The 112,806-nt window shown below is 71.9% G+C and carries 106 protein-coding genes and 4 tRNA genes (2 of these 110 running past the window's edge); 74 read left to right on the forward strand and 36 right to left on the reverse strand.

Features of this window, described 5'->3' with window-relative positions; translation table 11 throughout:
- A protein-coding gene (locus BCR15_RS04355) for a M23 family metallopeptidase (protein ID WP_068750779.1) crosses the window boundary here: on the reverse strand, positions 1-950 show its 5' portion. The gene continues 64 nt to the left of window position 1, outside the view; only the first 950 of its 1,014 coding nucleotides appear in the window; its start codon is at positions 948-950; its stop codon lies beyond the left edge, outside the window.
- Positions 951-1,273: 323 nt separating this feature from the next.
- Here BCR15_RS04355 and sucC point away from each other — a divergent pair, with 323 nt between their 5' ends.
- Positions 1,274-2,449 (forward strand): ADP-forming succinate--CoA ligase subunit beta, encoded by a 1,176-nt coding sequence (gene sucC, locus BCR15_RS04360; protein ID WP_068750781.1) that lies wholly within the window; start codon positions 1,274-1,276, stop codon positions 2,447-2,449.
- A gap of 10 nt (positions 2,450-2,459) precedes the next feature.
- Entirely contained in the window at positions 2,460-3,356 is an 897-nt protein-coding gene (gene sucD, locus BCR15_RS04365) for a succinate--CoA ligase subunit alpha (RefSeq protein ID WP_068750783.1), read from the forward strand.
- A 15-nt stretch (positions 3,357-3,371) separates the two neighbouring features.
- Here the strand turns inward: sucD and BCR15_RS04370 are convergent, their stop codons facing one another.
- Positions 3,372-4,946, reverse strand: a complete 1,575-nt coding sequence (locus BCR15_RS04370; RefSeq protein WP_068750785.1) for a hypothetical protein — start codon at positions 4,944-4,946, stop codon at positions 3,372-3,374.
- A gap of 97 nt (positions 4,947-5,043) precedes the next feature.
- Between BCR15_RS04370 and BCR15_RS04375 the strand changes: the two genes are divergently transcribed.
- From BCR15_RS04375 to BCR15_RS04405, 7 genes are all read left to right on the forward strand, one after another.
- Positions 5,044-6,246: a cell division protein PerM gene (locus BCR15_RS04375; protein WP_068750787.1), complete on the forward strand. Its 1,203-nt coding sequence runs from the start codon at positions 5,044-5,046 to the stop codon at positions 6,244-6,246.
- A gap of 19 nt (positions 6,247-6,265) precedes the next feature.
- A complete protein-coding gene (purN, locus tag BCR15_RS04380) occupies positions 6,266-6,841 on the forward strand; it encodes a phosphoribosylglycinamide formyltransferase (RefSeq protein ID WP_068750789.1) in 576 nt (191 codons plus the stop codon).
- Positions 6,820-8,397 (forward strand): bifunctional phosphoribosylaminoimidazolecarboxamide formyltransferase/IMP cyclohydrolase, encoded by a 1,578-nt coding sequence (gene purH / locus BCR15_RS04385; RefSeq protein ID WP_068750791.1) that lies wholly within the window; start codon positions 6,820-6,822, stop codon positions 8,395-8,397. Before purN ends, purH begins: the two co-directional genes overlap by 22 nt.
- 22 nt (positions 8,398-8,419) lie before the next feature.
- Positions 8,420-9,274, forward strand: coding sequence for a bifunctional methylenetetrahydrofolate dehydrogenase/methenyltetrahydrofolate cyclohydrolase (locus BCR15_RS04390; RefSeq protein WP_068750792.1), 855 nt, complete (start codon positions 8,420-8,422; stop codon positions 9,272-9,274).
- Entirely contained in the window at positions 9,264-9,557 is a 294-nt protein-coding gene (locus BCR15_RS04395) for a DUF3017 domain-containing protein (RefSeq protein ID WP_068750794.1), read from the forward strand. Before BCR15_RS04390 ends, BCR15_RS04395 begins: the two co-directional genes overlap by 11 nt.
- Positions 9,558-9,592: 35 nt before the next feature.
- Positions 9,593-10,234, forward strand: coding sequence for a vitamin K epoxide reductase family protein (locus BCR15_RS04400; RefSeq protein WP_068750796.1), 642 nt, complete (start codon positions 9,593-9,595; stop codon positions 10,232-10,234).
- An 83-nt stretch (positions 10,235-10,317) separates the two neighbouring features.
- Positions 10,318-11,307 (forward strand): malate dehydrogenase, encoded by a 990-nt coding sequence (locus BCR15_RS04405; RefSeq protein WP_228383435.1) that lies wholly within the window; start codon positions 10,318-10,320, stop codon positions 11,305-11,307.
- A 75-nt stretch (positions 11,308-11,382) separates the two neighbouring features.
- On the opposite strand, the gene BCR15_RS04410 is transcribed toward BCR15_RS04405, so the two are convergent.
- Both BCR15_RS04410 and BCR15_RS04415 read right to left on the reverse strand, forming a co-directional pair.
- On the reverse strand, positions 11,383-12,993 hold the full coding sequence (locus BCR15_RS04410) for a monocarboxylic acid transporter (protein WP_068750800.1): 1,611 nt from the start codon (positions 12,991-12,993) through the stop codon (positions 11,383-11,385).
- The gene (locus tag BCR15_RS04415) at positions 12,990-13,340 is read right to left on the reverse strand and encodes a DUF485 domain-containing protein (RefSeq protein ID WP_068750802.1); all 351 of its coding nucleotides are present in this window, start codon (positions 13,338-13,340) and stop codon (positions 12,990-12,992) included. Before BCR15_RS04415 ends, BCR15_RS04410 begins: the two co-directional genes overlap by 4 nt.
- Positions 13,341-13,458: 118 nt before the next feature.
- Here BCR15_RS04415 and purU point away from each other — a divergent pair, with 118 nt between their 5' ends.
- The 12 genes from purU (at position 13,459) to BCR15_RS04475 (ending at position 26,226) form a co-directional block, all read left to right on the forward strand.
- Positions 13,459-14,298: a formyltetrahydrofolate deformylase gene (gene purU, locus BCR15_RS04420; RefSeq protein WP_068750804.1), complete on the forward strand. Its 840-nt coding sequence runs from the start codon at positions 13,459-13,461 to the stop codon at positions 14,296-14,298.
- A 16-nt stretch (positions 14,299-14,314) separates the two neighbouring features.
- Entirely contained in the window at positions 14,315-15,625 is a 1,311-nt protein-coding gene (locus BCR15_RS04425; RefSeq protein ID WP_068750806.1) for a hemolysin family protein, read from the forward strand.
- Positions 15,618-16,838 carry a phosphotransferase gene (locus BCR15_RS04430; protein WP_068750807.1) on the forward strand — a complete coding sequence of 407 codons (1,221 nt, stop codon included), beginning with the start codon at positions 15,618-15,620 and terminating at the stop codon, positions 16,836-16,838. Before BCR15_RS04425 ends, BCR15_RS04430 begins: the two co-directional genes overlap by 8 nt.
- 107 nt (positions 16,839-16,945) lie before the next feature.
- Complete coding sequence (locus BCR15_RS04435; RefSeq protein ID WP_068750809.1) at positions 16,946-18,085, forward strand: BMP family lipoprotein; 1,140 nt, start codon at positions 16,946-16,948, stop codon at positions 18,083-18,085.
- A gap of 71 nt (positions 18,086-18,156) precedes the next feature.
- Positions 18,157-19,713: an ABC transporter ATP-binding protein gene (locus BCR15_RS04440; protein WP_141680032.1), complete on the forward strand. Its 1,557-nt coding sequence runs from the start codon at positions 18,157-18,159 to the stop codon at positions 19,711-19,713.
- A complete protein-coding gene (locus BCR15_RS04445) occupies positions 19,710-20,897 on the forward strand; it encodes an ABC transporter permease (RefSeq protein ID WP_068750811.1) in 1,188 nt (395 codons plus the stop codon). The genes BCR15_RS04440 and BCR15_RS04445 overlap by 4 nt, the downstream gene beginning before the upstream one ends.
- Positions 20,894-22,186, forward strand: coding sequence for an ABC transporter permease (locus BCR15_RS04450; protein WP_068750813.1), 1,293 nt, complete (start codon positions 20,894-20,896; stop codon positions 22,184-22,186). The genes BCR15_RS04445 and BCR15_RS04450 overlap by 4 nt, the downstream gene beginning before the upstream one ends.
- Complete coding sequence (locus BCR15_RS04455; RefSeq protein WP_068750814.1) at positions 22,186-22,581, forward strand: cytidine deaminase; 396 nt, start codon at positions 22,186-22,188, stop codon at positions 22,579-22,581. The genes BCR15_RS04450 and BCR15_RS04455 overlap by 1 nt, the downstream gene beginning before the upstream one ends.
- A 2-nt stretch (positions 22,582-22,583) precedes the next feature.
- Positions 22,584-23,654 carry an adenosine deaminase gene (locus BCR15_RS04460; RefSeq protein ID WP_068750817.1) on the forward strand — a complete coding sequence of 357 codons (1,071 nt, stop codon included), beginning with the start codon at positions 22,584-22,586 and terminating at the stop codon, positions 23,652-23,654.
- Positions 23,651-24,259, forward strand: a complete 609-nt coding sequence (locus BCR15_RS04465; RefSeq protein ID WP_068750819.1) for a hypothetical protein — start codon at positions 23,651-23,653, stop codon at positions 24,257-24,259. The genes BCR15_RS04460 and BCR15_RS04465 overlap by 4 nt, the downstream gene beginning before the upstream one ends.
- A gap of 162 nt (positions 24,260-24,421) precedes the next feature.
- A complete protein-coding gene (locus tag BCR15_RS04470) occupies positions 24,422-25,609 on the forward strand; it encodes a sensor histidine kinase (protein ID WP_068750821.1) in 1,188 nt (395 codons plus the stop codon).
- Positions 25,606-26,226 carry a response regulator gene (locus tag BCR15_RS04475; protein ID WP_068750823.1) on the forward strand — a complete coding sequence of 207 codons (621 nt, stop codon included), beginning with the start codon at positions 25,606-25,608 and terminating at the stop codon, positions 26,224-26,226. The genes BCR15_RS04470 and BCR15_RS04475 overlap by 4 nt, the downstream gene beginning before the upstream one ends.
- 4 nt (positions 26,227-26,230) lie before the next feature.
- Here the strand turns inward: BCR15_RS04475 and BCR15_RS04480 are convergent, their stop codons facing one another.
- Positions 26,231-26,779 carry a DinB family protein gene (locus tag BCR15_RS04480; protein ID WP_068750825.1) on the reverse strand — a complete coding sequence of 183 codons (549 nt, stop codon included), beginning with the start codon at positions 26,777-26,779 and terminating at the stop codon, positions 26,231-26,233.
- Between the two features lie 90 nt (positions 26,780-26,869).
- On the opposite strand from BCR15_RS04480, the gene BCR15_RS04485 reads away from it, so the two are divergent.
- The gene (locus BCR15_RS04485) at positions 26,870-27,739 is read left to right on the forward strand and encodes a ribonuclease H family protein (protein WP_068750827.1); all 870 of its coding nucleotides are present in this window, start codon (positions 26,870-26,872) and stop codon (positions 27,737-27,739) included.
- A gap of 10 nt (positions 27,740-27,749) precedes the next feature.
- A complete protein-coding gene (gene metG, locus BCR15_RS04490) occupies positions 27,750-29,534 on the forward strand; it encodes a methionine--tRNA ligase (protein WP_068750829.1) in 1,785 nt (594 codons plus the stop codon).
- Here metG and BCR15_RS04495 read toward each other — a convergent pair.
- The 4 genes from BCR15_RS04495 to BCR15_RS04510 are packed head-to-tail and all read right to left on the reverse strand — an operon-like array spanning position 29,500 to position 34,468.
- Positions 29,500-30,111 (reverse strand): uridine kinase family protein, encoded by a 612-nt coding sequence (locus BCR15_RS04495; RefSeq protein ID WP_068750831.1) that lies wholly within the window; start codon positions 30,109-30,111, stop codon positions 29,500-29,502. The genes metG and BCR15_RS04495 overlap by 35 nt on opposite strands.
- 31 nt (positions 30,112-30,142) lie before the next feature.
- Positions 30,143-31,957, reverse strand: a complete 1,815-nt coding sequence (locus tag BCR15_RS04500; protein WP_068750833.1) for a DUF2207 domain-containing protein — start codon at positions 31,955-31,957, stop codon at positions 30,143-30,145.
- Between the two features lie 43 nt (positions 31,958-32,000).
- Entirely contained in the window at positions 32,001-33,665 is a 1,665-nt protein-coding gene (locus BCR15_RS04505) for a phospho-sugar mutase (RefSeq protein ID WP_068750835.1), read from the reverse strand.
- A 5-nt stretch (positions 33,666-33,670) separates the two neighbouring features.
- Positions 33,671-34,468 carry a purine-nucleoside phosphorylase gene (locus tag BCR15_RS04510; protein ID WP_068750837.1) on the reverse strand — a complete coding sequence of 266 codons (798 nt, stop codon included), beginning with the start codon at positions 34,466-34,468 and terminating at the stop codon, positions 33,671-33,673.
- Between the two features lie 54 nt (positions 34,469-34,522).
- Here BCR15_RS04510 and BCR15_RS04515 point away from each other — a divergent pair, with 54 nt between their 5' ends.
- Positions 34,523-35,926, forward strand: a complete 1,404-nt coding sequence (locus BCR15_RS04515) for an NAD(P)H-quinone dehydrogenase (protein WP_068750839.1) — start codon at positions 34,523-34,525, stop codon at positions 35,924-35,926.
- Positions 35,927-35,932: 6 nt separating this feature from the next.
- Here BCR15_RS04515 and BCR15_RS04520 read toward each other — a convergent pair whose 3' ends face one another.
- Entirely contained in the window at positions 35,933-36,709 is a 777-nt protein-coding gene (locus BCR15_RS04520) for a hypothetical protein (RefSeq protein ID WP_078919698.1), read from the reverse strand.
- Between the two features lie 34 nt (positions 36,710-36,743).
- Positions 36,744-38,519, reverse strand: coding sequence for an ATP-binding protein (locus BCR15_RS04525; RefSeq protein ID WP_228383433.1), 1,776 nt, complete (start codon positions 38,517-38,519; stop codon positions 36,744-36,746).
- A 91-nt stretch (positions 38,520-38,610) separates the two neighbouring features.
- Between BCR15_RS04525 and BCR15_RS04530 the strand changes: the two genes are divergently transcribed.
- Entirely contained in the window at positions 38,611-39,084 is a 474-nt protein-coding gene (locus BCR15_RS04530; RefSeq protein ID WP_068750843.1) for an NUDIX hydrolase, read from the forward strand.
- Positions 39,085-39,097: 13 nt separating this feature from the next.
- On the opposite strand, the gene BCR15_RS04535 is transcribed toward BCR15_RS04530, so the two are convergent.
- The 4 genes from BCR15_RS04535 to BCR15_RS04550 are packed head-to-tail and all read right to left on the reverse strand — an operon-like array spanning position 39,098 to position 41,911.
- Positions 39,098-39,511, reverse strand: coding sequence for a hypothetical protein (locus BCR15_RS04535; RefSeq protein WP_141680033.1), 414 nt, complete (start codon positions 39,509-39,511; stop codon positions 39,098-39,100).
- Positions 39,512-39,534: 23 nt separating this feature from the next.
- The gene (locus BCR15_RS04540; RefSeq protein ID WP_068750844.1) at positions 39,535-40,134 is read right to left on the reverse strand and encodes a Maf family protein; all 600 of its coding nucleotides are present in this window, start codon (positions 40,132-40,134) and stop codon (positions 39,535-39,537) included.
- Positions 40,131-40,340 carry an acyl-CoA carboxylase subunit epsilon gene (locus BCR15_RS04545; RefSeq protein WP_068750846.1) on the reverse strand — a complete coding sequence of 70 codons (210 nt, stop codon included), beginning with the start codon at positions 40,338-40,340 and terminating at the stop codon, positions 40,131-40,133. Before BCR15_RS04545 ends, BCR15_RS04540 begins: the two co-directional genes overlap by 4 nt.
- Positions 40,337-41,911 carry an acyl-CoA carboxylase subunit beta gene (locus tag BCR15_RS04550; protein ID WP_068751108.1) on the reverse strand — a complete coding sequence of 525 codons (1,575 nt, stop codon included), beginning with the start codon at positions 41,909-41,911 and terminating at the stop codon, positions 40,337-40,339. Before BCR15_RS04550 ends, BCR15_RS04545 begins: the two co-directional genes overlap by 4 nt.
- A gap of 61 nt (positions 41,912-41,972) precedes the next feature.
- On the opposite strand from BCR15_RS04550, the gene BCR15_RS04555 reads away from it, so the two are divergent.
- Genes BCR15_RS04555 through purE form a run of 4 tightly spaced genes read left to right on the forward strand, consistent with a single transcriptional unit; the run spans position 41,973 to position 44,960 of the window.
- Complete coding sequence (locus BCR15_RS04555; protein WP_068750848.1) at positions 41,973-42,764, forward strand: biotin--[acetyl-CoA-carboxylase] ligase; 792 nt, start codon at positions 41,973-41,975, stop codon at positions 42,762-42,764.
- 25 nt (positions 42,765-42,789) lie between these two features.
- Positions 42,790-43,287 carry a PH domain-containing protein gene (locus tag BCR15_RS04560; RefSeq protein ID WP_068750850.1) on the forward strand — a complete coding sequence of 166 codons (498 nt, stop codon included), beginning with the start codon at positions 42,790-42,792 and terminating at the stop codon, positions 43,285-43,287.
- A 22-nt stretch (positions 43,288-43,309) separates the two neighbouring features.
- Positions 43,310-44,470: a 5-(carboxyamino)imidazole ribonucleotide synthase gene (locus tag BCR15_RS04565; RefSeq protein ID WP_078919696.1), complete on the forward strand. Its 1,161-nt coding sequence runs from the start codon at positions 43,310-43,312 to the stop codon at positions 44,468-44,470.
- A complete protein-coding gene (gene purE, locus BCR15_RS04570; protein ID WP_068750852.1) occupies positions 44,463-44,960 on the forward strand; it encodes a 5-(carboxyamino)imidazole ribonucleotide mutase in 498 nt (165 codons plus the stop codon). The genes BCR15_RS04565 and purE overlap by 8 nt, the downstream gene beginning before the upstream one ends.
- A gap of 1 nt (position 44,961) precedes the next feature.
- Here purE and BCR15_RS04575 read toward each other — a convergent pair whose 3' ends face one another.
- Positions 44,962-46,071: an LCP family protein gene (locus BCR15_RS04575; protein WP_078919695.1), complete on the reverse strand. Its 1,110-nt coding sequence runs from the start codon at positions 46,069-46,071 to the stop codon at positions 44,962-44,964.
- A gap of 119 nt (positions 46,072-46,190) precedes the next feature.
- On the opposite strand from BCR15_RS04575, the gene BCR15_RS04580 reads away from it, so the two are divergent.
- The 4 genes from BCR15_RS04580 to BCR15_RS04595 are packed head-to-tail and all read left to right on the forward strand — an operon-like array spanning position 46,191 to position 51,095.
- Positions 46,191-47,675: an LCP family protein gene (locus BCR15_RS04580; protein WP_068750854.1), complete on the forward strand. Its 1,485-nt coding sequence runs from the start codon at positions 46,191-46,193 to the stop codon at positions 47,673-47,675.
- A 27-nt stretch (positions 47,676-47,702) separates the two neighbouring features.
- Positions 47,703-48,677 carry a glycosyltransferase family 2 protein gene (locus BCR15_RS04585; protein WP_256094442.1) on the forward strand — a complete coding sequence of 325 codons (975 nt, stop codon included), beginning with the start codon at positions 47,703-47,705 and terminating at the stop codon, positions 48,675-48,677.
- Positions 48,678-48,720: 43 nt separating this feature from the next.
- Complete coding sequence (locus tag BCR15_RS04590) at positions 48,721-50,061, forward strand: coiled-coil domain-containing protein (protein WP_068750856.1); 1,341 nt, start codon at positions 48,721-48,723, stop codon at positions 50,059-50,061.
- A complete protein-coding gene (locus tag BCR15_RS04595) occupies positions 50,058-51,095 on the forward strand; it encodes a coiled-coil domain-containing protein (RefSeq protein WP_078919693.1) in 1,038 nt (345 codons plus the stop codon). Before BCR15_RS04590 ends, BCR15_RS04595 begins: the two co-directional genes overlap by 4 nt.
- A gap of 7 nt (positions 51,096-51,102) precedes the next feature.
- Here BCR15_RS04595 and BCR15_RS04600 read toward each other — a convergent pair whose 3' ends face one another.
- Entirely contained in the window at positions 51,103-51,753 is a 651-nt protein-coding gene (locus tag BCR15_RS04600; RefSeq protein WP_068750860.1) for a TIGR03089 family protein, read from the reverse strand.
- A 39-nt stretch (positions 51,754-51,792) separates the two neighbouring features.
- Between BCR15_RS04600 and BCR15_RS04605 the strand changes: the two genes are divergently transcribed.
- From BCR15_RS04605 to BCR15_RS04620, 4 genes are all read left to right on the forward strand, one after another.
- Positions 51,793-52,872 (forward strand): mannose-1-phosphate guanylyltransferase, encoded by a 1,080-nt coding sequence (locus BCR15_RS04605; RefSeq protein WP_068750862.1) that lies wholly within the window; start codon positions 51,793-51,795, stop codon positions 52,870-52,872.
- Between the two features lie 82 nt (positions 52,873-52,954).
- A complete protein-coding gene (locus BCR15_RS04610; RefSeq protein ID WP_068750864.1) occupies positions 52,955-53,218 on the forward strand; it encodes a WhiB family transcriptional regulator in 264 nt (87 codons plus the stop codon).
- A gap of 50 nt (positions 53,219-53,268) precedes the next feature.
- Positions 53,269-56,223: a glycosyltransferase gene (locus BCR15_RS04615; RefSeq protein WP_068750866.1), complete on the forward strand. Its 2,955-nt coding sequence runs from the start codon at positions 53,269-53,271 to the stop codon at positions 56,221-56,223.
- Complete coding sequence (locus BCR15_RS04620) at positions 56,220-57,476, forward strand: DUF5719 family protein (protein WP_068750868.1); 1,257 nt, start codon at positions 56,220-56,222, stop codon at positions 57,474-57,476. The genes BCR15_RS04615 and BCR15_RS04620 overlap by 4 nt, the downstream gene beginning before the upstream one ends.
- On the opposite strand, the gene BCR15_RS04625 is transcribed toward BCR15_RS04620, so the two are convergent.
- The gene (locus BCR15_RS04625) at positions 57,477-57,911 is read right to left on the reverse strand and encodes a metallopeptidase family protein (RefSeq protein WP_068750869.1); all 435 of its coding nucleotides are present in this window, start codon (positions 57,909-57,911) and stop codon (positions 57,477-57,479) included. It lies immediately after the preceding gene.
- Between the two features lie 37 nt (positions 57,912-57,948).
- Here BCR15_RS04625 and BCR15_RS04630 point away from each other — a divergent pair, with 37 nt between their 5' ends.
- The 6 genes from BCR15_RS04630 to ahcY are packed head-to-tail and all read left to right on the forward strand — an operon-like array spanning position 57,949 to position 62,799.
- Positions 57,949-58,323, forward strand: coding sequence for a DUF3499 domain-containing protein (locus tag BCR15_RS04630; protein WP_228383431.1), 375 nt, complete (start codon positions 57,949-57,951; stop codon positions 58,321-58,323).
- A 33-nt stretch (positions 58,324-58,356) separates the two neighbouring features.
- Positions 58,357-59,706 (forward strand): phosphohexomutase domain-containing protein, encoded by a 1,350-nt coding sequence (locus BCR15_RS04635; RefSeq protein ID WP_068750871.1) that lies wholly within the window; start codon positions 58,357-58,359, stop codon positions 59,704-59,706.
- A 28-nt stretch (positions 59,707-59,734) separates the two neighbouring features.
- Positions 59,735-59,926, forward strand: coding sequence for a Trm112 family protein (locus BCR15_RS04640; protein ID WP_068750873.1), 192 nt, complete (start codon positions 59,735-59,737; stop codon positions 59,924-59,926).
- Positions 59,927-59,931: 5 nt separating this feature from the next.
- On the forward strand, positions 59,932-60,939 hold the full coding sequence (locus BCR15_RS04645) for a phosphoheptose isomerase family protein (protein ID WP_068750875.1): 1,008 nt from the start codon (positions 59,932-59,934) through the stop codon (positions 60,937-60,939).
- Between the two features lie 5 nt (positions 60,940-60,944).
- A complete protein-coding gene (locus tag BCR15_RS04650; RefSeq protein WP_068750877.1) occupies positions 60,945-61,391 on the forward strand; it encodes a type II 3-dehydroquinate dehydratase in 447 nt (148 codons plus the stop codon).
- Positions 61,392-61,401: 10 nt separating this feature from the next.
- A complete protein-coding gene (gene ahcY, locus BCR15_RS04655; protein ID WP_197971692.1) occupies positions 61,402-62,799 on the forward strand; it encodes an adenosylhomocysteinase in 1,398 nt (465 codons plus the stop codon).
- A gap of 4 nt (positions 62,800-62,803) precedes the next feature.
- Here ahcY and BCR15_RS04660 read toward each other — a convergent pair whose 3' ends face one another.
- Entirely contained in the window at positions 62,804-63,043 is a 240-nt protein-coding gene (locus BCR15_RS04660; protein ID WP_068750881.1) for a DUF3039 domain-containing protein, read from the reverse strand.
- 44 nt (positions 63,044-63,087) lie between these two features.
- Between BCR15_RS04660 and BCR15_RS04665 the strand changes: the two genes are divergently transcribed.
- From BCR15_RS04665 to BCR15_RS04680, 4 genes are all read left to right on the forward strand, one after another.
- Entirely contained in the window at positions 63,088-64,455 is a 1,368-nt protein-coding gene (locus tag BCR15_RS04665) for an MFS transporter (protein ID WP_068750883.1), read from the forward strand.
- Positions 64,452-65,180, forward strand: a complete 729-nt coding sequence (locus BCR15_RS04670; RefSeq protein ID WP_068750884.1) for an RDD family protein — start codon at positions 64,452-64,454, stop codon at positions 65,178-65,180. Before BCR15_RS04665 ends, BCR15_RS04670 begins: the two co-directional genes overlap by 4 nt.
- Before the next feature lie 9 nt (positions 65,181-65,189).
- On the forward strand, positions 65,190-67,343 hold the full coding sequence (gene malQ, locus BCR15_RS04675; protein ID WP_068750886.1) for a 4-alpha-glucanotransferase: 2,154 nt from the start codon (positions 65,190-65,192) through the stop codon (positions 67,341-67,343).
- Positions 67,344-67,511: 168 nt separating this feature from the next.
- Positions 67,512-68,162: a cytidylate kinase-like family protein gene (locus BCR15_RS04680; protein ID WP_083196579.1), complete on the forward strand. Its 651-nt coding sequence runs from the start codon at positions 67,512-67,514 to the stop codon at positions 68,160-68,162.
- 68 nt (positions 68,163-68,230) lie between these two features.
- Here BCR15_RS04680 and BCR15_RS04685 read toward each other — a convergent pair whose 3' ends face one another.
- Positions 68,231-69,583 (reverse strand): nicotinate phosphoribosyltransferase, encoded by a 1,353-nt coding sequence (locus tag BCR15_RS04685; RefSeq protein ID WP_068750890.1) that lies wholly within the window; start codon positions 69,581-69,583, stop codon positions 68,231-68,233.
- Positions 69,584-69,607: 24 nt separating this feature from the next.
- Between BCR15_RS04685 and clpS the strand changes: the two genes are divergently transcribed.
- From clpS to BCR15_RS04735, 10 genes are all read left to right on the forward strand, one after another.
- A complete protein-coding gene (clpS, locus tag BCR15_RS04690) occupies positions 69,608-69,901 on the forward strand; it encodes an ATP-dependent Clp protease adapter ClpS (RefSeq protein ID WP_068750892.1) in 294 nt (97 codons plus the stop codon).
- On the forward strand, positions 69,898-70,491 hold the full coding sequence (locus BCR15_RS04695; RefSeq protein ID WP_068750894.1) for a DUF2017 family protein: 594 nt from the start codon (positions 69,898-69,900) through the stop codon (positions 70,489-70,491). Before clpS ends, BCR15_RS04695 begins: the two co-directional genes overlap by 4 nt.
- Before the next feature lie 19 nt (positions 70,492-70,510).
- Positions 70,511-71,350 carry a glutamate racemase gene (gene murI, locus BCR15_RS04700; protein WP_078919690.1) on the forward strand — a complete coding sequence of 280 codons (840 nt, stop codon included), beginning with the start codon at positions 70,511-70,513 and terminating at the stop codon, positions 71,348-71,350.
- A 5-nt stretch (positions 71,351-71,355) separates the two neighbouring features.
- Complete coding sequence (gene rph, locus BCR15_RS04705) at positions 71,356-72,081, forward strand: ribonuclease PH (RefSeq protein WP_068750898.1); 726 nt, start codon at positions 71,356-71,358, stop codon at positions 72,079-72,081.
- The gene (gene rdgB, locus BCR15_RS04710) at positions 72,078-72,701 is read left to right on the forward strand and encodes an RdgB/HAM1 family non-canonical purine NTP pyrophosphatase (RefSeq protein WP_068750900.1); all 624 of its coding nucleotides are present in this window, start codon (positions 72,078-72,080) and stop codon (positions 72,699-72,701) included. The genes rph and rdgB overlap by 4 nt, the downstream gene beginning before the upstream one ends.
- Positions 72,698-73,510: a thymidylate synthase gene (locus BCR15_RS04715; protein WP_068750902.1), complete on the forward strand. Its 813-nt coding sequence runs from the start codon at positions 72,698-72,700 to the stop codon at positions 73,508-73,510. Before rdgB ends, BCR15_RS04715 begins: the two co-directional genes overlap by 4 nt.
- Before the next feature lie 18 nt (positions 73,511-73,528).
- Positions 73,529-74,338: a DUF1707 SHOCT-like domain-containing protein gene (locus BCR15_RS04720; RefSeq protein ID WP_068750904.1), complete on the forward strand. Its 810-nt coding sequence runs from the start codon at positions 73,529-73,531 to the stop codon at positions 74,336-74,338.
- Positions 74,338-74,817 (forward strand): dihydrofolate reductase, encoded by a 480-nt coding sequence (locus BCR15_RS04725; protein WP_068750906.1) that lies wholly within the window; start codon positions 74,338-74,340, stop codon positions 74,815-74,817. Before BCR15_RS04720 ends, BCR15_RS04725 begins: the two co-directional genes overlap by 1 nt.
- A gap of 8 nt (positions 74,818-74,825) precedes the next feature.
- Positions 74,826-76,160 carry a DNA polymerase IV gene (locus tag BCR15_RS04730; protein ID WP_068750908.1) on the forward strand — a complete coding sequence of 445 codons (1,335 nt, stop codon included), beginning with the start codon at positions 74,826-74,828 and terminating at the stop codon, positions 76,158-76,160.
- A 637-nt stretch (positions 76,161-76,797) separates the two neighbouring features.
- On the forward strand, positions 76,798-78,237 hold the full coding sequence (locus BCR15_RS04735) for an HNH endonuclease signature motif containing protein (RefSeq protein ID WP_068750910.1): 1,440 nt from the start codon (positions 76,798-76,800) through the stop codon (positions 78,235-78,237).
- Here BCR15_RS04735 and BCR15_RS04740 read toward each other — a convergent pair.
- Positions 78,234-79,544, reverse strand: coding sequence for a DUF2254 domain-containing protein (locus BCR15_RS04740; protein ID WP_068750912.1), 1,311 nt, complete (start codon positions 79,542-79,544; stop codon positions 78,234-78,236). The genes BCR15_RS04735 and BCR15_RS04740 overlap by 4 nt on opposite strands.
- A gap of 40 nt (positions 79,545-79,584) precedes the next feature.
- On the opposite strand from BCR15_RS04740, the gene thpR reads away from it, so the two are divergent.
- The 3 genes from thpR to BCR15_RS04755 all read left to right on the forward strand — a co-directional run bounded on the left by thpR (position 79,585) and on the right by BCR15_RS04755 (position 81,523).
- A complete protein-coding gene (gene thpR / locus BCR15_RS04745; protein ID WP_068750914.1) occupies positions 79,585-80,154 on the forward strand; it encodes an RNA 2',3'-cyclic phosphodiesterase in 570 nt (189 codons plus the stop codon).
- A 19-nt stretch (positions 80,155-80,173) separates the two neighbouring features.
- Positions 80,174-80,255 (forward strand) — tRNA-Leu (locus BCR15_RS04750).
- A gap of 185 nt (positions 80,256-80,440) precedes the next feature.
- Complete coding sequence (locus tag BCR15_RS04755) at positions 80,441-81,523, forward strand: M23 family metallopeptidase (protein ID WP_068750916.1); 1,083 nt, start codon at positions 80,441-80,443, stop codon at positions 81,521-81,523.
- On the opposite strand, the gene BCR15_RS04760 is transcribed toward BCR15_RS04755, so the two are convergent.
- Positions 81,520-82,176, reverse strand: coding sequence for an IMPACT family protein (locus BCR15_RS04760; protein WP_068750918.1), 657 nt, complete (start codon positions 82,174-82,176; stop codon positions 81,520-81,522). The genes BCR15_RS04755 and BCR15_RS04760 overlap by 4 nt on opposite strands.
- Entirely contained in the window at positions 82,169-82,648 is a 480-nt protein-coding gene (locus BCR15_RS04765; protein WP_068750920.1) for a peroxiredoxin, read from the reverse strand. Before BCR15_RS04765 ends, BCR15_RS04760 begins: the two co-directional genes overlap by 8 nt.
- Before the next feature lie 77 nt (positions 82,649-82,725).
- Between BCR15_RS04765 and BCR15_RS04770 the strand changes: the two genes are divergently transcribed.
- Together BCR15_RS04770 and BCR15_RS04775 are read left to right on the forward strand one after the other, a co-directional pair.
- Entirely contained in the window at positions 82,726-83,061 is a 336-nt protein-coding gene (locus BCR15_RS04770) for a DUF3618 domain-containing protein (RefSeq protein WP_141680034.1), read from the forward strand.
- 265 nt (positions 83,062-83,326) lie between these two features.
- The gene (locus BCR15_RS04775) at positions 83,327-84,160 is read left to right on the forward strand and encodes an LCP family protein (RefSeq protein ID WP_068750924.1); all 834 of its coding nucleotides are present in this window, start codon (positions 83,327-83,329) and stop codon (positions 84,158-84,160) included.
- Between the two features lie 6 nt (positions 84,161-84,166).
- Here the strand turns inward: BCR15_RS04775 and BCR15_RS04780 are convergent, their stop codons facing one another.
- Positions 84,167-84,574: an arsenate reductase ArsC gene (locus tag BCR15_RS04780; protein ID WP_068750926.1), complete on the reverse strand. Its 408-nt coding sequence runs from the start codon at positions 84,572-84,574 to the stop codon at positions 84,167-84,169.
- A gap of 10 nt (positions 84,575-84,584) precedes the next feature.
- Entirely contained in the window at positions 84,585-85,577 is a 993-nt protein-coding gene (locus BCR15_RS15240; RefSeq protein WP_078919683.1) for a metalloregulator ArsR/SmtB family transcription factor, read from the reverse strand.
- A gap of 100 nt (positions 85,578-85,677) precedes the next feature.
- Here BCR15_RS15240 and BCR15_RS04790 point away from each other — a divergent pair.
- A tRNA-Lys gene (locus tag BCR15_RS04790) sits at positions 85,678-85,753 on the forward strand.
- Between the two features lie 94 nt (positions 85,754-85,847).
- The gene (locus BCR15_RS04795; protein ID WP_068750928.1) at positions 85,848-86,756 is read left to right on the forward strand and encodes an SDR family oxidoreductase; all 909 of its coding nucleotides are present in this window, start codon (positions 85,848-85,850) and stop codon (positions 86,754-86,756) included.
- Positions 86,757-86,765: 9 nt separating this feature from the next.
- Here BCR15_RS04795 and BCR15_RS04800 read toward each other — a convergent pair whose 3' ends face one another.
- Positions 86,766-87,764, reverse strand: a complete 999-nt coding sequence (locus tag BCR15_RS04800; RefSeq protein WP_068750930.1) for a DNA topoisomerase IB — start codon at positions 87,762-87,764, stop codon at positions 86,766-86,768.
- A 38-nt stretch (positions 87,765-87,802) separates the two neighbouring features.
- Between BCR15_RS04800 and BCR15_RS04805 the strand changes: the two genes are divergently transcribed.
- On the forward strand, positions 87,803-88,042 hold the full coding sequence (locus BCR15_RS04805) for a hypothetical protein (RefSeq protein WP_068750932.1): 240 nt from the start codon (positions 87,803-87,805) through the stop codon (positions 88,040-88,042).
- A gap of 58 nt (positions 88,043-88,100) precedes the next feature.
- Here BCR15_RS04805 and BCR15_RS04810 read toward each other — a convergent pair.
- Positions 88,101-88,173 (reverse strand) — tRNA-His (locus BCR15_RS04810).
- A gap of 60 nt (positions 88,174-88,233) precedes the next feature.
- Complete coding sequence (gene orn, locus BCR15_RS04815; RefSeq protein WP_068750934.1) at positions 88,234-88,860, reverse strand: oligoribonuclease; 627 nt, start codon at positions 88,858-88,860, stop codon at positions 88,234-88,236.
- 94 nt (positions 88,861-88,954) lie between these two features.
- Here orn and BCR15_RS04820 point away from each other — a divergent pair.
- A tRNA-Arg gene (locus BCR15_RS04820) sits at positions 88,955-89,027 on the forward strand.
- Positions 89,028-89,046: 19 nt separating this feature from the next.
- On the opposite strand, the gene BCR15_RS04825 is transcribed toward BCR15_RS04820, so the two are convergent.
- Positions 89,047-89,640, reverse strand: a complete 594-nt coding sequence (locus BCR15_RS04825) for a 2'-5' RNA ligase family protein (RefSeq protein ID WP_068750935.1) — start codon at positions 89,638-89,640, stop codon at positions 89,047-89,049.
- A gap of 60 nt (positions 89,641-89,700) precedes the next feature.
- Here BCR15_RS04825 and BCR15_RS04830 point away from each other — a divergent pair, with 60 nt between their 5' ends.
- The 4 genes from BCR15_RS04830 to ettA all read left to right on the forward strand — a co-directional run bounded on the left by BCR15_RS04830 (position 89,701) and on the right by ettA (position 96,150).
- A complete protein-coding gene (locus BCR15_RS04830; RefSeq protein ID WP_078919682.1) occupies positions 89,701-91,071 on the forward strand; it encodes a PrsW family intramembrane metalloprotease in 1,371 nt (456 codons plus the stop codon).
- Positions 91,068-92,795 (forward strand): P-loop NTPase family protein, encoded by a 1,728-nt coding sequence (locus BCR15_RS04835; RefSeq protein ID WP_068750937.1) that lies wholly within the window; start codon positions 91,068-91,070, stop codon positions 92,793-92,795. Before BCR15_RS04830 ends, BCR15_RS04835 begins: the two co-directional genes overlap by 4 nt.
- Position 92,796: 1 nt before the next feature.
- Positions 92,797-94,389 carry a GTPase gene (locus tag BCR15_RS04840; protein ID WP_068750939.1) on the forward strand — a complete coding sequence of 531 codons (1,593 nt, stop codon included), beginning with the start codon at positions 92,797-92,799 and terminating at the stop codon, positions 94,387-94,389.
- Positions 94,390-94,467: 78 nt separating this feature from the next.
- Positions 94,468-96,150 (forward strand): energy-dependent translational throttle protein EttA, encoded by a 1,683-nt coding sequence (gene ettA, locus BCR15_RS04845; RefSeq protein ID WP_068750941.1) that lies wholly within the window; start codon positions 94,468-94,470, stop codon positions 96,148-96,150.
- A gap of 71 nt (positions 96,151-96,221) precedes the next feature.
- On the opposite strand, the gene BCR15_RS04850 is transcribed toward ettA, so the two are convergent.
- The 5 genes from BCR15_RS04850 to BCR15_RS14590 all read right to left on the reverse strand — a co-directional run bounded on the left by BCR15_RS04850 (position 96,222) and on the right by BCR15_RS14590 (position 102,041).
- Positions 96,222-97,133, reverse strand: a complete 912-nt coding sequence (locus tag BCR15_RS04850) for a hypothetical protein (protein WP_068750943.1) — start codon at positions 97,131-97,133, stop codon at positions 96,222-96,224.
- Positions 97,126-97,620: a SigE family RNA polymerase sigma factor gene (locus BCR15_RS04855; RefSeq protein WP_197971691.1), complete on the reverse strand. Its 495-nt coding sequence runs from the start codon at positions 97,618-97,620 to the stop codon at positions 97,126-97,128. The genes BCR15_RS04850 and BCR15_RS04855 overlap by 8 nt, the downstream gene beginning before the upstream one ends.
- A gap of 170 nt (positions 97,621-97,790) precedes the next feature.
- Positions 97,791-98,642 (reverse strand): endonuclease domain-containing protein, encoded by an 852-nt coding sequence (locus tag BCR15_RS04860; protein ID WP_068750945.1) that lies wholly within the window; start codon positions 98,640-98,642, stop codon positions 97,791-97,793.
- A 148-nt stretch (positions 98,643-98,790) separates the two neighbouring features.
- Positions 98,791-101,580: an FAD-binding and (Fe-S)-binding domain-containing protein gene (locus tag BCR15_RS04865; protein ID WP_068750947.1), complete on the reverse strand. Its 2,790-nt coding sequence runs from the start codon at positions 101,578-101,580 to the stop codon at positions 98,791-98,793.
- A 5-nt stretch (positions 101,581-101,585) separates the two neighbouring features.
- A complete protein-coding gene (locus tag BCR15_RS14590; protein WP_068750949.1) occupies positions 101,586-102,041 on the reverse strand; it encodes a MarR family winged helix-turn-helix transcriptional regulator in 456 nt (151 codons plus the stop codon).
- Between the two features lie 172 nt (positions 102,042-102,213).
- Here BCR15_RS14590 and BCR15_RS04875 point away from each other — a divergent pair, with 172 nt between their 5' ends.
- Together BCR15_RS04875 and BCR15_RS04880 are read left to right on the forward strand one after the other, a co-directional pair.
- Complete coding sequence (locus tag BCR15_RS04875; RefSeq protein ID WP_176715185.1) at positions 102,214-103,998, forward strand: AMP-dependent synthetase/ligase; 1,785 nt, start codon at positions 102,214-102,216, stop codon at positions 103,996-103,998.
- Positions 103,999-104,856 (forward strand): acyl-CoA thioesterase, encoded by an 858-nt coding sequence (locus BCR15_RS04880; protein ID WP_068750954.1) that lies wholly within the window; start codon positions 103,999-104,001, stop codon positions 104,854-104,856.
- Between the two features lie 753 nt (positions 104,857-105,609).
- Here the strand turns inward: BCR15_RS04880 and BCR15_RS04885 are convergent.
- On the reverse strand, positions 105,610-107,058 hold the full coding sequence (locus BCR15_RS04885) for an HNH endonuclease signature motif containing protein (protein ID WP_068750955.1): 1,449 nt from the start codon (positions 107,056-107,058) through the stop codon (positions 105,610-105,612).
- Positions 107,059-107,973: 915 nt separating this feature from the next.
- On the opposite strand from BCR15_RS04885, the gene araA reads away from it, so the two are divergent.
- A complete protein-coding gene (gene araA / locus BCR15_RS04890) occupies positions 107,974-109,482 on the forward strand; it encodes an L-arabinose isomerase (protein ID WP_068750957.1) in 1,509 nt (502 codons plus the stop codon).
- A 52-nt stretch (positions 109,483-109,534) separates the two neighbouring features.
- On the forward strand, positions 109,535-110,503 hold the full coding sequence (locus tag BCR15_RS04895) for a LacI family DNA-binding transcriptional regulator (RefSeq protein WP_228383468.1): 969 nt from the start codon (positions 109,535-109,537) through the stop codon (positions 110,501-110,503).
- Between the two features lie 14 nt (positions 110,504-110,517).
- Here BCR15_RS04895 and BCR15_RS04900 read toward each other — a convergent pair whose 3' ends face one another.
- Positions 110,518-112,806 carry the 3' portion of a LamG-like jellyroll fold domain-containing protein gene (locus BCR15_RS04900; protein WP_068750961.1) on the reverse strand. It continues 78 nt past the right edge of the window, so 2,289 of the gene's 2,367 nt are visible here — the last part of the coding sequence; its start codon lies beyond the right edge, outside the window — the gene reads right to left on this strand; the stop codon is at positions 110,518-110,520.

A 112,806-nucleotide genomic window follows, 5' to 3' on the forward strand; every position in this document is an offset into this window, starting at 1 on the left:
GTCACGCCCGGCTTGTAGTACTCGAGGTGCAGGTGCGCGCCGAAGGAGCGCCCGGTGTTGCCGACGTAGCCGATGAGCTGACCGGCCTTGACCGTCTGGCCGGTGCGGACCTTCTTGCCGCTCATGTGGGCGTACAGCGTCGAGCCGCCGTTGCTGTGCTGGATCACGACGTTGATACCGGCCCAGCCGCCGGCGGTGGGGCTGAGGACGACGCCGGAGGCGACGGCGTAGATCGGGGTGCCGACGGGTGCCGGGAAATCCTGGCCCGTGTGGTACCGGGACCAGCTGCCGGTGGCGCCGAAGCCGGCACCGATGCGGTAGTTCGACTTGACCGGCATGGAGCCGCCCTTGGTCGTGAGGTCCTCGATCTCCTTGGCCGACATGCCGGAGGTCGAGACGCCCATGGCCTCCGCGGCCTTCTTGGCCTCGGCGAGCTTGCGGGCGGCCTCCTCGGCCTCCTTCTTCAGCTTCGCGCTCTGGGCCGACACGAGCTGCATGTCCGCGTCCATGAGGCGCTGGCGCTCGCTGGCGTTGGTCATCCACTCGGCCTCTGCGGCGGACTCCACGGACGCGCCCATCGCTGCGGCGCGCTCCTGTGCGTTCTCGTCGGCGACGGCTGCGGTCAGGTTGTCGCGCACGCTGGAGCGGCTGACTTCCTGCGAGCGGTCGGCGAATCCGGCGGCGGCGGCGGACGCGGCTGCCGCGGGGACCGCGATCTCGGCCGATTCGCCCGCGGCGTCGACGTCACCGCCGCGGGAGGCGTAGGCGAACGCGAACAGAGCGCCGACGGACAGCGCGCTCGAGACGGCCAGCGCGACGACGCGGCGGCTGAACGAGAAGGCGGGGGTGGAGGAGCGGCGGGCCGGGGAGGTGGCGGGGGTCAGTTCGACGAGGTCGTCGGCGGCGTCTGCTGCGCGTCGCGCGGCGCGTGCTGTGGTCTCGTCGTACACCTGACTCCTCGTGTGACCCTGGATCTTCCGGCTGTCCGCTGGAAACCTTAACAGTTCTCAGGAATCTCTCAAAGTCGGGGTGGGTGTTGTCTCCCGGAGTGGACGTGGGGATGAGCCTGCGCCTCGTGTCAACGACGGTTTGATCGATCAATCTGGTGTGTCATGGCAACGATTCCCGGCGCAGGCTCGTCGAGGGCCCGCAAGCCGCGTGTCAGGCTCAACCGCCGGTACCGGGGGCGGCCCCGGCCGCCGCGATGCCCTTCCGGTGGGCAACCCGCCCGGGTAGTCTGGCGGAGTTTGATCGACCCAACCGAAGGACCAACGTGGATCTCCTCGAGTATCAAGCGCGCGATCTGTTCGAGCAGTTCGGAGTGCCCGTTCTGCCCGGCCGCATCGCCACGACCCCCGCCGAGGCGCGCGCAGCGTACGACGACCTCGGCGTCGACCTCGTCGTCATCAAGGCCCAGGTGCGCACGGGGGGCCGCGGCAAGGCCGGCGGCGTCAAGCTCGCCCGCGGCGCGGACGCCGTCGAGAAGACCGCCGCGGAGATCCTCGCCCTGGACATCAAGGGGCACCGCGTCGAGACCGTGATGCTGAGCCCGGGCGCAGACATCGCCGAGGAGTACTACTTCTCCATCCTGCTCGACCGCGCCGCAGGCGGCTACCTCGCCATGGTCAGCATCGAGGGGGGCATGGACATCGAGACGCTCGCCGTCGAACGCCCCGAGGCGCTGGTGAAGGTGCCGCTCGATCCCGTCGAGGGGATCACGCCCACCGTCGCCCAACGCATCGTGACCGAGGCCGGGTTCCTCCCCGACGATCACCGCGCCGTCGGCGAGGTGCTCCAGACTCTGTGGCGCGTGTTCCACGAGTCCGACGCGACGCTGGTGGAGGTCAACCCGCTGGTCAAGACGGGCTCGGGCGACATCATCGCGCTCGACGGCAAGGTCACCCTCGACGGCAACGCCGACTTCCGCCATCCCGAATGGGAGCAGTACTCGGAGACGACGGGGGACGTGGACCTCGAGCGCCAGGCCCGCGAACTGGACCTCAACTACGTAAAGCTCGACGGCAGCATCGGGGTCATCGGGAACGGGGCGGGCCTCGTGATGAGCAGCCTCGACGTCGTCGCGGCCGCCGGCGCGGACTTGCCGGGCGCGCCGAAGCCGGCGAACTTCCTCGACATCGGCGGCGGCGCCTCGGCCACCGTCATGGCCAACGGGCTGCGCATCATCATGAGCGACCCGCAGGTCAAGAGCGTGTTCGTCAACATTTTCGGCGGCATCACGGCCTGCAACGACGTCGCCAACGGCATCGTGCACGCCCTGGACATGCTGGGCGACGAGGCACGGCTGCCGATCGTCGTGCGGCTCGACGGCAACTCCGTCGACGTGGGCAAGGCCATCCTGGCGGAGGCGCGGCATCCGCTCATCATCGTGAAGAACACCATGGACGAGGCCGCGCGGGCCGCCGCGCAACTCGCCGCCGAAGGGAACTGAGACAACTCCGATGTCGATCTACATCAACGCATCGTCCCGCGTCCTGGTCCAGGGCATGACGGGCCGTGAGGGACGCAAGCACACGCAGCGCATGATCATGTCCGGCACCCGCATCGTCGGGGGCGTGACCCCGGGGAAGTCCGGCGAGTCCGTGCTCTTCGAGGAGGATCCGGTCCCGGTCTTCGGCAGCGTCACGGAGGCCGTCGACGCCACCCATGCCGACGTCTCGGTGGTGTTCGTGCCGCCGAAGTTCGCCAAGGCGGCCGTCCTCGAGGCGGTCGAGGCCGGCATCGGGCTGTGCGTCGTCATCACCGAGGGCATCCCCGTCCGTGACGCCGTGGAGTTCCATGCCGCGGCCCGCGACTCCGGGACCCGCATCATCGGCCCCAACTGCCCGGGCCTCATCTCCCCCGGGAAGTCGAACGTCGGCATCATCCCGGCGCACATCTCCGGGCCGGGGCGGATCGGTTTGGTGTCGAAGTCCGGCACGCTGACCTACCAGATGATGTACGAGCTGCGCGACCACGGCTTCTCCACGGCGGTGGGCATCGGCGGTGACCCCGTGATCGGGACCCGGCACATCGACGTCCTGCAGGCCTTCGAGGAGGACCCGGACACCGACCTCATCGTCATGATCGGCGAGATCGGTGGCGACGCCGAGGAGCGGGCGGCCGCCTACATCGCCGATCACATCACCAAGCCGGTCATCGGCTACGTGGCCGGCTTCACGGCACCGGCGGGGAAGACCATGGGCCACGCGGGCGCCATCATCACCGGTTCGGCCGGCACGGCGCAGGCGAAGAAGAAGGCCCTTGAAGCCGCCGGGGTCATGGTCGGCGAGACGCCGTCCCTGACGGCGGCGCTGGCCCGCGAGGCCATCGCGGAACTGCGGCACGCCCGCGCCTGAGCGGCGCCGTCCGCGTCAGCCCTGGCTGGCGCGGACGGGGATCCGCACGCCCAGCTCGGCGAGTTGCGGGTCGGTGAACTTGTAGGCGTCGGTCACGGTGATGATCGTGTACGTCACCGTCGGCCCCGCGACGCTCACGGCCAGCTGGTACGGCACGGCCGCGTTGTCGGCCGTTGCCTGCCGGATGGAGAACAATCGCGAGCTCACCGCGACGCCGTCCTGCCCCGTCCCGCTGACAGCCGGCAGCTCGCTGACGGTGGCCGTGTTGACTCGGTCCTTGCACGAGGCGAGGGCCGTGCCCAGCTTGCCGGCGAAGGCGGTGGCCGCGGCGGCGTCCGCGAATGTGAACCTCATTTCGTCCACCCCGAACGTCGCCGGCGCCTGATCATCCTGAGTCATCAGGTAGGTCGCCTGCTCCCGGCCCGTCGGCCCCGGCTCGCTGACCAGGGTCATGTTCTCGCAGCCCATGCCCTGGCTCGTGAGGTCACCGGGCTCCGAGGCCGTCCATCGTCCGGCGCCCAGGCGGATCCGCGGGAGATCTGCGGGGATGAGCCAACCCACGGGCTCTACGGGCGGCACGACGGCGGCGGCGACGGCCGGTTGGACGGTGCACGTCGCGTCCTCCGCCGCGCACAACGCGGTCTGGGTGCGGGCGGCCGCGGTGGCCAACAACCCCGGCTCGGCGGCGGCCCCGTTGCGGGCGACGTCGAGCATCTGGATCGACGTTCCGACCCTGGTCACGAGCACGGTGTGGAACTGGACGGGCTGGTTCTCGAACGCCACGGTGATCTGGAACGCGCTGTCACCGAGCCCCGTCACCGCGCTCGACCGCACGATCCGCGCCGGGAGCTCGGCGCAGCCGGAGAGGGCGGTGGTGCGTTCGGTGAACATCTGCTCCGCTGCGGCCTCGGTGGCGTAGACGTCGATGCGGTGCAGCGCGGCCAGTTGGTCGGCGTCGGACGTGGCCAGCGTGCGCTGCAGCGACGTGGTCGGGTTATGTGCCGGGTTTTCGGTGCTCAGGCACGCGACGCGACCCTCGTGGTCGGCCGCGGCGGTGCTCGTCGCGGTCACCGCCCACGACGCGGCGGCCGCGATGCCCGTGAGGTCCGAGCCGGACACCAGATCCGCGTCGGTGACGGCCGGCGCCGACGGGGAGGCGGACGCGGAGGGCGAGGACGGGGCGGAGGGACCCGGGTCGGCGTCCAGCGGCGCGCGCGTCGCGAAGAAGGACACGGTGCCGACCACGAGCGCGCCGATCACGCCCCCGACGGCCCACCGGGCGAGCGATCCGCCACCCAGCGCCGACCGGAATCCGGGCGCCACAGAGGCCGGCGCGGCCGGCTCCGGCGGGGAACTGGAGGACAGCGCCGAGCGGCGCGGGGCGGGGCTGGGGCTCTCGGCGTACTCGCCGGCCGACCGCGGGAACACGGGCGGGGGAATGGGAGTGACGCCCTCGACTTCGGCCGCCGAGCCGCGTCGCGGGCGGAACAGGTCGTGCCCTGAGGTATCGTCCGAGTCCGGCGGGGTCGTGGCGGGGTCCTCGTCGGACTGCCAGGCCCGGCGGGGGCGGAATCGCTCGTCCTCACTCATCCTCACTCACCTCCCAGAGCGGTCAGTCGCGGCGGTATCGATGCGCAACACTACCGCCGGACCCAAACACCCGCGACGATCAGGAGAGGGAAGCGCCATGTCACGACGCAGCGGAGGCCACCGCACGGTGGCGGTCGACGTCGACGCCCCTAGCGCCCGAGCGCAACGGTCCTGGCCCTGGCCGTGGTACCTGCCCGCGCTCGTCGGCCCCCTGGCGGTGCTCGCCGCCGCCTGGCTGCTGCTCGCGGCGGCGGCGGTCGTCGGCTGGCTGACGTCGCCGGAAGCCGACGCAGGTGCCGCGCTCCGGTTGGCGGGCCAGGTCCTGATCCTGGCGCACGGCGGACCCGTCGACATCGCCGGCGTGCTGGTGTCGATGGCCCCGTTGGGGCTCACCGCGCTACTGGTGTTTCTCGCCCTGCCGGTGGTGGGGGTCGCGGCTCGTCAGGCCTCGGAGGCGTGGCCGCACCTGGACGCCGAGGGCACCGTCCTGAGGGTGGCCGGCGCGTTCGGTGGCACCTACGCCCTCGCCGTGACCGTACTGGGCGCGCTCCTGGGCAGTGCCTCGCCGCGGCTCGCGGCCGGCGGGCTCACCGTCGGCGCGATCGCGGGGCTGTGGGGCGCCTCCCGCGCCCTCGCCTACGACCCGACGGCCGTCTGGCCCGGCTGGCTGCGTGCCGTGCCGCGGGCCCTCGCCGCCGCCACCCTCACCGTGCTGGCCGGCGCGGCGGCGGCGCTGGCGGTGGGTCTCGTCCTCGGGCGCGACGCCGTCACCGCCATCGTCGAGGGCCTCGACGGCGGCCCAGCGGGCGTGACGCTGCTGGTCGTGCTCCACCTCCTCTACCTGCCGAACCTGGTCCTCGCAGCGGCCTCCTGGATCCTGGGCGCCGGCGTGACGCTCGGCGACGGCTCGCTGCTGAGCATGGCGGGCGCCGACGTCGGGCTCCTGCCGGCCATCCCGGCGTTCGGGATCGTGCCGCCCGGAGAGGGCTCGTGGAGCGCGCTGTGGTGGCTGACCGTCGGCGTCGTGGCGGGCGCTCTGGCCGGCGTGGCGGTGGCGTGGGCCCGGCCCCGCGCGCGGTTCGACGAGACCGCGCTGGTGGGGGGCCTGTCGGGCGTGGCCGCGGGGCTGCTCCTCACCGTCCTGGCCGCGCTGGGCGCCGGCGGCCTCGGCGCCGACCGGCTCGCGCACCTGGGGGCCCGTGTGGGCGAGCTGGCCGTCTTCGCCCCGACGCTCCTGGGTCTGGCCGGACTGGTCAGCGGGCTGTTCGTGGGACTCGCCCGCCGCCCCCGCGCGGACTGACGCCCCTTAGGATGTCCGGGTGACCACTCGCGTTGTCGTCCTCCTGTCCGGCTCGGGCACTCTCTGCCAGGCGCTGTTCGACGCGATCGACGCGGGGGGCGTGGACGCTGAGGTCGTCGCGGTCGTCTCCGATCGATCCGACGCGCAGGGTCTGGATCGGGCCGCGGCGCGCGGCGTTCCCGCCGTCGCCCACCCCCTCGAGCGGGGTGGCGACCGCGCGGCGTGGGACAGCGAACTCACTGACATCGTCGCCGGGTTCGAGCCTGACCTCGTCGCCTCCGCCGGCTTCATGAAATTGCTGGGCCCAGCGTTCCTCGAGCGCTTCGGGGGCCGCACCATCAACACGCACCCGGCGCTGCTACCGAGCTTCCCGGGCATGCATGGCCCGAGGGACGCGCTGCTGGCGGGGGTCAAGGTCACCGGGGCCACGGTCTTCCTGGTCGACGCCGGCGTCGACACCGGTAGGATCCTGCTGCAGGGCGCCGTCGACGTGCTACCGGACGACGACGTGGCCTCACTCCACGAACGCATCAAGGTGGTCGAACGCCGACTCCTGATCCAGGCCGTGGCCGAATGGAAAGAAGGGAACCCGTGACAGACCTCATCCCGCTCCGCCGAGCCCTGGTCTCGGTCTACGACAAGACCGGACTGGTCGACCTCGGGCGCGGCCTGCACGAGGCCGGCGTCGAGATCGTCTCCACCGGCTCCACGGCGAGGACGTTGGCCGATGCCGGCGTCCCCGTGACGCCCGTCGAGCAGGTGACCGGCTTCCCCGAGTGCCTGGACGGGCGGGTCAAGACGCTGCACCCGCACGTGCACGCCGGCATCCTGGCCGACCGCCGCCTGGAGTCGCACCGGACGCAGCTGGACGAGCTCGGCGTGGCGCCGTTCGACCTGGTCATCACCAACCTCTACCCCTTCGCCGCGACCGTGGCGTCCGGGGCGTCCGAGGACGAGTGCGTCGAGCAGATCGACATCGGCGGGCCCACGATGGTGCGTGCGGCCGCGAAGAACCACCAGTCGGTGGCCGTGGTGACGTCGGCTGAGCAGTACCCCATGCTGCGGGCCGCGCTCGCCGCGGGCGGGTTCACGCTCGACCAGCGCAAGGCGCTCGCCGCCGCCGCGTTCGTGCACACCGCCACCTACGACGTCGCCGTGGCGTCCTGGATGGGCAACGTCGTCACCGACACCTCCGGCGGCTCCGGCTTCCCGGGCTGGGTCGGAGCGGCCTGGCTCAAGGTCGCGGACCTGCGCTACGGCGAGAACTCGCACCAGAAGGCCGCCGTCTACCGCAACGCCGACGGCACGGACGGTCTGGCGGCCGCCACGCAGCTGCACGGCAAGGAGATGAGCTACAACAACTACGTCGACGCGGACGCGGCGCGCCGGGCGGCCTACGACTTCACCGAGCCCGCCGTCGCCATCATCAAGCACGCCAACCCGTGCGGCATCGCCGTGGGCTCCGACGTCGCGGACGCGCATCGACGCGCCCACGCCTGCGACCCGGTGTCGGCGTTCGGCGGCGTCATCGCGGCCAACCGGCCCGTGAGCGTCGAGATGGCGCATCAGGTGTCGGAGGTCTTCACCGAGGTCATCGTCGCGCCCGGCTACGAGGACGGCGCGGTCGACGTACTGGCGGCCAAGAAGAACCTGCGGATCCTCATCGCCGGCGACGCGGACAACTCCGGCATCTCGCTGCGCGAGATCGACGGCGGGCTGCTCCTGCAGGAGTCCGACGCCATCGACGCCCCCGGGGACGACCCCGCCTCCTGGACCCTGGTCGCCGGGGAGCCGGCGGACGACGGCACGCTCGCGGACCTGGCCTTCGCCTGGCGGGCCGTGCGGGCCGTCAAGTCCAACGCCATCCTGCTCGCGGCCGACGGAGCATCCGTGGGCGTGGGCATGGGACAGGTGAACCGGGTGGACTCGTGCCACCTCGCGGTGGACCGGGCGGGGGAGCGGGCCGCCGGCTCCGTGGCCGCGTCCGACGCCTTCTTCCCCTTCGCCGACGGGGCGCAGGTCCTGCTCGACGCCGGGGTCCGGGCCATCGTGCAGCCCGGCGGCTCGGTGCGCGACCAGGAGGTCATCGACGCCGTCACCCGCGCCGGCGTGACGATGTACTTCACCGGCACCCGCCACTTCTTCCACTGACCGCCAGCCCCAGGAGGCATCCGTGACCGCGCAGAAGCTCGACGGCAAGGCCACCGCGGCCGCCATCAAGTCCGAACTGACCCAGCGGGTCGCGGCGCTGCGGGAGCGCGGCGTCGTCCCCGGCCTGGCGACGGTCCTCGTGGGGGAGGACCCCGCGAGCCAGAGCTACGTGAGGATGAAGCACCGCGACTGCGAGGAGGTGGGCATCGCGTCCATCCGCGTGCACCTGCCCGCGGACGCGTCGGCCGCTCAGTTGCAGGAGGCCATCGAGTCGCTCAACGCCGACGAGGCGGTCACCGGCTACATCGTGCAGCTGCCCATCCCGCGGCACCTGGACGAGAACTGGGCGCTCGGGCTGATCCACCCGGACAAGGACGCCGACGGCCTGCACCCCATCAACCTGGGGCGTCTGGTGCTCAACGAGCCCGCGACGCTGCCGTGCACGCCGCGCGGCATCGTCGAGCTGCTGCGGCGCCACGGCGTGGAACTGCGCGGAGCGGAGGTGTGCGTGGTCGGCCGCGGCATCACGGTCGGGCGGCCCCTGGGCCTCATCCTCACCCGGCGCAGCGAGAACTCCACCGTCACCCTGTGCCACACCGGCACGCGGGACCTGGCGGAGCACACCAGGCGGGCCGACATCGTCGTGGCCGCGGCCGGCGTGCCGCACATGATCACGGCCGACATGATCCGCGACGGCGCCGTGCTCGTCGACGTCGGCGTCAGTCGGGTCGACGGCAAGACGGTGGGCGACCTGGCCCCCGACGTGTGGGACAAGGCCTCCTTCGTGACGCCCAATCCGGGCGGCGTGGGACCCATGACCCGGGCCATGCTGCTGAGCAACGTCGTGGACCGGGCCGAAGCCCTCCATGCCCGGTAAGCCGGACAAGCCTGCCGACTCCTACCCGGACAATCCCTGGCCCCTGGCTGCCGCCCTGTCCCTGGTCGCCGTCGGGGCCGGGTTCGCAGCGTTCGGTCACTGGCGGAGGGGGTCGCTGCTCATCGGAGGCGCGCTGCTGCTCGCGGCGATGCTGCGGCTCGTGCTGCCCATGACAATGGCCGGGCTCCTGGTGGTGCGGCGCCGCTGGATCGATGTCACGGTGCTCGCGGTCCTGGGCGCGGCGGTCCTGGCCGTGACCCTGGTGGTGCCGCCATCGCGCTGATGAGAGCTTTCTGGCGCGCCGGTACGATGTGGCGCATGCAGTCGACCGCTCTCCTCGACGAGGACGCCACCCACACGATCGAGCAGCCGAGTCGGCGCTCCCGCACCATCCTCTTCCTCGAGATGCTGGTGTTCGCGACCCTGAGCCTGCTCGCGTCCTTCGTGCTCAGCTACGACGCCATCCTCATCGCCCAGAACCCCGACGTGGTCCTCAGCTGCTCCATCAACGCGGTCTTCGACTGTGTGAAGGTCGGCGCCACACCACAGGCCAACGTCTTCGGGTTCCCCAACGCCTTCCTGGGCCTGATCGCCGAGCCCGTGGTCATGACGATCGCGGTGGCGTCCCTGGCGGGCACCCGGTTCCCCCGGTGGTTCATGTTCACGGCGAACGTCGTGTACTTCCTGGGCGTGATCTTCGCGTACTGGCTGCTGTTCCAGTCCACGTTCGTCATCGGGGCGCTGTGCCCCTGGTGCATCCTCGTCACCGTCGCCACCACGTTCGTGTTCTGGTCGATGACGCAGTGGAACATCCTGGAGGGCAACCTCTTCCTCCCTCCGGCCGCCCAGGAGAGGGCGCTCGCCTTCGTTCGCGGCGGCTGGCTGACCATCGCGCTCATGGTGTGGCTGGCCGTCGTCGTGTTGATCGAGATCCTCCACTGGGTGTTCCGCGTCATCTGATCTCGACCCCTCGGCGGCGCGGGCGCGCCGGGCGGTAGAGTCGGGTCCGCAAGCGGATGAACGACCATCGAGAGGAATCGAAAGTGAGCACTGCTGCTCCCGTCAAGATCGCCGTCACCGGCGCCGCAGGCCAGATCTGCTACAGCCTGCTGTTCCGCATCGCCAGCGGGTCGCTCCTGGGCGACACCCCCATCGAGCTGCGCCTGCTCGAGATCACGCCGGCGCTGAAGGCGCTGGAGGGCGTCGTCATGGAGCTGGACGACTGCGCGTTCGGCAACCTGGTCAACATCGAGATCGGCGACGATCCCCGCAAGGTCTTCGACGGCGTCAACCTGGCGATGCTCGTCGGCGCCATGCCGCGCAAGGCCGGCATGGAGCGCAGCGACCTCCTCTCCGCCAACGGCGCCATCTTCACCGCGCAGGGCAAGGCGCTCAACGACGTGGCCGCCGATGACGTGAAGGTCCTCGTGACCGGCAACCCGGCCAACACCAACGCGCTCATCGCGCAGCAGAACGCCCCCGACATCCCCGCGGAGCGCTTCAACGCCCTCACCCGCCTCGACCACAACCGCGCCATCTCGCAGCTGGCCGCCAAGGTGGGCCGCCCCGTCGGCGAGATCACCCACATGACCATCTGGGGCAACCACTCCGCCACGCAGTACCCGGACCTGTTCAACGCCAAGGTGGGCGGCCAGAACGCCGCCGAGCTGGTGGGGGACCAGGAGTGGCTCGAGCACACCTTCATCCCGACGGTCGCCAAGCGCGGCGCGGCGATCATCGAGGCCCGCGGGCTGTCGTCGGCGGCGTCGGCGGCCAACGCCACCGTCGAGCACATGCGCGACTGGGTGCTCGGCACCCCCGAGGGCGACTGGGTGTCGATGTCGGTGCCGTCGGACGGCTCCTACGGCGTCCCCGAGGGTCTGATCTCGTCGTTCCCGTGCACCGTCAAGGACGGCAAGTACGAGATCGTCCAGGGCCTCGAGCTCAACGAGTTCTCGCGCGCCAAGATCGACGCGTCGGTCGCGGAACTGGTCGACGAGCGCAACGCCGTCACCGAGCTCGGACTCATCTGAGCCGCGCCGCCCGCACGTGACGAGGCCCGCCCCCTGATCCGGGGGCGGGCCTCGTCACGTGTACGACGACCGGGGTCAGTGGTCGATGGCGCCCTCGGCGCCGGCGCCGGTCATGGAGCGGACCTCCATCTCGGCCCCCTGGTCGGCGAAGCGGTCGCCGTCGGGCCGCACGACGGAGCCCAGCCAGCCCAGGAAGAACCCGACGGGCACCGAGACGATGGCCGGTGAATCGACGGGGAACCACGCGAAGTCGACGGTGGGGAACATCGAGCCCTTCGCGCCGGAGACCGCGGGGGAGAAGATGATCAGCACCACGGCGGTGATGAGGCCGCCGAAGATGGACCACACCGCACCCGCGGTCGAGAACCTCTTCCAGTACAGCGAGTACAGGATCGACGGCAGGTTCGCCGACGCCGCGACCGCGAACGCCAACGCCACCAGGAACGCCACGTTCTGGCCGTTGGCGGCGATGCCGCCGACGATGGCGACCAGGCCGATCGTCACCGAGGTCCAGCGCGCGACCTTCACCTCCTTGGCCGGGTCGGCCTTGCCGTCCTTGAGCACCGAGTTGTAGATGTCGTGGGCGAACGACGCCGAGGCCGTGATGGTGAGGCCGGCGACGACGGCCAGGATGGTGGCGAACGCCACACCCGCGATGACGGCCATCAGGATGGTGCCGCCCAGCTCGTAGGCCAGCGCCGGGGCCGCTGCGTTCGCGCCGCCGGGCATCTCGCCGATCGCCGCGGGGCCGACCAGCCACGCCGCGCCGTACCCCAACACCATCGTGAAGAGGTAGAACGCGCCGATGAGCCCGATTGCCCAGGTCACGGAACGCCGGGCCTCCTTCGCCGTCGGGACCGTGTAGAAGCGCATCAGCACGTGCGGCAGCCCGGAGGCGCCGAGCACGAGGGCCATGCCCATGGAGATGAGGGCGATGGGGTCCTTGTAGCGCTCCATGGGGGCCAGAAGGTTGGTGGTCGAGCCGTCGGCGGCCGACTTGTCGATCGCGTTGCCCAGGAGCTCGGACAGGTTGAACCCGACCATGGCGAGCACCCACACCGTCATGAGACCCGCGCCCAGGATCAGCAGAACGGCCTTGATCATCTGCACCCACGTGGTGCCCTTCATGCCGCCGATGAGCACGTAGCCCACCATGAGCAGGCCGACGATGGCGATGACGATGTTCTGCCCCAGTGGCGACGAGATGCCGAGCAGCAGCGACACCAGCGCCCCCGCACCCGCCATCTGGGCGAGCAGATAGAAGAAGGACACCGCCAGCGTCGAGGTCGCGGCGGCGAGCCGGACCGGTCGCTGCTGCATCCGGAAGCTCAGTACGTCCGCCATCGTGTACTTGCCCGTGTTGCGCAGGGGTTCCGCGACGAGCAGCAGCGCCACGAGCCAGGCCACGAGGAACCCGACCGAGTACAACAGGCCGTCGTACCCGTAGAGCGCCACCGCGCCCACGATGCCGAGGAACGACGCCGCCGACAGGTAGTCTCCCGCGATCGCGAAGCCGTTCTGCCGGCCGTCGAACTGGGCCCCGCCGGTGTAGAAGTCGCTGGCCTTCTTCTTCCCGCCGCGCGTCACGCGGATGACCACCGCCATCGTGATGACGACGAAGGCGGCGAAGATGCCGATGTTGATGAACGGATTGCCCAGCTGCTGGGTCTCGAGGAGGCCGATCATCGGCGGGTTCCCTCCAGGTCCTCGCGCAGGCCGGCTGCGATCGGGTCGACCTTCTTGTTCATGTGACGGATGTAGAGCCAGGTGATGAGGAAGGTGCTGACGAACTGGGCCAGCCCGAACAGGATGCCGACCGTGAGGTTGCCGGCGACGCTGGTCATCATGAGGTCCTTGGCGAAGATCGAGCCCAGCACGTACGCGAGGTACCAGGCCAGGAACACCGCGGTCATGGGGAACGCGAAGGAACGGAACGTCTTCTTCAGCGTGGCGAACTCGGGTGAGCGTTGCACCCGGTGGAAGTCCTCCGCGGGGATGACCGCCGGCCGGTCGATGGGGTCGTGAGTAGTCATGGGTGGATGATTTCTCCTCTACCGTGTCGCGCGTCGTTGCGCGGACAGGAGCGTAACAAGAATCCGGGCCACCCTGCGTCCCCGTTCGGCCGTGGGACGACCCGCTAGAGTTCGTCGCATGCATCAGCTCGTCGTCACGCTCGACTGCCCAGACCGACCGGGAATCGTGCACGCGATCTCCGGCGGCATCGTGGCCGCCCGCGGGAACATCACCGAGCTGCAGCAGTTCTCCTCACCCGACACCGGCCACTTCTTCACGCGCATCGAGGTCCAGGGCGCGGACCCCGCCGAGCTGGAGACCGAGATCGCCGCCGTCGCGTCGGACCTCGGGGCCCGGTTCCGGGTCGACGACGCGACGCGCCCCACCCGCACCTTGATCCTGGCCTCCAAGGCCGGCCACGTCGTCAACGACCTGCTGTTCCGCTGGCGGGGCGGGGACCTGCCGATCGACGTGGTGGGGATCATGGCCAACCACGACGTCCTGGCCCCCATGGCCGAGTTCTACGGCGTGCCGTTCACGCACCGCGTCGTGACGGCCGAGAGCAAGGCGGACTTCGAGGCCGAGGTCCGGCGCGCCGTCGGAGAGCAGGACGTGGAGCTGGTCGTGCTGGCCCGCTACATGCAGATCCTGAGCCCCGAGCTGTGTGCGTTCCTCGCCGGCCGCGCCGTCAACATCCACCACTCGTTCCTGCCGGGATTCAAGGGCGCCAACCCCTACCGGCAGGCGCACACCCGCGGGGTGAAGCTCATCGGCGCCACGGCCCACTTCGTCACCAGCGATCTGGATGAGGGGCCCATCATCGAGCAGAACGTGGTGCGCGTCGACCACACGATGGACGTGGCCAAGCTCGTGCGCAAGGGACAGGCGCAGGAGTCCCAGACCCTTGCCGAGGCCGTGCGGCTCCTGGCCGAGCACCGCGTGCTGGCCGACGGGGACCGCACCGTCATCTTCCGCTAGGCGGGCCGAAGCCTCCATGCTGACCGACATCGCGCTCATCGCGCTGTTCATCGTGATCGGCGGCACGTTCGCCGCCGCCGAGATGGCGCTCGTCACGCTGCGGGAGAGCCAGGTCAGGCAGCTCGCCGGCCGCGGGAAACGCGGCCGGGCCATCGAGCGGCTGACCGGCAACCCTAACCTGTTCCTGTCCGCCGTCCAGATCGGGGTCACCCTCTCGGGCTTCCTCTCGGCTGCTTTCGGTGGCGCGACGATCGCCGACGCGGTCACGCCGACGCTGGTCGCCTGGGGCGTCCCGGAGGCCGTGGCCGGCACCGTGTCCCTGGTGGCGGTGACCGTGGTGATTTCGTACTTCTCCATCGTCGTGGGCGAGCTCACGGCGAAGCGGCTGGCGATGCAGCGGGCCGAGGGGTTCGCGATGGCGCTGGCGCCGCTGGTGTCCGGCATCGCCACGCTGACCCGGCCGGTCATCTGGTTCCTGGGGGTATCGACCGATGCGCTGGTGCGCATCCTCGGTGGTGACCCCTCGCTGTCGCGCGACGCCGTCACCGACGAGGAACTCCGGGCCATGGTCATCTCGTCGTCGACGCTCGGTACGGAGGAGCGCCGCATCGTCGACGAGGTGTTCGACGCCGGCGAGCGGTCGCTGCGCGAGGTGATGGTCCCGCGCACGGAGGTCGACTTCCTCCCCGGCGACATGCCCATCGGGCTGGCCTACCGGGAGGTCAGGGGGGCGCCCCACTCCCGGTACCCGGTGACCGACGGGTCGCCGGACCGGATCGTCGGCTTCCTGCACGTGCGCGACCTCATGGACATCGAGGGCGCGGCCCGCGACGGCGACGTCCGCAGCATCGCCCGCGACGTCCTCTTCCTGCCCGAGACCGTGAAGATCCTGCGAGCGCTCACCGCGATGCGCGCCGGGCGGTCGCACCTGGCGATCGTCCGCGACGAGTACGGCGGCACCGCGGGCATCGTCACGCTGGAGGACCTCATGGAGGAGCTCATCGGCGACATCACCGACGAATACGACGTCGCCGACGACGAGGCGCCGCGGCACGTCGACGAGCTCGACGGGCTGACCACCATCGAGGAGTTCGCGGACCTCACCGGCTTCGTCATCCCCGAGGGTCCCTACGACACGGTCGCGGGGTTCTTCATGGCGCGCCTCGGCCGGCTCCCCAGGCTGGGCGACCAGGTCACCGTGGCGCTGCGGCCGGAACGCGACCTCGACGGCGCGGACGCCCGGTTCACGCTCGAGGCCACGCAGATGGACGGCCGGCGGGCCGCCTGGTTCGCCCTGCGGCCCGAACCGGCTGACGCCGATGCCTGACGACGGGCTCGGCCTGCTCACCGGCCCCGACGTCGAACCGCTGCTGCGCGCCGCCGTCGAGCACCGCGGCGGGCGGCTGGTGGACTGGTCGCTCGACCACGTCGACGCCACCCCGCACCAGTCGACGACGGCGACGTACGCGGCGACCGTGGAGTGGCCGCACGGCCGGCGCAGTGAACTGCTGGGCGTCAGCGCCCGCACCGGCGACCTCACCCCGGCGGATGCGCGGGCAGAGATTTTCGCCGACGGACAACGACGCGTCGCGGTGTGGCTGTACCCCGACGACCCCGACCTGCTCGGCCTGCCGACGGCCGCGTTCCCGGAGCGCATGGCCGAGGTGCTGAACACAGGCGGCGTGCTGCCCGGCCCCGTGGCCGCCGACGACCTGACCCTCACCATGGTCGGTTACCGGCCGCGCCGCCGAGCGGTGGTGCGGGTCGAGGTGGCGACCGATCCGCCCGAGGTGCTCTACGTCAAGGTGCTGCGCGAGCGCGTGTTCGCCGACATCCACTCCAAGCACATCATGCTGCGGCAGGCGGGTGTCCCCGCGCCGGAGATCGCGCTGGCGACGGCCGACCACCTGCTGGTGCTGCGGGCCCTGCCCGGCATGCCCATGGCCCGGGCCCTGTTCGAGCCGGGGGACCCGTGCCCCCCGGAGGCGCTCATCGACACGCTCGACGCCATGCCCGCGGCGGTTGCGGCGTTGGAGCGCCGCCCGCCCTGGGCCGACGCCGTCGGCCACTACGCCACCGTCATCTCCGCGACCATGCCGGAGCTGGCCGACGAGCTGGGCTGGCTGGCCGAGCGCATCGGCTCGGGGCTGGCCGGCTTGCCCCCGGGCGACGAACCGACGCACGGCGACTTCCACGAGGGCCAGCTCCACGTCGCCGACGGGAAGGTCGTCGGCGTGCTCGACGTCGACACCATCGGGCCCGGCCGGCGGGCCGACGACCTCGCCTGCCTCATCGGGCACCTGTCCACCATCCAGCGGATGACCCCCGGCCAGGAGGAGAAGATCCGCGACCTGCTGGCGCGCTGGGTCCCCGTGTTCGACCGGCGCGTCGACCCCGTGGAACTACGGCTCCGGGCGGCCGCCGTCGTCATCTCGCTGGCCACCGGCCCGTACCGCAGCCAGGACGTCGACTGGCGCCAGCAGACCCTCACCATGGTGCGGTCGGCGGGTGCCCTCGTGCGGCAGGTCACGACGGCGTAGTCACACGCATTATTGCGGGTGTATAACGATCAAGTTTTCGGCTGGGCGTTGCGCGGCGGGCGACGCTATGGTCGGGATGCCCGTTCCATCGTCTAGGAGGATCCTTCGTGAAGAAGCCCCTGTTGAGCACGATGTCGCTCGCCGCGGCATCCGCCTTCGCCCTGGCTGGCTGTGCGCAGCCGCCGAGCACCACCACCCAGTCCCCGGCGGCCTCCGAGGCCACCAGCTCGTCCGCGTCGGCCAGCGCGACCGAGTCGTCGGCGGCCCCCACCACCGACTTCACCGCCTGCATGGTCTCCGACGCCGGCGGCTTCGACGACAAGTCGTTCAACGAGACGGCCTACGCGGGCATGATGCGCGCCAAGGACGAACTGGGTGTCCAGACCAAGCAGATCGAGTCGAACGCGGAGGCCGAGTACGCCGGCAACGTGCAGTCGATGATCGACGCCAACTGCGACATCATCGTCACGGTCGGCTTCGCTCTGGCCAACGCGACCGAGGCCGCGGCCAAGCAGAACCCCGAGGTGGACTTCGCCATCGTCGACTACTCCTCCTTCGAGGGCGTCGACAACGCCAAGGGCCTCATCTTCAACACGGCGCAGCCCGCCTTCATGGCCGGCTACCTGGCCGCGGGCATGAGCCAGACCGGGACCGTCGGCACGTTCGGTGGCGCCAAGTACCCGACCGTGACCATCTTCATGGACGGCTTCGCGCAGGGCATCTCGTACTACAACGAGCAGAAGGGCGGCGACGTCAAGCTGATCGGCTGGGACGAGGCCAAGCAGGACGGCCAGTTCGTCGGCGGCAACAACCCGTTCGGCGACATCCCCGGCGGCAAGAACACCGCCAGCACCCTCATCGCGCAGGGCGCCGACATCATCCTCCCCGTCGCGGGCCCGGCCGGCCTCGGCGCGCTACAGGCGGCGCAGGAGTCCGGCGGCAAGGTCAACGCCATCTGGGTCGACACCGACGGCTACGTCTCCGCGCCGGAGTACGGCTCGACCATCATCACGTCGGTGGAGAAGGGCATGGACGTCGCCGTCTTCGAGGCCATCAAGGCGTCGCTCGAGGGTTCGTTCTCCTCTGACCCCTACGTCGGCACGCTCGACAACGACGGCGTGTCGCTGGCGCCGTTCCACGACTTCGAGGACAAGGTGTCGGACGAGCTGAAGGCGGAGCTGGAGCAGATCAAGGCTGACATCATCAGCGGCACGATCACCATCACCTCGCCGAGCCAGCCCAAGTGAGCTGACCCGACCAGCTGATTCCGGGAGGGGCGCGTCCAGCGCCCCTCCCGCATCACACCCCAGGAGGACCCGTGCCCGTGACCGCTCAGCACGATGCCCCGGTGCTCAGGCTCCGCGGCATCACCAAGAGGTTCGGCTCGCTCACCGCCAACGACTCGATCAGCATCGAGGCGGTGCCCGGCCGGATCCACTGCCTGCTGGGCGAGAACGGCGCGGGCAAGTCGACGCTGATGAACATCCTCTTCGGGCTGCTGGAACCCGATGAGGGCGAGATCCTGCTCGGGGACAAGGCACTCACCCTCACCAACCCGAAGCAGGCGATGGCCGCCGGCATCGGCATGGTGCACCAGCACTTCATGCTCATCCCCGTGTTCACGGTCGCCGAGAACATGGTGCTCGGTCACGAGCCGGGCCGGGCCGGCATGCTCGACCTCGCGTCGGCGCGGGCGCTCGTGCGCGACCTCAGCGCCCGCTACAAACTCGACGTCGACCCGGACGCGCTCGTCGAGGACCTCCCCGTCGGCATCCAGCAGCGGGTCGAGATCCTCAAGGCGCTCGCGCACGACGCCACGTACCTCATCTTCGACGAGCCCACCGCCGTGCTCACCCCGCAGGAGATCGACGAACTCATGGCCGTCATGCGCACGCTGCGCGACGAGGGACGGGCCATCATCTTCATCACGCACAAGCTCCGCGAGGTGCGCGAGGTCGCCGACGACATCACGGTCATCCGGCGCGGGAAGGTCGTGGGTCAGGCGGCGCCGGAGACGTCCGAGGCCGAGCTCGCCTCGATGATGGTCGGCCGCGCCGTGGACCTGAAGGTCCACAAGGCGCCCGCGCAGCCGGGGGACGACCGCCTCGTCGTCGAGGACCTCGTCGTCGCCAGCCCCACCGGGGCGATCGCCGTCGACCACCTGTCGCTCACGGTCCGCGGCGGCGAGATCGTCTGCATCGCCGGCGTCCAGGGCAACGGCCAGACCGAGCTCGCGGAGGCGCTGCTTGGCACGATGAGGCCGCTGTCCGGGCGGGTCACCCTCGACGGGGTCGACATCACGCACAGCAAGCCCGTCGACACCATCAAGGCCGGCCTCGGCTACGTGCCGGAGGATCGGCACCGGCACGGTTTCGTCGGCGAGTTCTCGATCGCGCACAACCTGGTGCTCAACAACTTGGACGAGTACTCGAAGTTCGGCGCCCTGGACCTCAAGAAGATCCGCGACAACGCCCAGGCGCGCATCAAGGAGTTCGACATCCGGCACGGCGGGAGCCACGACCAGGAGGTGCGCTCGCTCTCGGGCGGCAACCAGCAGAAGGTCGTCCTGGCCCGGGAGCTGTCGCGGCCGCTGTCGCTGTTGATCGCCAGCCAGCCGACGCGCGGCGTCGACGTCGGCGCCATCGAGTTCCTCCACGGGCGCATCGTCGAGGAGCGGGACCGCGGCACCGCCGTCCTCATCGTCTCCACCGAGCTGGAAGAGGTCGAGTCGCTCGCCGACCGGATCGCGGTCATGTACCGCGGGCGCATCGTGGGCATCGTCCCCCCGGACACACCGCGCGACGTGCTCGGCCTCATGATGGCCGGCGTCGCGTACGACGAGGCCGTCGCCACCACCAAGGGAGCCCCCGCATGAGTCAGACAACAGCGGCCCGGCCCCGCCCCGAGTGGGTGACGACGCTCATCACCACCGTCGCCTCGCTGATACTCGCGTTCCTGGTCAGCGCCGTCGTCATGGTGGTCTCCGACGCCGAAGTCGCCGCCACGTGGACCTACTTCTTCGCCCAACCCGGAGACGCGCTGTCGGCCAGCTGGGACAAGATCTCCTCCACCCTCTACGCGATGTACGTCGGCTCGCTGGGCTCGTGGGTGGCCATCACGAACACCACCGCCGAGGCCGCGCCGCTCATCTGCGCCGGCCTCGGCGTCGCCGTCGCCTTCAGGGCGGGCCTGTTCAACATCGGCGCCCAGGGCCAGGCGATGGTCGGCGCGCTCAGCGGAGCGTTCGTCGGGTTCACCGTCACAGGGCTGCCGCTGGCGATCCACCTGCCGCTGGTCATCCTCGTCGGCCTGCTCGCCGGGGCCGTGTGGGGCGCCATCGTCGGGGTGCTCAAGGCCCGCACCGGCGCGCACGAGGTCATCGTGACCATCATGATGAACTACATCGCCGCCAACCTGCTGGCATTTTTCATGCTGCAGAAGGCCTTCCAGGCTCCCGGACGCGCCGACCCGATCTCGCCGGTGCTGGAGTGGAGCGCCACCATGCCGCGCATCGCCGACACCCGGCTGCATCTCGGCTTCCTGCTCGCCCTCCTGGCCGCCGTCCTCGTGTGGTGGCTGCTGGACCGGACCAAGTTCGGCATCCACCTCAAGGCCGTGGGCCTCAACCCGCACGCGGCGGCGACGGCCGGCGCCAGTGTGTCGACCGTCACCATCCTCACCATGGGCCTGGCCGGCGGGCTCGCCGGGCTGGCCGGGGTCCAGGTGGTGACGGCCCCCGAGCTGCTCACCGGCTTCCCACCGCAGATGACCGGCACCATCATCGGCACCCTGGGCTTCGACGCCATCACCGTCGCGCTCCTCGGCCGCTCGCGGCCCCTGGGGGTCGTCCTGGCCGGCCTGCTGTTCGGCGCCCTCAAGGCGTCCCGCCGCACCATGGTCACCATGGCCGACACGCCCGACAAGCTGACCGACCTCATCCAGGCGCTGATCGTGCTGTTCGTCGCGGCACCGGCCTTCGTCGCCTGGCTCCTGCCGTTCCTCCGGGAGCGCAAGGTCAAGCGAGCATCCGTTCCGATCGCGAAGGTGGCTGAAGCGTGAGCGTCGACATCGTCCCCACCACGGTCGAGAGGGCTCGCGTCGAGTCGCCGGAGAGTCGCACCCAGCGCATCTCCACCGGGGTCCTCATCACCGTCATCGGCGTCCTGCTGCTGTGGATGGCGTTCACGGTCGACAAGTCCGGCCAGATCGCGCTGTCCGACGCATTCGCCGACGTCAAGCTGCCCACCCTGGACGTGCCCGGCACTGCCACGGTCCTGCTCAGCGCGCTGCTGGTGCTGGGCGCCGGCGTCGGCTTCATCACCGGCCGGCTCAGCGCCCGCCTGCGGTTCGTCGCCGGTGTGGCGGCGGGCGCGGGGGTACTGGTCGGCTTCATCGTGTGGGCCGCGGCCAGCTCGTCGCTGCCGTTCACGCTGACGAGCCAGCTCAACCTGACGCTCGAGTACGCCACCCCGCTGCTCTTCGGCGTCCTCAGCGGCGTGCTCGCAGAGCGGGCCGGCGTCGTCAACATCGCCATCGAGGGCATGTTCCTCACCGCGGCGTTCGCCGCCTCGCTCACGTTCTCGATCACGCACTCCTTCGTCGCCGCGCTGTTCGCGGCCGCGCTGGCCGGCGTGATGATGGCCGGCGTGCTCGCGCTGTTCACGCTGCGGTACCTCGTCGACCACGTCATCATCGGCGTCGTGATCAACCTGCTGGCCTCGGGCCTCACCGGCTTCATCTACCAGCAGCTGGTCGCGAAGAACCTCGCCGCGTACGGCACCGTGCAGCCCATGCAGGCGTGGCGCGTCCCCGGGCTGGAGTCGATCCCCTTCCTCGGGCCGATCCTGTTCACGCAGAAGCCGTTGACGTACCTCGGCATCCTGGCGGTGCCACTCGTCTGGTTCCTGCTGTTCCGCACCACGTGGGGTCTGCGCGTGCGCTCGGTCGGCGAGCACCCCCACGCCGCGGACACCGTCGGCATCAACGTGGTGTGGACCAAGGCCTCCGCGGTGCTGTTGGGCGGCCTCTTCGCGGGCCTGGGCGGGGCCTACTTCACCGTCGGGTCCGTCGGCGCCTTCCAGGACAACAACCCCACCGCGGGAAACGGCTTCATCGCGCTGGCCGCCGTCATCATGGGCCGCTGGAATCCGGTGCTTGCGGCCCTGATGGCGCTGTTCTTCGGGTTCGCCCGGGCGCTCGCCCAGACCACCAAGCTGATGCAGCTGCCGATCCCCAGCGACTTCATCGAGATGTTGCCGTACCTCGCGACGATCATCGCGGTCGCCGGTCTGGTCGGGCGGGTCAGGGCGCCGGCGGCCGACGGCATGCACTTCGTGAAGAGCCACTGATGGACGTCGACTGGGCACAGCTGCGCACCTCCGCCGTCGCCATGGCGGGACGCGCCTACGCGCCGTACTCGCACTACCGCGTCGGAGCCGCCGCCCTGGTCGACGACGGGCGGGTGGTGGCCGGCTGCAACGTCGAGAACGCGGGCTACGGCGTGACCCTGTGCGCCGAATGCGGGCTCGTGTCCGACCTCGTCGCCGGGGGAGGGGGACGGCTGGTGGCCTTCACGTGCGTCAACGGGGACGGCGACGTGATCACCCCCTGCGGGCGCTGCAGGCAGTTGCTGTTCGAGCACGGGGGCCGCGGGCTGCTCATGGAGACCCCGGCGGGCATCCGCACGCTCGACGACATGCTCCCGCAGGCCTTCGGGCCGGACGACCTCGACTCAGGAACGTGACCATGCTGACGATCGACGACCTGCGCCTGCTGCCCAAGGTGGCGCTCCACGACCACCTCGACGGCGGGCTCCGCCCCGAGACCGTCATCGACCACTGCGGCGCCAACGGGCATTCCCTCCCCAGCACGGACCCCGACGAGCTGCGGCGCTGGTTCTTCGAGGCCGCCGACTCGGGGTCGCTCGTGCGCTACCTGGAGACGTTCGAGCACACCGTCGCCGCGATGCAGACGCCCGCGCAGCTGAGCCGCGTGGCGCACGAGTGGGTGCTCGACCAGGCCGCCGACGGCGTCGTCTACGCCGAGGCGCGCTACGCCCCGCGCCAGCATCAGCGCCTCGGGTTGACCCTGGAGGCCGTCGTGGAGGCCGTGCGTGACGGGTTGGCGTCGGGCATGGCCGAGGCCGCCGCCGCGGGTCAGCCCATCGTCGCCCGCCAGATCCTCACCTCCATGCGCCACACGGAGCCGTCCACCGACATCGCCGAGCTTGCCCTTCGCTACCGCGACGATTCCGTGTGCGGCTTCGACATCGCCGGTGCGGAGGACGGCTTCCCGCCGTCGCGGTTCGAGCCCGCCTTCCGCCGGCTCAAGCGCGACAACATGTTCTTCACGATCCACGCGGGCGAGGCCCACGGTCTGCCGTCCATCTGGGAGGCCGTGCAGGTCTGCGCCGCGTCCCGGCTGGGGCACGGCGTGCGGATCGTCGAGGATATCGAGGTCACCGGCGGTACGGCCCGCCTCGGCCGGCTCGCGGCCTACGTGCGCGACGCCCGCATCCCTCTCGAGGTCTCGCCCTCGTCGAACCTGCAGACCGGCATCGCCCAGCGGATGGCCGACCACCCCGTCGACCTCCTCCACCGCCTCGACTTCACCGTCACTGTCAACTGCGACAACCGGCTGATGAGCGCCACGACGATGTCGCGTGAGTTCGCCCTCCTGGTCGAGACGTTCGGGTGGACGCTCGACGACGTGGAGCAGGTCACCGTCAACGCGATGCGCGCCGCGTTCCTCCACCACGACGAGCGGGAGCGGATGGTCGCCGACGTGATCAGACCCGCCTACGCCGCGCTCCGGTGATCCTCGAGCTGCCCGCCGCGGCGCGCCGGGTCAGCCTGCGCTGGCGGGCCGACGACGGCGTCCGCGACCTCGTCGGGCACCTGGTGGCCGCCAACGACCAGTGGTACGTCGTGCTGCCCGAGGACCGGCCGGCGGTCTGGGTCCCGAGGGACCGGGCCGAAGCGGTGCGGCAGGTCCCGGAGCGCACGGTCCTGCCGAGCTCGACCCCGGCGGACCTGGAGCGCGCCGTGGAACGGTCCCGACCTGCGCTCCGGCGGGCACGGATCGGGGGATGGCGGCTGGCAGACGACTCCGTCCTCGCCCTCGGTGACCCCGGGCCCGCCCCCGACGACGCGCTCGACGCCGTCGATCGGTTCGCCGGGGCGCGGGTGGCCGTCCGGACCCTGCCCGGCGCCCCCGTCGCGGAGCTGACCGAGCTAGCCGCCGCGCGGACGAGCGTCCGGGTGGTGCTGACGGCCTCGTCCCCGAGCGACCCACTCGGGGGCGTGCCGCTCTCGCGCGGCTGGGCTCTGGACCTCGCCGCGGAGGACGCGGCGGCGCTGTCGGCGGCGGAGGCCGCCGGGTTCACCGAGCACCATCGCGCTCTCCTGATGGTGCGCGACTGAGCAGGGAACGCTGCAGGTACTCGGCGTCGACCTGGCCACCTCGCCCATGTGGGCCGGGATCGGCGGCCTCGGCCCCATGGTCCTGACCGGCACGTTCGTCTACCTCTTCGTCATCCTGCGCCGCGCACTCAGCGCCGCGCCCGCTCCGGCTACCGTGGGGGCGTGACCACGACCACCGCCCCGCGCTGGTCCGCCGCCTGGTGGCTCCGGCTCGGGCAGGCGGTCCTCTTCGTCGGCCTCCTGGCGCTGGCCACCGGCTTCGCGCTGGCCGACGGCGTCGACTGGCCGCTGCTGATCGTGGACTCCGCGGTCCTCGTCGTGTTCGTCGGCGGCCTCGCGGCCCACGGGCGGTTGGGTGCCACCGGGCGCGCTGCCTGGGTCGGGCTGCTGTTCCTGGGCACCGTGTGGCTGATGTGGGCGTCCCCGGACTTCCTGTGGGTGGCGTTCCCCCTGTGGCTGCTGGCCGGGGCCGTGCTCCCCCTGCTGGCCGCGCTGCTGTTGACGGCCGTGACCCTGGCGGTGATCATCACGGTGCTGAGCATGACGGGCGGCGAGACCGTCGGCGCGGTGCTCGGCCCGCTGGTCGGGGCGCTCGTGGCCCTCGGCCTGGCGCGGGGCACCCTGCTGTTCGAGCACGAGGCGTCCGAGCACCGTCGCCTCCTCGCGGAGGTGCTGCGCGTCCAGGACCAGACCGCCCGGCTGCAGCGCGAGGCGGGCGTCCTGGCGGAGCGGCAGCGGCTCGCCCACGACATCCATGACACCCTCGCCCAGGGCTTCTCCTCGATCCTCCTGCTCGCACGGGCCGCCCAGCGGGAGACCGACCAGGCGGCGGCGGTGCGCCTCCTGGCCCAGATCGAGACCACGGCGGCCGACAACCTCGCCGAGTCGCGGCGCGTGGTCCTCGCCCTGGCGCCCGACGAGCCCGGCGCGGGCGGCCTCGCGGCGCCCCTGCGCCGCCTCACCGGCGAGGTGGCCGACGCACTCGGGGCCCGGTGGCAGGTGACGGTGGACCCCGACCTCCCGCGGCTGGCCACGCCCGTCGAGGTCGCGCTGCTGCGCGGAGTCCAGGGGGCCCTGTCCAACGTCCGCACGCACTCGCGGGCTGGGCACGTCGCCGTGGAGTTGGCCCGAGCCGGGGACGAGGTCCACCTCGACGTCGTCGACGACGGCGTGGGATTCGATCCCGCCCGGGCCGTCGTCGCCGGGCCCGACGGCGGCTTCGGCCTGCGTGCGCTGCGCGAGCGGTTCACCGAACTGGGCGGGGGCGTCGACATCGAGAGCGAGCCGGGCGCAGGCACGGCCGTGACGCTGCGCCTGCCGCTGGTGCGCGCCGAGGAGCGGGCGCTGTGATCCGGGTGCTCATCGTCGACGACCACCCCGTGGTGCGGTCAGGGCTCCAGGCGCTGCTCGAGGGCGCACCCGACCTCGCCGTCGTCGGGACCGCGGCCTCCGGGGAGGAGGCGCTGCGGCTGACGGGTCAGGTGGACCCGGACGTGGTCCTGTGCGACCTGCGCCTCGGCCCCGGCCTCGACGGCGTCGGGGTGACGACGGCGCTGCGAGCGCACACGGGCGGTCCCGCCGTGCTGATCCTCACGACCTACGACAACGATTCCGACATCACCCGCGCCGTCCTCGCGGGCGCGGCCGGCTACCTGCTCAAGGACGCCCAGCCGGCGGAGATCATCGCGGGGATCGCGGACGCCGCCGCCGGACGCCTCGTGCTGTCCACCGAGTTGGAGGGCCGCGTCGTGGAGCGCATGACGCAGGGGGTGCCGTCGCTCAGCGCCCGCGAGCTGGACGTGCTGCGCCTGGTGGCGGAGGGGGTGACCAATCGCGGCATCGCGAAGCGGCTGTACATCTCGGAGGGCACGGTGAAGACCCACCTGGTGCACGCGTTCGCGAAGCTCGGCGCGGAGTCCCGCACGGCGGCCGTGGCGGCGGCGAGGCGCCACGGTCTCCTGGAGTGACGGCTCAGGCGTCGACGTCTCGGAGGTGGTGCACCCACTCGTGGGCGAAGTAGCGCCCCAGCGACAAGGTGGTGAACTCCGCCCCGTCGCCGCGCCGCCCGACCCAGCCCCATTGGGGGCCCTCGGGCTCGGCCCAGGCCTTCGCCGCACCCTCGGCACGCTCGGCGATGAGGATCCGGGTGGCATTGGCGTCGGAGAGCCAGTACTCGTCCTCGACGGCGGCCGCGTCCTGGTCCCAGGAGGGGAAGTCGACCGGCTCGCCACCGCCGTCGAGGATCAGGCCGAGCCGGGTGGTCATCACTTCGGTGACGTCGGCGATGTGCCGGCCGTACTCGATGACCGACCAGGTGGTGGGCGCGGGGCGGGCCGCGGCGCCGCGGCGTTCCACGGCCTTCTGGAAGCGGGCGGAGAACTCCCGGATCAGGCCGGGCACCGTCTCGGGCGTGACCGCGGCGGGATCGAACCCGCAGTCGGGGCAGGGGCGCTTGGTGACCCACGTCCAGTCCGTGTCGTCCGGAACGGTGGGCTGGGGCGGGATCGGCGACTCGCTCATGGCCGCGAGCCTAACCGATCCTGCCCATGGGACCGGTGCACCCCGTGCTGCGCCGCTGGGCCACATCAGGATTCCACTACGCTCAGGCCCGTGATCGTTGCCGCCGCGGATGGCTCCGCCCTCTCGAACCCCGGACCCGCCGGCTGGGCCTGGTACATCAGCGACGACATCTGGGCGGCCGGCGGGTGGGACCACGGCACCAACAACATGGGCGAACTCATGGCCGTGCTCGACCTCCTGCGTTCGACGGCGCACCTGGACGAACCGCTGCGCGTCCTGTGCGACTCGCAGTACGTCATCAACTCGCTGACGAAGTGGCTGCCGGGCTGGAAGCGCAAGGGGTGGAAGAAGGGCGACGGCAAGCCCGTGATGAACGTCGAGCTCATGAAGGACCTCGACGCGGCGCTGCGCGGCCGGAAGGTCGACTTCGAGTGGGTCAAGGGCCACGCCGGCCACGCCATGAACGAGGCCGCCGACGAGCGCGCCCGCGCCGTCGCCACGGCCATCCAGCGCGGCGAGCCCTACGACGCGGGACCCGGGTTCCCGGCCACGCCCCGGCCGAGCGCCCGGACCGACTTCAGCGTCGGCCAGACCGAACCCGAGCCCGACCTGTTCTCCCTCGACGCCCCCGCCGACCCGCCCCCGGCGGTCCCCGGGTCCGCCACGCCGCGCATGAAGGCCACACTCAGCACGCTCACGCGAGCCGCCGCGGCGCGCCCGGCTGACGCCCAACTCCATCCGGACTACCAGGGGGTGACGGCCGACGGGGGCGAGGCGCGCACGCCCGTGTGGCCCGCGGAGCCTGAGCCCACGCTGCTCCGCGTGGACACCCTCGCACCCGGGGTGGGCCTCGTGCGGTGGTCCGGGGGCGACGTCACCGTCTCGGCGATCTGGGTCGAGGTGCCGGCGGGATGGCGCCTCCGATTCGCCCAGGCGAGCGCACCCGCGGCGCGCCGATAGGATGACGCGCATGAGTCACGTTCTTGCCGCCGTCGCCTGGCCCTACGCCAACGGCCCCCGCCACATCGGTCACGTCTCGGGCTTCGGTGTCCCCTCCGACGTGTTCGCGCGCTACATGCGCATGGCCGGTCACGACGTGCTCATGGTGTCCGGCTCCGACGAGCACGGCACCGCGATCCAGGTGAAGGCCGACTCCGAGGGCCTGACGCCGAGGGAGACCGCCGACAAGTACCACCGCCAGATCGTCGAGGATCTCCAGGGCCTGGGGCTGTCCTACGACCTGTACACCCGGACGACGACGCCGAACCACTACCGCGTGGTGCAGGACATCTTCACCGCCCTCTACGACAACGGCTACGTCCGCGCCGAAACGCAGATGGGCGCGATCTCCCCGTCCACCGGGCGCACCCTGCCGGACCGGTTCATCGAGGGCACGTGCCCGCTGTGCGGCTACCACAACGCCCGCGGCGACCAGTGCGACAACTGTGGCAACCAGCTCGACCCGGCCGACCTCATCGATCCGAAGTCCAAGATCAACGGGGAGACGCCCGAGTTCGTCGAGACCGAGCACTTCTTCCTCGACCTGCCGGCCCTGGCCCCCATGCTGGGCCAGTGGATCGACAGCCGCGAGGACTGGCGGCCCAACGTGCTGAAGTTCTCCCACAACCTGCTCGCGGAGATCCGGCCGCGCGCCATCACCCGCGACCTCGACTGGGGCGTCCCCGTCCCGCTCGAGGGGTGGCGCGACGCCCCCATGAAGCGCATCTACGTCTGGTTCGACGCCGTCATCGGCTACCTGTCGGCCTCCGTCGAGTGGGCGAAGCGCTCGGGCGACCCGGAGGCGTGGCGCACCTTCTGGAACTCGACGGCGGCGCGCTCCTACTACTTCATGGGCAAGGACAACATCGTCTTCCACTCCGTCATCTGGCCCGGCATCCTGCTCGGCGCCAACGGGCAGGGGGTCCACGGCGGCCACGTGCGGGAGTCGCTGGGCGAACTGCAGCTGCCCACCGAGGTGGTCAGCTCCGAGTTCATGACGATGAAGGGCTCCAAGGTGTCCAGCTCGCGGGGCGCGTCCATCTTCGTGGGGGACTTCCTCGCCGAGTTCGGCCCCGACGCCCTGCGCTACTACATCGCCGTGGCCGGTCCGGAGAACCAGGACACGGACTTCACCTGGGAGGAGTTCGTCCGGCGGATCAACTTCGAGCTGGCCAACGAGTGGGGCAACCTCGTCAACCGGTCCGTGTCGATGGCCCACAAGAATGTGGGCGCCGTGCCCGCGGCGGGGGAGCTGACCCCGGCCGATCAGGCGCTGCTGGACGAGAGCCGCGCCGCGTTCGCCGTCGTGGGCGAGCACATCGCCGCGCGCCGGTTCAAGGCCGGCATCACTGAGGCGATGCGCATCGTCGGCCTGGCCAACAAGTACCTGTCGGATCAGGAGCCCTGGAAGCTCAAGGACGACCCCGCCCGCCGCGACACCGTCCTCCACGTCGCGCTGCAGGTGGTCTCCGACTGCAACACGCTGCTCACCCCCTACCTGCCTCATTCAGCGCAGAAGGTCTTCGAGCTCCTGGGCGGCGAGGGCGTGTGGGCGGCGCAGCCCCAGATCGTCGACGTGACCGACGAGGACCTGACCTACCCGACGCTGCAGGGCGACTACGCCGCGCAGCAGGCCGTGTGGCAGCCCCGTCCCCTCCAGGTGGGGGCACCGCTCAGCAAGCCGACGCCGCTGTTCACGAAGCTCGACGAGGCGCTGGGCCTCACCGGGCCGAGCTGGGCGCCGATCGCCGACTGACCATCGTCAGGGCCCGCCGCATCGGGGCCGGCGCGAAGCCGGAGTCCAGTGCGGCGCGGCGCAGTGCGGGTTCGGCGCGGTAGAGCGCCAGCCCGCGGCGCACCAGCACCGTCGGGGCCTTGCGCCGCTCCTCCAGGTCGCGCGCCAGGCGCCGCACGAAGTTCGCCCACCGGCGGCGGTCCAGCCACACGGCCTCGACCGGCATCCCGGCCTCCCGCGCCGCGACGAGCGTTTGAGGGGCGAAGATGCCCTCCGCGACGACGACGGCGGCACCGCCCAGCTCGATCCGCCGGGCGCCGACTCGGCGCGACAGCGAGATGTCGTACACCGGGACGTCCGCCTCCCCGTGCTCGAGGAGGCGGCCCAGCGTCGCCAGCGCCAGGTCGCGGTCCCAGCATCGGACGTCGTCCCAGTCGGGGATCCCCAGGTCAGTGGTGGGGAGGTCCGGGTGGTCCGCGTCCCGGTAGAAGTCGTCGAGGGACAGCGCGACGGCGCCCCCGTCCGCCGTGGCGAGGCGGGTGAGGCGCGACTTTCCGCTTCCGGACGGGCCGGCGACGAGCAGGAGCGTCCGGGTCATTGGAGAATGCTAACGCCCCGCCGGCGGGCGGCTACCAGGAGCCGCCGCCACCGCCGCCGAAGCCGCCGCCGCCGCTGAAGCCGGAGAACCCGCTGGAACCGCCGGTGGCCTGGCTCATGCCGTCCATGCGGGCCGCCTGCATGGCCTCCGACATCGAGTGGGTGAGGTTGTTCATGGCGCTCATGAAGTAGTAGCCGTGCAGCAGGTCCGCGCCGACGTACCAGGAGGTGTCGGCCTGGTAGATGCCCTGCGCTCCCAGGTCGGCGAACAGCTTCGTCCAGCGGTCCGCGACCCCGAACACCATGGCGTAGGGCAGGTACTTGCTGAAGATGTCCTGGCCCTCCTCGAACTGGAGGGTCTCCTTCTCGGCGGTCCGCAGATACAGCTCGAAGCCCTTGGCCTGCGACAGGTACGCCGACCCCGTGGCGGTGCGCTTGCGGAACTTGCCCGACATGGCGATGAGGCCGAGCCCGAAGACGGCCAGCGGGATGCCGATGAGCCCCCAGCCGAACCCGGCCGCCATGAACGTCAGCAGCAGGCCGCCGCCGATGGCGAGCGCGCCCAGGACGACCGGCACCATCTGCGCCGTCGTCGGGTTGCCCTTGAACCAGCCCTTCTGCACCACGGAGTTGTAGAGGCCCGCCCGGGCGTGGGGCAGCACTTCGGCGAACTTGGCCTTGCGCAGCTCCTGCGACGTGCGCACGGCCCGGCCCTGGAAGAGGTCGCGCAGCAGCGCGTCCTCATACGGCTCGAGGCGTCCCCCCGGGCGGTTGAGGGCCTCGAGGGTGAACTCGTTCTTGGACTGCGAGTGGATCCGCAGGTATCCGCGCACCGCGAGGTCGACGATGGTGGCCGACACGTCGATGTTGTCGGCCGTGGTGTCCATGAGCGTCCCGATCTCACCGGGCGTCGCGCCCTTCGGCGGATGGAACTGCACGGTCACCGGGAACTTGCCCGCCCGCGGGCCGACGCGGGCCTGATCGGCCGCGGTGGGGGTGAGGCCGGGGGTGAGCCCGAGGTAGACCTCGTCGCGGGCGTGCCGACGGCGCACGGCCACGAGCGCGGCGATCGCGGCGAGCAGCCCGGCGCCGGTGACGGCGCCCGTGGCAGCGTTGAGCTCGAACGCGTTGGCGAGGGTCACCCGCCGCGCCTTCTCCTGCGTCACGCCGGGGAACGTGCCGGCGGGGAAGCCCGCGACCACCTGCATGGTCGTCTTGGGAGGCAGCGCGTCGAGAGCGTAGGTCGCGGTCGTGCCCTCTGCCTGCGCGGTGCACGGTGTGGTCACGTCGGGGCCGTAGAAGCAGGCCGCGTCGGCCAGCTCGGCCGGGCCCGTGACGGTGACCGTGATGTCCGAGAAGCGTGACTCCCAGGCGCGGCCGATGACGTCCCAGTTGAACTCGTCGAGGCCGCTCTCCGGATGGTCGGGCGCGATGAGGCCGGTCACGTCGTAGGTGACGACGTAGTCCTCGGGTGTGCGGTTCCAGATGTTCTCGTTGCCGATGCGCAGGCTGAGGATTCCGTTGGATTCCTCGGCGTAGACCTCGGCGTTGGCCCCGCTGGTGGAGCTCACGCTGATGTCGGAGTACGTGAAGACGTAGTTCTCGTCCGGGTTGGCGCCGTCCTCCTGCTCGAGCGGCAGCAGGATGTAGGGGCCGCGGCCCTCGAGCGCGGCGAAGTCCATGGTGAAGTCGATGGTGACCTCGGCCACGCCCTCGCGCGTCAGGTTGACGTCGACGTCGTAGCGGGTGATGGGCGCCGAGTCGTCCGCCGCCGCGGGGATCACCGCGACCCAGACCGTCGCGAGGGCCAGCATGAGAGCGAGGAGACCGGCACGCTGCTTCGTCATGCGTCCACTGTATCCGGCGTGGTGAAGCACAGGTGGGCCGGGATCAGCCCTCCATCCCCAGGGCGTCCGCCATCTCCGCGCGCAGCCGCGCGAGCCGGCCGGCCGCGACCTCGCGCGCCGCCCGCACGTCGGCCGACTCCGCCGCGTCGAGCCGGACCTCCAGGTAGCACTTGAGCTTGGGCTCGGTGCCCGAGGGGCGGGCCACGACGTGCACGGTGCTGCCGGTGAGCTCGACGGCGTCGGTGGGCGGCAGCGTCGGGGACCCCTCCGCCAGATCGAGCACGGTCACCGGCTCGCCGAGGAGGGTCACGGGGGGCTGGGCGCGCAGGCGCGCCATCGCGTCGGCGATGAGGGAGAGATCCGCGACCCGCACCGACAACTGAGCCGTGGCCGTGAGGCCGAAGCCGCGGGCGATGTCGTCGAGCAGGTCCGCCAGCGTGCGGCCCTCGGCCTTGAGGCCCGCCACGATCCGCAGCACGGTCACGGCCGCGGAGATGCCGTCCTTGTCCGGGACGGCGCGCGCGTCGACGCAGTAGCCGATGGCCTCCTCGTACCCGAACGCCAGGTCCGGCACGCGCCCGATCCACTTGAAGCCGGTGAGGGTGGTCACGTGGCGGCGGCCGGCGGCCTCGGCCATGCGGCGCAGCAGCGTCGACGAGACGACGGAGTTGGCGAAGGTGCCCGGAACGCCGCGGGTGATGGCGTCATGGCCCAGCACCGCGCCCAGCTCATCGCCGGTGAGCATGCGCCACGACCCGTCGACCACGGCCGCGACCGCGCACCGGTCCGCATCGGGATCGTTGGCGATCACGACGTCGGCGCCCTCCGCCTCGGCCAACGCCAGGGCCAGGTCGATCGCGCCCGGCTCCTCCGGGTTGGGGAAGGAGACCGTGGGGAAGTCCGGGTTGGGGTCCGCCTGCTCGGCCACCTCCACCGGCGCGGGCAGGCCCGCGGCGGCCGCCACCCGGCGCACGGTCTCCGCACCGACGCCGTGCAGGGCAGTGTGCACCCAGGTGACGTCGCGCGGGGCGCCGTCGGGGTAGAGCGAGGTGACCCGTGCCACGTACGCGTCCAGGAGGTCGGTCGTCACGTCGCGGCGCTCGTCCGCGCGGGGCAGTGAGGCCCATCCCGCCGCCGCCACGCGCGCGATCTCGGCCGCGATCTCGCCGTCGGCGGGCGGCACGATCTGGGAGCCGTCGCCGAGGTAGACCTTGTAGCCGTTGTCGGCGGGCGGGTTGTGGGACGCCGTCACGACGACGCCCGCGACGCAGCCGAAGTGCTGGATACCGAAGGCGACGACGGGGGTCGGGACCGGGCCGTCGGTCCACAGGACCTCGAAGCCGGCGCCGGCGAGGACCTCGGCGGTGTCGCGGGCGAACTCGTCGGACTTGTGGCGTGCGTCGTGTCCGACGATGACGCGCCCACCGCCCTGTCCGGCGGCGTTCAGCCAGGTACCGAAGCCGGCCGCGGCCTGCGTGACGACGACGCGGTTCATCCGCGACGGGCCGGGGCCGATGGGCCCGCGCAGCCCCGCGGTGCCGAACTCGAGGGGGCCGGCGAACGCGGAGCGCAGCTCCGCCAGGGCGGGCTCACGGATGGCCCCGTCGTTGGCCTGCGCGCGCACGATCAGCTCGTCGAGGCGGCCGGCGGTGTCCGGATCCGGGTCGGCGTCGCGCCAGGCCTGCGCGCGGGTGAACAGCTCGTCCATCTGCCTCAGAGCTCCCCGACGATTCCGGCGAGCAGCGCCGCCAGGCGGGGGCCGGCGTCCCGCCCCGCTTGCAGCACCTCGGCGTGGTTCAGCGCCGACTCGCTCAGCCCGGCCGCCGCGTTGGTGACGAGGGACAGGCCCAGGACCTCCATGCCCGCTTCGCGCGCGGCGATGGTCTCGAGGGTCGTCGACATGCCGACGAGGTCGCCCCCGAGGATCCCGGCCATCCGGACCTCCGCGGGTGTCTCGTACTGCGGTCCCCGGAACTGCACGTACACGCCCTCGGGGAGCGCGGTGTCGACGCGGTGCGCCAGGTCGCGCAGCCGGCGCGAGTACGCCTCCGACATGTCGATGAAGGTGGCGCCCAGGAGGGGGGTGTCGCCCGTGAGGTTGATGTGGTCGGCCAGCAGGACCACGGTGCCCGGCGCCCACGCGGGGTTGAGGCCGCCGCATCCGTTGGTGAGCACGAGCGTCCCGGCGCCCCAGGCGGCGGCGGTGCGCACGCCGTGGACCACCGGCGCGACGCCGCGACCCTCGTAGTAGTGCGTGCGGCCCGTGAACGTCGCGGCGACCTTGCCGGCCGGCGTGCGGCTGAGGAGCAGATGTCCGCCGTGTCCCGAGACCACCGGCGTGCTGAAACCGGGCACGACGGCCAGCTCCACGTCGCCCAGCGGCTCGCCGAGCCGGTCCGCGCCCGAGGACCAGCCCGAGCCGAGCACCAGGGCCAGATCGATGCGGTCGACGTCGAAGCGCGAACGGAGGAAGTCGGCGGCCTCGGCCGCCAGCGCGAACGGTTCAGTCACCCCGCCAGCATAGTGAGGGCCGCGGCGCCCGGGGGGCTGTGGAAAGATGGGCCCGTGACCAAGGTTGTGATCATCGGTGGCGGACCCGGCGGATACGAGGCGGCCCTGGTGGCCAACCAGCTGGGGGGCGAGGTCACCCTCATCGAGCGCGAGGGGCTCGGCGGTGCCGCTGTGCTGAGCGACTGCGTCCCGTCCAAGACCCTCATCGCGACGGCCGAGGTCATGGTCCGGATCGAGAACGCCCGCCAGCTGGGGCTGCACATCGCAGCACCGGACGTCACCGACGTCGTCCGGGTGGACCTGGGCGAGGTCAACGAGCGGGTCCTGCACCTGGCGCGCGCCCAGTCCGCCGACATCGCACAACGACTGCGGCAGGACGGCGTGCATCTCGTGTCGGGCTCGGCGCGGCTCGACGGGCCGCACCGCGTCGTCGCCACCACCGAGAGCGGCGAGAAGGCCTTCGACGCCGACATCGTGCTGGTCGCCACCGGCACGACGCCCCGCGAGCTGCCGGAGGCCCGCTGCGACGGCGAGCGCATCCTCAACTGGAAGCAGGTCTACAACCTCACCGAGGTGCCGAAGCGGCTCATCGTCGTCGGCTCGGGCGTCACGGGGGCCGAGTTCGCGTCGGCCTACGACGGGCTCGGCTGCGACGTCGTGCTGGTGTCGTCGCGCCGGCAGGTCCTGCCTGGCCAGGACCAGGACGCGGCCGCCGTCCTGCAGCGGGCGTTCGAGCGCCGGGGCATGGAGATCATGAGCGAGTCCCGTGCCTACGCGGCGCGCCGGGAGGGCGACGAGGTTGTCGTCTCGCTGGAGGACGGGCGCGAGGTCCGCGGCTCGCACTGTCTGATGGCGGTCGGCGCCATCCCCAACTCGGCGGGCCTGGGTCTGGAGGACGTCGGGGTCGCGCTGACGCCGTCGGGGCACATCTCGGTGGACCGGGTGTCGCGCACCAGCGTCCGGAGCATCTACGCCGCCGGCGACGTCACCGGCGTGTTCGCTCTGGCGTCCGTGGCCGCCATGCAGGGCCGCATCGCCATGTGGCACGCGCTGGGCGACGCCGTCACGCCGCTCGACCTCCGGCGGGTGTCGTCGAACGTGTTCACCACACCCGAGATCGCCACGGTCGGCATCACGCAGCAGGAGGCCGACGACGGCGACGTTCGGGTGGCGTCGGTGTTGCTGCCCCTGGCGTCGAACGCGCGCTCCAAGATGCAGGGCTTCACCGACGGCTTCGTCAAGCTGTTCTGCCTGCCGACGACCGGCATCATCATCGGCGGCGTCGTCGTCGCACCGCGCGCCTCCGAGCTCATCCACGCGGTCTCGATCGCCGTGGCGCAGAAGATCACCGTCGACGACTTCAGCCAGGCGTTCACGGTCTACCCGTCGATGTCGGGGTCGATCGCCGAGGCAGCGCGGCGGCTGCACAACCGGGACGAGGCGCTGCTGACGACCTGACGGGCGCTAGTCGTCGAAGAGGCCCAGGAGCAGCGAGAAGCCGCCGATCATGAGGGCGCCGTGCGTGATCTGCCGCAGCGCGGGGTCCGTGCCGTAGCGACCGTAGTACCCCTGGGCCCACGGGGCGTACTGCTGGTTCTCCCAATACGGCACCTGGCGGGCCCCCATGGGCACGAGCCGGATCGACGGGTCGTGACCGGTCATAACGCGCTGCGCGTCGGCGGCGCAGGCGGGGACGTCGCGGACGGCGCCGCCGGGCGGGGCCCAGCGGACGTTCTGCGTGCTGGGCCCGTGCGCCGGGTCGAAGAAGCACGGCGGCCGCTTCTCGGGCAGCGGCTGGCCGGTGACTCGGGCCTTGACGCAGGCCACGGCGTACCGGCCGTCCTCCAGGATCTCCGCGATCCGGCGCACGTCGGCGTCGGTCTGGGCCCGCTGCAGCTGGTTCTTGGCGCCGTCGTAGGCGTCGAGGGCGCGGGTGTAGTCCGCGTGCGCGGCGGCGTCCAGCTCGCGGCCCACGACGTCGAGGTCGAGGTCGCGCAGTTCGCCGCCGAAGGTGGTGATGTCGGTGTCGAGGGCGGCGCGGGTCCCTGGGGTGATCGGGTGGACCGGCTGACCGTACGGCTGCGGGTAGCCCACGGCCGGATGGATCTGCTGGGGGGGCCCGTACGGGTCCCCCCAGCCGTGCAGTTGCCGCGGCGGGGGAGCGGACCGGCGCGACGTCATGGACACGATCGCGCCGACCACCATCATCACCATGAGCATGGTGAGGAAGCCTGACATCATGCTCCCCACGATAACCCCGGGGGCAAGGCTCAGCTCACTCGGCGTCGACGATCTCGCAGATCACCTCGCCCGCGGAGACGGGCTGGCCGGCCGCGACCTTGAGCCCGACGATCACGCCGTCGCGATGGGCGTTGAGGGGCTGTTCCATCTTCATGGCCTCGATGACCGCCACGGTCTCGCCCTCACCGACCTGCTGGCCCTCCTCGACGGCGACCTTGACGATCGTGCCCTGCATCGGGGTGGTCAGGGCGTTGCCCGACGGCGCCGACACCTTCGCACCGCCGCGGTCCCGCTTGGTGGGCTTCCTGACCGCCTTCGTGGCCGACGGACGCGCCCCGAAGCCGCCGGGCAACTTGACCTCGACCCGCTTGCCGTTGACCTCGACCGTCAGGACCTCCGGCTCCGGCTGGTCGTCCGGCTCCCCGATGACGCCGGTGTAGGGCGCGATCTCACCGGCGAACTCGGTCTCGATCCAGCGGGTGTGCACGCCGAAGCGCCCGTCGGCCGCGGTGAAGTCCGGCTCGTCCAGCACCGCCCGGTGGAACGGCACCACGGTCGGCATGCCCTCCACCCGCAGCTCGGCCAGCGCCCTCCGCGACCGCGCCATGGCCTGGTCGCGGTCCGCCCCGGTGACGATGAGCTTGGCCACGAGGGAGTCGAACGCTCCCGGGACCGTCATCCCAACGTGGTACCCCTCGTCGACGCGGACACCCGGCCCCGTGGGGGCGTGCCACTTCACCAGCGTCCCTGGAGCGGGCATGAAGTTGCGTGCCGCGTCCTCGGCGTTGATGCGGTACTCGATGGAGTGGCCGCGGACCTCCGGGTCGCCGTAGCCGAGTTCCTCGCCCGCGGCGATGCGGAACATCTCCCGGACCAGGTCCAGGCGCGTGACCTCTTCCGAGACCGGGTGCTCGACCTGGAGCCGCGTGTTGACCTCGAGGAAGGAGATGGTGCCGTCGAGGCCGACGAGGAACTCGCACGTGCCGGCGCCGACGTAGCCGGCCTCCCTGAGGATCGCCTTGCTGGACTCGTACAGGCGGGCGACCTGGTCGTCGGTCAGGTACGGCGCGGGGGCCTCCTCGACCAGCTTCTGGTGCCGGCGCTGCAGCGAGCAGTCGCGGGTGGACACCACGACGACGTTGCCGTGCCGGTCCGCCAGACACTGGGTCTCGACGTGGCGCGGCTTGTCGAGGTAGCGCTCGACGAAGCACTCGCCGCGACCGAAGGCGGTGACCGCCTCGCGGGTCGCCGACTCGAACAGCTCGGGCACCTCCTCCATCGTGCGGGCCACCTTGAGGCCGCGGCCGCCGCCGCCGAACGCGGCCTTGATGGCGATGGGGAGCCCGTGTGCCTCGGCGAACGCCAGCACCTCGCCGGCGTCCGCGACCGGGTCCGCGGTTCCGGGCACCAGCGGCGCCCCGACCTTCTGCGCGATGTGGCGCGCCTTGACCTTGTCGCCGAGGGCCTCGATGGCCGACGGCGGGGGGCCGATCCAGATGAGGCCGGCGTCCAGGACGGCCTGGGCGAAGTGCGCGTTCTCGGCGAGGAACCCGTAACCCGGGTGCACGGCGTCCGCTCCGGAGCGGGCCGCGACGTCCAGCAGCTTGTCGATGTTCAGGTACGTGTCGGCGGGGGTCGCGCCGTTGAGCGCGAAGGCCTCGTCCGCGAGGGTGACGAAGAGTGACTCCGAGTCCGAGTCCGCGTACACCGCGACCGAGTCGATGCCCGCGTCGCGCGCCGCGCGGATGACACGGACGGCGATCTCGCCGCGGTTGGCGATCAGAACCTTGGAGATGGCGTCGTTGCCCACTGGGGTCCTCCTGTATTCGGCTTTGCGCCGCAGTCTAGCCAGCACTCGGGTCTCGCTGGCGCGCCCGTCCACCGGCTGTGAGACTGGACCCATGCCGACTCCCGACTTCATCACCGAGCTGCGCCGACACATCGGGCACGCCCCGCTGTGGCTCATGGGGGCCAACGCGCTCATCGTCCGTGGCGGCGAGGTGCTGCTGGTCCGGCGCTCAGACACGGGGGAGTGGGCGCCGGTCAGCGGGATCGTGGACCCAGGGGAGCACCCTGCGACGACGGCGCGGCGGGAGGCCCTGGAGGAGGCGGGCGTCACCATCGAGATCGAGCGCCTGGTGTGGCTCGTCGTCACCGATCCGGTCACCTACCCCAACGGCGACCACTGTCAGTACGTCGACCACGGGTTCCGTGCCCGCTGGGTGGCGGGTGAGCCGCGCGTCGGTGACGAGGAGTCCACCGACGTCGCGTGGTTCCCCGCCGACCGGCTCCCCGAGCCGCGGCACAGGCACCTCGACGCCATGGTGCGGCTGGCCCTGAGTGAGCCCGGAGACGTGGCGCTGACGTTCGGGTGAGCCGCCCGCGTCGCTACTCTGCGCGGTCCGTGCGCAGGCTCAGCGCAGCGAGGCCGTCGGTGACCGTGAAGGCACCGTCGTGCGTGGCCGACTCGAACAGCAGCGACCCGCCACCGTCGGCGGTGATCGTGAATCCCATGGCGTCGAGGTGCCGCCGGAGATAGTCCGCGACCTCGGCGCCGGAGGGCTGCGTCAGCACGACGGTGACGTTGTTGCCCGCGTTGATCGCCTCGTCGATGACGACGGTGCGTGGCAGGGAGAAGCCCGCGGGGGCGTGGGTGAAGCCGAGGTCGGTGAGCAGCACGCCGCCGGCCGGGGCCGTCGCAGCGGCGGCGGGGGCCGGGTTGGGGCCGGGGGTCGACGCCGGAGCCGCGGCACACCCGGTCACGGCCAGCAGCGCGGCGAGACCCAGGAACATCCGTGACACGCCGCCACTCTAGCCGGGGGCCGTCAACGCCAGAGCGACTGCCAGGGCACGCCCGCGTCGATCACCATCTGCCGGAACAGCGGCAGGGACACGCCGACGACGTTGTAGGGGTCGCCCTCCACCGACGTGACATATGCCCCGCCGCGGCCGTCGATCGTGAAGCCCCCGGCCACCTTCTGCGGCTCCCCGGTGGCCGCGTAGGCAGCGATCTCGTCGTCGGACAGGTCGGCGAACCGGACGACGGTCGAGCCCACCCGGGTCGACCGGAACACCTGGGCGCCGCGCCGCACGACGACGAAATGCCCGGTGTGCAGCAGCCCCTCCCTGCCACGCATCCGCCGCCACCGCTCGGCGGCGGCCTGCTCCGAGCCCGGCTTCCCATGGGCGCGGCCCTCGAACTCCAGCACCGAGTCGCAGGCCAGGAGCAGCAGGTCCCCCTCGGTCTGGGGGAGCACGGCAGACCCCTTGGCCTCGGCCAGCCGCCCCGCGAGCCGCGGCGGCACCGGATCCGCGACGCTGCGCTCGTCGAACCCCGACACCAGCACCTCCGGGTCGAGCCCGGCGCGCCGCAGCACGGCGAGGCGCGCCGGCGACTTGGACGCGAGGATGAAGCGCATCGTCACAGGCGGTGGTAGGTGCGCCACGCGTCCCGCCCGCTCATCAGCGGCGTGCGGACCGTCCGGTAGTACGACGTCCAGCCCCCGGCGATCGGCCGGTCGTCCGCCGAGCGCAGCCGGTCCGGCCGCGACGACGCCTGGAGCACCGCCATGAGCGCGCCCAGCTCCTCCTCCGTCAGCTGCGGGCCGTTCAGTGAGATGGGCTCGGTCATAGCGGGATGTTCCCGTGCTTCTTCGGCGGGAGCGCCTCACGCTTGGTGCGCAGCAGCCGCAGCGCCCGGATGACCTGCGCCCGCGTCTCGTGCGGGTAGATCACCTGGTCGATGTAGCCCCGGTCGGCCGCGACGTACGGGTTGGTGAGCTCGTCGTCGTACTCCTGGATCAGCCGCGCCCGCTCCGCCTCGGGGTCCTCCGCGGCGGACAGCTGCTTGCGGTAGAGGATGTTGACGGCGCCCTGGGCGCCCATCACCGCGATCTGCGCCGTGGGCCACGCCAGGTTGATGTCGGCGCCCAGGTGCTTGGAGCCCATGACGACGTAGGCGCCGCCGTAGGCCTTGCGGGTGATGACCGTCAGCAGCGGCACGGTGGCCTCGGCGTAGGCGTAGATGAGCTTCGCGCCGCGCCGGATGATGCCCTGATGCTCCTGGCCGACGCCGGGCAGGAACCCGGGAACGTCGACGAACGTGAGGACGGGGATGTTGAACGCGTCGCAGGTCCGCACGAAGCGCGCCGCCTTCTCCGCCGAGTCGATGTCGAGGCAGCCCGCGAACACCGTCGGCTGGTTGGCGACGATGCCGATCGAGCGGCCCTCGATGCGGCCGAAGCCGACGATGATGGAGCCCGCGAACAACTCCATCACCTCGAGGAACTCGTCGTCGTCGAGCACGTTGCGGATCACTTCGCGCATGTCGTAGGGCTGGTTGGCCGAGTCGGGGATGAGGTGGTCCAGCTCGCGGTCGTGGTCGGTGATCGTGAGGTCCGCCTCGTCGTCGTCGAAGACGGGCGGGTCCTCCAAGTTGTTCTGCGGCAGGTAACTCAGCAGCTCCCGCACGTACTCGATGGCGTCGTTCTCGTCCGCGGCCAGGTAGTGGGCGTTGCCGGACTTCGTGTTGTGGGTGCGGCCTCCGCCCAGCTCCTCCATCGAGACGTCCTCGCCGGTCACCGTCTTGATGACCTCGGGCCCGGTGATGAACATCTGCGACGTCTTGTCGACCATGACGACGAAGTCGGTCAGGGCCGGCCCGTACACGTGTCCGCCCGCCGCCGCGCCCATGATGAGCGAGATCTGCGGGATGACGCCCGAGGCGCGTGTGTTGCGCTTGAAGATCTCGCCGTAGAGCGCCAGGGAGACCACGCCCTCCTGGATGCGCGCGCCGCCGCCCTCGTTGATGCCGATGAGCGGCACGCCCGTCTTCAGCGCGAAGTCCTGGATCTTGACGATCTTCTCGCCGTACACCTGGCCCAGCGCACCGCCGAAGATGGTGACGTCCTGGCTGAACACGCACACCGGGCGGCCATGGATGGACCCCGTCCCGGTGATGACGCCGTCGCCGAACGGCCGACGGGCGTCCATTCCGAAGGCGCTGGTCCGGTGGCGGGAGAACTGATCGAACTCGGCGAAACTGCCCTCGTCGAGTAGGGCCATGACCCGTTCACGGGCGGTCATCTTCCCCTTGGCATGCTGCTTCTCCACGGCTTCGACCGATCCCGCGTGCACAGCTTCATCGATGCGCACTCCGAGATTCGCGATCCGACCGGCAGTGGTGTGGATGTCGATCTCCATGGGGTCACGATATCCAGCCGAGGGCCACACGTCGCCGCTGCCCAGATTCGCGCGCCGTAGGATGGCGGCCGTGACCACACCCGACGCCGGCCGGATCCAGGCAATGCTCCCCGGCGGGAGCCTGTGGCGCCGCGTCGACGTGGTGTCCACCACCGGCTCCACGAACGCGGACCTCGCGGCCCGGGCCAGGTCGGGGGAGGCGGAGGGCGCGGTGCTGGTCAGCTCCGAGCAGACCGCCGGCCGCGGCCGCCTCGACCGCACCTGGGTCAGTCCGCCCGGCACGTCGATCTCGATGTCGCTGCTGCTCACCCCCCAACCGCCGTTCCCGCAATGGGGGTGGCTGTCGCTGCTCGCGGGCATGGCCGTCGCCTCCGCCGTCTCCTCGCTGGGGGGTCCCGCGGCCGGGGTGGGGCTCAAGTGGCCCAACGACGTGCTCATCCGCGGCCGGAAGGTGTGCGGCATCCTCTCCGAGCGCGTCGAGCACCCCGCCGGCGCCCGCGCCGTCGTCGGCATCGGCATCAACGTGGACCTGGCCGCCGACCAGCTTCCCGTGCCCACGGCGACGTCACTCGCGCTGGAGGGCCTGCCGACGGACCAGAGCCGTGTCGTCGCGGCCGTCCTCACCGAGTTCGAGACGCAGTACCGGTCCTGGCAGCGGCGGGGCAGCCTCCGCGCCGAGTACGAGGCGCGCTGCGCCTCGATCGGGGCCCCGCTGACCGTCGTCCTCGACGACAGGCGCGTCTCCGGGACCGGCCGGGGGGTCGACGACGTCGGGCGGCTGCTCGTGACCACCGCGGAGGGCGTCGAGACGTTCGCCGTCGGCGACGTCGTGCACGCGTCCCTCGGCCGCTGACCGGCGGCGTGCCACACTGGGGCGCATGGCGGTGAAACCCGAGGAGCTGGGCCAGGGCGAGCTGGTGGTTGTGTCGCTGCGCACCCACGCGAAGGCGCTGATCGTGCCGGTCGTCACGCTCATCGCGACGGCGGCGGTGGTGGGAGCCGGGATCGCCGTGCTGCCCGCCACGTGGCAGCCCTGGGGCACCTACGCGCTCGTCGCGGTGGCCCTGATCGCCGTCGTGGCCTGGGTGCTGCTGCCGCTGCTGCGGTGGGCGACCTCCACGTACACGATCACCGACCGTCGGATCATCACGCGCCGCGGCATCCTCACCCGCACCGGCCACGACCTCCCGCTGCGGCGCATCACGAACGTCAACTACGAGCGCTCGCTCACCGACCGCATCCTGGGCTGCGGCACGCTCGTGTTCGAGACCGCCGCGGGTCAGCCGCTGCGGCTGCCGGACGTCCCCGACGTCGAGCGCGTGCACGTCGCGATCACCGAGCTGCTGTTCCGCGACGACGAGGACCGGGGCGAGTGAGCGATACGGATATGCTGCCCCGGTGACTCGACGCTATGCCGTGGCCATCGCCGGGGGCGGGCAGCTCGCCCGCATGATGCACCAGGCCGCCATCCCACTGGGGATCGACGTGCGGCTGCTCGCGGAGGGACCGGACGTGTCGGCCGCCCAGGTCATCCCCGCCACCACGGTGGCGGACTACCACGACCTCGACGTGCTCACCGCCTTCGTCGCCGGGGCGGACGTCGTCACCTTCGACCACGAACACGTCCCCACGCGGCACCTCGAGCGGCTCGAGGAACTCGTCGCGGTGCGGCCCGGGCCGCAGGCTCTGCGGTTCGCGCAGGACAAGGCCCTCATGCGAGACCGCATGACCGAACTCGGCGTGGACTGCCCGGTGTACCGCATCTGCGACACGGCCGGCGAGCTCGCGGCGTTCGGCGACGAGCACGGTTGGCCCATCATCGCCAAGACGTCGCGGGGCGGCTACGACGGCAAGGGCGTGTGGAAGATCGACGGCCCGGCCGACGCGGGTGTCCCGTTCGAGGGCATGAAACAGGAGTCCGCCGGCGAGCGCGTGCGCATCGTCGCCGAGGAGTTCATCGACTTCGCCCGCGAGCTGTCGGCCATCGTCGTGCGGTCCCCCTCCGGCCAGGTCGTGGCCTACCCGATCAGCGAGACGGTGCAGACCGACGGCATCTGCGTCGAGACTGTCACCCCCGCCCCCGGGCTGGACCCGGCCCGCGCCAGCGCCCTGCAGGCCACCGCCATCCGCGTGGCCTCCGAGCTCGGCGTCGTCGGCGTCCTGGCCGTCGAACTCATGGAGGCACGCGACGGCCGCATCGTCGTCAACGAGCTGGCGATGCGCCCGCACAACACCGGCCACTGGACCATCGACGGCGCCCGCACGAGCCAGTTCGAGAACCACATCCGCGCCGCCCTCGACCTGCCGCTCGGCTCACCGGAGCTGCGCGACGAGGTCGTCGTGATGACCAACGTCCTCGGCGGGGCCGAGGAGGACCTCACCGGCGCGCTGCTGCACGTATTCGCCCGCGACCGCGAGATCCGGGTCCACCTCTACGGCAAGGAGGTCAAGCCGGGCCGCAAGGTGGGGCACGTCACCGCGCTCGGCACCGACCTCGACGACGTGCGCCGCCGCGCCCACCACGCCGCCCGCTACCTGATGGGAGATCCCGATGCCTGAGCCGCTCGTCTCGATCGTGATGGGGTCGGATTCCGACTGGCCCACCATGTCGGCCGCCGCCGACGCCCTGCGCGAGTTCGACGTCCCGTTCGAGGCCGACGTCGTCTCCGCCCACCGCATGCCCGAGGACATGGTCCGCTTCGGCCGCGAGGCTCACGAGCGCGGCGTGCGCGTCATCATCGCCGGCGCGGGCGGGGCCGCCCACCTGCCCGGCATGCTGGCGGCCCTCACCCCGCTGCCGGTGATCGGCGTGCCGGTGGCGTTGAAGTACCTCGACGGCATGGACTCTCTGCTGTCGATCGTCCAGATGCCCGCCGGCGTCCCCGTCGCGACGGTGGCGATCGGCAACGCCCGCAACGCCGGCCTCCTGGCCGTACGCATCCTCGCCGCTGCCGACGACCGGCTGCGGGAACGCATGGTCGAGTTCCAGGACTCGCTGCGCGACGCCGCGCACGCCAAGGGCGCCGCGGTCCGCGGCGCCGTCGGCTGACTCAGCCCTGGTATTTCTCCAGATCCGTGGTGTCGCCCGCGGCGATGGCCGCGAACACGGCGGCGCTGGCGTCCTCGTCCCACCGCACGACGGAGCCGACCCCGTCGACGGTGTCGGTGCCGGCGACCGGCACCGTCATACTGATGCCCGCGCCGGTGGTCGCGGCCGCGAAGCCCAGGCCCACCGCCGCCATGTCGACCAGGCCGGTGTCCTCGCCGCGGGACAGGGACTCGGCGGCCGCCATGTTGAGCCGCCAGTAGCGGACCGGGTTGACGAGGCTCGCGGGGGAGATGGCCTCCTTCATGATGGCCGCGATCACCTCGCGCTGCCGCTCGACGCGGCCCAGGTCGCCCTTGGGGTCCGACTTGCGCATGCGGGAATAGGCCAGGGCCGTGGTGCCGTCGACCGTCTGGCAGCCCTGGGAGAGCGTCAGGTCGGCGAACGAGTCGTCGATGTCGAACGTGGGGCACACCTCGATGCCGCCGACGGCGTCGACGACGTGCACGACCCCCTCGAAGCCGACCTCCAGGTACCCGTCGATCTTCACGCCTGTGTTCTCCTCGACGGTGGCCACCAACAGCTCCGGCCCGCCGAACGCGTAGGCGGCGTTGATCTTGTTGCTGCTGCGGCCGGGGATGGTCACCAGCGAGTCCCGGGGGAGGGACATGAGGACGGGCTTCGAGCCGAGCGGGACGTGCAGCAGCATCATGGTGTCCGCGCGGCCCGAGTCGTCCTCGCGCGCGTCGGAACCCACGAGCAAGATCGTCGTGCCGGGCTGGTCCGCGGGGCGGTCGCCGTCCGGCGACGCGTCGGTGGAGGTGGTGACCGTCCAGGCGTACGCGGGGGTCCCGATGAGGAACGCCAGCCACAGGACCAGGAGTGTCAGGAGCGTCCGCAGGACCGGGCGACGGCGGCGCGGACGGCGTGGCCGGCGGCCGGCGGGCGGCGCGACGGGGGGCTCGCCGGGGGTGGCCGGGTACGCCGGGCGGGCGCCGCCGGGGGGCGGATAGGCGCCGTCGCGCATCTCCGCGGCCGGCATCACTTCCGTGCGCTCGGGCCGGTCCGGGGACTCCGCCCGGTACAGCCATTCCATGTCGTCGTTCTTCGCCACCCGGGCCTCCTGTTCCGACCACAGGATACCCAGGCGGTCCGGCCTCCCCCCGCGTGGCGGATTTGTCGGCGGGGGGTCCCCGGGTGAGACTGGGGCGAGCCACCGATGAGGAGCCACCCTTGACGCCACCACGACCGACCGCGGCGCAGCGCATCCACTCCCGTCGGGCGTTGGGCTATGTGCTGATGTCGGCCCTTCTCCCGGGTTCCGTGCAGCTGTTCGCGGGCAACCGCGCGGTCGGCCGCCTCGCGACCCGCGTGTACGGGGCGGCCGCGCTGGTCTGCGTGATCGTCGCGTTCGGCCTCCTGGTGCTGCGCGGCCCGACGCTGGGACTGCTCCTGCAGCCGTGGCTCACCGGCGCGCTCCGGGTGGTCCTGTGGACGCTGTTCGTGGCCTGGGTGCTCCTCCTGATCGACGCGTGGCGCCTGGCGCACCCGCTGCGGCTGGAGCGCCGCCGGCGGCTGGCGCTCACCGCGCTGGCGCTCGGCACGATCCTCGCCGTCGCCGGGGTGACGACCACCGCCACCGAGGCCCTCGTGGCCGCGCGCAACGTCGGTCAGCTGTTCGGCGGGGGCGGTGAGACCGACCTCAAGGAGGGCCGCTACAACATCCTCCTCCTGGGCGCCGACTCCGCGGAGTCGCGCGAGGGCCTGCGCCCGGACTCCATCAACGTGGCGTCCATCGACGCCGAGACGGGCCGCGCTGTCCTCTTCGGGCTGCCGCGCAACCTCCAACGGGTGCCGTTCCCCGAGTCCTCCCCGCTGCACCCGCGCTACCCCGACGGGTACGTGTGCGACGGCGGCGAGTGCATGCTCAACGGCATCTGGACCCTCGGGGAGGAGAACGCCGACCTCTATCCCGGGCGCGACGCCGGCCTCGAGGCTACTAAGGAGGCCGTCGAGGAGACCCTCGGGCTCGAGCTCAACTACTACGCGCTGATCGACATGCACGGCTTCCAGTCGCTCATCGACGCCATGGGCGGCATCCGCCTCGACATCGGCCGGCGCATCCCGATCGGCGGCGCCAACGGCGCCCAGGTCACCAAGTGGATCGAGCCCGGCGAGAACGTGCTGCTCGACGGCTACCACGCCCTGTGGTTCGCGCGGTCCCGCTCCGACTCCAGCGACTACGAGCGGATGCTGCGGCAGAAGTGCGTCATGTCCGCCATGGTGCACCAGCTGGACCCCCTGACGGTGGCCACCAAGTTCGTGGCGCTGAGCGAGGCGGGCAAGGACCTGCTGCGCACCGACATCGGGACCGGGGCCATCAACGACCTGGCCGAACTGGCCCTCCGCGTGCGGGACCAGGGCATGACGGCGGTCAACTTCATCCCGCCCATGATCGTCTCCGCGGAACCGGACTTCGAGCTCATCCGCGCCACGGTCGACAAGCACCTGTCCGGGGAGCCCACCGTCGAGCCGAGCCCGGCGCGATCGTCGTCGGCGGCCTCGCCCACGGCCACCCCGAAGAAGACCGCCGACAAGCCCGAGGAGTCGACGTCGGCGGCGCCCACGTCGTCGCGGTCGTCGGCGCCCGCGCCCAAGCCGTCGGCCGAGGCCAGCACCGAGACCACGAATCTGGCAGCCGTCTGCGCGGTCAGCTAGGTTGGGCCCCTGGGGAAGGAGGGCCACGTGCAGCCGGTGAGCGTCGTGATGCCGATCCGCAACGAGGAGAAACACCTCCGCGCGGCGGTCGCCCGCGTCCGCGAGCAGCACTACCCGGGGGACCTCGAACTGCTGCTCTGCGTCGCCCCCAGCGAGGACCAGACACGCCGGATCGCCGAGGAACTCGCCGCCGAGGACCCGCGCGTCGTGGTGCTGGACAATCCCACGGGCTACACGCCGGCCGGACTCAACATCGGCATCCGCCGCGCACGCCACGACGTCATCGTGCGCGTCGACGGCCACGGCGAGCTGAGCCGCGACTACATCGCCACGGCGGTGCGCCTGCTCGAAGACACGGGGGCCGCCAACGTCGGCGGGCTCATGGACGCTCAGGGGACCAGCCCGCTGTCCGAGGCCATCGCCGCCGCGTACAACTCCCGCCTCGGGCTCGGCGGTGGCGGCTTCCACCTGGCCGACACGCCCCCCGGCCCGGCCGACACGGTGTTCCTGGGCGTGTTCCGCAAGGCCGTTCTCCTGGAAGTGGGCGGCTTCGACGAGAGCCTGCACCGTGCACAGGACTGGGAGCTCAACTACCGGCTGCGCCGCGCCGGCCACCTCGTCTACTTCCACCCGGACCTCAGGGTCGTCTACCACCCGCGCGACAGCTACCGGGCCCTTGCCCAGCAGTTCTTCACCACCGGCCAGTGGCGGCGCGAGGTGGCCCGGCGCCATCCGGACACGCTCTCGCCGCGCTACCTGGCTCCTCCGTCGGCCGTCGTGGGCATCGGCGGGGGGCTTCTCGTCGGGGTGGTGGGTCTGGCGAGCCGCAACCGCGGGCTGGCGCTCTTCCTCGCCGCGCCGCTGAGCTACGCGCTCTTCCTGCTCGTCGCTATGTGGGCCATGCGCGGGGTGTCGCCGGCGGCCCGGCTCCGGCTGCCGCTGGTGCTGGTCATCATGCACGTCATGTGGGGGGCCGGATTCCTCCGCGGTCGCCCTGAGTGACCGGCGGGTGACCGGCCTCCCGCGGGCATGGAAAGATGGGGGCATGCACCCCGCCGAGTCCGCCAGCGAGCTGCTGCTCCAGGCCCAGCTCCTCGCGGACCGGGTCCGCGCGGAGGCCGAGGCCGACGCCGCCGCCGTGCGCGCCGAGGTGGCGGGGCTGGCCCGTGAGCGCGACGAGATCCGTGCCGAGGCGGACTTCGCCCGGCACCGCCTCGACGAGGCCCGCGCGGACGCCGCGCACCGGTTGCAGGCCGCCGCCGAGCAGGCGGGGACCATCATCGAGGGCGCCGAGCGCACCGCCGACGAGCTGGTGGCGGGGGCGCGGTCGGAGGCCGAGGATCTGGTCGCGGCCGCCACCGCGGAGGCCGAGCGGATCCGCGCGGCGGCCACCGCCGAGGCCGAGGCCGGCGCCCGCAGCTTCGCGGCTTGGCGCGCCGACCAGGAGGCCGAGGCGGACGCCACCCGCGCCGCCGCCGCCAGCGGGATCGCCGACGAACGGGCCGAATGGGACGCCGAGCTGACCAGGCTCCGGACCGAGGCCGCCGCGGATGCGGAACGCCGCGTGTCCGAGGCCGACGCCCGGGCCCGGGAGACCCTCGAGGCGGCCCGCCGGCACGCCGAGGACCTGGGTCGCGAGGCCGAGGAGGCGCTCGCCGCCGCCGCCACCCGGGCCGCCGCCGTCGTCGCACACGCCGAGGAGGAGGCCCGCGGCCGTCTCGCCGACGCCGACGCCCAGCTGGCCTGGGCCCGCGACACCGTGGCGGGGCTGCTCGCCGGGGCGCGCGCCGACGCCGCCCGCACCACACGCCTCACGCACCTCGACGTGGCGGGGAGAGCCCGCGCCGCCCGTGCACGGATCGCCGCCACGCTGGGCCGGAGCGTCGACGTGGCCAGGAGCCGCCTGCGCGCCGCCCAGCTGGAGGCCGACGACGTGCGCGCCCGCGCCGACGCGGAACTCGCCGCCGCCGCCGACCACGCGGCCCGCACCAGGGCCGACGCCGAGGAACGCGCCCGTGAGATCGAGACGCGGGCGGCGCGCGAGGCCGACGCCGTCGTGCGGCGGGCCACCGAGCGCATCGCCGACGCCGAGGCCGACGCGGCGGTGGTGCGGGAGCGGATCAGCGCGGACCTCGAGCGCTCGCAGCGCGCCTCCTTCGAGCGGACCCGCGCCACCCGCGAGGAGGCCACCAGACTGCTGGCCGAGGCCCGCGTCGAGGCCGAGACGGTCCGCACGCAGGCCCGCGAGATGCTCGACTCGGCCCGCGCCGAGGTCGCGCGGCTCACGAGTCGCCGTGACGCCATCACCCAGCAGCTCAACTCACTCTCCGGAGTGATCGAGGCGCTGGCCGTCCCCGGAACCCCCACCCAGAACGAGGAAGCATGACCACACCCAGTTTCCGTACCGTGCTGCGCGGCTATGAGCCCACGCAGGTCGACGCCGAGATCTCCACGCTGCAGCAGGCCCTGGACTCGGCTCGCGCCGAGCTCGGCGAGCTGAGCGTCCAGCTCAAGGAATCGCAGCAGCGCCAAGCCGACGTGGAGCAGCGCGCCGCCGCCGCGGCCGCCCGGGCCGAGGAGGCCGGACGCGCCACGCAGCTGGCGTCCCGGCCCACGTACGCGGACCTGGGCGAACGCGTCGGGCAGATCCTCACCCTCGCCGAGGAGGAGGCCGTCGACATCCGTCGCCGCGCCACCGAGGAGGCGCGCTCGATGCTCGACGACGCCGCCCGCCAGGCGCAGGCCAAGGCCGCGGACGCCGACCGCTACGCCATCGACACCAGGTCCTCGGCCGACGCCGACGCCGAGGCCCGCCTCACCGGCGCCCAGCGCCGCGCCGACGAGATCCTGGACCAGGCGGACCGGGAGGCGTCAGCCCGCCGCGAGGAGGCAGAAGCCCTCTACGAGGCCCAGCAGGCCCGGGCCGCGCAGGCCGCCGCGGACTTCGAGCGCACCCTCGCGGACCGCAGGGACTCGGCCGCCGCGGACTTCGAGACCGCGATGGGTCAGCGCGACGCCCAGCTGCGCGCCGCGGAGGAACAGCTCCGCTCGGCGGAGGCCGAGGCGCAGCGGATCGTCTCCGATGCCACCTCCCACGCCGAGGCCGTGCGCTCGACGGCGCAGCGGGAGGCCGACGAGCTGGTGGGCGAGGCCCGCAGCCGGGCCGAGCGCATCCGCCGCGACTCCGACCGCGAGCTGGCCGCCCTCACCCAGCGCCGCGACTCGATCACGGCCCAGCTGACCAACGTCCGCCAGATGCTGGCCACGCTCGGGGGAGGGGCCGCGGCCGCCGTCGTCGACGTGCCGGAGGTGGCCGTACCGGCGCCGGACGAGCAGCCCCAGCCGGCGGACGAGCCCGCGCCCGCGGCCGAGACCGACGCCGCGGACGAGGAGCTGCCGCAGGAGGACGGGACCGACTGACCCGGGGTCAGAGCCGGCGCGCGCGTTCCTCGGCGGCGATCGAGGTGGCGCGCTCCGGCGCGACGCCGATGGCGATGACCGTCGAGCCGGCCCCCGCGACGGGCGCCAGCAGTCCGGCACTCAACGCCTGGGCGGCATCGGGATCCACGAGCAGCACGCGGTCGTCGCTCGCGGGGACCGGCGCGACCGGGGAGCCGGCCCACAGCGTCGACTCCCCGAGCGGCGATGGGTCGTGCACGTCGGGCTGGGCGAACACCTCCCGGTAGTCGACGGCCCCCTCGGGCGGCTGCGGGAAACCCAGCCCCAGGGGATGCAGGGAGCAGGCCACCGTCGTGGCCGCGCGGCGCTCGTCGCCCGGCCCCACCACCAGCAGGTCGGCCCCCGTCACCCCTGGCTCGACGGGGCACCCGCGCTGCCAGGCCGCGGCCGTCCACACGAGAGTGACCCAGTGCGCGGGATGCGTCGCGGCGATCGCGAGGTCGATCGGCTCCCCGTCGTCATGGCCCAGGTCGGCGATGAGATTGGCCGTCTTGTCCACCCAGTTGGCGAACGTGACGGCGGACAGTTCGACCCGGGAGCCGTCGGCACCGTCGTAGAACGTGATGAGGGGCGGGGCGCCGAGGCGCGCCACGCGCCGTCGTAGGGCATCGATCAGCATGTCTGCGATCCTAGGCCCGCGATTCGCTAGCCTCCTCGCATGCGTTATGTCGTCATCATGGCCGGCGGGTCGGGCACGAGGCTGTGGCCGCTATCCCGCCAGGGCCGTCCCAAGCAGCTGCTGGAGCTCTTCGACGGCCGCTCCCTCCTGCGGCTCGCGTACGAGCGCCTGGTCGGGCTCGTCGAACCGGACCACATCCTCGTCTGCACGGGCCGCGCCTACGCCGACGACGTGGCCCGCCAGCTGCCCGAGCTGCCGCACGGCAACATCCTGGGCGAGCCCGAGGGCCGTGACTCCCTCAACGCCGTGGCGTGGTCCGCCGCCGAGGTGGCACACCGGGACGCCGACGGCGTCGTCGCCATGGTGACCGCGGACCAGGTGATCTCGCCGGTGGAGGAGTTCCAGCGGAGCCTGCGGGTCGCCTTCGAGGTCGCGGAGAGCCGGCCGATGGCCCTGGTCACGCTCGGGGTGGTGCCCACATCGCCGCACACCGGATACGGCTATCTGCACCGCGCGGAGGAGGTGCCCGGCTTCCCGGGGGTGCACCGCGTGGCTCAGTTCAAGGAGAAGCCGTCGCGGGAGGTGGCCGAGGCCTACCTGGCGACGGGGGAGTACTGGTGGAACGCCGGCATGTTCGTGTGGCGGGCCGCGACGCTGCTGGGTCAGCTCGACCAGCTGCTGCCCCACACCGCCGAGACGGTGCGCACGATCGTGGCGCAGCCGGAGCGCCTGGACGAGCTGTTCCCGAAGCTGACCAGGATCTCCGTCGACTACGCCGTGATGGAGCCCGCCTCGGCGGGCCGCACCGACGGCGAGGTGGTGAGTGTCCCGCTCGCGATTGACTGGCGCGACGTCGGCGGCTTCGTGTCCCTGGCGGAGCTCCTGCCGCACGACGCGCACGGCAACGCCGTCGAGGGGCGTGCGGTGTCGCTCGACTCGGCGGGGTGCGTCGTCATCAACACCGCCGGTGACGAGCACGTCGTCGCCACCATCGGGCTCGAGGACCACCTCGTCGTCGCCACCCCGACCGCGACACTGGTCGCGCACCTCGGCGACGCGGAGCGCGTCAAGGAGCTCGTGGCGATCGTGCGGGAGGTCGCCGGGCCCCGATTCGCGTGATCTGTCGCGATGGATTAACGTTCGGCGCTTGACCGATCAAAATCACTCGTGTGTAATTTCAACCAGCGAAGGGAGGCAAGGCATGGACGACGTCGTCACGCTCTTCCTCGATGACATCGACGATGGCGCGTTCGCGTGGCAGGCCGAAGCGCTGTGCGCCCAGACGGATCCCGAGGCCTTCTTCCCCGAGAAGGGCGGGTCCACGCGGGAGGCCAAGCGGGTGTGCCTGAACTGCACGGTCCGTGCCGAGTGCCTGGAGTACGCACTCGCCCACGACGAGCGGTTCGGCATCTGGGGCGGGCTCTCCGAGCGCGAGCGCCGCAAGCTCAAGCGCACCGCCGTCTAGGTCCGCGGCGCACTGGTAGCCTCAGAGGCTGACCGAGCGCTGGAGGACTGTTGACCGACGAACCGCTGCACGGCCGCCTGGAGGACCTCTGGTCCTGGATCGAGAACGAGGACCCGGCCGGTGAGACGCCGGCCGTCGACCCCGCCGACGTCGTCGCCGTCATGGTCGTCCACAACGCCGCCGAGTGGCTCCCACGCCAACTGCTCGCGCTGGCGGGGCTCCAGCCCCGGCCCGGCCGGCTGATCGCGGTGGATACCGGGTCCACCGACTCCTCCCCGGAACTGCTCGCCGCCGCCGCCGCGGAGGGGGTCGTCGACGAGGTGCGCACGGTGGACGCCGACGTCGTGTTCGGGGCCGCGGTCGCCGCCGGGCTCGCCGACGCCGAGCCCGAGTGGGTCTGGCTGCTGCACGACGACTCCGCCCCACGCCGCGACACGCTCGCCCACCTGCTCGAGGGGGCCCGCCAGGCGGATCTCGTCGTGCCGAAGCTGCTGCAGCCCAAGCGCCGCAACTACCCCGACACGCTCTCCGAGGCCGGCCAGGCCATCACCGCGGGCGGCATCCGCGTGCCGCTGGTGGAGGAGGGCGACGTCGACCAGCGCCAGACGGAGCCGACGGAGGTCCTCGGCGGCTCCACCGCCGGGATGCTCGTGCGCGGCTCGGCGTGGCGCGAGACGGGCGGGCTGGCGCCCGAGGTGCCGCGACACCGCGACGGCGTCGAGTTCGGCTGGCGCGTCAACGCCCTCGGCTACCGCGTGCTGACCTGGCCCGACGCCGCGCTGGTCCACAGGCGGGCCGGTCGCACGGGGGAGCGGCCCGCGGCGGGCCACCCCCACCTCGACGACCGCCTCGCCGCCCTGCGCGTCGCCGGGTCCCGCGGCGCGTCCCGCCCCGGCCTGGCCGCGGCGTCGCTGGTGCGGGCCGCGGGCTTCCTGCTCGCCAAGTCGCCGGGCCACGCCCGCGCCGAGCTATCCGCCCTGCGGACCCACCTCGCCACCCCCGAGGCGACGCGGTCCCTGGCCGCGCGCTTCCCGGAGGAGGACCACACTCCCGCCGAACTCCTGCCCAACCGGTTCTGGCCCGTGCGCCACGCGGTCGACCGGCTCGGCTCCGGCCTCGCCGACCGCTTCCGCGACCTGCGCGACTCGGACACCACGATCGACGACCTCACCGGCGACGACTTCGCGGGCGGGCGGGCCGAGCGCCGCGTCCTCTCGCCGGTCACGCTGGTGCTCGTCGTGCTGATCGTCGCCGCGGCGGCTGCCGCCAGGACGCTCCTGGGCCTCGGCGCCGTCTCGGGCGGCGGGCTGCTGCCCGCGCCCGCCTCGCTGGCCGCCGCCTGGCAGGCGTACCTGACCGGTGAGGCGCCCTGGCTGGGCGCCGCCGCGGTCGCGTCCCTGGCCGGCCTGGGCAGCCCCGGATGGGCCGCGTTCCTGGCGCTGCTGGCGGCGCCGGTGCTGGCGGCCCTGGCCGCGCTCGCGCTCCTGCGGCGGCTCGGCCTCGAGCCCGCCGCCGCGTCCGGCGGGGCCGCCGCCTGGGCGGCCGCCACCCTCGTCCTGGGTCTCGTCACGGCGGGCGACATCACCGGCATGGTGCTCGCCGTCGCCGGGCCCCTGCTCGCCCGGTCCCTGCACGCGGTCCACCACAACACGGCCGGGGGCGCCGAGCGGCTGCGGGCACCCGCCGGTGCCGGGGTCTGGCTGCTCGTGGTCACGGTCGTGTGGCCGCTCGCGCTGCCGTTCGCGACGGCCGGGGCCGTCTGGTGGGTGCTGCGGGACCGCAGCCGCCTCGCCGAGGCCCTCACCGCCGTCGGCCCGCCGTGGCTCGTCGTGGCGCCCTGGCTGCCCACGCTGCTGCGGTACCCGGGCCGCTGGCTGACCGGCGTCGACCCGCTGGCCTGGCCGGACTACCCCCCGGCGTCGAGCGCGCTGATCCTCGGCCGGATCCTGCCCTCGGGGCTGCCGCTGTGGCTCAACGTGGTCGTCGTCTCCGCGCTGGCCGTCACCGCCGCCGTCGGGCTCGCCCGGTTGCGCGACCGCGGCTGGCGCCTCGCCGTCGGCGCGATCGGCGCGCCCCTCATCCTGGGGGCCCTGCTGTCGCGGGTGGTGGTCACGGTCGACGGTGGCACCGCCAGGCCGCTGCTGTCGCCGTGGGCGCTCCTCGTCGTCGCGGCGCTCCTGGCGCCCCCGCTGCTCGCCGAGGCGAGGCGGCCGGCCCGCCGGCCGCTGGTGCCGGGGCTGCTGCTGGCGCTGGGGATCCTCGCCGCGGGCGTCTGGGCGGTCGTCGGCTTCGCCGGCCCGGTCCGCGAGCAGGCCTCCGTCCTGCCGGGCTACGTCCGCGACGTGGTGACCTCCGAGCGCGACACCCGCGCCCTCCTCATCGAGCTCGACGACGGCGAGCAGGTCTCCTGGAACGCCGTCGACTCCCGCCGGCCCCGATGGGGGGCTGCGGAGCGCAACCCGGTCGGCGACTTCGCCCCTGATCTGCAGGCGCTGGTGCAGGCGTTTGCCACCGGAACGGTGCCCGACGACGTCGCCGCCCAGCTCACGTCTCTGGGCGTCTCACACGTGTGGCTGCGTGGCTTCGGGCCGGAACTGCGGGCGGCCCTCGACAACGCTGCCGGGCTCAGCAGCGCGGCCGCCGACGCGGACACCGTCGTGTGGACCGTGACCGGTCTCGTCTCTCGTGTCACCCTCGTCGACGGCGACACGAGCGGGCCCGTCCTGCGCGGCGAGGTACCCGACGGGGCCGCGGACCGGACGCTCGTCGTCGCCGAGCCGCCCGGCGCGGACTGGGCGGCCACAGTGGACGGCCGTGAGCTGGAGCGGGCGGACGCGGACGGTCGGCTGACGTTCGCCCTCGGTGCGGACGGCGGCGACCTGGACGTCGGCCCCCGCGAACACACCGGCCGCGCCGTATGGCACGGCGCAGTGCTGGCGCTGATCGCGATCCTGGCGGCGCCGAGTCTGGGCGGCGCCGCGGTGGCACGAAGGGGGCAGGAATGATCCGCAGACTCGCACTCAGCGTCGTCGCGCTGGCCGTGCTCGCCGGCGTGGCGCTCGGCCTGGCGGCCCTCAGCCCCCTGCGCAAGCCGGCGCCGGAGGCAGTCGACCTGCCCCGTACCACCCGCCTCACCTGCGCCGCCGCGGGCCAGGTCCTCGTGGACGCGGCGGGGGAGGTGAGCGTCGCACCGCTCGACGGAGACGGGCAGAGCCTCCAGGCACCCGGCCAGGTCGCCGCTGAGGGGCCGGTACGGATCGTCGCGACCCAGGAGGTCACCGCCTCCATCCTGGTCGACAGCCCGCAGCGGGCGCTGGCGCCGTGCGCGGCTCCGGTCACCGCAGGCATGGTGCTCGTCGCGGACCCGGCCGCCACGGAGCTGGTCCTGGTCAACAGCGATGCCGGCGAGGCGGCCGTCGACCTGACGCTCCTGGGGCCGGACGGCGAGATCTCCGCCGTCGGGGCCCGCGGGATCGCGATCGCGCCCGGCGTCACACGGCGGGTCGCGCTCTCCGTCCTCGCCCCCACGGGCCCCGTCGGCGTCGTCTTCCGGGCCAGCCAGGGTCGGGTCGCGCTGCTCGCGACAGCCGTCGAGGGACGCCCCGCGCGTTTCGCGGCCCCGGCCACCACCGCGACCGAGCACCTGCTGCCCGTGGCGGCCGCCGGCGCCACCGCCACGGAGCTGCTGGTCAGCAATCCCGGCCAGGAGCGCGTGGACATCGCGCTCGAAGGGCTCGGCCCCGAGGGACCCTACGTCCCCGCGGTCAGCGACGGCCTGTCCGTGGCGCCCCTCAGCACCGTCCGGATCGCGCTGTCGGGGCCGCTGGCCGGCGAGGCGACCGCCATCCGGGTCACCTCATCATCCCCGGTGGGGGCGGCTCTGCAGACGACGGCCGGCGGCCAGGCGGCCACCGTCGTCGCCGGCGAGCCGGCCGCGGAGCTGCGCGGCGTGGTGCCGGGGGCCGGCGCCCTTCACCTCAGCAACCCCGACCATGCGGAGGCCGTCACCGCGACCGTGACGCTCACCGCCCTGGGCGGCTCGGCCACCTCCGCCGACGTCGAGGTGCCGGTCGGCAGCACCGTCTCGGTCCCACTCCCCGCGGGGGACCCGGTGTCGGTGTCCGTCGCCGCCGATGGGGCCCTGCTGGCGGCGGCCTCGTCCGCGACGCCCGCCGGGACCGTGGTGGCGCCCCTCACCCCGCGCGGTGAGGGGGAGGATGCGGCGGTGCCGGCCGTGCTGGAGCCGGGGCTGCGCTGATCAGTCGTCCTCGTCCCAGTCGTCGCCGCCGAGTTCCTCGATGCTGCGGCCCGTCAGGGTGCTGAGCTGCTCCACGATCGTGCGGTGCACCAGCCGGCGCAGTTCGGCGCGGGACCGCGCCCGGTGCTCCAGCGGGCGCTCGAAGATGACGATCTGGGCGGTCTGCCCGCGTCCGGGCTCGAGGGCTGCCGACAGCGGAACCCGGTCCCCGGACCACGCGACGTTGAGGTGCGGCACCTCCTCGACGCCGACGACCACGCCCGAGAGGGCGTCGGGGGCGACGGCGGCGATGTCGGCCATGGCGGACGTCACGCAGTGGTTGAAGTAGTCCACCCGTGAGGGGCGGCGCAGCGGCACGGGGCGGCCCGTCCACGGGTTGGGGCCGGCCAGCGGACCCCGGATGCCGCGGCCGTGGCGATCTCGTCTGCGTGGCATACGCGTCACCTTAGCCCTCCTCCAGTACCCTCTGTCCGTGCGCAGATGTTCCCGTACCGCGTGCGTCGCCCCCGCCATCGCGACGCTCACCTACGTGTACGCCGACTCCACCGCCGTCCTCGGCCCGCTGGCGCTCGCCGCAGAGCCGGGATCCTACGACCTGTGCTCCGTGCACGCGGGGCGCACGAGCGCGCCCATGGGCTGGGAGATCATCCGGCTGCCCCTCGACGGCAGGGCCCCGGAGCCGCCCCAGGCGTCGGACGACCTCATGGCCCTCGCCGACGCCGTGCGCGCCATCGGGCTGCGCCACGACGAGCCCGCCCCGCCCGCGGCGGCCCCGGCCCGGGACGCGGAGCCTCCGGTCCCCGGTGGCCGCGGCGGACACCTGCGCCTGGTGCAGTCGAACGACTGAGCGCCGGCGCCGCCAGGCGATACGCTTGGCCCCGTGCTCGACCCGCAGATCTTCAAGGCCAATGACATCCGAGGCATCGTCGTCGGCGACCACCCCCAGTGGGACGAGGACGGCGCCCGCCGCCTCGGCGCCGCCTTCGTCGACCTGCTGGGTCCCGCGGAGTTCGTGCTCGGCCGCGACATGAGGGTGCTCGGGCGCGAGCTCTCGCTGGCGTTCATCGACGGCGCCCGGCGCGCCGGCGCCTCCGTCGTCGACATCGGGCTCGCCTCCACCGACGGCCTGTGGTTCGCGTCCGGGTGGCTGCGCGTCCCCGGGGTGCAGTTCACCGCCAGCCACAACCCCAGCGACTACAACGGCATCAAATTCTGCCTGGCCGACGCCGCACCGGTCCCCGCGGACTTCATGACTCGCCTGCGGGACCGCGCGGGCACCGTCGAACTGGGCGCCGAGGTGCTCGGGGGCTACCGGGAGCTGGACGCGCTGGAGCCCTACGCCGACCGGCTGGGGGACCTGGTGCCGATGCGCGGGGACCGCGACCTGACCGTGGTGGTCGACGCCGGCAACGGCATGGCGGGGCACACGGCGCTCACCGCACTGGCCGGCCGCGGGCTGGACATCGTCGGCCTCTACCTGGAACTCGACGGCAGCTTCCCGAACCACCCTGCCAACCCGCTGGAGCCGGAGAACCTCGTCGACGCGCAGCGCGCCGTCCTGGAGCAGGGGGCCGACCTCGGCCTGGTGTTCGACGGCGACGCCGACCGCTGCTTCATCGTCGACGAGCGTGGCGAGGTGGTGGACCCGTCCGTCATCACCGCCGTGATCGCGGTCGCGGAGCTGGGCAGGCATCCCGGCTCGACCGTCATCACCAACACCATCACCTCCTGGTGCGTGGGGGAGGCCGTGGCGGCCCATGGGGGCCGCGTCGAGCAGTCGAAGGTCGGCCACACGTACGTCAAGGCGCTGATGGCGCGCACGGGGGCCGTCTTCGGCGGCGAGCACTCGGCGCACTATTACTTCCGGGACTTCTGGTCGGCCGATACCGGCATGCTCGCGGCGCTGCACGTCATCGAGCTCGTGCGCGAGTCCGGCCGGCCGCTGTCGGAGCTGGCCTCGGTGTACGACGGCTACCACCGCTCGGGTGAGCTGAACTCCACGGTCGACGACGCCGACGAGTGCATGGACCGGGTGGCCGCGGCGTTCGCGGACCGGGGCGACGCGGACCGCGTCGACGGCCTGAGCGTGCGCAACCGGGACGGCGGCTGGTGGCTCAACCTGCGCCCCAGCAACACCGAGCCGCTGCTGCGCCTGAACGTCGAGGCCCGCGACGACGCCACCATGCGCGCCCTGCGCGACGAGGTCCTCGCCCTGGTGCGGCGGGGATAGAGTGGATCAGCCCCGAGGAGGAGTCACCATGAGCGACAACACGATGCAGCTCTCGCCCGAGTTCCTGGCGGTCGCGGCATGCCCCGCCTGCCACGCGAAGTTCGCCGTCGACTACGACAAGCAGGAGCTCGTCTGCACCAACCAGTCGTGCGCACTGGCCTATCCCGTCCGGGACGACATCCCGATCCTGCTGATCGACCAGGCCCGCAGCACGCTCTGACGGCCATGTTCTTCGACGACTCCCGGCTGGAGGACCCCTCGCTGGAGCTGCATCAGGGGTTGCGGTGGCTCGCCTCGACGGGGGCGCGGATCCGGCGCGCCGCGCTGACCGAACCCGTGGGGCACCTGGAACGGGCGGACCGCCCGCGGGGCATCCTCGCGCTCGGGGCCGAGTCGCGGCTGGTGCGGGCCGTGCTGGAGGGGGCGTGTCCGGTCCCGTTCATGGCCTGGCCCGGACCCGGGCTGCCCGCCTGGGTGGGGCCGCTCGACCTCACTGTCGTCCTGGGCGACCACGAGACGCCCGAGTGGGTGCTGGAGTGTGCCGCGGAGGCCGCGCGGCGGGGTTCGACGATGATCGTCGCGGCGCCAGAGACGTCCCGCCTGGCGCAGGTCACGGCATCGACGTCGACCACGCTCATCCCGGTGACGGAGCCGGACCCGCTGGCAGCGGCCGTCGCAGTCCTGTCGCTGCTCGGGGACCTGGGGCTCGGCCCCGAGGTGCACACCGGGCACGTCGCGGACGCCGCCGACCTGGTCGCGGAGGCGTGCGCGCCCGTCCGTGACCTGTCCGACAACCCAGGTAAGGAACTCGCGCTGTGCCTGGGCGACACGCTGCCGCTCATCTGGGGCGGCACCGTCCTGGCCGGCCGGGCCTCGCGCCGGATCGCCGAGGCAGTGCGCCGGGCGTGCGGCCGCCCCGCCCTCGCCGCCGACGCCTCCGAACTCGACACGCTCCTCGCGGCAGTGCGGCCGCGGGACCCGTTCGCCGACCCTCTCGAGGCGCCCACCGACGTCCAGCCCTGCCTCGTGCTGCTCGACGACGACAAGCTCCCGGATCGCGTCAGCGGCGTCGCCCGGCGCCTGTCGGCCCGCGCCGACGCCGTCGGGGTGCGGGTGGCCCGCATCTCCTCCGGCGACGCCGACCTGGTGTCCAGCGACGTCGAACGCTACGTGACGCTCCTGCAGCGTGGCCTGTACGGTGCTGCCTACCTGGAGATCGGGCTGGCAGACTAGCGGCCATGAACACGGTCCTCGTCCTCAACGGTCCCAACCTCGGGCGGCTCGGCACCCGCCAGCCCGAGGTCTACGGCGGCACGACCCACGCGGATCTCGCGGAACACCTCGTCGAGACCGGCCGCGGCATGGGCCTGGAGGTCGAGGTCCGGCAGACGGACCACGAGGGCGAGATGATCGCCTGGCTGCACGAGGCCGCCGACACCGGCGCCGCCGTCGTCCTCAACGCCGGGGCGTGGACGCACTACTCCTACGCCGTCGCGGACGCCGCCGCCCTGGTCAGCCGCTACGTGGAGGTCCACATCTCCAACGTGCACGCGCGCGAGGAATTCCGCAGCCACAGCGTGCTCTCAGCCAAGGCGTCGGGCATCATCATCGGCTGCGGCGTCGGCGGCTACGACCTCGCGCTGGCCCACCTCGCCGCGACCGGGGAGGCGTCCACGGCCGGGTAGAGTGGCCCGCGTGGATTTTCGCGTAGCAGACCTGTCCCTCGCCGAGTTCGGGCGCAAGGAGATCACCCTCGCCGAGCATGAGATGCCCGGCCTCATGGCCATGCGGGAGCGCTACGGCGCCAGCCGCCCGCTGGCGGGGGCGCGGATCGCCGGCTCGCTGCACATGACCATCCAGACCGCGGTCCTCATCGAGACCCTCGTGGCGCTGGGCGCCGAGGTGCGGTGGGCGTCGTGCAACATCTTCTCCACGCAGGACCACGCCGCCGCCGCCATCGCGGCCGCTGGCATCCCGGTGTTCGCCTGGAAGGGCGAGACGCTCGAGGAGTACTGGTGGTGCACCCACCAGATCCTCCAGTGGCCGGACGGCGGTCGGCCGAACATGATCCTCGACGACGGTGGCGACGCGACGCTGCTCGTGCACCAGGGGGTCGCGGCGCAGCGGGCCGGATCCGTTCCCCAGGCCGCCGAGGGCGACTCGCACGAATGGCGCGTCATCCTCGACACGCTGCGCGAGGCGCAGGGTGAGGTCGACTGGCAGGCCATCGCGTCCTCGGTCAAGGGCGTCACCGAGGAGACCACGACCGGCGTGCACCGCCTCTACGAGATGGCTCGGCAGGGCACGCTGCTGTTCCCGGCGATCAACGTCAACGACTCGGTCACCAAGTCGAAGTTCGACAACAAGTACGGCTGCCGCCACTCCCTGATCGACGGCATCAACCGCGCCACGGACGTCCTCATCGGCGGCAAGGTGGCGGTCGTGTGCGGCTACGGCGACGTCGGCAAGGGCTGCGCCGAGTCGCTGCGCGGCCAGGGTGCCCGCGTGATCGTCACCGAGGTCGACCCCATCTGCGCGCTGCAGGCCGCCATGGACGGCTACCAGGTGGCCGCCCTGGACTCCGTGGTCGGGTCCGCGGACATCTTCGTCACCGCGACGGGCTGCTGCGACGTCATCACGGCCGAGGACATGTCCCGGATGAAGCACCAGGCGATCGTCGGCAACATCGGCCACTTCGACAACGAGATCGACATGGCCGGGCTCGAGGCCCGCACGGACGTGACGAAGGTCGAGATCAAGCCGCAGGTCCACGAGTGGCGGTTCGACGACGGTCACTCGGTGCTGGTGCTCAGCGAGGGTCGGCTGCTGAACCTCGGCAACGCCACCGGGCACCCGTCGTTCGTCATGAGTAATTCGTTCACCAACCAGGTGCTGGCCCAGATCGAACTCTTCACCAAGCCTGACGAGTACCCCGTCGGCGTGTACACGCTGCCCAAGCACCTGGACGAGGAGGTGGCCCGCCTGCACCTGGCGGCCCTGGGCGTCGAGTTGACGCGCCTGAACCAGAAGCAGGCCGACTACCTGGGCGTACCGGTGTCGGGTCCGTTCAAGCCCGACAGCTACCGGTACTGACGCGTTACTCCTTGTTGAAGGACTCCCAGATCTCCTTGCACTCAGGGCAGACGGGGTACTTCTCGGGGTTCTTCGTCGGGACCCACACCTTGCCGCACAGCGCGACGACGGGGGTCCCGTTGACCATGGCCGCCATCAGCTTGTCCTTCGGGACGTAGTGCGAGAAGCGGTCCTGGTCACCGTCTTCGAAGAGTTCGGTCCGTTCGTCGACGACGGTCTTTGCTCCGGGGGCCAGCTCAGTCATGTCCCCATGCTAGTGCGATGCAAGAATGACTGTCCGGAGGTGTCATGCGGGACTCGGGGCGCGGCGTGCTGATCGCGGGCATCATGCTGTCGGTCTTCTCCATCGCGTTCCAGTCGATCGGGCTGGCCACGGCGATCCCGACCGTGATGGCGTCGTTCGACGCCGGGCACCTCTACCCCTGGGCCTTCACCACCATGGTGTCGGGCATGCTCGCCGCGACGATCATCGCGGGCCGGGTGGCCGACGTGCGGGGCCCGGCGGCGCCCATGTACGCCGGGTTCGCGCTGTTCGCCGTCGGCCTGGTGCTCGGGTGGCTGGCGCCCAACGTGTGGACCGTCCTCGCCGCCCGAGCGGTGCAGGGACTCGGTGCCGGTGCCCTCAACCTCACCCTGTCGGTGACCGTCGCCCACGGGTTCGAGCCCCGCGAGCGGCCGCGGGTCATGGCGCTGGTGTCGTTCTGCTGGCTCCTGCCCGCCTTCGTGGGCCCGCCGTTCGCCGCGTGGCTGACGGGCATCGACTGGCGGCTCGTCTTCGCCGCCATGCTGCCGCTGGTGACGGTGGCGTTCGTGCTCACCGTGCCTGGGCTCCGCGCGGTCCAGGCACGGTTCCGTCCCGGGGAGGACGACGTCGCCCCCGTGGCGGCGCTGCCCACCGTCGCGGTGACCGTCGGCCCGTCGCTGGTGCTCTTCGCGGGCCAGGACCTCGGCTGGGTCAGCTGGCTCTCGGCGGTCGCGGGGGTGGCCGCGCTGGTCTGGGGCCTGCCGCGCATCCTGGCGCCGGGCACGCTGGGGCTGGCCGCGGGCATCCCGAGCGTGGCCCTCAGTCGCGCCATCCAGGCCGGCTCGTTCTTCGCCGCGGAGACCATCCTGGTCGTCACCCTGCAGCAGCTGCGCGGCCTCAGTCCGTACCAGGTCGGGTGGGCGCTGACGGTCGGCAGCATCGGCTGGACCGCCGGCTCGTGGCTCCAGTCCCAGGCCTGGGTGCGGCTGGACCGCAACGACTACGTCACAGTCGGGGCGGCGACGTCGAGCGTGGGCATCGCCGCCATCACGGCGTTCGCCTGGTGGCCGGACATCCCGCTCGCCGTCGGCCTCGGCGCGTGGGTGATCGCGGGGCTAGGGATGGGGCTCACCATGCCCTCCTCGGCCGTCGCGGTCATGAGCCTGTCCGGGGGCCACGAGCAGGGTCGCAACCAGTCGTCGATGCAAGTGGCCGAATCGGTGGGCAACTCGGTCATCACGGCGGTGGCCGGCGGGCTCTACACCGCGCTCCTGACCGCCGAGCCCGCGGCGCTGTCCTACACGACCACCTTCGCCTTCCTCCTGGTCGCCTCCGCGCTCGCGATCGTGGTCAGTCGCCGCATCGGGCGCATCCCGAACGAGCTCACCAGGTCTGGCATCCTTGAGCCATGACTTACTCCCCCCAGCAGCCGCCCCCCGGCTGGTACCCCGATCCCGCAGGCTCTGACGGTGAGCGCTACTGGGACGGCATCGCGTGGTCACAGGCGACGAGGGACCGCCAGCCGGTGCCGCCGCCGTACGCCCCGCCGCAGCGGGAGGCGCAGTACCAGGGCTATCAGGGTCCCTCCCAGGGCTACCAGGGCTACGGCTCCCCGGGCGGGGACCCGCGCTACCAGGGGCGCCGGTTCGCGGGGTTCGGCCAGCGGCTGCTGGGCTACATCATCGACTCGATCCTGCTCGGGATCGCCACCCAGATCGTCGGGACGGCGCTCGGCCTCGGCGGCGCCATCGACGCTGCCCTGGGCCGGTGGGAGCGCGACGTCCTGGTCTACGCGGAGAACCCCGTCGGGACCCTGCCTCTGCCCGGCGAGGACCTGTGGATGGCGCTGGTGTACAGCGGCATCGTCGGCGCCACGCTGGCCGCGATCTACCGCACGGTGCTCTACGGGACGCTGAGCGCCACGCTCGGGCAGCTCGCGCTCGGCCTGCGGGTCGTCAAGGCCGACGCACCGGCCGACTCGAAGCTCGACTGGACCACCGCCGCGGTCCGCGGCATCGTCAGCGCCGTCCTCTACGAGACGATCGGCTTCATCAACGGCATCTTCGCCGCCTTCACCCGGGAGAAGCAGACGCTGGGTGACCTCATCGCCAGGACCCACGTTCTCAAGACCCGGTAAAGGACCACCGTGACTGACCGCAACCCCGGCCTGACGCAGCTCGCCGACCGCTTCGGCATCGCCCAGGAGTTCTGGGACTGGAAGGGCCGCCACGTCGCCATCCCGGCGGACACCATCGCCGCGGTGCTGGCGGCCTTCGGCGTGGACGCCGCGACCCAGGAGTCCGCCGAGCGCGAGCTGGGCCGCCTGGAGGACGACCGGTGGCGCCGGGTGGTCCCGGCGTGCACCGTCGTCGAAGAGGGTCAGGGTGTCCACGTCGACGTGCACGTCCCGGCCGGCTCGGGGGCGCAGGTGTACGTCCTCCTGGAGTCCGGCGAGAGCCGCCCGGCGTGGCAGAGCACCAACGACACGCCGGACCGCTGGGTCGACGGCGCCCCGCGCGGGGAGGCGACGTTCTGGCTGGGCTCGGACCTTCCCACGGGCTATCACCGGGTGGTGGCCAGCACGGACGAGGGCGTCAGCACGGGGGCGCTCATCGTCACGCCGTCGTTCGTCGGCTTCCCTCCGGCCATGCGCGGGCAGCGCATCTGGGGCTACGGCACGCAGCTGTACTCCGTGACGTCGAAGCGGTCCTGGGGGATCGGCGATCTCGCGGACCTGGGAGACCTCATCACGTGGTCGGGCGCCAGGCAGTTCGCCGGCTATGTGCTCATCAACCCCCTGCACGCGGCGCAGCCGGTGCCGCCGATGGAGCCGTCGCCCTACCTGCCGGCGAGCCGGCGCTTCATCAACCCGATCTACATCCGGCCGGAGGCGATCGACGAGTTCGCCACTCTGCGCCGTGGCGACCGGCTACGGGTCAAGGCGCTGCGCAAGCAGGCGCAGTCGGCCGGCGACGCCAGCGGCAGCATCGAGCGCGACGCCGTCTGGCCGTTGAAGATCGAGGCGCTGCGCATCATCCACGCGGCCGGGATGCGGTCGGCGCGACGGATCGCGTTCGACGACTTCCGGCGCCGCGAGGGCCACGGCCTGCGGGATTTCGCGGTGTGGTCCAGCCTGTGCGGCACCTACGGCCAACTGTGGAACGAGTGGCCTGAGGAGCTGCAGCGCCCGTCGACCCTCGCCGTCTCCGCCTACGCGCACGAGCACGCCGAGGACATCGACTTCTACGAGTGGCTGCAGTGGATCGCCCAGACGCAGGTGTCGGCCGCGCAGACCGACGCCGCCGAGGTCAACATGCCCGTCGGCATCGTCACCGACCTGGCGGTGGGGGTGCACCGCTTCGGCGCCGAGACCTGGATGATGCCCGACGTGTTCGCCCAGGGGATGAGCGTCGGCGCGCCGCCGGACCAGTACAACCAGACCGGCCAGGACTGGGGACAGCCGCCCTGGCGTCCCGACAAGCTCGAGGAGCTCGAGTACCAGCCGTTCCGCGCGATGGTCGCGGCGGCCCTGCGCCGCGTCGGCGGCGTCCGGATCGATCACATCATCGGCCTGTTCCGCTTGTGGTGGGTGCCGCAGGGCGCGGGTCCCACCAACGGCACCTATGTGCGCAACAACCACGAGGCTCTCGTCGGCATCCTGGCGCTGGAGGCGCAGCGCGCCCAGGCTCTGATCGTCGGCGAGGACCTCGGGACGGTGGAACCGTGGGTGCGCGACTACCTGGCGCGCCGGGGCATCCTCGGCACGTCGGTGTTGTGGTTCGAGACTGGTGCCGACGGCGGACCGCTGCCGGCCGACGCGTGGCGCGAGTACTGCATGGCGTCGGTGACGACACACGACCTGCCGCCGACGCTCGGCTACCTCGCCGGCGACCACGTTCGGCTCCGCGACCACCTCGGGCTCCTCACGGAGCCATTGGGGGAGGAACTCGCCGGCGCGCAGCGCGAGCAGGCCGGATGGATCAACAAGCTGCTTGCCGACGGGCTGCTCACCGACGAGGAGGCCGAGGACCCGGTCGAGGTGATGCTGGCGCTGCACAAGTTCCTGCTGCGGACGCCGTCGAAGGTGCTGCTCGCCGGTCTCACGGACGCGGTGGGGGAGCGTCGCGCCCAGAACCAGCCCGGCACCGTCGACGAGTACCCGAACTGGCGGGTGCCGCTCGGCGACGCCAGAGGCCGTCGGATCCTGCTCGAAGACATCTTCAAGGCCCCGCTGCCCAAGCGGCTGGCCGCGGTGATGAACGGCGTCGACGAGTTGCCGGAGTCGCGCTGGGGTCGTTGATCCCCCGGCCGCGCGCCGTCCGGCGGCCGGCCTGACCGCCGGAGTCTGGCGACTCCGGACGGGGGACGGACGCGATGGCTAGTCTGGGCAGCCAGGGGTCTCGCGCACGGCCGCGCGATATCCCCACCCGGTCGCCGGCACCGACGACGCAACGGCAAGGAGCGGATCATGGGCGCAATCACTGTCTCTCGCCAACTCGGCAGCCACGGGGCACGCATCGCCAGGGGCGTGGCCATGAAGCTGGGCTGGCCCATCGCCGACAAGAGCACGATCAACGGCGTGATCAAGCAGTACGGACTCATCCACCTCGATCACCTCTACGGCGACAAGCCGCCCACCTTCTGGGATCTGTTCGACCACGACAGCGTCCTGACGATCGAGTGGATGAACAAGACCGTCCAGGCGATCGCGGCCCAAGGTGACGCCGTCATCCTCGGGCGGGGCGGGGTCGCGGTCCTGAAGGACTACGCGGGCGTCCTGGACGTGTTCATCAAGGCCCCCGACGACGTGCGCGCCGAACGCATCAGCCTCCGCGACGACATCCAACAGTCGGAGGCAGCGCGCAAGGTCGCCGCCGACGATCAGGCACGCGCCAAGTTCACGCGGCTCATCTACTCCAGGGACTGGGCCGACGAGAAGAACTTCGACCTCGTCATCGACACCGGCCAGGTCACCGATGAGGCGGCGATGGACCAGATCATCGACGCCTACCGGGCCCGGATGGCCGGCCAGCCCGCCGGTCCCCGCGTCGCGGACATCCGGCCCGATCCGGTCCTGGCGGACACGGTGAGGGAGCAGCTGGCCCGACATCGGCGGTGACGCTCACGCCACCACGGGGCGGTGGGACGGCGCCGGGAGTGCCCGCCGTCGCCCCCCCGCCGCGGGGGTCAGAGGTTCGGCACCACCGGGGCGGCCTGGTAGGGGTTCGTGGTCTCGTCGCCCGCCGAATCGAGGATGATCGTCTCCAGCGCCGGGTCGCCCTTCGAGATGCGCAGGGCGGCTACCGGGAGTTCGGCACGGGACTGCTCGTGACGGCGACGGGCGTCGTCCAGGGTCGCATGGTGCACGAGCTCCCCGGCGCGGTAGATCGGCACGAGCAGGTTGCGGTCGTTGCCGTCGTCGACCGGCGGCGTGCCCAGCCCGATGACCTCCGACTCGGCCCGGCCGTCGGCACCGCGCCGGCGCATCGCGAACTTCCTGCCGCCCAGGGTGTTCTTGCCCTTCGACTTCTTCGCGACGGGGGTCATGGGGGCGCTCGGGTCGTCCGAGTCCGCCCGGGCGACCAGCTTGTAGACGAAGCCGCAGGTCGGGTGGCCCGAGCCGGTCACCAGCGACGTGCCGACGCCGTAGCCGTCGACGGGGGCGCCCTGCAGTGCGGCGATCTGCCACTCGTCGAGGTCGGAGGTCACCATGATCCGGGTGTGCGTGGCGCCGAGGTCGTCGAGCAGGTCGCGGGCGCGGCGGGCCGCGATCGCGAGGTCGCCGGAGTCGAGGCGGATGGCGCCCAGCCGGCCGCCGGTCAACTCGATGCCGGTGCGGATGGCGTCGTCGATGTCGTAGGTGTCGACGAGCAGCGTCGTGGCATGCCCCAGGGTGTCGATCTGGGCGCGGAACGCGTCCTCCTCGCTGTCGTGCAGCAGCGTGAACGAGTGCGCGGCGGTCCCGATCGTCGGCACGCCATAGCTGCGGCCCGCCTCCAGGTTCGATGTCGTCGCGAAGCCCGCGACATACGCGGCCCGCGCCGCGGCCACGGCGGACCACTCCTGCGTGCGCCGCGACCCCATCTCCGCGCAGGGCCGGTCCCCGGCCATGGCGGTCATGCGGGAGGCGGCCGCGGCGATGGCCGAGTCGTGGTTGTAGACGCTGAGCAGGATCGTCTCGAGGATGCAGGCCTCCGCGAAGGTGCCCTCGACGGACAGGACGGGGGAGCCGGGGAAGTACACCTCGCCCTCGGGGTAACCCCAGATGTCGCCCGAGAACCGGTAGCCGGCGAGCCATTCGGCCAGATTCTCCCGGATGATGCCGCGTTCCATCAGCCACGTGAGTTCGGCCTCGTTGAACCGGAAGCGTTCGATCGCCTCGATCACGCGTCCCAGGCCGGCGACCACCCCGTAGCGGCGCCCCTCCGGCAGTCGCCGGGTGAACAGGTCGAAGAGGCTGCGCCGATTCGCCGTGCCGGCGTTCATCGCGGCCTGCACCATGGTCAGCTCGTAGTGGTCGGTGAGCAACGCGGTGGTCATGGACGGCACCCTATCCTTGGGGGCATGTCCAGTGCAGCCGATGGCGGAGTCGAGATCCTCGAGGCACCCGCGGAGGCCGCGGAAGCCGTCCATCAGTGGGTCACGATCGTGTGGGACGACCCAGTCAACCTGATGAGCTACGTCACCTACGTCTTCCAGGAGTACTTCAAGTACCCGCTCGAGAAGGCCGAGGAGCTGATGTTGAAGGTGCATCACGAGGGGAAGGCCGTGGTGTCCACCGGGAACCGCGAGGCCATGGAGAAGGATGTGCTCGCCATGCAGGGTTACAACCTCTGGGCCTCGATGGAGCAGATGTGAGCCTCGACAACGACGACATCGTCTGGGCGTTCGACGGCAGGGACGGCCGCGCACACGCGCTGGCGGCCATGCTGCATCTCTACGCGGAGAACCTCGAGGCGCTGCTGCCGACCGAGAGCGACGACGCGTTCGAGCAGATCGTCGCCGACCTCGCCGACGACCCCACCACCCGCATGCTCGGCAACCCGCGGCTGGCCCGCCTCTTCCCGCCGGCGCTGAGCGACCCGAAGGGCAGCGACGAGTTCTGGCGCGACTCCATCCATTCCCAGGCCCGGGCCCGCCTCGCCGCCGCGCGCGTCGTGGTGGAGGACCTCAGCGACTGGGAGGGCTTCGTGCCCGTCACCCTGGCCCGCGCCGACGACTGGGCCAAGGTGATCGGGGCGCTGCGGCTGTTCTGGTACACCGAGATCGCCGGCCCGGGCCGCCTCGACGAGCCCACCGCGCAGGCCTTAGCCGAGGACGGCGGACTGCACGACCTCATCGACTGGCTGGGCTTCCTGCTGGAGGACCTGCTGGAGTCGCGGCAGACGTGCCTGCAACTCAACGCCAGCCTGGACCCAGACGAGTTCGGCGAGGCGGACCCGGAGTGACCGGCCTACAATCGGGCACGTGAGCGACCTCCTCGACCGGCCCATCGGCGTCTTCGATTCCGGGTTCGGTGGTCTCACGGTCCTGCGGTCGCTCGTCGAGCAGCTGCCCAACGAGGACTTCATCTATCTGGGCGACACCGCCCGCGCACCCTACGGCCCGCGCTCCATCGCGGAGGTGCGCCGCTTCGCGCTGCAGGGCCTCGACTTCCTGGTGGCCCAGGGCGTGAAGGCGCTGGTCATCGCGTGCAACTCGGCCTCGTCGGCCGTGCTGCGCGACGCGCGCGAGCGCTACGACGTGCCCATCACCGAGGTCGTGCTGCCGGCCGCCAGCCGCGCGGTGGCAGCGACCCGCAACTCGCGGGTGGCCGTCGTCGCCACCGAGTCGACGGTGAACTCGCGATCGTACGACGACGCGTTCGCCATCGCCCCCCACATCACCCTGACGGCCCAGGCGTGCCCGCGCTTCGTCGAGTTCGTCGAGGCGGGGATCACGGGTGGCGACGAGCTCCTCACCGTCGCGCGCGAGTACCTCGAGCCGGTCATCAAGGCCCAGGCCGACACCCTCATCCTCGGCTGCACGCACTACCCGCTGCTCAGCGGCGTCATCAGCTACGTGCTGGGCAACGGGGTGACGCTCGTCTCGTCGGCCGAGGCGTGCGCGCAGTCCACCTACGCGCAGCTGACGCAGGCCGGCCTGCTGCGGCACCAGCCGCGCGAGGCCACGCGCACGTTCCTCACCACCGGCGACGCCACGGACTTCCAGGGCATCGGCCGGCGCCTCCTCGGGGGCTTCGTCACCGATGTCCGGCAGGTCCGGATCGATGCAGATTCGCCGCAGCCGCTCGCGCCGGTAGGTTAGGCGCCATGACGGTGACCCGAGTCGATGGCCGCGCTCCCGACGAGCTGCGGCAGGTGCGCTTCTCCCGCAACTGGCTGGACCACGCGGAGGGCTCGGTGCTGGTCGAGTTCGGCCGCACCCGCGTCCTGGTGGCGGCCTCCGTGACGGTGGGCGTGCCCCGCTGGCGGGCTGGCACCGGGCTCGGCTGGGTCACCGCCGAATACGCCATGCTGCCCCGCGCGACCCACACCCGCAGCGACCGCGAGTCGATCAAGGGCCGGGTCGGCGGACGCACGCACGAGATCTCGCGGCTCATCGGCCGCGCCCTGCGCGCCGTCGTTGACTACAAGGCGCTGGGCGAGAACACCATCGTCCTCGACTGCGACGTGCTGCAGGCCGACGGTGGGACCCGCACCGCGGCCATCACCGGCGCATACGTCGCGCTGGCTGACGCCGTCGAGCATCTGCGCCGCCTCGGCGCGCTGGCCGGTGAGCCGTTGACGGATTCCGTGGCCGCCGTGTCGGTGGGCTTCAACAGCGACGGCGTCGCGCTGCTCGACCTCGCCTACGAGGAGGACTCGGCCGCCGAGACCGACATGAACATCGTCATGACCGGCTCCGGCCGCTACATCGAGGTCCAGGGCACCGCGGAAGGCACCCCGTTCAGCCGGGCGGAGCTCGACACGCTGCTGGACCTGGGCGCCGCCGGCTGCGCGCAGCTGACCCACCTCCAGCAGGAGGCGTTGGCATGAGGCTGCCGGAGAGGCTCGTCCTCGCCACGAACAACCCCAAGAAACTCGCCGAACTCCGCCGCATCCTGGAGGCGGAGGGCGTGGGCGTCGCAGTCCTCGGTCTGGCGGACGTCGCTCGCTACCCCGAGCCGCCGGAGACGGAGCGCACCTTCGAGGGCAACGCCTTCCTCAAGGCGTCCGCGGCCGCCCGGGAGACGGGGCTCGTCGCCGTCGCCGACGACTCCGGCCTGGAGGTGGACGAACTCAACGGCATGCCGGGGGTGCGGTCCGCGCGCTGGGCCGGTCCCGCGTGCGACGACGAGGACAACAACCAGCTCCTCCTCGCCCAGCTCGACGGCGTGCCCACCGACCGCCGCACCGCCCGCTTCGTGTGCGCGCTGGCGATGGTCTCCCCGACGGGCGAGCGGAAGGTGTGGCACGGGACCATGCCCGGCCGCATCGCGGAGGCGCCCGAGGGCGACGGGGGCTTCGGCTACGACCCGTTGTTCGTCCCCGCCGGGCTCGCGGTGACGTCGGCGGAACTGACGGCCGAGGAGAAGGACTCCATCAGCCACCGCGGGATGGCGGTGCGGTCCTTCGTCGACTACCTCAAGACGCTGTCGCAGGAGGGTGCCGCGTGAAGCAGTACCTTGATCTGCTCCGGCACATCGTCGACACCGGTGTCGACAAGTCGGACCGCACCGGCACCGGCACCAGGTCCGTGTTCGGCTACCAGATGCGCTTCGACCTGGCCGACGGCTTCCCGCTCGTCACCACGAAGAAGGTGCACACACGGTCGGTGTTCGGCGAGCTGCTGTGGTTCCTGCGCGGCGACACCAACATCGGCTGGCTGCACGACAACGGGATCTCGATCTGGGACGAGTGGGCCGACGAGGAGGGCAACCTCGGCCCCGTCTACGGCTACCAGTGGCGGTCCTGGCCCACGCCCGACGGCCGGCACATCGACCAGCTGGCCCGCGTCGTCGACTCGCTGCGGACCAACCCCGATTCGCGCCGGCACATCGTCAGCGCCTGGAACGTCGCGGACGTCGACGACATGGCGCTGCCTCCCTGCCACGCCATGTTCCAGTTCTACGTCGCGCCGGCCGATGACGGGGGCCCCGGCGTGCTGAGCTGCCAGCTCTACCAGCGTTCGGCGGACGTGTTCCTCGGCGTGCCGTTCAACATCGCCTCCTACGCGCTGCTCACCCACCTCGTCGCCCAGGTCACGGGGCTGCGGGTGGGGGAGTTCGTCCACACGCTCGGCGACGCCCACATATACGCCAACCACATGGAGCAGGTCTCCGAGCAGCTGTCGCGCGCGCCGCGGCCCCTCCCGACTCTGCGGCTCAACCCCGACGTCACGCAGCTGGACGCGTTCACGCTGGCCGACATCGAGGTGGAGGGCTACGACCCGCACCCGGCCATCAAGGCGCCCATCGCCGTGTAGCGGCGGTAGCCTACGCGCATGAGTGAGCTGAGGCCGACGTTCGCCGAGCGGGACCGCTATCTCGACCTGCTCTCCACGGCCTACGCCGACGGCCGGCTGGACGAGAAGGAGTTCGAGGCGCGCAGCAATGGCGTGCTCGCCGCCGTCACCCACCGCGACGCCATGGCTCAGTTCGAGGGCCTGCCCCGGCCGGCCATCGCGCCTGTCGATCAGCCGCCGGCGGCGTTCCGGCCGCAGCCTGGCCCGCCCGCCGTGTTCGAGCCGCGCACGAACCGGCGCGGACTGCTCGTCGGCGGTGTCGCGGTGGTGGCCGTGGCGGGTCTCGGGTTGGCGGGCGTGACGGTGATGCGGGCCCCGACGTCGATGTCCGGGGGCGTCGAGGAGATGTGGATGCCCGGCGAGTTTGCGATCGACTCCATCTTCATCGACGGCGTCAGCGAGGCGATGGCGGCACTCGCCGACCGCGGGTTCGACCAGGTCGCCCACCTGCGCGTCACCATGGACCAGATCACCGGCATGGCGACCACGGAACGCTCACCCGGTGAGGGCGCCGAGTTCGTGTTCACGCCTGGCGGCGCTCTGGACGTCACCGAGGACGGCGTGGCCGGGGCCCCGGCCGGGGTTCCGCTCGCCGAGGTGGAGCGCTGGACGGCGACCGCCGTCGAGGCCACGGGCTTCCAGGCCAGCGGCGAGGTCGTCGACCTTGAGATGTCCGCGATCGACGGTGCGCCGCATGGCACCGTGTGGGTGTCCAACGGCTCGTCGACCGGGTGGGCGGAGATCGACGCGAACGGCGAACTGGTGTCGTTCCAGACGGTGGAGGAATGATGCGGATCGTCGCGATCGCGGCCGTGGCCGACAACTGGGTGATCGGCTCCGGCGAGGACATGCTCTGGCACATCCCGGAGGACTTCCGGCGCTTCCAAAAGGTGACCACCGGCAACACCGTCATCTTCGGCCGCCGCACCCACGAGCAGATCGGACTGCTGCCGGACCGCCGCATCATCGTCGTCACCCGGGACCCGGACTGGAGCGACGACGGGGTCGAGGTCGCCCACTCCATCACCGAGGCCCTGGACCTGGCCGCCGAGACGCCGGATCGGATCTGCTTCGTCGGGGGCGGCTCGCAGATCTACGAGGCGGCCTGGCCCTACCTCACCGAGCTCGACATCACGCACGTGCACCAGCAGCCCGAGGGCGCGGCCCGGTTCCCGGTCATCTCGCCGCGGGAGTGGACCGAGGTGTCGCGGGAGATCCGGGAGGGCTTCCACTTCGCCCGATACCTGCCGGCCCCTCCTGCCGGCTGATCGGCCCGATGACCCGACGCATCCTCCATCTGGACCTGGATGCCTTCTTCGCTGCCGTCGAGCAGCGTGACAAGCCGAGCCTGCGCGGGAAGGCGGTGGTGGTCGGCGGCGCCGGGCCGCGCGGAGTCGTCGCGACGGCCTCCTACGAGGCGCGCCGGTTCGGGGTCCGCTCCGCGATGGCGGGCACCGAGGCGCGCCGCCGCGCGCCGAACGCCGCGTTCCTGGGTGGCCGGTTCGCGGCCTACCGGGAGTCGTCGCGGATCGTCATGGGGCTGCTACGCGAGGTCTCGCCGCTGGTCGAGCCGCTGAGCTTCGACGAGGCGTACGTCGATCTCGGGCCGACCCGTTGGGCCGAGCATGAGCTGGAGGACCGCGTGGCGAACCTGCGCGCCGAGCTGACCCGGCGCACGGAGGGCTTGACGGCCTCCGTCGGTGTGGCGTCGTCGAAGTTCCTCGCCAAGCTGGCCTCCGAGGCCGCCAAACCCGACGGGGTGCGCATCCTGGACCCGGCCGAGGAACTCGACTTCCTCGCGCCGCTGCACGTGCGGGCGATGCCGGGGGTGGGGCCCGCGACCGAACAGCGCCTCGTCGCGATCGGCGTCCACACCGTGGCGGAGCTGCGCGAGGCGGACCCGGCCGAGCTGATCCGCGAACTCGGCCAGGCAGCGGGGGAGGGGCTGGCCGCACTGGCGTGGGGGCGCGACGACCGCGCGGTCCAACCCCAGCGGGAGCCGAAGTCGATCTCCACGGAGGACACGTTCGCCACCGACCTCACGGACCGCGCCCAGCTGGAGCAGATCCTGCGCCGCGATGCGGCGGCCGTCACGGCACGGCTCCGCAAGGCGGGGTACTTCGCACGGACCGTCACGCTCAAGGTGCGATTCCCGGACTTCACGACCCGGACCGTGGCGCGCCGGCTCGGCGGCGCGACCGACGCCGAGGACGTCATCACGGCGACCGGACTGGCGCTGCTGGGCGAGATCGACGTGCGGGCGGGCGTCCGGCTGCTCGGCATCGGCGTGAGCAACTTCTCGACCTCGGCGCAGGAGCGGCTGTTCGGTGACGAAGACGCCGGCGCGACGTCCGCGAGCACGTCCGTGGAGGACGGTGACGTCGGGCTCAGCGGCGTGCGGGGTCGCGGTTTTCACCCCGGTGCCGACGTGATCCACGACGAGTGGGGGCGCGGCTGGGTCTGGGGGTCGGGTCTCGGCCGCGTGACGGTGCGGTTCGAGACGCGACAGACGGGCCCGGGCCCCATCCGCACGTTCGCCGTCGACGACGAGGCGCTGCGCCCCGCGGACATCGACCCGCTGCCCGCGGCAGTCGCGGAGTCCGACGACTAGCCGCCGCGTCGCCACGCGCCCATAGCGCCTGCCCGTTCGCTGAGGTCGCGCCCGCACCGTTCGCTGAGGTCGCGCCCGACGGCGGAGCCGTCCGGGCGAGTCTCGAAGCCGACGCCATCCCCGTTCGCTGAGGTCGCGCCCGACGGCGGAGCCGTCCGGGCGAGTCTCGAAGCCGACGCCGCAGGCGTCGATCCCTCAACCCCGTCCGCTGATGGTGTGGGGAGCCGTGACCCGACGCTCGGGCGGCCCTCGTGGACGGGTGGTCTGTTCAGGTGAACGGATGGCTGAGGTTGAGTAGCCGAGGCCGCCCGAGCGTCGGTTCCCGTCTCCCCCCACTGGTTCGACGGTGGCGTGGCCGGGTCCGGGTGCGTGCCGGCGGGGCGGCCCTGGCAGGGGTTCGTCTAGGCGGGACGCCAGCCGGGCGATCCTCGGGTTGGGCATCACTGCGCGCAGCCGCCCCCCGTCCCACCCCCTCGCGGGACCCCATCGATCGCTGGGTTGGCGCCGGCACCGTTCGCTGAGGTCGCGCCCGACGGCGGAGCCGTCCGGGCGAGTCTCGAAGCCGACGCCGCAGGCGTCGATCCGTGACCGAAGCACCGATCCGAAATTGTCAGTGGCCCCTGTCAGAATAGTTCACATGAGTGATTCCATGCGCGAGCAGATGCAGCGATCCATCGCTGCACTGTGGGACGCCGCGCTGTCACTCACCACCGACGACACCCCCGCAGACCGCCTCTCCGGCCTCGTCGCCGCGGTCACCGAGGCCGAAGCCCAACTGGCTGGTCTACGCCTCCATCTCCTGCATGAGGCGAAGCTGGCCGCGGCGGAGAGCGTGATCGATGGGGTGCGGCAGTCGGTGCGCACCACCCCCGCCCAGGCCACCGCCAGTCTCCGGCTCGCGCAGGACCTGTGCGATCGGTTCCCGCTGATCGGCGCCGCCTTGAACGACGGCACCATCTCGCTGCCCCAGGCCGACGCCATCGTCACCGGCTTGCGGAAGCTCCCTGGGCGATTGACCCGGGCGGAGCTGACGCGCTGCGAGGAGGAGATCCTCGCCCACACCGACACCCTCGGCCCGTCCGAGCTGCGAGTGTTGGCGGCGCGTCTGGTCGAGATCATCGACCCCGACGCATCGGATGCCGACGATGCGAAGCGCCTCGCGCGGGAGGAAGCCGCAGCTCATCGGGGTCGGTTCCTACGTCTCGCGCCGGACTATCACGGCTCCATGCGCATCACCGGACAGTTGCCGGTCGCGGACGCGGCGTTGTTGATTGCGCAACTGGACGCCTTGATGCCGGACGCCTCCACCTACACCTCCGCCGGGGAGGCCGCGTCCCGGGACGCGCGCCGGGCGGATGCGCTGGTCCTGCTCACCCAGAAAGCCGCCAACATCGGAACGCTGCCCAGGCATGGTGGGGACAGGCCGCAGTTGCACGTCACCCTCGACCTCGACACCCTCACCACCGGCCTCGGCAAGGCCGGCTTGATCGGTCTCGACGACGTCGACGGCCTCTCCGCCGGCGAGGTCCGCCGCCTGGCGTGCGATGCCGGGATCATCCCCGTCGTGCTGGGCGGACCATCCCGCCTGCTGGATGTGGGCCGGACCTACCGCATGTTCACTCCCGGCCTGCGGGCAGCGCTGGTGCAGCGCGACGGTGGCTGCGCGTTCCCCGGCTGTGCCGCCACCCCGGCTTGCTGCGAGGCGCATCACATCGTCCCCTGGTGGCAGGGCGGGGACACCCGGCTAGGAAACGGCGTGCTGCTCTGTCCGCACCATCACCGCCTGGTGGAACCGGATCCTCTGCAGTCGGAGCAGTCGCAGTGGCGGGTGGATCTGGATCCGGTGACCGGGCTGCCGTGGTTCACCCCACCGCGACACATCGACCCGGCCAGACGCCCCCGGCAACACCGCCGCTTCCGGCTCCGACAGATCCGGGCCGGGGCACCACCGGGCCCAGACGACGACCCGCCCAACACGGACCCGCCCGACTCTCCCGGCACCGGTCCGGCCGACCACCGTTCGGATCTGGACGACCTCATCCGCCGCTCCGCCGCCATCTGGGGCGGTGAGGGCTAAGGCTGGGCTGGGGGCAGGACCACCGTGGTGGAGCGACTCGTGGCGACGTACTCCCGCAGAGCGCCCAGGTCCCTCGTGTCCAGTTGGCCGGCCGCCGCTGTGAGCAACTCGTCGACGCGATCATCGACCCGCGCGGCGATGGTCGGGTCCACGGCTGCGGCCCGGATCCGGGCGGCCAGGTCCACGAGGGTCTCGAGCACGATCCGCGACCCGGCGCCGTAGGGGCGGATGTGGTCGAACGGCATGTCCACGATCTCGGCGGTCTCGACGAGGCGCAGGTAGAGCCTGGGCGCTCCGGCGTCGTCGACGAGGATGGTGCCGGTGTCGGGCCGCGACACCGCCAGCAGGATGCCGACCGCGACCTCCTCGACCGCGTTGATGGCCGTGTACGGGTCGTTGATGCCGGGGGACAGGGCCCGGACGGCGAGCTCGACGACCTGTTGCTCGGCGAACCGCACATCCTGCTCGGTGGTGCGGGAGGCCCCGACGTGCACGTGGTCCCGGATCCGGGACTCCGCGGCGTCGCGCCGCTCCGCCGGCCAGACGAGCGCAAGCGGTTCGTCGCCGACGACCTGGTCCCCGACCCGCTTGAGCAGCCGGGCGGAGGCGTCGACGTCGGCCATGTCATGGGCGAGGGCCTCGACGTCGACATTCGTGAGGTATCCGGTGCGCCCGAGGGTGACGACGGCGCCCCCGTCGGCGGGCGGCTCGAAGGATTCGATGCGCTCGTCGTCGGGATCGAGCCAGTTGTCGGCGACCGCCCGCCGGAAGTCGTCGGTGGCGCCGTTGACCAGGTTGTCCACCTGCACCGAGCCCGCGATGTGGTGGATGAACCACACGAACAGGAACACGTCGATGACCCCGAGCCCGATCGCGCCGTTGACGGCGAGGTGCGGGACGAAGGCAGTGCCGTCGTCGGACTCGGACCGGATGGTGCGCAGTACCAGCAGGGTGTAGACGAACGTGGCGACGAGCACACCCAGGACGATCTGGTTGTTGCGGTCGCGCATGAAGTTGCGCACCAGCCGCGGCCCGTACGAGGTCGACGCGGTGCTGATCACCGAGATGGTGATCGAGAACGCGGTCCCGGCGACCCCGAGGAACGACGCGACGGCCGACAGTAGCGCGCGGGCGCCGTCGACTCCGGTCGCGAACAGGAACCCCTCGAGGAGGGGCGGCAACGTGAGAGCCGAGCGGTCCACGGCCACGAGTGCCTGGGACACCACGATGGCCCCCGCGATGAAGATCGCCGGGATGAACCAGAAGCGTTGCGGAATGCCGGCCAGCCAGCTGCGGAGTCTGCCCATGGGCAGAGGCTAGTGGAGGGCCGCGGCTAGGGTTGGCGCTATGGGAGCGCGCATGTTCACCGCCGTCCTGCCGCCCGCCCCCGCCGTCGCGGAGCTCGACGCGCTGTTGGAGCCCCGCCGCGGCGCGGACCCGACGCTGCGGTGGACCCGGCCGGAGGGGTGGCACGTCACGACGTCGTTCATGGCCGATGTGCCGGCCGCGTCTCTCGAGCGCCTCGAGGAGAACCTCGCCGAGGTGGCGCAGCGGGCGCATCCGTTCGTCATCCGGCTCGCCGGAGGGTTGGCCTTCCCGCACGCGGGGAGGGCCAGGATCCTCGCCCTGGGGGTGCCGGAGGGTCACGTCGAGTTGGCGGCGCTGTCGTCGTCCTGCCGGGGTGCCGCGAGTCGTGCGGGGGCCGAGGCGGACGGCGCCCGATTCGTCGGTCACCTCACATTGGCCCGGCACAACCGCGGCCTCACCGCGGTGCGTTGGCTGGAGATCCTCGACTCGTTCCCCGGCTGGCGCTGGACGGCCGAGGAACTGTGCCTGGTGGAGTCCCATCCCGGCGCCCGCTACGAGGTGGTGTCGCGGTTCCCGCTGGGCGGAGCGGTCGGGCGTCACCTAGACTAGGGCCGCCCCGCAGGGGCGAGCCGAAGTGGTGGAATTGGCAGACACGCAGGATTTAGGTTCCTGTGCCTTCGGGCGTGAGGGTTCAAGTCCCTTCTTCGGTACCGCGTAAATCCGGGTTCAGCCAACCTGTGAGAACCTGAGAAAGCTCAGGTGTGAAGCCCCCTGTCAGGTCCACGGCGGGCCCATTCTGTGTGCTGGCAAGCTGTGTAAGTGGCCAGTCGACGTTTGGTGAACGCTGAGAAATTCTCAGAATGGTCTGAGGTATTCCGACCAGAAAGGTTCCCGCGTGAACTTCGATCCATCCATCCAGCCACGCCGCGCCCTCGACTGGGCACCTCGCCCCACGGCCTGGTGGCGCCGCTCAGCGGTCGCGGCTCTGGCCACTGCCTCCGTCGGGCTGGGTTCCCTCGCCGTGGCAGCGCCCGTGTCGGCGGCCGAACCGGAGCCGACCACCGCCGCCGTCACCGTCGAGGTCGAGCCCGCCTCGAGCGTGTCCGTCGACATCACGCCGGCCTCGGACGAGCGGGCCGGCTCGGACTCCGCGTCGGGAGCCGCCGATGAGGCAGGGCAGGGCGCCGAGAAGGAGCCCATCGACGAGCAGGTCGCCGAGGAGCCCGCCGCTCAGGAGCCGGGAATGGCTGAGCCTGCCGCGGAGGAGCCTGCAGCCGACCAGCCTGCAGCCGAACAGCCCGCGGCCGAACAGCCCGCGGCCGAACAGCTCGCGGCCGAACAGCTCGCGGCCGAACAGCTCGCGGCCGAACAGCCCGAACCCGAACAGCCCGCCGCGGAAGCGCCCGCCGCCGCCGCGCCGACCACCTCCGCCGCGCGCCGGTCGGCGTCCTCGACGGCACCCGAGACGCCCAGCCCCGCCTCCACGCCGCGGCGTGCCGCGACCTCGCCGGGATCGGCCGCGACGGTCGCCGCCGGCACGGCCGCTCTCGCGGCGGTCGACGGCGCCTCGCTTCCCCTCGCTCCTGGGACATTCCGGGTGAGCGCGCTGTTCGGCGCGACGGGCAGCTGGGCGAGCTACCACACCGGCATGGACTTCTCGGCGGCCTCCGGGGCGCCGGTGCATGCCGTGGTGTCGGGCACGGTCGTCGCCACCACCGCGGGCTCCTGGGCGGGCACGCACGTCGCCATCCAGGCCGCCGACGGATCCTCCACGCTCTACGCCCATCTGAGCGGCAGAACGGTCTCCGTGGGGGACCGCATCGAGGCCGGCGAGGTGCTCGGATACGTCGGCGACACCGGCCGCGCCTTCGGCGACCACCTGCACTTCGAGTACTACCCGGCCGGCGTGACCCCCGGTGACGTCTACGGCGCCACCGACCCGCTGGCCTACCTGGCGGGCCTCGGCCTGGCGCTCTAGCCGACCCACCTCTCGCCCACGGGGACCGGGGAGAGCGAGCCCGCCGACAACGTCGCCATGGCGACGGCGAGTTCGTCCTCGGTCCCCGCCTGCACGGCTACGGTGATGTGCGCCGCGTCGGTCCACTCGACCCCGTCCACCACCACTGACGCCCCCGACGGCAGCACCAGACCTCGGAGCTGATCCTCGACCCCGCCGGCGGCGGCGAAGCCGACGTCGACGCGCAGCACCCGGCACAGCCGGACCTCGCGGACCCCGGAGGCCGCGATCCCCGCGGCGACCGCGTCCGAGTAGGCGCGCACCAGACCTCCGGCGCCGAGCTTGATGCCGCCGAAGTAGCGGGTGACGACGGCCACCACGTCGGTCAGGCCGTTCTTCTGCAGCACCTGCAGCATCGGGACGCCCGCGGTGCCGGCGGGCTCCCCGTCGTCAGAGCTGCGTGCGGTGCGCCCGTCTGGGCCCAGGACGAACGCCGAGCAGTGGTGCCGGGCGTCGAAGTGCGCCGAACGTCGTTCCTCGACGACGGCGCGGGCCGCCTCCTCGGTCTCGACGCGACGCAACCGGGTGAGGAACCTCGAGCGCTTGATCTCCAACTCGACGTCAACGCCGCCGTCCACGGCGGTGTCGATGGTGCGGAAGGCGGTACTAGACACCCAGTTCGCGGCGCAGCTTGGCCACGTGCCCCGTCGCCTTCACGTTGTACTGGGCGACCCGGACGGTGCCGACCCCGTCGCCGTCGACGTCGATGACGAACGTCGAGCGCAGCACGCCCTCGATCTCCTTGCCGTACAGCTTGCGGGGGCCGTAGGCGCCGTAAGCGTCGTGTACGACCCGCTCGGGGTCGGCCAGCAGGGTGAAGCCCAGGTCCGAGGACTTGCTGAACTTGGCCAGCCGCTCCACGGGGTCGGGGGAGCAGCCCAGCACGCTGTACCCGGCGTCGTGGAACGCGTCGATGGCCGTGGAGAAGTCCACGGCCTGCGTGGTGCAGCCCGGCGTCATGGCGGCGGGGTAGAAGTAGAGGATCACCGCGCGGCCGGCGAAGTCGGCCAGCGAGACCTCGTCACCGTCCTGGTTCGGGAGCGTGAAGGATGGCGCGGTCGAGCCCGTGGTCAGTCGTGCGGTCATGCGCGACATTCTAGAGGGCTGGAGCCCCGGGGCCGGCGGGTCGATAGGCTGGGGGACAGTCAGTGGAGGAGAACCGCATGTCTAATGGCTCTAACCGTTCCGTGGAGGACATCCGCGCCGACCTCGCCGCGAACCGGGCGAAGCTCGCCCAGGCCGCGTCGGATGCCGTGGAGTCCGTCAAGCCGGCGAACATCGCCCGGGCCGCGCTCGACGAGACGAAGCTGTTCGCCAAGACCGAGTTCGAGGCGGTCGCCTCCCAGGTGCGCGACGACGAGGGCGGCTGGCGCACCGACCGGCTCCTCGCCATCGGTGGCGCGGTGCTCGGGCTGGTCGTGTTCGCCGTGACCATCAACTCGATCGCGAAGCGCCGGACATCGCTGGAGGCGCGGGCCCGCCGGGCGATCTCAGGCTGATCGCTCCCGCACCGGGGCCGGCGCCGGTCGCGCGGGGCCCCGACCTCGCCGCGGGGCGCGCCCGGGCGTGTTGTTTGCTAGGCCCATGCGTCGCCTCTTCGCCCTGTGGATCGTGCTCCCACCGGCCCTGATGGGCTGCACGGGAGATGCCGCCGTGTCCCCGTCGCCCACCACCTCCACGCCCTCCAGCGCACCTGCGAGCCCCACGCCGAGTCCGACGCCCACGCCATCGCCCAGCCCGAGCCCGTCGCCCAGCCCGTCCCCCGTGGACGTGTTGCCGGCCGGCGTCATCAACGTCCTGTTCTTCGGGACGGACTCGCGCGATCCGAAGTCGCTCGGCGGCAATGCCGACGCCATCATCGTCGCCCAGCTGTCCGCCGACCACCAGAGCATGACGCTGGTCTCGATCGCCCGCGACACCTACGTCGACTATGCCGGGGGTGGGCGCGGAAAGATCAACGGCAGCTTCCCGGCCGGCGGCACCGAGAAGCTCCGGGGTACGGTGTCGAACCTCCTCGGCGGGCTGCCGATCCACTACGTCGTCCAGGCGAACTTCACCGGGTTCATCAACATCACCCGGTGGCTCGACGGATTCGACGTACAGAACCAGAAGGCCACCAGCGTCACGGTGCAGAGCACCGGGCGACGCGTCACGTTCCCGGCGGGCACCATCACGCTCGGCGGGACCGACGCCCTCATCTACAGCCGCGAGCGCAAGACGATGCCTCTCGGCGACCTCGACCGCGCCCAGCGGCATCGCGCCGTCCTCAGCGGCATGGTGTCGCGGTTGAAGGAACGGCTGGCGGAGGACCCCGCCGGCTTCGCGGAGCTCCTCGCCAGCCTCTACGGCAACGTGAAGGTGACCGGCCCGCTCGACGCGGACGCGCTCACCGGCCTGGTGCCTGCGATCAGCGCCGTCGATGCGGGACGCGTGACCTCGCTCATGGTGCCGATCCGGGGCTTCGGGACCGTGAACGGCGCCTCGGTCAACCTGCTCGACGAGGCGCGCACGGCGGCGCTCGCCGCCGCCCTGGAGCAGGGCGACGTCACCGGCTACGTCGAGCGCTACGGCGCCGGCTACGCGCCGACGGGCGGCTGAGCCGCGTCAGCTCGCCGGAACCAGCTCCTCGATGAGTGCCTCCACCCGACGGCGGATCTCGTCGCGGATGGGGCGGACGGCCTCGAGGCCCTGTCCGGCCGGGTCGTCGAGCGTCCAGTCCTCGTAGCGCTTCCCGGGGTAGAACGGGCAGGTGTCGCCGCAGCCCATGGTGACGACGACGTCGGACACCTCGACGGCCTCCGTGGTGAGGATCTTGGGCTGCTCGGCCGAGATGTCGATGCCCTCCTCGGCCATCGCGGCGACGGCGGCGGGGTTGACGGTGTCGGCGGGCGCGGACCCGGCGGAGCGGACCTCGATGCGGCCGGCGCCCAGGTGGCGCAGGTAGCCGGCGGCCATCTGGGACCGGCCGGCGTTGTGGACGCAGACGAACAGGACGCTGGGCTTGTCGGACATGCGGGACCTTTCAGTGGGTGGCGATACCCAGCTCGGCGAGCAGGGTGGTGAGTTTGGCCGAGATGCGGTCGCGGACCTCGCGCACCTCGTCGACGGGGCGGCCGGCAGGATCGGGCAGATCCCAGTCCAGGTAGCGCTTCCCGGGGTACAGGGGGCAGGAGTCGCCGCACCCCATCGTCACGACGACGTCCGCCGCACGGACCACGTCGTCGGTGAGGGGCTTGGGGAACTCGTCGCCGATGTCCAGGCCCAGCTCTGCCAGCGCCTCGACGACGGCGGGGTTGACATCCGCGGCCGGCAACGAGCCGGCCGACCGCACGTGGACCTTCCCCGGGGCCATGGCGGCCAGCAGCGCGGCAGCCATCTGGGACCGTCCCGCGTTGTGGGTGCAGACGAACAGCACCTCGGGGACGGCCTTCGGCAGGTGTCCGCGGGACTGCGCCAGGGCGGTCAGGCGTTCGCCGGCGAAGCGGACCGCCATGATCGGCACGAATGTCTTGATCCGGGCGGTGCGGTAGAGCGTCTGGAACGACTCGTGGACGTACCGGTCGACCGTCTCGCGGGCGAAGATCCCCGTGAACCGGTGGGCCAGTTCGTCGATGCCGCGCGCGAGGACGTGTTCCACGGTCCCGTCCGACGGCAGGTCCAGGTGGGCCGAGACGTGCACCTCGGGGACGCTGCCCTGGGTCAGTGCGCGGAGCTGGTCCGCCACATCGGTGAGGGCGGGGGGAGCGACCCGGTAGTAGGTCCACGTCCCTTCCCTCCGCCGGGACACAAGTCCCGCCTCGTAGAGCACCTTGAGGTGGTGGCTCAGCGTTGGTTGCGACAACTCGATCGCCTGGGTGAAGTCGCACCCGCAGGCCTCGCCCCGGGGGTCCGCCGCGATCATGGCGAGCATCCGCAGCCGGACCGGGTCAGCCAGAGCCCTGAGGGTTCCGGTCAGCGCCGCGGTTCGCTCTGAAGAGAGGGGATCGGGGAGGATGCCCGGCTCGCATATCGACATAGCTCAATATTGATGGGCATCGATATAGGAGTCAAGGGAGAGCGCGCAGGGGGCCGATTGGACACGTCGGCGAGACAGCGTCTAGAGTTATTCCTCGCGCGCACCACTAGCTCAACTGGCAGAGCAGCTGACTCTTAATCAGCGGGTTCAGGGTTCGAGTCCCTGGTGGTGTACCACTGACACGCACGGCCTTCGTCCTCACGGGCGGGGGCCGTGCGGCTTTTTCGCCGATTGCTGGAATTCCGCCACATCGTCGTCTTGACTGGACGCATGAGTGATGACCTTTACGCAGTGGACAAGCAGGCTCAGAAGCTCGCCGGCGAGAAGGGTGGCTTCCCCGCCCAGGAGCAGCAGCCCCCCGGCCTGACCCCGCCCATGGAGCCCACCCCGGACCACGGTGAGCAGACCTGGGTCGGCCGCGACCGTCTCGCCGGCCTCAAGGCCCTCATCACCGGCGGTGACTCCGGCATCGGCCGTGCGGTCGCGATCGCGTACGCCCGCGAGGGGGCCGACGTCGCCATCAACTACCTGCCCGAGGAACAGTCCGACGCCGAGGAGACCAAGGCGTGGGTGGAGAAGGCCGGCCGCACGTGCGTGCTGGTGCCGGGCGACCTGACGGAGGAGACCGTCGCCCGCAAGATCGTCGACGACGCCGCCGCCGGCATGGGCGGTCTCGACATCGTCGTCAACAACGCCGGGTTCCAGTGGGCCCGCCGCGATAGCGGCCTCGCCGACGTGAAGACCTCCGACATGGACCGCGTGTTCAAGACCAACCTCTACGCGTTGTTCTGGGTGAGCCAGCAGGCGCTGAAGTACCTGGGCAAGGGCTCGAGCATCATCAACGTGAGCTCCATCCAGGCCTACGACCCCTCAGAGCCGCTGATCGACTACGCGGCGACGAAGGCCGCCATCAACAACTTCACGGTCAACCTGGCTGCGGACCTGGGCTCGAAGGGCATCCGGGTCAATGCGGTCGCGCCTGGCCCCATCTGGACGCCGCTGCAGCCGGCGACCAAGCCGGGCGACGGCATGCCCTCGTTCGGCGGCGACACGCCGCTCGGCCGCGCCGGACAGCCGGCCGAACTGGCCGGGGCGTTCGTGTTCCTGGCGAGCCCGGCGGAGGCGTCGTACGTGAGCGGTACCGTCGTCGGCGTGACGGGCGGGCGGCCGGTGTTCTGACCCTCGCGTCTAGCTGAGCAGTTCGAGGACGGCTCTCTCCAGGCCCGCCTGCCGGGCACGGGGGGAGCCGTACCTGCGCCGCGTGGCCTCGCCGATGGTGAGGCCGGCGTCGTAGGCGTCGAGGACGCGCGGGTCGATGTAGGAGGAGCGCGCCACCGTCGGCGTGTTCCCCAGGTAGCCCGCGACCTCCACGACGGCGGCGCGGATCGCGCGCTTGCGGGAGGCGGCGGTGTCGCCCGGCTCGTCGGAGTCGGCGAGGGCCGCGGCGGCGATGACCGTCGCGTGCCAGGTGCGGAAGTCCTTGGCCGTGATGGCGCCGTCGAACAGGTCGCGCAGGTAGCCGTTGACCGCCGCGCTGGTCAGGTCGCGCCAGCTGTCGCCGTCGCGGAAGGCCAGGAGTCGCGGGCTGTCGTCGCGCCGCCGCCGGAGCTTCTCGAGGACCGCGACGGCCGACGGGTCGTCGACCTCCACCGTGTGCTCCACGCCGGACTTGCCGGTGAACCGGAACACCATGACGTCGCCGCGCCGCCGGACGTGTCGGCGCTCGAGCGTCGTCAACCCGAACGATCCGTGCGCGTCGCTGTAGGCGTCGTTGCCGATGCGGAAGTACCCGACGTCCAGGAGCCGGGCGGCGCACGCGGCGGTGCGCTCCATGGGCAGGCCATCGGCCTGGAGGTCGCGCTCGATGCGACGCCGGGCGGTCGGGAGGTGCCGCGCGGCCTCGGCCACGCGGTCGAACTTCGACCGGTCCCGGCGGCGGCGCCACTCCGGGTGGTACAGGTACTGGCGGCGCCCCGCGTCGTCGGTGCCCACCGCCTGCAGGTGCCCGTTGGGGTGCGGGCAGATCCACACGTCGGTCCAGGCCGGAGGGATGGCGAGGGACCGAATTCGCTCGACGTCGTCGGGCGGCACCGGACGGCCGTCGGCGTCGCGGTAGCTGAAACCCTTGCCGTGACGGCGGCGGGTGAGCCCCGGCGAGCGGGGGTCCGCGCGGCGCAGACGCATCATGGGCGGAATGCTAGAACGCCGACGGGGCCCTGACCAGAGTGCGAGTTCATCGGCCCAAACGGCGCCGGCAAGTCGACGTCCATCAGAACCTGCTCGGGCTCATCCACCCCACCAGCGGCACCGCGACCGTCTTCGGCAAGGACATCACGACCTCCGGCCTCGAGATCCGCCAACAGGTCGGCTACCTGCCGTCCGAGGTCTTCTACTACGACGACAACGTGGGGGCCGCGATCGCCACGACGTATCGAGCGTTCGCCGCCCGCGACCTCGCGGTGTGAGGAGGGGCAGACGCAGAAAACCCGCCCCGGGACTCAGGCCGGGACGGGTTTCCGCCGGGGTGAGTAACGGGACTTGAACCCGCGACTTCCTGGACCACAACCAGGTGCTCTACCAGCTGAGCTATACCCACCATGACGTCGCCCTCAAGCGACTGGGAAACAATAGCGTACGCGCCGACGGTGAGGGAAATTCACCGGGCGGTGGCGTCGCCGTTTCCCGTGACGGTGCCGTGGTGGCGCGCGCTGATCTCCCGCAGCTGGGCGGTGGTGAGTCCCGGCGGGGGGAGGAAGACGGCCTCGCGGTAGTAGCGCAGCTCCTCGATGGACTCCTGGATGTCGGACAGCGCGCGGTGCGTGCCGGACTTGGTGGGGGCCTGGTAGAGGGCCTTGGGATACCAGCGCCGGGCCAGCTCCTTGACCGACGACACGTCGACGTTGCGGTAGTGCACCCAGCTCTCGAACTCCGGCATGTCGCGCGCCAGGAAGGCCCGGTCGGTCCCGATCGTGTTGCCCGCGAGCGGGGCCTTCCTCTCCACCGGGACGAGGGACCGGACGTAGTCCATCACCTGGTCCGTCGCCTCCGCCATGGTCATCCCCTCATGCAGGACGTCGAGCAGGCCGGACCGGGTGTGCATGTCGCGGACGAAGTCGTCCATCTGCGCGAGCTGCTCGTCGGTGGGGCGGATGAGCAGGTCGACGCCCTCGCCGAGGACGTTGAGGTCACCGTCGGTGACGAGGACGGCCACCTCGATCAGCGCGTCGACCGCCAGATTCAGGCCGGTCATCTCGCAGTCCACCCACACCAGGTTCTCACTCATGGTGCCCAATCTAGGGGTGAGACGGCGGCGCCGCCCAACCGCCGCCGGCGGCTCGCGACCCCGCGGCCGACGTCGGTACACTGGGCGATCGTCGGCCCCTGTAGCTCAGCGGATAGAGCATCTGACTTCTAATCAGCCGGTCGCAGGTTCGAGTCCTGCCTGGGGCGCCGCGGACGGATCTCCTCCTCAGGCGAGGGACCAGTTCGCCAGCTCGACGAAATCGAACCACCCCAGCTCCGGGCGCATCGTCACCGACATGAGGTGTGCCGTCTCCACCCGCATCGTCCCCACCTCGGGGGAGCCCTCCAGCCGGGCTCGGATCTCCCGGTCCGGCACGTCGCCGGTGGCGTAGGCGAGGGTCACGTGCGGGGCGTACGGCCGGTCGGGCATGGTGCCGCCGAAGGTGCCGAGCGCGGCGCGCCGCACCCCGTCGACGAGCGCCTCCCACCCCGGCGTCGACTCGCCGACGCATTCGACCGCGCGCTCGTGCACCTGCGGGGGCCCGACCCTGAGGTCGAAGGCCGGCACCCCGGCGAGTTCGACGGTCAGCGCGTCGGCGAGCCGGGTGATCTCCCGGTTGCCGATCTCGTCGTACTGCGCGAGGCGGTTGACGGTGAAGTGCAGCCATGCCCGCGGCATGACGGGGAGATCCGGCACGCCGTCGAGCCGCGACTGGAGGTCCGCCAGGCGGTCCGTGACGTCCTCGTCGGGGACGACGTAGACGTGCAGCGACCCGTCGAGCCGGTCCCAGGTGGTCGTGGCGTCGAAGAAGCTCTCCATGCGCACACCCTAGGCGAGACCGCCTCGCCGCGACGGCCTGACGGTACGCTGGGCGCCATCATGACGACAGCGGAGATGGCCACGCGGCGACGACGGCTCAACGCCCTGCCCGTGGCCCGCACCGGGCCCTGGTACCGGCGCATGGTGGCCAGCCCCGTGTTCTGGCTCGCGCTGGTCATCGTTCCGGCCTCCGTGTACTTCCTCATCGCTCAGTACTGGATCCTGCACCCGCCGCAGACGTTCCCCGACGGGACCGAGACGCTGGGCATCACCGACGAGGCGTTCCGCCGGGCCGCGTTCTGGGCGATGTGGACCGCGCTGGCGTACTCGGCGCTGTTCATCTGGCTGGACCGCTTCCGGGCGCAGCAGCCCGTCGTGTGGGTGCTGACCTTCCTGTGGGGCGCCGCGGTCAGCACCTGGGTGTCGCTGCACGTGAACTCGTGGGCGGCCGAGATGATGGCCACCACGGAGGCGAACTCGGACACGGGGTCGCGCGCGGCGGTCTTCTCCGCGCCGTTCATCGAGGAGCTGGCGAAGGCGACGATCCTCGTCTTGCTGGTGATCCTCATGCGGGGGCGGATCGTGTCGCGGCTGTCCATGGTGGCGTTGGCGGGACTGTCGGCCGTCGGCTTCGCCTTCGTCGAAAACATCATCTACTACGCCCGCGTCTGGATGCAGGCCACGCATGACATCTCGATCGCCGACCCCGACGCCACCATGATGGAACTGGTGCTGCTGCGCGGCGTCTACACCTCCTTCGGGCATCCGCTCTTCACGCTCATGACGGCCTCAGGGCTGGTGATCGGGCTCGGGGCGCGCAGCCGACTGGTGCGGGTCCTGGCGCCGCTGGCCGGATTCCTGCTGGCCTGCGCGGGCCACATGCTCTTCAACGGCCTGGCGTCGACCAACCCGATGGACCAGCTGCAGCGGGCCTGGTACCTCGCCCTGGGCCTGGTCGGGGTCATCGTCATCTCCCTGATCGTCAGCGTCGTCGGCAACGGGCAGCTCATCCGGGCCCGCCTGACCGACTACCAGCGCGCCGGGTGGCTCAGCGAGCGCGACGTCGTCGTGTTCGGCGGCCCGCTGCGCCGAGTGAAGCTGCTGTGGTTCGCACTGTTCCGCGGCCCCCGCGTGTGGTGGCGCACCGCGACACTCCTGCGCCGCGTGACGGAGCTGGCGTACCTGCGCGACGCCATGACGCGCGGCACCGTCGACCAGACCGGCGACGAGCGCGCCCGTGAGCTCATCCACGACATCGACGGGCTGCGCGGCCGTGCCCTCACCGACACCGAGGGCCTCCGGCTCATCGAGCGTTGGCCGCTCCGCCGACGGCCCCTGCCCGACGGCGCGAACCCCGGCCCACTGACGTCCGACTACCCACCGCCACAGACGCCCGGCCCGGCCGGCGTCGGAGGGAACTGGCCGAGATGAGCGGAGCCCAGAACCTCGCCGCCGCGTTCCGGCAGCTCGACGACGCGCTGACCACCGCCCAATTCCCGCTCCCGCTCTACGGCGCGGATCGCCTCCGGACCCTCACCGTCACCCTCGGTCAGCAGCTGCGCGACCACCTCATGCCACGCGCCGACCGCCTCGACGCGCCGCTGCTCGCCGTCGTCGGCGGCTCGACCGGCGCCGGCAAGTCCACGCTGGTCAACTCGCTGCTGCGCGCCCAGGTCACGAGGCCCGGGGTGCTGCGGCCCACGACGAAGTCGCCGGTCCTCGTCTGCCACCCCGACGACGAGGAGTGGTTCCGCAGCGACAACGTCCTGCCCGGGCTGGTGCGGACCGACACGCAACTGCACGACTCCCGCGCCCTGCACATCGTCACCTTCCCAGACCTGCCGCCTGGCCTCGCCGTCCTCGACGCGCCCGACATCGACTCCGTCGACGACGCCAACCGGACGCTCGCCCGGCAGCTGCTCCTCGCCGCCGACCTGTGGCTGTTCGTGACGTCCGCCGCCCGCTATGCCGACGCCGTGCCGTGGGACTACCTGGCCACCGCCGCGGAGCGCAACACCGTCGTCAGCGTCGTCATCAACCGCTGCCCTCCCGGAGCCGTCGACGAGGTGGCCGGTCACCTCGCGCAGATGCTGGCCGAGCGGGGCCTCGCGGCCGCCAAGCTGTTCGCCATCGTGGAGCGGGCCCTGCCCGACGACGGGCTGCTCCCCCTGGGGGACGTCGCCGGGATCCGGCAGTGGCTGGTCGCGTTGGCGTCGCAGACCGAGGCACGCTCGCAGGTCGCGGTACAGACTCTCGCCGGCACCGTCCGCAGCCTCGACGGGGAACTCCAGGAGCTGGCCGACGGCATGCGGCGCCAGCAGGAGGCCCTGTCCGAGCTCCACGACGACGCCGCGCGCGCCCACCGCGAGGCCGCCGACGCGGTGGACCGCGCCACGGGCGACGGCACCCTGCTACGCGGCGAGATCCTCGCCCGGTGGCAGGACCTCGTCGGCACCGGTGAGTTCATGCGCTCGGTGGAGCAGCGGATCAGCGCGCTCCGCGACCGCATCTCGGGGTGGTTCACCGGCGACCAGCGCATCGAGGCCGTGGAGGTCGCCATCTCCGACGGGCTCGCGGCCGTGCTGCGGGACGCGGGCGAGCGGGCGGCCGAGGGAACGGCCGCCGCGTGGTCGCACACGCGGTGGGGGCGCGACATCCTCGCCGCCGAACCCGGCCTGGCCGTCCCGTCGCCCGGCTTCGAGCAGGCCGCGGAGGACGCCATCCGCGCGTGGCAGAGCGACGTCCTGCGCCTGGTCGAGGAGCAGGGCCGGGGCAAGCGGATGCGCGCCCGGTTCCTCGCGCTCGGCACCAACGCCGTGGGCGCCGCGCTCATGATCTACGCGTTCTCGCTCACGGGCGGGCTCATCGGCGCGGAGGTGGGGATCGCGGCCGGCGCATCAGTGCTGGCCCAGCGCCTGCTCGAGGCCGTCTTCGGCGAGGACGCGGTCCGGAGGCTCGCGCAGCAGGCCCGCGCAGAACTGTCCGCCCGCGTCGACGGCGTGCTGGCCGCGGAGTTGTCCCGGTTCACCGACGTGCTCGGCGCCCTCGCCGTCGACGACGAGGCCCCGGCCCGGATCGAGGCCTCCCGGGTGGCCCTGCGCTCCGCCGCCCGCGACGCCTTCGATGACCTGACCAAGCCCGTGGGGATGGACTGACATGGTGGGTGTCCTGGAGCGGCTCGAACGCCTGCGCGCTGCCGCCGACCTCGTCGCGGGACGCATTCCGGACGCGCTGGCCGGGAAGGTCGACGACGTCCTGGCCAGGTCGAACCGGCGCCTGGCGGTCGGTCCGCAGACCGTGGTGGCGCTCGCCGGTGCGACCGGATCGGGCAAGTCGTCGCTGTTCAACGCGCTGACCGGCACCCGCCTCGCCGAGCAGGGGCCGCGACGGCCGACGACCGCGACGACGCTGGCCGCCAGCTTCACCGCGACCAACGCCGACCTGCTGGACTTCCTCGGGGTCCCGCGGCGCCACGAGGTCGCCCCGCCCGAACCGGACATGACCGACCTCGTCCTGCTCGACCTGCCGGACCACGACTCCACCGCGACAGCGCACCGCGAGGAGGTGGACCGCCTGGTGCGGGTCGTCGACCAGTTCGTGTGGGTGCTCGACCCGCAGAAGTACGCCGACGCCGCCCTCCACCAGCGCTACCTGCGGCCCCTCGCCGAGCATCGCGAGGTGATCACCGTCGTGCTCAACCAGGCCGACCGGCTCACCGCCGTGGAACTGTCCCAGTGCCTCGCGCACATCCGGCGCCTCCTCGACGACGACGGGCTCACGGGCGTGCCGCTGCTGGCGACCAGCGCCGTGACGGGGGAGGGGGTGGCCGACCTGCGCCGGCACCTCAGCCGGCTCGCCGCCGGGAAGCGCGCCGCCTCCGCCCGGCTGGCGGCCGACGTCACGGTCCTCGCGGCCGAACTGGACCGGCACGTCGGCCCCGCCCGCGGATCGGGGGCCGACCGTCGGGTCGTCGACGACCTCACGCGCAGGCTCGCCGGCGCCGCCGGGGTCCCCGTGGTCGTCGACGCCGTCCGCGACTCCGTGCGTCACCGCGGAACGCTGGCCACCGGATGGCCGGTGGTGTCCTGGCTGGCGAAGCTGCGCCCGGACCCCCTGCAGCGCCTCGGGCTGGGCCGCCGACCCGAACTCGAGTCCCCGGGCCTCAGACACAGCTCGCTCCCGGCCCGATCGGCCGCGGCGCACTCGCAGCTGTCGAGCGCCCTGCGGGCCGTGACCGCCGAACTCGGCGAGGACCTCCCCGGACCCTGGCGCGACGCCGTCGCGGCCGGGGTGCGCGAGGCCGAGCCGACGCTCGGCGACCGCCTGGACCGCGCCATCGTCGAGACGGAGCTCCCCGCCGAGCGGTCGCCGGCGTGGTGGACTCTGGTGCGGGTGATCCAGTGGCTGCTCATCGCCGTCGTCGTGGTCGGCCTGGGCTGGCTCACCCTCAACGCCGTCCTCGGCTACTTCGGCCTGGGTGTGCTCCCGATGTTCCCGCTCGGCCCGGAGGACGGGCTGCGGGTCCCGGTGCCGACCCTCCTCGTGGCGGGCGGCGTGGTCGCGGGGCTGCTCGTGTCGGGTCTGTCGCGGCTGGTGATCTCTGCCGCGGCCGGCGCCGCCGCCCGGCGGGCGCGTAAGCGGCTGGAGTACGCCGTCGCCGAGGTGGCGGAGGAACGCGTGCTCGCCCCGGCCCGCGCGGAGGTCGCCCGGCACGACGCGGCACGTGCCGCGCTCGACCGCCTGCGCTGACCGCCGGCCCACGACTCGGGGCCCACGCGGGATAGCTGGCATACTGGCACGCGGTCCACGCTGAAAGGGAGCCTCACCTTGGCTGAGTTCATCTACACCATGCACAACGTGCGCAAGGCGGTGGGAGACAAGGTCATTCTCGACAACGTCACCCTCTCGTTCTACCCGGGCGCCAAGATCGGCGTCGTCGGGCCCAACGGCGCGGGTAAGTCCACCCTGCTCAAGCTCATGGCCGGGCTCGATCGGCCCAACAACGGCGACGCCGCGCTCGCCAAGGGCGCCAGCGTCGGGATCCTGTTGCAGGAGCCGCCGCTGACCGAGGGCAAGACGGTGCAGGAGAACGTCGAGGAGGCCGTCGCCGAGATCAAGGCGAAGATGGCCCGCTTCGAGGCCATCGGCATGGAGATGGCCGAGCCGGACGCCGACTTCGACGCGCTGATGGCCGAGATGGGGGACCTGCAGACCTTCCTGGACGCCCACGAGGCGTGGGACATCGACGCGCGCCTCGAGCAGGCCATGGACGCCCTCCAGTGCCCGCCGGCCGACGCCGTGGTGGACGTGCTGTCCGGCGGCGAGCGGCGCCGCGTGGCGCTGACGAAGCTGCTGCTGCAGCAGCCCGATCTGCTGCTGCTCGACGAGCCCACCAACCACCTCGACGCGGAGAGCGTCAACTGGCTCGAGGGCCACCTCAAGAGCTACCCCGGCGCAGTGCTCGCCGTCACGCACGACCGGTACTTCCTCGACAACGTCGCCCAGTGGATCTGCGAGGTCGACCGCGGCAAGCTGCACCCCTACGAGGGCAACTACTCGACCTACCTCGAGACCAAGCGTGCCCGCCTCCAGATCGAGGGCAAGAAGGACGCCAAGCGCGCCAAGATCCTCGAGAAGGAACTCGAGTGGGTGCGCTCGTCGCCCAAGGCACGCCAGGCGAAGAACAAGGCGCGTCTCCAGCGCTACGAAGAGCTGGCGGCCGAGGCCGAGCGCAACCGCAAGATCGACACCGCCGAGATCAACATCCCGGCCGGGCCGCGCCTCGGCAGCGTGGTGCTCGAGGTCAACAAGCTCACCAAGGGCTTCGGGGACCGCGTGCTCATCAAGGAGCTGTCGTTCACGCTTCCCCGGGCGGGCATCGTCGGCATCATCGGCCCCAACGGCGTCGGCAAGACGACGCTGTTCAAGACCATCACCGGCCAGGAGGAGCCCGACTCCGGCTCCGTGCGGATCGGCGACACCGTCTCCTTCAGCTACGTCGACCAGAACCGCTCCGGGATCGATCCGGAGGCCAACGTGTGGCAGGTCGTCTCCGACGGCCTCGACTACATCAAGGTCGGCAGCTTCGAGATGCCCTCGCGCGCGTACGTCGCGTCGTTCGGGTTCAAGGGTCCGGATCAGCAGAAGAAGGCCGGCGTTCTGTCGGGCGGCGAGCGCAACCGCCTGAACCTGGCGCTCACGCTCAAGCAGGGCGGCAACGTCCTGCTGCTCGACGAGCCCACCAACGACCTCGACGTCGAGACCCTCTCGAGCCTTGAGGACGCGCTGCTCGACTTCCCCGGCTGCGCCGTCGTGATCTCCCACGACCGGTGGTTTCTGGACCGCGTCGCCACCCACATGCTCGCCTGGGAGGGCGAGGATGAGGACGGGGTTCCGCAGTGGTTCTGGTTCGAGGGCAACTACGCGGACTACGAGGTCAACAAGGTGGAGCGCCTCGGTCCGGAGGCGGCCAGGCCGCACCGGTCGAAGCACCGCCGCCTGACCCGCTGACGCGCCCGCCGACAGCAACGCCGAGGGCCGCCCTCCCGTCTGGGGAGAGCGGCCCTCGGCGCGTCCTGCCACTAGTCGACGAGCAGCTCCAGGATCTCCGGCATCGACAGCGCGAACGGGCACTGCATGGCATCGTCGCCGGGGAGCACGGAGCAGTTGTTGTCCATGCCCTCGAACGTCGAGACCAGCCACACGACGCGCTCCCCGGCCTGCATGACCAGGGTGTCGTTGAAGACCCCGATGTCCTCGCCCTCCTTGACCGCCATCCCGAAGAAGTAGGACGCGCGGGCGGGGGAGGCGTCGACGGTCGATGCGTCGAACGGCAGCCGGGTGTCCTCCGCGATGCTCACCCGGTCCCACCCGGCCGCCGTCATGGTGGCTTCGCACTCGACGGCGGAGGTGTGGATCTGGTCGTAGCCGTCGGAGGCGGCGGCCTCGTCGGCGTAGCCGAGCACGATCGCGTAGGTGGGCAGCTCTCCTTCGATCCCGAACGAGCGGACCAGGGTGGTAGTTGGGCTGCCCCATTCGCCGCGGTCGCAGAGGCCCTTGGCGGACTCGCCCATCGCGTCGCTCTCGGACAGCACCCCCAGCAGGGGGGAGGAGCCGTACGGGTACATCTGCTCGACGGTCGGCACGTTGGCCCAGGTCGGCGGGTCCACGGGGGCCACCGTCGGCTGGGGCGCGGTGCTGGGTGTGGGCTCCACGCTCGGCTCGGGGGAAGGGCTGTCGGTCTCGGTGGTCGGCGCCGGGGAGGGGACCGCGGTGTTGGCCCATTGAGGACCGCGGAGCCCGTCCATGTAGGGCGCGACGGCCCACACGCCTGTGCCGACGACGGCGGCGATCGCCGCGGCGGCAAAGCCGGTGGCGACCCGGCGGACGGTGCGGCGGCGATCGCCGCGGCGACGGATCTCGTGGGCGGGGAGCATGGGGACCTCCTTGGCTTCGGCGGCCAGATCATCGAGGGGGCGGATCGGCTCAGGCATGACGGGCCTCCATATCGGTGGAGAGGAGACGGGCGAGGGCGTGGCGGCCTCGGGCGAGGCGAGCCTTGACGGTTCCGGCGGGGGAGCCGACCTCGTCGGCGATCTCGCCGACGGACAGGTCGCACAGGTGGTAGAGCACGATGGCCCGCCGTTGTGGTTCGGGGAGTTGGGCGAGGGCTCGGGCGAGCGCGACGCGCTCGATACCCGGTTCCTCGGGGGTCGGCATCGGTTGGAGCGCGCGATCGGGCGGGCGCAGCGCCCGCGTGGCCCGACGCCAGCGGCTCACCGCGAGCCGGTAGGCCGTCGTGCGGACCCACGCCTCCGGGCTTTGGGTGATGTCGAGTTTCTTCCGACGGTCCCAGGCCCGGATGAACGCCTCCCGGACGCAGTCCTGCGCCTCGGTGAGGTTGCCGCACATCGCGTAGACCTGGCCGACGAGTCGGGTGAACGAGTTCGCGTAGAACCGGTCGAACTGTGCCTCGTCCACTGCGGTGTCCTTTGCTGCTCGGGTGGTGTTCTGACACCCTTCATACGCCCGCATGGCGCCGTGCGGTTGCATGCGCGCCACACGCGTTTTCCGGTGGCGTGACACAACTCACAGCAGCCGGACGAATCGCCCCGATTCGGGGCCAAGAGACGCGACTGCTGTGAGGTTCGTCACGCCCCGCGCCGCTCGGCCTCGCGCAGGATGCGGCGCAGCGCCTCGGGCATGCCCGGCAGTGTCTCGGCCGTGAAGCGCAACACCCGCCAGCCCGCCAACTGCAGTTCGACGTCCCGCCGCCGGTCGGAGTGGAAGGTGGCGGGGTCGGAGTGGTAGCTGAAGCCGTCCACCTCGACGGCGACCCGCCACCGGAGGAAGGCGATGTCCAGGTAGACGACTCCCGACGGCAGCGTCAGGCGGTGGTTGGCGCGCCACCCGGTGAACCCGGCGCGGCGGAGGATCTGGTGAGCCTGGCGCTCCAGGTGCGACCACGGCTCGTCCCGGGAGATTCGCAGGTGCCGCAGGCACTCCGGGTTGCCGGGTCGGCCTGGCGTTGATCGCAGCGCGTCGTGGAGCGCCGCGATCGACGTGGCGCGCCGGCGCAGCGCCTCGTCGATGCACGTAGGCCCAAGCCGGGGGATGAGCTGGAGAACGCTCAAGGACGGGTACACCACCCGGTGCCCCTCCACCTCGAGGATGAGATCGGCCGGGATCTCCCACCTGTGCACGTCATAGCCCGGATATGTCGCCATCTGGCGGCGGGTGGAAGCGCTGACGGAATCATCGCGGAACTCCGGCCACCACGTCACCCGGGCGGCCGTGGCGCCGGTGAGTACCGCGTCGGGGTCCCAGAGCCGCAGCGCGGCGACCCGCGACAGGAACGAGTCATCCGCCCCGTAGACGCCGGGGAGCAGGCGCATCAGCTCTCCACGCGCGACGGCCCGGCGAATGCGCTCTCGGAGCTCGCGGTGAGTGCCGGCATGGATGGCCCCCACCGTGGCGAGGAGGTGACTGAGACGCTCGTCCATGGGGACATTGCACGCTCGACAGTGGGTCGCGGACGAGGGGTACCGAGCAGTTGTGGATAACCCCGTGACACAACTCACAGCAGCCGGTCGAACGCCCCCCATTTCGGGGCTCGTGACGCGACTGGTGTGAGATACGTCACGCCGGCGGTCAGTGGGTGGCGAGCAACTCCGCCAGCGACATCGACGCACGACCCGCCAGCGACGTCAGCTGCGTCTGGCAGCTGAAGCCGTCGGCCAGCACGATGGCGTCCGGATGCGCCGCGACGGCGGGCCCCAGGTCGTGCTCGAACACCGCCACGCTCACGTCGTGATGCCCGCGTTCGACCCCGAAGTTGCCGGCCAGCCCGCAGCAGCCGCCGACGGCGACGAGCGTCGCGCCGGTCGACTCCAGGATCGCCCGGTCCTTCGCCCAGCCGATCACGGACGCATGGTGGCAGTGCGGCTGAGCCACGATCGTGTGGCCGGTGAGGTCCGGTGCCACGAAGTCTGGGTCCTTGGACAGGAACTCGGCCAGGGTGAGGACGGCGCCGTCGAGAGCTCGGACGTTGGCGTCGTCGGGCAGGAGCTCGGGGGCGTCACTGCGCCACACCGCGGTGCAGGAGGGCTCCACCCCGACGATCGGGATCCCGTCGCGCACGTAGGGCGCCAGCACGGCCGCCGCCCCGGTCAGCTGGCGGCGGGCGCCGTCGAGCTGTCCCGTGGAGATCCAGGTGAGGCCGCAGCAGGCGTCGTCGCTCAGCACCTCCGGGTCGTAGCCCAGCCGGACGAGCACCTGGACCATGGCGGCGAAGGAGGTGGACTCGAAGCAGTCGGAGAACGAGTCGACCCAGATCAGCACGCGGCCCTTCGCGCCGGAGCCAGGGAGGTCTGCCGCACGGAAGCGGGCTCGGGCGCTGCGGTTCGCGAAGCGCGGGATCTGCCGCCGGGCGTCGACGCCAGCGCCCCACCGCAGCAGCCGGCCCAGGACCGGCGCGGAGCCGATGACGTTGATGAGCGATCCGAGGCCGGGGACCGCGGTGATGAGCCGGCCCCAGCGCGGCAGCCATCCCAGGGCGTAGTGGTTGCGGGGCCGGAGGCGGCCCTTGTAGCGCTCGTGCGTGACGCGTGCCTTGTAGGCGGCCATGTCGATGCCGGTGGGGCAGTCGCGGGCGCAGCCTTTGCATGACAGGCACAGGTCGAGCGCCGCGTGCACCTCCGGGGAGCGCCAGCCTTCCGAGATCAGGGAGCCGTTGACCATCTCCTGCAGTGCGCGGGCCCGGCCGCGCGTCGAGTCCTTCTCCTCGCGGGTGGCCTGGAAGCTCGGGCACATCACGCCGCCGGCGGACGTGGTGTTCGCGAGGCACTTGCCCACGCCACTGCACTGGTGGACGGCCTCCACGAACTCGGGATCGGTGAGGTTCAGCGGGGAGCGGCTCGCCGCGATCATCCTGAGGTCCTGCTCGACCGGGGCCGGGTCGACGAGCACGCCGGGGTTGAGGAGGTTGCGCGGGTCGAAGAGGTGCTTGACGCTGGCGAAGAGGTCCAGCGCGGCCTGAGAGTACATGTGGGGGAGCAGCGCCGAGCGCGCCCGGCCGTCGCCGTGCTCGCCGGACATGGACCCCCCGAAGCCGGCGACGAGCCGGGCCGCGTCTTCGACGAACGCCTTGTAGCGCGCCGCGCCGTCGGGCTCGTCGAGGGGGAAGTCGATGCGGCAGTGGACGCAGCCGTCGCCGAAGTGTCCGTAGGGCAGGCCGTGCAGCCCGTAGCGCTCCAGCAGGTCGTCGAAGGCGCGCAGGTAGGAGCCGAGGTGCTCGGGCGGCACCGCCGCGTCTTCCCAGCCGCCGTACGCGGGCTTGTCGAGGCTGACGCCCGCCAGGCCGGCGCCGTCGGCGCGGATCTTCCACAGCTGGGCCGCGCGCGCGGTGTCGTCGACGACCCAGCCCTCGGTGGCGCGTGCCGCCGCGACCAGCGCGTCGGCCCGGCCGCGGACCTCGGCGGCGTCGTCGCCCACGACCTCGAGGAACATCCAGCCGTCGCCCGCGGGGAGGGTGGGAACGGACGCGGCGCCGAACTTCGCCGTCACGACGTCGACGATGCGTCGGTCGAGCCCCTCGCAGGCGGTGGGCCGGAACTGGAGCAGGTTGGCGATGTCGTCACCGGCGTCGGCCATCGTCGGGTAGCCGAGCGCGACCATCGTGCGCTGGGGGGCGTCGGCTACCAGCCGGACCGTGGCCCGCAGGATGACGCCGAGCGTCCCCTCGGTGCCGGCGAAGAACTTCGGCAGGTCGAAACGCTGTTCGGGCAGCAGGTGCTCCAGCGAGTAACCGGACACCTGTCGAGTGAAGCGGCCGAACTCCGTGCGGATGACCCCAAGGTTGGCCGCGACCAGGGATCGCAGCTCTGGATGGTCGTCGACGCCGAGGGTCATGAGCTCGCCGGTGCCGGTGATGACGTCGAGCGACACGACGTTGTCGGCCATCCGGCCATAGCCCAGGGCGCGGGGGCCGCAGGCGTTGTTGCCGATCATGCCGCCGACGGTGCAGCGGTTCGACGTCGACGGGTCCGGCCCGAGCCGCAGCCCATGGGGGCGGGCCGCCGCCTGCAACTGCTCCTGCACGACACCCGGGTCGATGACGGCCGTGCGGGCGACGCCGTCGATCGCGTGGATGTGGTGGAGGTGCCGGGCGACGTCGATGACCAGGCCGGGGCCGACGGCGTTACCGGCGCAGGACGTGCCGGCGCCGCGGGCGGTGATGGGGGTGCCGGTGTCGAGGGCGGCACGCACCAGGGTGACGAGCTCGTCGGTGGTCCGCGGGTAGGCCACGGCCTGCGGCTCGACGCGGTAGAGCGAGGCATCGCTCGAATACAGGGCGCGGGTAAGTGTCGAGGTGTCGACGATCTCCGCGAGGTCCCCGAGTCGGGCGAGCAGCTGTGCGTGGGGCGCGGTGGTGGTCGTCACCCGCCCTAGTCTGCCACCGCCAGCACCGCCGCCATCGCCCGCCCAAGCGCCGCGTAGTCCTCGGGCGCGATGGCGTCGACGAAGACGCGGCGCACCGAGTCCACGTGGGCGGGAGCGGCCCGCTTCAGCAGTTCGTATCCCGACTCCGTCATCACCGCCTGGACGCCGCGACCATCGGACGCGCACGACACACGGGTCACGTAGCCCGCCTGCTCCATGCGCTTGATAGTGTGCGTCAGGCGGGAGCGGGAGTGGCCGACGGAGGCCGCCAACTCGCCCATGCGGATGGTGTGGTCGGGCGACTCGGAGAGCCGCACGAGTAGCTCGTACTCCGCCAGGCTCAGGCCGAACTGGTTGAGCGCCTCGTCGAGGTACTCGTCGATATGCGTCTTGGCCAGCAGGTAGCTGCGCCAGACGCGCTGTTGGCTCTCGGTGAGCCAGCCGTGCACTGGTTCGGACATGTCGCCAGTCTAGCAGATTGTTTACCATTCAAGTATTTCGGTGGGTGTCCGCGTGCGATCCCTACCCTCGGAGGCGTGGACGCGGATAGGCTGGGCCAAACGTCGAGAAGGGACCCGCACTGTGGGCATTAGGGAAGAGATCCTGGAAAAGGCGGCTGACAACGTCGGTCACATGTTCAGGCGGCGCGTCGAGGCGACGCCGGACAAGTTGGCCTTCATGTACCCGGAGGCGTCCGCCGACGGCCCCACCGCCTGGGCGAAGATGACCTGGCGCGAGACGGGCGACGTCGTCGACCGGCTGGCGGCCGGGCTGCTGGCGCGCGGCCTGACCGACGAGCAGCGCGTGGCGATCTGCTCCAACACCCGCATCGAGTGGATCCTCACCGACCTCGCCATCGCGCTGGCCGCCGGCGCGACGACGACCGTCTACCCCAACACGCAGGCCGGTGACCTGCACTTCATCGTCAAGGACTCCGGCTCCGTGATCTTCGTCGCCGAGGACGCGCAGCAGGTGGCGAAGATCACCGACACTCCCGAATTCGACGACCAGATCCACACCATCGTCGTGTTCGACACCACGGGCCTCACCCTCGACGACCGGATCATCTCGTTCCAGCACCTCAAGGACGCCGGCGAACGCTACCTGGAAGAGCATCCGGACGCCGTCGACAAGGCCATCGCGCGGACGTCGCGGGACTCACTGTCGACGCTGATCTACACCTCGGGCACGACCGGGCGCCCCAAGGGCGTGCGGCTCAACCACATCTCCTGGGTGTACGAGGGCGCCGCCACCAAGTACCTCGACATCATCGGTCCCGACGAGCTGCAGTACCTCTGGCTGCCGCTCAGTCACGTGTTCGGCAAGGCGCTCATCGCGGTCCAGCTCGACTACGGCTTCGCGTCAGCCGTCGACGGCCGCATCGACAAGATCGTCGAGAACCTCGGCGTGGTGAAGCCGTCGTTCATGTGCGGGGCGCCGCGGATCTTCGAGAAGGTGCGCGCCGCCGTCATGACCGGCTCCACCGGCCTGAAGGGCAAGATCGCCCGCTGGGCGTTCTCGGTGGGCTACAAGTCGATCGACGACCGCCTCGCCGGTCGCCCGCTCACCGGCGCGCTGGCGGTCCAGTACAAGATCGCGGACAAGCTCGTCTTCTCCAAGCTCAAGGAGAAGCTGGGCGGCAACATCAAGTTCATGATCTCGGGGGCGGCGAAGCTCTCGCCGCAGGTCCAGCAGTGGTTCTACGGGGCCGGGATCCTGATCGTGGAGGGCTACGGGGCCACCGAGACCAGCGCGATCGCCGGCGTCGACCTCCCGCGGGACCCCCACTTCGGGACCATCGGCCCGATCCTCCCCGGCATCGAGGCGAAGCTGGCCGACGACGGCGAACTGCTCCTGCGCGGCCCGATCATCACCCCCGGCTACCACAACCTGCCAGACGAGACGGCCGAGGCCATCGACTCCGACGGCTGGTACCACACGGGCGACATCGCCGAGATCCTCCCGTCGGGGCACCTGCGCATCACCGACCGGAAGAAGGACCTGTTCAAGACCTCCGGCGGCAAGTTCGTCGCCCCGCAGAAGGTCGAGAGCGCCATCCAGGCCAACATTCCGTACGTGGCACAGTCGATCGCGATCGGCGAGGGCCGCAAGTACGTCTCCGCGCTGGTGGTCCTCGACCCGGTCCTCCTGCAGAAGTGGGCCGACAAACACGATCTCGGGAACCTCAGCTACGCCGAACTGTCGCAGCGCCCCGAGATCCGGGCGTCGATCGAGCGCTGGATGCAGCGCGTCAACGGCAAGCTCGAGCGCTGGGAGACCGTCAAGCAGTTCGCGATCCTCGATCACGAACTCACCGTCGACAACTCCGGCGTCACGCCCAACATGAAGATCCGGCGCTCGATCGTCACCGAGAAGTACGCGGATCTGGTGAACTCACTGTACCCGCAGGGAGACTGAGTGTTCGACGTCGTCTGCCCCCTGCGCTGGTCGGACCTCGACGCGCAGGGGCACGTCAACAACGCCGTCATCGTCGACTACCTGCAGGAAGCCCGCGTCGCGTTCCTGCGCAGCGGGCCGGCGTCGGACCTGCTGGACAGCGGAGTCGTCGTCGTGTCGCACCAGGTGGAGTACCAGCGCGCGATCGACTACTCGGACGACGGCGTCCACGTCACGCTCGGAGTCGCGGAGCTGGGCGCGGCCCGGATCTTGCTCGCCTACGAGATCCGGCAGGCGGGGGAGCCGGCGGTGCGCGCCCGCACCCTGCTGTGCCCGTTCGACTTCGACGCGCAGTCGCCGACCCGGCTGCTCCCGGCCTATCGGGGGTTCCTGGCCGGTCACCGCATGACGGCCGAGCCGCTGCGGGAGGTCGCCGTGCCGGCCCTCGACGGGCGGGGGACCAGGGTCCCGCTGCCCGTGCGGTGGACGGACCTCGACGCCTACGGGCACGTGAACAACGCCAAGGTGTTCGACTACGTGCAGCAGGCCCGCATCACGGCCACCACGAAGTGGGATCCGACGATGGCGCGGGCGGGGTCGCGGGAGAGTCGCCACCTGTGGCTCGTTGCGCGGCAGGACGTCGACTACCTGGCTCAGATGGACCACCGCATGGACCCCTACGAGGTGCTGGTCGCGCCGGTGGCGATCGGGTCGTCGTCGATCACCCTGGCGACGGAGATCATCGACCCGGTCAGTGGCGCCGTGGCCGTGCGCGGGCGCACGGTGTTGGTGTGTGCCGATCTCGACGGCAGGAAGACGCCGCTCGACGACGTCACGCGAACCCGACTCGAGGGCCACCTCGTCCGGCCGGTTCCGTGAGCCTGCCGGGCAGAAGCGGTTCGCTGAGGTCGCGGCGCCCCGTTCGCTGAGGTCGCGGCGCCCCGTTCGCTGAGGTCGCGCCAGTCTCGTTGGCTGGAGGTCGCGCCAGTCTCGTTGGCTGAGGTCGCGCCCGGTGCGCAGCACCCGGGCGAGTCTCGAAGCCGACGCCTTCCCGTTCGCTGAGGTCGCGCCCGACGGCGGAGCCGTCCGGGCGAGTCTCGAAGCCGACGCCGCAGGCGTCGATCCCCTAACCCCATCCGCTGAAGGTGCGGGGAGCCGCGACCCGACGCCCGGGCGGCCCTCGTGGCCGGGTGTTGTGTTCGGCTGACAGTGCCGCTGAGGGCAGGTGGATCGAGGCCGCCCGAGCGTCGGTTCCCGTCTCCCCCCACTGGTTCTGCTGTGGCGTGGGCGGGTTCGGGGGCGTGCCGGTGGCGCGGCCCTGGCACGGGTTGGTCCAGGCGGGACGCCAGTTGGGTGATCCTCGGGTTGGGCATCACTGCGCGCAGCCGCCCCACCGTCCCGCCCCCTCGCGGGAATCCCCACCGACGCTGAGGTCGCGACCCCCGTTCGCTGCGGTCGAGCCTGCCTCGTTCGCTGAGGTCGCGGCCGACGGCGGAGCCGTCCGGGCGAGTCTCGAAGCCGACGCCGCAGGCGTCGATCCCCCGACCCCGTTCGCTGAGGTCGCGCCCGGTGCGTGGCACCGCGGCGAGTCTCGAAGCCGACGCCGCAGGCGTCGATCCCCCTCGGCGCAGGTCAGGTGCCGTCGCCCCAGATGGCGGCGGAGCGGCGCATGAGGTCGTCCAGATCCGGCCGGCCAGCGTCGGACAACTCCATGTCTGGCGGGTCGACTTCCGCTGGGCCGGTGTCTGGCCGGTCGTCGTCGGCGCCCGGTGGTGCCCCGGCGCGGATCTGTTGGAGTCGTAAGCGGCGGTGTTGCCGCGGGCGTCTGGCGGGATCGATATGCCGGGGTGGGGTGAACCACGGCAGCCCGGTCACCGGATCCAGATGCACCTGCCATTGGGAGGTTTCGGATTGGAGTGGGTCGGGTTCCACGAGGCGGTGGTGGTGGGGGCAGAGCAAGACGCCGTTTCCTAGCCGGGTCTCACCGCCCTGCCACCAGGGCACGATGTGATGCGCCTCGCAACACGCCGGGGTCGCCGCACAGCCGGGGAACGCGCAGCCCCCGTCCCGTTGCACCAGCGCGGCCCGCAGGCCGGGGGTGAACGTGCGGTAGGTGCGGCCCACGTCCAGCAGCCGGGATGGTCCGCCGAGGACGACGGGGATGATCCCCGCGTCGCACGCGAGGCGGCGCACTTCGCCGGCGCTCAGGCCGTCGACGTCGTCGGCACCGATCAGGCAGGCCTTCCCGAGGCCCTGCTTGAGGGTGTCGAGGTCGAGAGTGACGTGCACCTGCGGCCGATCCCCACCATGCCTGGGCAGCGTTCCGGTGTTGGCGGCTTTCTGGGTCAGCAGGACCAGCGCATCCGCCCGGCGCGCGTCGCGAGACGCGGCCTCACCGGCGGCGGTGTAGGTGGACGCGTCCGGCAGCAACGCATCCAACTGCGCGCTGAGGAGTGCCGCGTCCGCAACGGGGAGTTGTCCGGTGATGCGCATCGAGCCGTGATAGTCCGGCGCCAGCCGCAGGAACCTGCCCCGATGCGCTGCCACTTCCTCGCGCGCCAAGCGCTTCGCGTCATCCGCGTCCGATGCGTCGGGGTCGATGATCTCCACCAGCCGGGCGGCGAGGACCCGCAGTTCTGAGGGGCCCAGGGTGTTGACGTGGGCGAGGATCTCCTCCTCGCAGCGCGTCAGTTCCGCCCGGGTCAGCCGGGCGGGGAGCTTCCGCAAGCCGGCGACGATGGCGTCGGCCTGCGCCAATGAGATCGAGCCGTCGTTGAGCGCGGCGCCGATCAGCGGGAACCTGACACACAGATCCTGCGCGAGCCGCAACGATGCGGTGGCCTGCGCGGGGGTGGTGCGCACCGACTGCCGCACCCCGTCGATCACGGCCTCCGCCGCGGCGAGCTTCGCCTCATGCAGGAGATGGAGGCGTAGACCGGCGAGTTGGGCTTCGGCCTCGGTGACCGCGGTGACCAGTGTGGCGAGACGCTCTGCCGCGGCACCCGGATCCTTGTCGAGGGAGCGCGCGGCGTCCCAGAGCGCGGCGAGGTGCCGCTGCCCGAGATCCCGCAAGTCGCTCATGTGACCTATTATTGCGGGGGCCACTGACAATTTCTGATCGGCGGTTCGGTCACGTATCGACGCCTGCGGCGTCGGCTTCGAGACTCGCCCGGACGGCTCCGCCGTCGGGCGCGACCTCAGCGAACGGTGCAGGCGCGACCTCAGCGAACGGACCGCCCCCACCAGCACGACACGCCGTCGAACTCCGCCATCAACGCCCTCAACCGCCCCGAAGCCCGAGTAAGGCTGCTATCCGTGCTGCGCTCGGGGGATCGACGCCTACGGCGTCGGCTTCGAGACTCGCCCGGGTGCTTTCGCACCGGGCGCGACCTCAGCGACGGGGCGGGCTCCAACCCGGCGATCGGTGGGGTCCTCCGAGGGGGTGGGACGGTGGGGCGGCTGCGCGCAGTGATGCCCAACCCGAGGGTCGCCTGGCTGGCGTCCCGCCTAGACGAACCCGTGCCAGGGCCGCCCCACCGGCACGCCCCCGGACCCGGCCACGCCACCGCCGAAACCAGTGGGGGGAGACGGGGGGCCGACGGTCGGGCGGCCTCGATCCACCCGAACCCAGCGGCACTGTGGGCCGAACAGAACACCCGGCAACCACGGCCGCCCGAGCGTCGGATCACGGCTCCCCGCACCTTCAGCGCAGGGGGTCAAGGGATCGACGCCTACGGCGTCGGCTTCGAGACTCGCCCGGACGGCTCCGCCGTCGGGTGCGACCTCAGCGAACGGGTGGGCGCGACCTCAGCGAACGGGCAGGCGCGACCTCAGCGAACGGGCACGCGACCTCAGCGGACGGGCACGCGACCTCAGCGGACGGGTCGTGGGGTGGACACGCACACGGTCTGGCCGTAGGATGTGAACGTTCACATCGGGCCGTGTCGCCACCGAGGATGACAAGGGCCGACGATCCCAATCCCTCAGGAGAACCCCATGCAGAATCCCTTCGACGGCAAGGAGATCTGGTTCCTCACCGGATCCCAGGACCTCTACGGCCCCGAGACCCTGGAGCAGGTCGCCTCGCAGTCCGCCGAGGTCGCCGCCCTCCTCGACGGCGCCGACGCCATCCCCGTCAAGATCGTGCACCGCCCCACGCTCAAGGACCGCGACGCCATCCGCACGGAGATGCTCGCCGCCAACGCCGAGCCCGCCTGCATCGGTGTCATCACCTGGATGCACACCTTCTCGCCCGCCAAGATGTGGATCCTCGGCCTGGCGGCCCTCGACAAGCCGATGCTGCACCTGCACACGCAGGCCTCGATGGGCCTGCCGTGGGACACCATCGACATGGACTACATGAACCTCAACCAGTCCGCCCACGGCGACCGCGAGTTCGCCTACATCGCCTCGCGGCTGGGCAAGGCCCGCCGCACCGTCGTCGGCCACGCGTCGACCGCCGTCGTGCAGGAGAAGATCGGCACCTGGGCCCGCGCGGCCGCCGGCTGGGACGCGCTGCACCACACGAAGCTCGCCCGTTTCGGCGACAACATGCGCAACGTCGCCGTCACCGAGGGTGACAAGACGGAGGCCGAGCTGCGGCTGGGTGTGTCGGTCAACACGTGGGGCGTCAACGACCTCGTCGCCGCGGTGGACGCCGTCGACGACGCCGCCATCGACGCGCTGGTCACCGAGTACGAGGAGCTGTACGACGTCGTGCCCGAGCTGCGCAAGGGCGGCGACCGGCACGAGGCCCTGCGCTACGGCGCGCGGCAGGAGCTGGGCCTGCGCAGCTTCCTGGAGGCCGGCAAGTTCGGCGCGTTCACCACGAACTTCGAGGACCTTGGCGGCCTCAAGCAACTCCCGGGCCTGGCCGTGCAGCGGCTGATGGACGCCGGCTACGGCTTCGGCGCCGAGGGCGACTGGAAGACGGCCATCCTCGTGCGGCTCGCGAAGGTGATGGGTTACGGCCTGCCCGGCGGCGCGTCCCTGATGGAGGACTACTGCTACGAGATGACCCCGGGCAGGGAGAAGATCCTCGGCGCCCACATGCTCGAGGTGTGCCCCTCGCTGACCACCGCCAAGCCGAAGCTGGAGATCCACCCGCTCGGCATCGGCGACCGCGAGGACCCGGTGCGCCTGGTCTTCGACGCCGACCCGGGCCCGGCGCTCGTCGTCGCCATGGCGGACATGCGCGAGCGCTTCCGCCTCACCATGAACGTGGTGACCAACGTGGAGCCCGACGCCCCGCTGCCGAACCTGCCCGTCGCCCGCGCCGTCTGGGAGCCGGCTCCCGACTTCGCGACCTCGGCCGAGTGCTGGCTGATCTCCGGCGCCGCGCACCACACCGCGATGTCGACCGCCACCACCCGCGAGATGTGGGAGGACTTCGCCGAGATCGCCGGCATGGAGCTGGCGGTCATCGACGAGCACACCACGACGCGCGGCTTCGCGCAGGAGCGCCGTCTCGAGCAGGCCTACCATCGCCTCGTCCAGGGCGTCTGAGCCTGACATGACATCCCCGCGGGGCCGGTCGACCGGCCGGCCCCCGGGGATGATGGCGGTGGCCCGTCTGGCGGGCGTGTCCCACCAGACGGTGTCGCGGGTCCTCAACAGCCCGGAGCAGGTGCGCCCCGCGACGCGGGAGCGGGTGGAGGCCGCGATGCGCGAGCTCGGCTACAGCCGCAACCTCGCGGCCCGCGCGCTCATCACGCAGCAGACGGCGCTGCTCGGGGTCGTGTGGACCGGCGCCGGCTACGTCGGCCCGTCCAACACGGTGGCCGGCATCGAGGTCGCGGCGCGGCGCGCCGGCTACGCCACACTCGTGGCGGCGCTGGAGAACCCCTCCGACGACGAGGTTGCCGCCGTGTTCCGCGGGTTCCGGGACCGTGGTGTCGAGGGGATCGCCGTGGTGGCACCCCACGAGGCCATGGCGCGCCTGGCCCGCGAGCACTCCACCGGCATCCCGACCGTCATGGTCGCCGACATGGCGCCGGGCGAGGGCTACCGCGTCGTCTCGGTGGACCAGCGTCTCGGGGGGCGGCTGGCCACCGAGCACCTCATCGCACGGGGGTGCCGCCGGATCGAGCACATCTCCGGCCCACTGGACTGGTTCGACGCGCGCGAGCGCATGGTGGGCTGGCGCGAGGCGCTCGGCGCCGCCGACCTCCCCGTCCCGGCCGTCAGGGTGGGGGATTGGTCGGCCGAATCCGGGTACGCCACCGCCCAGGTGCTCCTCCGCGACGGCGCCCTGCCCGACGCCGTCTTCTGCGGCAACGACGCCACCGCCCTCGGCCTGTTGGCCGGGCTGCGCGACGCCGGCGTCGACGTCCCCGCGCGCATCCGGGTGGTCGGCTACGACGACTCCCTCGGGTCGGGCTACTTCACCCCTCCGCTGACGACGGTGGCGCAGCCGTTCACGGAACTGGGCGGCACGTGCGTGGACGTCCTGGTCGCGGCCATCCACGGCGACGAGCCGGGGCGGAAGCACCTCCCACCCCGGCTCGTCGTCCGCGCCAGCTCCTAGCCGGCGGCCAGCCCTCAGCCGGCAGCCAGCTCGGCCACCTGCGCGTCGGTGAGCACGTCGTCGTAGACGCGCAGCTCGTCCATCAGGCCTCGGTAGGGGAGGTCCCACCAGTTCACGCCGAGGGCGAAGACCGCGGTCGAGTCCTTGAGGACGTCCGGGAACCCCGCGCCCTCGTACACGCGCTCGCCGTCGAGCCAGGCGACGACGTCGCCCGCGTCGACGGTGAACGCGACGTGCGTCCACTCGTTCGTCGGGATCCGCCGGCCGAGATCCGCGTCGTACCAGGCGGTCCCGGACCAGAGCATGGTGTTCCCGCCGACGCCGCCGTGGCCCTCGGGCAGCAGGCTGACCCACGACTCGGTGCTCTGCGCGGCGAAGAAGCTCGTCGTGAACGCCCTGGTCTCGGCGGGGTTCAGCCACAGCGACACCGACCACGTCGGACCGTGCACCAGCCCGTCGGGGAGCCGGACGCCGGAGGCGCCGTCGAACACGGCGGCCTGGCCCGTCACGCCTTCGGCGTAGGTGATCGTCCCGCCCTGGTCGGGGATCTTCGGGCCGGTCACGGTGCCGGTGCCGGTCAGCGTCCCGGTGAGGTCGCCGTCGAAGCCATAGCTCGCGACCAGCCCGGTGCCCGAGCGGGCGGGCACGGTGACCTGGAAGGACACCTCGGCGGTGGCGTCCCCGTTCGTGATCGTCGCGGTGAGGGTGACGACGGCGTCGGCCTCGCCCCGCGCGGGACGGGTGACGTCGCCGTCGGGCGAGATCACGGCGGGCACGGAGCTGGCCCACGCGATGGTCGAGCCCTGTGTGCCCACCGTGGGCAGGAGGAGGTCTGTCGAGGTGGTGTCGGGCAGGTTCAGGTCGTCGGCGACGCGCTGCACCGCCTCGGCGGGCGGCACGAGCTCCGTGCGGACGCCCCAGAGGGCGGCCCCGCTGTCGCGCAGACCGGAGAAGGTCCAGACCCACTCGGCGCGGTTCGGGTCGAACTGTCGGGACAGTTCGGCCTCGATCACGTCGCCGTCGAGGTGGAGCAGGATGCGGCTCTGGCCGTCGCGCTCCCAGGTCCCGGTGAGCGCGCCGGTGACCTCGCCCTCCTGGGTGAGGGTCACCGCCTGGGCGCGGTGCACGTCGGTGTCGATGTCCTTGGGCGCGTGGTCGACGACGGCCCAGGTGCCGACGGCGTCGGCCCGCTTGGTGGCGTCGGAGGCCTCGCCGCCGTAGCGCAGCGGCGCCACGACGGGCCAGCCCTCGGTGTCGAGGAACATCTCGTGCACCCGCACTTGGTGCAGTTCTCCCTGGCCCGGGAAGCGGGTGTGGAAGATGAGGTAGGACTGCCCGTCGACCGTGATGGGCGAGCTGCCGCCGGAGGACACGTAGCCGATGCCGCGCCCGGTGCCGGGATCGCCCGGGACACGGGAGAACTCGTGGTTGCCCATGAGCTTCACGGCGGTGGGGGCGATCGTGGCGTCGTCGAACAGCGGCTTGGTGGGGTCGGCCTTCACTTCGGCCATGTCGCGGCCGGACATGTCGACGTAGGGCCCGTCGGGGGCGGTGGACCGGGCCACGCGCACGTTGTAACCGCCGGTGGCGTCGAGGCCGCCGTAAGTGACGTACAGGTAGTAGTAGCCGGTCTCGGCGTCGTACTGCACGGCCGGACCTTCGATGCGGGCGTGGTTGCCGCCCCACAGGTGCGTGCCGTAGCCCTGGTCGGGCAGGGGGAAGCCGGTGGCGGGGTCAAGCTCGAGGATGAAGATGCCGCCCGAGAAGCTGCCGTAGACCATCCACCACCGGCCGTCGGCGTCGGTGAAGACGTCCGGGTCGACGACGTTGGGGTGGACGGTCGCGTCGTAGACGGTGCCGTCCTCGCTCTCCTCGCCCCACATGCCGGACTTGAGGAAGATGCCCTGGTCCTCGTACGGGCCGGTCACCTTGTCAGCCACGGCGAGCCCCATCGCGGAGCGGGGGGAGTCGCCCTTGCAGGCGTTGTAGTACATGGCGAAGCGGCCGTCGGGCAGCTGCGTGACGTCAGGCGCCCAGAGGGTGTCGGACTGGGCCCACGCGAGGGCCTCCTCGAGCTCCTCGGTGACGTCGTCGAAGATCGGGTTGGCGTCGTTGACGCCCTCGGCGACCTGCTCCCAGGCGACGAGGTCGTCGCTCTTGGCCACCTGCAGGTGGGATCCGAACACGTAGTGGACGCCGTCGACCTCGATGTGGTCGGGGTCGTGCACGGTCGCGTCTGCGAACTCGGGGGCCGGGGGAGTGACGGCGGGCGGGCCGGCGTCCGCGGGCGTGGCGCCGATGAG

Origin of the sequence: Tessaracoccus lapidicaptus (genome assembly GCF_001693815.1) — a bacterium.
GTDB lineage: Bacteria > Actinomycetota > Actinomycetes > Propionibacteriales > Propionibacteriaceae > Arachnia > Arachnia lapidicapta.

What these genes read in the sequence shown, in the direction of transcription:
- BCR15_RS04840 (WP_068750939.1), top strand. Translation starts at nt 92,797, where the DNA reads ATGGTGGGTGTCCTGGAGCGGCTCGAACGCCTGCGCGCTGCCGCCGAC.
- BCR15_RS04825 (WP_068750935.1), bottom strand. Translation starts at nt 89,640, where the DNA reads ATGGAGAGCTTCTTCGACGCCACGACCACCTGGGACCGGCTCGACGGG.
- BCR15_RS04725 (WP_068750906.1), top strand. Translation starts at nt 74,338, where the DNA reads ATGCGGATCGTCGCGATCGCGGCCGTGGCCGACAACTGGGTGATCGGC.
- BCR15_RS04520 (WP_078919698.1), bottom strand. Translation starts at nt 36,709, where the DNA reads ATGATGTCAGGCTTCCTCACCATGCTCATGGTGATGATGGTGGTCGGC.
- BCR15_RS04860 (WP_068750945.1), bottom strand. Translation starts at nt 98,642, where the DNA reads ATGGACGAGCGTCTCAGTCACCTCCTCGCCACGGTGGGGGCCATCCAT.
- BCR15_RS04765 (WP_068750920.1), bottom strand. Translation starts at nt 82,648, where the DNA reads ATGACCGCACGACTGACCACGGGCTCGACCGCGCCATCCTTCACGCTC.
- BCR15_RS04545 (WP_068750846.1), bottom strand. Translation starts at nt 40,340, where the DNA reads ATGACCGAGCCCATCTCACTGAACGGCCCGCAGCTGACGGAGGAGGAG.
- BCR15_RS04665 (WP_068750883.1), top strand. Translation starts at nt 63,088, where the DNA reads ATGCGGGACTCGGGGCGCGGCGTGCTGATCGCGGGCATCATGCTGTCG.
- BCR15_RS04680 (WP_083196579.1), top strand. Translation starts at nt 67,512, where the DNA reads ATGGGCGCAATCACTGTCTCTCGCCAACTCGGCAGCCACGGGGCACGC.
- BCR15_RS04400 (WP_068750796.1), top strand. Translation starts at nt 9,593, where the DNA reads ATGCAGTCGACCGCTCTCCTCGACGAGGACGCCACCCACACGATCGAG.
- BCR15_RS14590 (WP_068750949.1), bottom strand. Translation starts at nt 102,041, where the DNA reads ATGTCCGAACCAGTGCACGGCTGGCTCACCGAGAGCCAACAGCGCGTC.
- BCR15_RS04455 (WP_068750814.1), top strand. Translation starts at nt 22,186, where the DNA reads ATGGACGTCGACTGGGCACAGCTGCGCACCTCCGCCGTCGCCATGGCG.
- BCR15_RS04595 (WP_078919693.1), top strand. Translation starts at nt 50,058, where the DNA reads ATGACCACACCCAGTTTCCGTACCGTGCTGCGCGGCTATGAGCCCACG.
- BCR15_RS04780 (WP_068750926.1), bottom strand. Translation starts at nt 84,574, where the DNA reads ATGTCCGACAAGCCCAGCGTCCTGTTCGTCTGCGTCCACAACGCCGGC.
- BCR15_RS04625 (WP_068750869.1), bottom strand. Translation starts at nt 57,911, where the DNA reads ATGCCACGCAGACGAGATCGCCACGGCCGCGGCATCCGGGGTCCGCTG.
- BCR15_RS04800 (WP_068750930.1), bottom strand. Translation starts at nt 87,764, where the DNA reads ATGATGCGTCTGCGCCGCGCGGACCCCCGCTCGCCGGGGCTCACCCGC.
- BCR15_RS04770 (WP_141680034.1), top strand. Translation starts at nt 82,726, where the DNA reads ATGTCTAATGGCTCTAACCGTTCCGTGGAGGACATCCGCGCCGACCTC.
- BCR15_RS04590 (WP_068750856.1), top strand. Translation starts at nt 48,721, where the DNA reads ATGCACCCCGCCGAGTCCGCCAGCGAGCTGCTGCTCCAGGCCCAGCTC.
- sucD (WP_068750783.1), top strand. Translation starts at nt 2,460, where the DNA reads ATGTCGATCTACATCAACGCATCGTCCCGCGTCCTGGTCCAGGGCATG.
- BCR15_RS04605 (WP_068750862.1), top strand. Translation starts at nt 51,793, where the DNA reads ATGCGTTATGTCGTCATCATGGCCGGCGGGTCGGGCACGAGGCTGTGG.
- BCR15_RS04410 (WP_068750800.1), bottom strand. Translation starts at nt 12,993, where the DNA reads ATGATCGGCCTCCTCGAGACCCAGCAGCTGGGCAATCCGTTCATCAAC.
- BCR15_RS04875 (WP_176715185.1), top strand. Translation starts at nt 102,214, where the DNA reads ATGTTCAGGCGGCGCGTCGAGGCGACGCCGGACAAGTTGGCCTTCATG.
- BCR15_RS04730 (WP_068750908.1), top strand. Translation starts at nt 74,826, where the DNA reads ATGACCCGACGCATCCTCCATCTGGACCTGGATGCCTTCTTCGCTGCC.
- rph (WP_068750898.1), top strand. Translation starts at nt 71,356, where the DNA reads ATGACGGTGACCCGAGTCGATGGCCGCGCTCCCGACGAGCTGCGGCAG.
- BCR15_RS04375 (WP_068750787.1), top strand. Translation starts at nt 5,044, where the DNA reads ATGTCACGACGCAGCGGAGGCCACCGCACGGTGGCGGTCGACGTCGAC.
- BCR15_RS04555 (WP_068750848.1), top strand. Translation starts at nt 41,973, where the DNA reads ATGGCGGCCGTGACCACACCCGACGCCGGCCGGATCCAGGCAATGCTC.
- BCR15_RS04795 (WP_068750928.1), top strand. Translation starts at nt 85,848, where the DNA reads ATGAGTGATGACCTTTACGCAGTGGACAAGCAGGCTCAGAAGCTCGCC.
- araA (WP_068750957.1), top strand. Translation starts at nt 107,974, where the DNA reads ATGCAGAATCCCTTCGACGGCAAGGAGATCTGGTTCCTCACCGGATCC.
- BCR15_RS04480 (WP_068750825.1), bottom strand. Translation starts at nt 26,779, where the DNA reads ATGAGCGAGTCGCCGATCCCGCCCCAGCCCACCGTTCCGGACGACACG.
- purU (WP_068750804.1), top strand. Translation starts at nt 13,459, where the DNA reads ATGCATCAGCTCGTCGTCACGCTCGACTGCCCAGACCGACCGGGAATC.
- BCR15_RS04415 (WP_068750802.1), bottom strand. Translation starts at nt 13,340, where the DNA reads ATGACTACTCACGACCCCATCGACCGGCCGGCGGTCATCCCCGCGGAG.
- metG (WP_068750829.1), top strand. Translation starts at nt 27,750, where the DNA reads ATGAGTCACGTTCTTGCCGCCGTCGCCTGGCCCTACGCCAACGGCCCC.
- BCR15_RS04500 (WP_068750833.1), bottom strand. Translation starts at nt 31,957, where the DNA reads ATGACGAAGCAGCGTGCCGGTCTCCTCGCTCTCATGCTGGCCCTCGCG.
- purE (WP_068750852.1), top strand. Translation starts at nt 44,463, where the DNA reads ATGCCTGAGCCGCTCGTCTCGATCGTGATGGGGTCGGATTCCGACTGG.
- BCR15_RS04550 (WP_068751108.1), bottom strand. Translation starts at nt 41,911, where the DNA reads ATGGAGATCGACATCCACACCACTGCCGGTCGGATCGCGAATCTCGGA.
- BCR15_RS04670 (WP_068750884.1), top strand. Translation starts at nt 64,452, where the DNA reads ATGACTTACTCCCCCCAGCAGCCGCCCCCCGGCTGGTACCCCGATCCC.
- BCR15_RS15240 (WP_078919683.1), bottom strand. Translation starts at nt 85,577, where the DNA reads ATGTCGATATGCGAGCCGGGCATCCTCCCCGATCCCCTCTCTTCAGAG.
- BCR15_RS04650 (WP_068750877.1), top strand. Translation starts at nt 60,945, where the DNA reads ATGAACACGGTCCTCGTCCTCAACGGTCCCAACCTCGGGCGGCTCGGC.
- BCR15_RS04640 (WP_068750873.1), top strand. Translation starts at nt 59,735, where the DNA reads ATGAGCGACAACACGATGCAGCTCTCGCCCGAGTTCCTGGCGGTCGCG.
- BCR15_RS04720 (WP_068750904.1), top strand. Translation starts at nt 73,529, where the DNA reads ATGAGTGAGCTGAGGCCGACGTTCGCCGAGCGGGACCGCTATCTCGAC.
- clpS (WP_068750892.1), top strand. Translation starts at nt 69,608, where the DNA reads ATGTCCAGTGCAGCCGATGGCGGAGTCGAGATCCTCGAGGCACCCGCG.
- BCR15_RS04685 (WP_068750890.1), bottom strand. Translation starts at nt 69,583, where the DNA reads ATGACCACCGCGTTGCTCACCGACCACTACGAGCTGACCATGGTGCAG.
- BCR15_RS04620 (WP_068750868.1), top strand. Translation starts at nt 56,220, where the DNA reads ATGATCCGCAGACTCGCACTCAGCGTCGTCGCGCTGGCCGTGCTCGCC.
- BCR15_RS04610 (WP_068750864.1), top strand. Translation starts at nt 52,955, where the DNA reads ATGGACGACGTCGTCACGCTCTTCCTCGATGACATCGACGATGGCGCG.
- BCR15_RS04460 (WP_068750817.1), top strand. Translation starts at nt 22,584, where the DNA reads ATGCTGACGATCGACGACCTGCGCCTGCTGCCCAAGGTGGCGCTCCAC.
- BCR15_RS04830 (WP_078919682.1), top strand. Translation starts at nt 89,701, where the DNA reads ATGACGACAGCGGAGATGGCCACGCGGCGACGACGGCTCAACGCCCTG.
- BCR15_RS04740 (WP_068750912.1), bottom strand. Translation starts at nt 79,544, where the DNA reads ATGGGCAGACTCCGCAGCTGGCTGGCCGGCATTCCGCAACGCTTCTGG.
- BCR15_RS04850 (WP_068750943.1), bottom strand. Translation starts at nt 97,133, where the DNA reads ATGCCTGAGCCGATCCGCCCCCTCGATGATCTGGCCGCCGAAGCCAAG.
- BCR15_RS04395 (WP_068750794.1), top strand. Translation starts at nt 9,264, where the DNA reads ATGCCCGGTAAGCCGGACAAGCCTGCCGACTCCTACCCGGACAATCCC.
- BCR15_RS04600 (WP_068750860.1), bottom strand. Translation starts at nt 51,753, where the DNA reads ATGCTGATCGATGCCCTACGACGGCGCGTGGCGCGCCTCGGCGCCCCG.
- BCR15_RS04885 (WP_068750955.1), bottom strand. Translation starts at nt 107,058, where the DNA reads ATGAGCGACTTGCGGGATCTCGGGCAGCGGCACCTCGCCGCGCTCTGG.
- BCR15_RS04505 (WP_068750835.1), bottom strand. Translation starts at nt 33,665, where the DNA reads ATGGACGAGCTGTTCACCCGCGCGCAGGCCTGGCGCGACGCCGACCCG.
- BCR15_RS04660 (WP_068750881.1), bottom strand. Translation starts at nt 63,043, where the DNA reads ATGACTGAGCTGGCCCCCGGAGCAAAGACCGTCGTCGACGAACGGACC.
- BCR15_RS04430 (WP_068750807.1), top strand. Translation starts at nt 15,618, where the DNA reads ATGCCTGACGACGGGCTCGGCCTGCTCACCGGCCCCGACGTCGAACCG.
- BCR15_RS04445 (WP_068750811.1), top strand. Translation starts at nt 19,710, where the DNA reads ATGAGTCAGACAACAGCGGCCCGGCCCCGCCCCGAGTGGGTGACGACG.
- BCR15_RS04895 (WP_228383468.1), top strand. Translation starts at nt 109,535, where the DNA reads ATGGCGGTGGCCCGTCTGGCGGGCGTGTCCCACCAGACGGTGTCGCGG.
- thpR (WP_068750914.1), top strand. Translation starts at nt 79,585, where the DNA reads ATGGGAGCGCGCATGTTCACCGCCGTCCTGCCGCCCGCCCCCGCCGTC.
- BCR15_RS04425 (WP_068750806.1), top strand. Translation starts at nt 14,315, where the DNA reads ATGCTGACCGACATCGCGCTCATCGCGCTGTTCATCGTGATCGGCGGC.
- BCR15_RS04370 (WP_068750785.1), bottom strand. Translation starts at nt 4,946, where the DNA reads ATGAGTGAGGACGAGCGATTCCGCCCCCGCCGGGCCTGGCAGTCCGAC.
- BCR15_RS04495 (WP_068750831.1), bottom strand. Translation starts at nt 30,111, where the DNA reads ATGACCCGGACGCTCCTGCTCGTCGCCGGCCCGTCCGGAAGCGGAAAG.
- BCR15_RS04530 (WP_068750843.1), top strand. Translation starts at nt 38,611, where the DNA reads ATGCCGACTCCCGACTTCATCACCGAGCTGCGCCGACACATCGGGCAC.
- BCR15_RS04560 (WP_068750850.1), top strand. Translation starts at nt 42,790, where the DNA reads ATGGCGGTGAAACCCGAGGAGCTGGGCCAGGGCGAGCTGGTGGTTGTG.
- rdgB (WP_068750900.1), top strand. Translation starts at nt 72,078, where the DNA reads ATGAGGCTGCCGGAGAGGCTCGTCCTCGCCACGAACAACCCCAAGAAA.
- BCR15_RS04835 (WP_068750937.1), top strand. Translation starts at nt 91,068, where the DNA reads ATGAGCGGAGCCCAGAACCTCGCCGCCGCGTTCCGGCAGCTCGACGAC.
- BCR15_RS04645 (WP_068750875.1), top strand. Translation starts at nt 59,932, where the DNA reads ATGTTCTTCGACGACTCCCGGCTGGAGGACCCCTCGCTGGAGCTGCAT.
- BCR15_RS04735 (WP_068750910.1), top strand. Translation starts at nt 76,798, where the DNA reads ATGAGTGATTCCATGCGCGAGCAGATGCAGCGATCCATCGCTGCACTG.
- orn (WP_068750934.1), bottom strand. Translation starts at nt 88,860, where the DNA reads ATGAGTGAGAACCTGGTGTGGGTGGACTGCGAGATGACCGGCCTGAAT.
- purH (WP_068750791.1), top strand. Translation starts at nt 6,820, where the DNA reads ATGGAAAGAAGGGAACCCGTGACAGACCTCATCCCGCTCCGCCGAGCC.